The sequence below is a fragment of the Ruegeria sp. CG3 genome, from assembly GCF_056537205.1.
Genome location: NZ_JBQFRC010000001.1, coordinates 783059 through 897457, shown reverse-complemented (window position 1 = coordinate 897457; position 114399 = coordinate 783059). Strand labels below are relative to the sequence as shown.

Here is a 114399-nt window from a genome sequence, read left to right as displayed (position 1 = left end):
AAGGATGGCGGCGCACAGATACATGAAAATCAACGCGGCCATGGCCCCCGCCAGGCCAGCATAGGTGGCGCTGTAGGTCGCGAATTGCGCGATATAGACCGAGAACCCCCACCCTCCGGCCGCCCACAACAGAAGGGTCAGCGCCACACCGGGCAGGATTTGCATGATGCGGTGACGCTTTGTCGGCAGGATCAGATGGGCCAGCAGAACCGTTCCCGCCGGCACCGCCACCGTGAAGGTCCACCGCAAACGGTCAACCGACAGCCATTCGCCCACGTCCACGGCAGTATTCTCGGACACCAGACGTGTGTAGACCGGCAGCACCAGTTCAACCGCCGCGATCAGCAGGATCGCGGCTCCGCCCAAAATGACCAACCCGAGGCACAGCAGGCGCGTCTTCCAGAATGGCCAGCTGTCATTGTCATGATAAGCCTGGTTCATGGCGGCACGTACGGCCGCCACTCCGTTCGAGGCGAAGTACACGGCCAGCAGACCGCCCAGCGTGATCACACCGGAACCCGACCCGTCCAGAACCGCGCGCAATTCGGCCACGATGGGTTGGGCTACGTCCTGTGGCCACGCACCGAATATCAATTCGATCAGTTCGTCCGTCACATATCCCTGCGACAACGATCCGGCCAAAGCGACGGTGAACAGAACAAACGGAAACAGCGCCAGCATCAGCGACATCGCCACATGGCTGCTCATGACGAAACCGTTTTTGTCGCCGAAGCGTTGGACCGCCAGCCACAGCGCCCGGCCAAACCGGCCAAAAACGGGAATCGAAAGACGTGTCATTGGGAAACTCTAGCCTGCAATCCGCGTTGGAAGAACCAGCCAATGTGCCAATTGCACGAGATTCTTCCGAATAACTGTCTGGCCCGATTGCAAAAAGCCCGCCGCCTGTGCAGGATTGCCCCACAAAACTCCAATCGCTGCCGGCTTGCGCCGGTATAGCCGAGGCCCCGCATGACGCCATCAGAGCCCCCCACCCGCACACCGCTGAGGTTGAGTGTCGTACGCGACGTCACCATCGTGCTGACGCTTGTGGTTCTGGGGCTTTACGCCGGCGCCAGCTTTCTGATTCCGCTGACCATGGCCTTGCTGATCAACGTGCTGATCATCGCACTCAGCGATCGGGTTATCGCGCTGACCCGTGCTCCGGTCTGGCTTGCCAACCTGGCCGCCGTCACAGTGGTTCTGGCAGGCCTGTTCATGATCACCTACATCCTGGGCAGTCAGGCCACGCAGTTCGCGCGGACCGCGGGCACGTATGAAAGCCAGTTCGACGGCGTGATCAACCGCGTCACCGGTCTGGTCGGGAATGATGTCACCTCTTTTGTCCGGGACAACCTGATCAGCATCGACATGACCTCGGTCGCGCGGATTTTGCTGGGCAGCGCCACCTCGATGCTGAACCAGTTTTTCCTGATCAGCCTTTATGTGGCCTTCCTTATGGCCGAACGGCTGGCCTTCCGCAAAAAGCTGCGGATTGCGGCCGGCAACCCCGTCACCGGAGCCGAGCTTTCCTCGGTACTGGATGCGATTACCTTCAGCTTGCAGCGCTATGTCGGGGTCAAGACCTTCATCAGCCTCGTTACCGCTGGAATCAGCTATTCGGTTTTTCGCGTATTGGGTCTGGAATACGCGGAAACCTGGGCCGTTCTGACGTTTGCCCTGAACTTCATCCCATCAATCGGGTCGATCATCGCCGTGATCTTTCCCGCGATGATCGCCCTTGTTCAGTTCGAGACGATCGGCCCGTTCCTGATCATCGTCTTCGGGTGCGGTACCATCCAATTCCTGATCGGCAACTTCCTTGATCCGGCCCTGCTGGGCCGCTCGCTGAACATGTCGACCTTTCTTGTCATCCTCGCACTGACGTTCTGGACGACGGTCTGGGGCCTGATCGGCGCGTTTCTCAGCGTTCCGTTGACCGTGTGCATTCTGATCATCTTCAGCCACATTCCGGCCCTGCGCCCTATCGCCGTCCTCATGTCGCTGGATGGACGTCTGGCCGACGACGTCAAGTCGCACGGTCCTGATCGGGGCTGAACGCCCTGAAATCGGGGGTGGATCGGCCCGAGGTGCGCTGCTAACTTTCAAATATTGCAATGGATTGACCGAAAAGATCCAGCGGGTCCGGCGCAAACGCATGATTGACCATTTCTGATGATTGGACCGCCATGACACCGCTTGACCAAATCAACGATCTCAAAGCCCGGATGGCCCAATCGATCATTGGACAGACACAGGTCATCGACCGCCTTCTGATCGGGCTGCTGGCCAACGGGAACCTGCTGATCGAAGGTTTGCCCGGCCTGGCCAAAACCCGTGCCGTCAAGGCGATGGCGCGCAATCTTGATGCCGAATTCAGCCGCATCCAGTTCACGCCCGACCTGCTGCCGTCCGACGTGACCGGGACCGAGGTCTATACCCAGACCGACGCGGGCGGCACCTTTCGGTTCGAGCCCGGTCCGATCTTCGCCAACATCGTCCTGGCGGACGAGATCAACCGCGCGCCGGCCAAGGTTCAGGCCGCGCTGCTTGAGGCGATGGAGGAACGGCAGGTCACAGTGTCCGGCACCACCCACAAGATGGAGCCGCTGTTCATCGTGATGGCCACCCAGAACCCGATCGAGCAGGAAGGTACCTATCCGCTGCCCGAGGCGCAGATGGACCGGTTCCTGATGCATGTGCAGATCACCTACCCCCCGGTAGAGGACGAGGTGCTGGTGATCCGTCTGGTCCGCGGCGAGGATACGGCCGCCAATTCCGGGACCACCGCCGAGAAACCCTCACCGATCCCGCAGGATGCCGTTTTTGCCGCCCGGCAGCAGATCGGGCAGATCCATGTCTCGGATGCGATGGATCGGTACATGGCCGATCTGGTTCAGGCCACCCGGACGCCGTCCGCGCTTAGCGATGAGCTCGCCGCGTGGATCGAGATCGGCGCCAGCCCGCGGGCATCGCTGGCGCTGGACAAATGCGGCCGGGCACATGCCTGGATGAACGGGCGCGACTATGTGGACCCGGCCGACATCCGTGCTATTGCCCATGACGTGTTCCGCCACCGCATCACGCTGAGTTTCGAAGCGCAGGGGGACGCCAAGACCGCCGATGACGTGATCGACGAGATCCTGAAGCTCGTCGCCCTGCCCTGATCGCAACAAAGGAGAGCCGCGTGTCCCCGACCGCAGCGACATCCCGCGACCCACGCATCCACGTCGATGCCCGCCACCTGCTGAGCCTGGGCGGGCGCACCGGCGCGCTCAGCCTTCTGCCCCGACAGCCGGCCCGTTCAGTGCTGAACGGCCGCCATGCCTCGCGCCTGCGCGGGCGCGGCCTGAATTTCGAGGAACTGCGCAGCTATCTGCCCGGCGACGACATCCGCACGATCGACTGGAAAGTGACGGCCCGAACCGGCGAGCCGCATGTGCGCGTCTATACCGAAGAGCGCGACCGCCCGGCGCTGCTTCTGGTGGATCAGCGGGTCTCGATGTTCTTCGGCACACAAGTCTACATGAAATCGGTGGTAGCGGCCGAGGCTGCGGCCATCGCCGCCCATCGGGTTCTGGCGCAAGGCGACCGCGTCGGCGGGATCGTGTTCGGCGATGCCGACCTGGCCGAACTTCGGCCACAGCGCCGCCCGGCGGCCTTGCGGAGATTTCTGTCCTCGCTCGGCGCGCTCAATTGCAGCCTGCACGCTGGGTTGCGCCCACAGACCACGGTCTCGCTAAACCAGGTGCTGCAACAGGCTGCGCGCATCGCACATACCAATGCCTTGGTCTGCGTGTTCTCGGACTTTGACGGCCTGACCGACGGGTCCGAACGGCTGCTGCGCCGCCTGGCCCATTCCAATGACCTGATCCTGTTCGACATCTCCGATCCGATCTCGCGCCACATGCCGCCCGAGCTTCGCCTGACGGTCTCGGACGGCGACCAGCAGATCGAACTGGACGCGTCAGACCGCCAGATGTCGGACCGCGTGACACAGGCGATGGAGCAACGGCTGGCGCAGCTGCAATCCTGGTCGCGCCGATACGGGTTTCCCGTCGTCCCGCTGACCACCGCCGAGCCCGCTCTGGCCCAGATCCTGAGACTGTTCGGCCACCAACGGGGGCGGTCATGACCCCGGACACCGAAGGCAAATCGCTGGTCGAGCTGCTGGACATGCTGAAACCCGCGCCCGAGCCGGCTCCGATTTCCATGGTACCGCAGACCTGGGGCTGGGTTGTTCTGGCAGTGGCACTGTTGCTCGTGGTTGGTCTGATCCTCGTGGCGATCCTGCGGCACCGGCAGTCAAATGCCTATCGGCGGTATGCACTGAAGGAATTGGACTGGTGTCAGAATGACCCGGCCAAAGCCGCCGAGATCGTGCGCCGCGCGGCGCTTGTCGCCTTTCCCCGGTCTCAGGTGGCCGGTTTGACCGGTGACGACTGGACGAATTTTCTTGGCCAAACCGCTGACCTGTCCGGGTTTTCCGCCTCGGCCCTCGGCAATCTGGCGGCCGCCCCATACCGCAAGGGGGTCACCGACCCGGATGCCGCCGAACTGGCGCGGCAATGGATCAAGTCGCATCGGTCCAAGGGGGCGGTCTGATGTTCAGTTTCGCCGCGCCTTGGGTGTTTCTTCTGCTGCCACTGCCGGCACTGGTCTATTTCCTTGCTCCGCCGCACAGGCAACGGGTCGATGCCATTCGCATCCCGTTCTTTCGCCACGTCGCACATGCAGCCGGGGCCGAGCCGCAATCCGGCTCGGTAACCCTGAGACGGACGCGGATGCAAGCCGGTCTGGCGATCCTGATCTGGGTGCTTCTGGTTCTGGCAATGGCCCGGCCCGAACGGTTGGGCGACCCGATCGTCATCGAGAAATCCGCCCGCGACGTGGTGCTGGCCGTGGACATCTCGGGCTCGATGGACCAGCGCGATTTCAAGGCCGCAGACGGCACACCCAAGCAGCGACTGGAGGCCGTCAAGGACGTTCTGCGCGCCTTCATCGCCGCGCGGGACGGTGACCGGATAGCGCTGATCATCTTCGGCACCCGCGCTTTCGTTCAGGCCCCGTTCACCGAGGATTTGCAAAGCCTCAACGGCTTTCTGGACCAGACTGCCGTCGGCATGGCAGGTCCGAACACGGCGCTGGGCGATGCGATCGGGCTGGGCATCCGCACCTTCGAGTCGAGCGAGGTGGACCAACGCCTGATGATCGTCCTGTCGGACGGTGCCGACACCTCAAGCCGCATGACGCCGGTCAATGCCGCGTCGATTGCGGCGGACAAGGGGGTCGTGATCTACACGATTGGCGTCGGCGACCCGAATGCCACGGGCGAAGACCGGGTCGACCTGGACGCGCTGAAGGACATCGCCAACAAAACCCAAGGCCAATATTTCTTTGCCGATGATGAGGCCGCCCTGACCGAGGTCTACCAACAGATCGACGCCCAGAACCCCCGTGTGGTGGAAACCCAAAGCTACCGCCCGAGGGTCAGCCTTGCGCATTATCCACTGGCGGCGGCGCTGCTCCTCATCCTCGCCAGCACCCTGGGCTTTCGCCTTTCACAGGGTCGGAGGCGCGTGGCATGATAGACGCTCTTGCCCAGTTTCATTTCCTGCGCCCCTACTGGTTGCTGCTGTTGCTGCCGATTGCCGCTGTCTGGTGGCTGACCCGGCCGCGCAGATCGGGCAGCTCGGACCTGCCTGCAGGCATTGCACCCCACCTCGCTCAGGCACTGCGTCTGGGGGCCGAAGATCAACGGCGGGTCGGTCCACTGGACCTCGCCGCGCTCGCTGCCGGTCTTCTGACCCTTGCCGTGGCGGGGCCGACATGGTCACGGGCGCCGAACCCTCTGATCGCGGATACCGCGCCGCTGGTGATCGCGCTCAAGGTCACCGACAGCATGGAGGAGGCAGACCTGGCGCCGTCACGGCTGGACCGTGCCAAGTTGAAGATCACCGATCTGATCAACACCCGCGCAGGTGCGCCCACCGCCCTGATCGCCTATGCCGGAACGGCGCACCGGGTCGCGCCGCTGACCGAAGACGCCAACATCCTGCGCCCCTTGCTCGAAGGGTTGACCCCGGCGGTCATGCCGGTGGCGGGCGATGCAGCCGGTGACGCGCTGACGCTGGCGCAGGACATTCTGGGCGATCAGACAGGCACAGGCGCGGTTCTCTTCGTACTTGACGATATCGATCCGCAACAGGTTTCCGCGTTGGGACAATCTGATACCCCGTTGTTTTTTCTGACAATGCTTCCGAATGGCCGCCAGATTCCGCAACTGGACGGCCTGCGCAGCGCCACGATCGTTCCCTTCTCGGGCGACGACCGTGACATCTCCCGGCTGAACCGCGCGATCACCCGCAGTTTTTCCACGGCCTTGGGCGAGGATGACCGCGTCGACTGGCAGGACCGCGCCTGGATATTGGCTTGGCCCGTCGCCTTGATCGCGCTGCTGTGGTTCCGACGCGGCTGGGTCATCCGCTGGGGGTTTGTGACATTGCTGTTTCTGCCACCGACCGGCGCGCGCGCAGACGGTTGGCGGGACTGGTTCCTGACCCCGGACCAGCAGGGCCAGATCGCCATGAATCGCAAGGACTACGCCGCCGCCAGCACGCTGTTTCAAGATCCGTATCACCGAGGCTACGCCCAGTTGAAAGCCGGGCAATATGCCGAAGCCTCCGAGACCTTTGCCCAGCTTTCCACGCCCGAAGCAGCGTTTGCCGAAGGCATGGCCCGCATCCGAAATCGAGAGTATCGTCCGGCCATCGCAGCCTTTGAAACCGCGCTGGAGCGCCGCCCGGATTGGCCGGAGGCCGCGTACAACCTGGCCGTCGCCCAGGCCATTCTGGCCGAGGTCGAATCCACCCGCGAGCAATCCGATACCGGCGAGGAGGCGGGCATCGGGGCGGATGACGTGGTGTTCGACAACGAAGCCGGTTTGGGCGCGGACACCACGCAACAGGCCGAGACCGGGGACGCCGCGCCCTTGTCGGCCGACCAGTGGATCAGCGCCATCGACACCGACATGCAGGACTTCCTGCGCAGCCGGTTTGTTCTTGAAAATCAGGAGCGTTCCCAATGAGGTACTTCGCGCTCTTGATGCTGCTTCTGTGGCCCGCCCAGGCTTCGGCGCAAGCACCAGACATCCAGCCCCGCGTCACGATCGAAGTGCCGCCGGATCCGACAATCGTCGGCCAGCCCGCCATCGTTCGCCTGAAGGTGCTGGTACCGACCTACATGCCAAATCCGCCGGTCTTTCCATCGCTTGAACAGGAAAACCTTCTGGTACGCCTGCCCGATCGCGCTTCGGGGCCGGTCAGCGAGAGCGTCGAAGGCCAAACATGGTCCGGGGTTCAGCGCAGCTATCGGCTGTATCCGTTGGCCCCCGGTACGTATGAATTTGCGGCGGCCGAGGTGCAGGTGACATTTGCCGATCCCGAAACCAACGATCCCGTTCAGGTCTCGGTTCCCCTGCCCGCCGTTCGCCTGACAGTCGGGATTCCTGACGCAGCCCGAGGATTGGATCCCCTGATAATCGCTGACTGGTTCGAACTGTCGCAGGAGATTGAGGGCGATACCAGCCTTCAAACCGGAGACGCACTGACCCGCACCCTGACGGCAAAGATCACCGGAACGACCCCGATCATGATCCCGCCTTTGTTGCCCGAGATCGAGGACCCATTGTTGCGAGCCTATCCCAATGAACCCCGATTGTCGGAAACCGAAGACCGGGGCGTTCTGTCCGGCCAGCGCACCGACCGCGTGACCTATGTGGCCCAGGACGGCGGACAGACCCAATTGCCGGCTGTCGAGATCGATTGGTTCAACCTCAAGACCAACAAGGTTGAAACTGCGCGCGCCGATTCCGTCGACCTCGTTCTTGCGCCGCCGCCTTGGCAGCCTCCGGACCGGGAAACCGTTCTGCAGCTGGTCGGCTATTTCTTCATTGGGGTCGTGATATTATGGTTTGTTTTTCGCAAACTACATCCGGTTCTTTTGGCACGCTGGGCAGCGGCCAGGCAACGCAGGCTGGCCTCGGCAGCGCATGCCTTTTCGGAACTCAAGCAGGCTGTGCGCCAACAAGACTTGGCCCGTGTTTATCAAAAGTTGGAAGTCTGGAAACGGCGACTGGCCGACCCGCCAGACACTGCAGAATTCGAGGCTTCTCTGGCCGAAATCGGCGCGTCCAGATATGGCGGCGGCGATCAACAAGCGGAAAACTGGAGCAAGGTCCGAGATTGCCTTGACCGTATCGCCCGCCCCCTAGGCCACTCTAAATCCGCCTTGCCCCAGCTCAATCCCTGACGCGGCTGCCAATTACTTACCTGACGTCAACCCAATCTGAGCCAAATCCCAGGGCGCTATCTTCAAACATAAGTATTTTTAGATTGGTCTTTGTGATAGTTATCAATTGCCTAGAGGGGCTTATCTTGATTCCCCCTTTTTGCCGAACCGCCTGACCTGCGAAGGGCGTGTTGAATGATTGACGGATCGGGGGACGCAATTTCCCCTTTTTGACTTTCCTGCAAGGCCGTTTTTGCCTGACCACATAAGGAGAAAAAGATGTCATCACAGGGAAATTTAACGCATCTATGGCGCAGAGGACTGCGACGATTGGCAGTTGCTACGGTTTCTGTCGCGCTGGCCGCGCCGGCCTGGGCGCAAGATCAGAAACCCAACATTCTGGTCATCTGGGGCGACGACATCGGTCAGTCGAACATCTCGGCCTATACCAAAGGCATGATGGGATACCGTACGCCCAATATCGACCGGGTCGCGAATGAAGGCATGATCTTCACCGACTATTATGGTGAGCAGTCCTGTACCGCAGGGCGGTCGTCTTACATCATGGGTCAGTCAGTGTTCCGCACAGGGCTGTCGAAGGTTGGCCTGCCAGGTGCCGATCTTGGTATGCAGGTCGAAGATCCGACCATTGCTGGTTTGTTGAAGGACCACGGCTATGCCACCGGTCAATTCGGCAAGAACCACCTGGGAGACAAAGATGAACATCTTCCGACAAACCACGGATTTGACGAGTTTTTCGGAAATCTCTACCACCTGAACGCGGAAGAGGAGCCCGAGAACGAAGACTATCCGGGTGACACCGTTTTGCCCGATGGCCGGACTTTCCGCGAAGCCTTTGGTCCCCGTGGCGTCATCAAGTCCAAGGCCGACGGAACCATCGAAGATACCGGACCGCTGACCAAGAAGCGGATGGAGACCGTGGATGAGGAAACGGTGGCTGCGGCGATCGACTTCATCAAGCGGGCCCACGAGCAAGGCCAGCCCTTCTATGTCTGGTGGAACGGAACGCGCATGCACTTCCGCACTCATGTCAAAGACGAGATGCGCCAGCAGGCCAATGACATGACCGGTCGTGTGATGGACGAATACTCGGCCGGCATGATCGAACATGACATGCATGTAGGCCAGTTGCTCGATCTGCTGGACGAGTTGGGCATCGCCGACAACACGATCGTTCATTACTCGACAGACAACGGACCGCACTACAATACGTGGCCCGATGCTGCGTCCACGCCGTTCTGGGGCGAAAAGAACACCAACTGGGAAGGCGGCTGGCGCGTGCCCTCGATGGTGCGTTGGCCCGGCAAGATCGAACCTGGATCGGTCACCAACGAGATCGTGCATCACATGGACTGGCTCCCGACCTATCTGGCGGCGGCCGGAGACCCCGAGATCAAGGACAAGCTGAAGGCAGGCTATTCGTCCTCGGGGATGGGTCGCGACTACAAGGTGCATCTGGACGGCTACAACATCCTGCCACTCTTGACGGGTGAAACCACAGAAAGCCCGCGCAAGGAGATCTTCTATTTTTCGGATGACGGCGACATGACGGCGCTGCGCTTCGGAGACTGGAAGCTGATCTTCCTGGAGCAGAAGGCTTGGGCCACCCTGCGCGCCTGGATGGAGCCATGGACCGAACTGCGCGTTCCGATCATCGTGAACCTGCGCCGCGATCCCTATGAACGCGGATATCGCACGTCCAACACCTACTATGACTGGATGATCGACCGCGTGTATTTCTTGGTGCCCGCGCAGCAATACGTGGCGAATTTCCTCGCAACCTTCCAGGAGTTCCCGCCGCGCCAGAAGGCGGCGAGCTTCAGCCTGGATCAGGTGATGGAAAAGATGCTGACGCCGACCAACAACTGATAAAGGTCGGTTCTACTCTCGAGGGTCGCCGGCTTGATCGGCGACCCTCATTTCTTTGATGCGAAAGGATATTTCATGTTCCGCCTGATCTTCTCAGCCGCCGTTTTCGCGTTGCCTGCGGGCCTTGCGGCGGACCCTCTGCCCAGTTGGACCGACAGTCCGGCCAAGGAACGGATCATCGCCTTTGTCGATACGGTGACGACGCCGAACTCGGACGGCTATGTCACCCCTGCAGACAGGGTGGCGGTGTTTGACAATGACGGAACGCTCTGGGCCGAGCAGCCGGTCTATTTCCAGTTCATCTACGCGATGGATGAGTTGGCCGAGATGGCGCAGGACGATCCCTCGGTCCTGACCACGCCGACCTTGGAGGCCGCGGCCAAGGGCGACGCCGAAACCGTGCTGAAGGGCGGTGAAGATGCCTTGATCGAAGTCGTCAGCGCCACGCATTCGGGGCTCAGCGTCGATGCGTTCCAGGCTTCCGTCGCCGAATGGCTTCAGACGGAACGCCATCCCGATACGGGGCTGGCCTATGACCAGATGACGTATCAGCCCATGGTCGAACTGCTCCGGTATCTGCGTGACGAGGGGTTCACGACCTACATAGTTTCGGGCGGAGGCCTGCATTTCATGCGCGTGTTCGCCGAGGACGCCTATGGAATACCGCCCAACCAGATTTTGGGAACCTATGCGGACAGCACCTACGAAATTGTTGACGGCACGCCCACGATCATGAAGGCGCCCGCGCTGGCGTTCATCGACGATAAGGAGGGCAAACCGATCAATATCGAGCGTACGATCGGGAAACGACCGATCCTGGCGGTCGGGAACTCGGACGGTGATTTTGCCATGCTGGAATGGACCACCGCTGGCGACGGGCCGCGGATGGGCGTTCTGATCCACCACACAGATGCCCAACGGGAATGGGCCTATGATCGCGACAGCCACATCGGGCGGCTTGTCGACGGGCTGGACAAAGGCCCAGAAATGGGCTGGGTTATCGTGGATATGGCCAAAGACTGGTCCCGGGTTTTCACCGGCTCGAACTAAAGCGCGGAAAGGTCGGCACACACATGTGGACATTCATCGCCTCGCTGTCCGTCTTTGCCATCTACTGTGTCGCGGTTTTTTTTGCAGTACGGGCCGCTCAGACGGCGCGCACCCCGCAGGGCGCCGTGGGATGGGTGGTGTTTCTGCTTTCGGCACCGTTTCTGGCGGTGCCGCTATACCTGTTCCTGGGACATCACCGGTTCAAAGGGTATCGGATCGCCCGCAAGGAAAGCGAGCGCGTGGTCGAAGGGATCCGCAGCTTTGCCGATCACTCAAAACCCGATCCCGCGACGCTGACCGTCAATCCGCGCCCGTTTGAGGCGCTGGCTCACCTGCCCCTGTCCCGCGGCAACGGGGCCGAACTATTGATCGACGGAGAGGCGACGTTCCAATCCATCTTCCGCGCGATCGATGCGGCCAAGAACTATGTCCTCATTCAGTTCTATATCGTGCGCGATGACGGGCTGGGGCTGGAGCTGCAAGACAGGCTGATCGATGCGGCCAAACGCGGGGTCAGCGTCCGGTTCATGACTGACGCGGTGGGCAGCTATGGCCTGCCGTCCTCATACCTGGAGGAGCTGCGCTCGGCCGGTGTGGATGTCGCTGATCCACGGGACCAGCGCGGGCCGAAGTTCCGGTTTCAGCTGAACTACCGCAACCACCGCAAGACCGTGATCATCGACGGCGAAACCGGGTTCATCGGCGGGCACAATGTGGGCGTCGAATACCTGGGGCAGGATCCGTATTTTGGCCGCTGGCGGGACACCCACATCAAGATGACCGGCCATATCGTTCGTCAGTTGCAGCTGATTTTCACCGAGGACTGGCACTGGGCCCGCGGAGAAGACCTGATTGACGTGCTGGACTGGGCCGGATCGGAATCCGATCAGGACATGAACGCGCTGCTGGTCGCCACCGGACCGGGCGACGCGACTGAAACGGGGTCGTTGATGTTCTTTTCCACGATCGCTGCGGCACAGGAGCGGCTGTGGATCGCATCACCCTATTTCGTGCCGGATATCGACGTGATGACGGCACTGGAACATGCCGCGCTGCGCGGCGTCGATGTCCGCATTCTGGTGCCGGACATGATTGACCACCGCCTGCCCTGGTTGGCCGCCTTTGCCTATTTCGATGAAATCCGGGATTCCGGCGTGCGTGTATTCCGCTACACCGACGGGTTCATGCACCAAAAGGTAATTCTGGTGGACGACACGTTGGCCGCAGTTGGCACCACCAACCTGGACAACCGCTCGTTCCGTCTGAATTTCGAAGCGATGGCGCTGTTCTTCGACAGCCGGGCAGCCGCTGCCGCCGAGGACATGCTGAAGACCGATTTCGAAGCCAGCTACGAAATGTCCAGAAGCCTCGCCCAGCAACCGCCGCATATCCGCTATGGCGCGCCTTTGGCGCGGCTGTTCTCGCCGATCCTCTAGGTCAGGAACCGTTCTTGGAATACGCGCGTCATCAGCGCGACCATGAATGCCGTGGAAAGACCGAAGGCCAACAATCCGGTGACCGAGGCGAAGGCCCCGAAAATCCGCAAGCCCTCACCCAATACAATGTCGCCATAGCCCAGCGTCGTGAAGGTCACGAGCGAAAAATACAAGGCCGAGTTCCAGTCCGGCAGGACATCTCCCATCACCCAGACGATCGCCCAGATCCACACCTGAATCGTATGCGTCGCCACGATGACGGCCAGCGCCAAGGCGATCGGGCCTGCCGTGGGCAGAAAGGTTCCCTGCCCTTCCCATCTGTCGATCACCTTGCGCACCACGATGGTGCACCATGTGAGCAGCCCGATCTCGATCAAGAAACACAGCCCCAGATAGAAGCTGCCCCAAAGGATCTGCTGCGACAACGTCATGGTAATACCCTGCATCGGCCCGGAAACTGAAACTGCACAATGGCGGCTCTGCCCTCAAGGCACAAGGCCGGACAGCGGGCAGTCGTGCGACGAAAAGAACCGAAACTTTTTGAAGGCTGGACAGCGGATCGGCGCGCCGCACATTGTAGAGCGCACTAGGTGAGACTGATCATGTTGTTGGAAATACAGAATATCCACAAAACCTACCCGCGCGGGCGGCCTGTCCTGAACGACGTATCGTTGTCGCTGGAACGCGGTCAGACGCTTGCCATCACCGGCGAAAGTGGCAGCGGCAAAAGCACGTTGCTGAACCTTGCCGGCGCGCTGGACAGTTTTGACAGCGGTGAGATCGTTCTGGATGGCACGGCGTTGTCGCGACTGGACGATCGCGGCCGCGCATTGCTAAGGCGCGAAGACGTGTCCCTGGTGTTCCAGCAATTCAATCTGATCCCGTCGCTGACGGTTGCGCAGAACCTGTCATTTCATGCCCGGCTGGCAAATCGCGTTGACCCCGAGTGGGTCGCGCATCTGACCGCGACGCTCGGTCTCGCCGAATTGACCCAACGCTATCCCGAACATCTGTCGGGCGGCCAGCAACAGCGGGTCGCGATTGGCCGGGCCCTTGCCGTCCGTCCCAAGCTGCTGCTGGCGGACGAGCCAACGGGAAACCTGGACGAGACTGCAAGCGCGGCGGTTCTGGAGCTGATGCTGTCCTTGGTTGCAGATACCGGGGCAGCCCTGCTGTTGGTCACGCATTCGCCCGTGATCGCAGCCCGGCTTGATCAAACGGCACACCTGGCAAACGGGCGGATCGCATGACGCGCACCGTGATCCAAGCCCTCTGGTCGCATTGGCGTTGGCACCGTATCCAACTGGCCACGCTGCTGATCGGAATCGCGCTTGCGACAGGCCTTTGGTCGGCGGTCCAGGCTATCAACGCCGAAGCCCGTGCCAGCTATGCGCGTGCCAACCAACAATTGGCGCTTGGGCAGATGGAGATGCTGCGGCATCCATCCGGCCACATTCCTTTGGACACATACGTAAATCTGCGTCGCGCCGGATGGCAGGTTGCGGCCGTTCTGGAAGGTCGGTACAGGGTTGGGGACCGATCGGTTCTTTTGACCGGAGTGGACCTTGTCGCCCACCCGCCGCTTCCGGCGGTAACGCGACTGGAACAGGAAGAAGCCCCACCCGACCCGGCGACCATGCTGACCGCGCCCGGCCGACTGCTGGCGCCACCAGACTTGGTGCCAATGCTGCAGGATCAGCCCGATCTTCCACCGGCGATCGCCAGCACTGCGCTTCCCCCCAATGTGGTTCTGACCGATATCGGCGTGGCTGAGACACTGTTGAACAAACCGGGTGAGATTTCGCGACTTGCCATCCTGCCCGATCAGCCTCGCGGCATTGCGCCCCTGTCCCAGGTTGCGCCGGAGCTGAACCGTCAGCCCCCTTCCAACAGCGTCGACACTACACGCCTGACCGACAGCTTCCACCTGAACCTTTCCGCGTTCGGCCTGCTGTCCTTCGCCGTCGGGCTGTTCATTGTGCATGGAACGGTTGGACTGGCCTTTGCGCAGCGTCGTGGAATGGTCCGCAGTCTGCGGGCGATGGGAGTCCCGATGGGGACGCTTTCCCGCATCATTCTGGCCGAACTTGTAGGTCTGGCTTTGATCGGTGGATCCATGGGCCTTCTACTGGGTTTCTTCTTGGCCGGAGCGTTGTTGCCCGATGTCGCCGCAACCCTGCGCGGGCTCTATGGGGCTCCGGTGGATGGTCAGTTGCAACTGAGGAGCGGTTGGGTGCTGACCGGACTGGGTATGTCCATCGCAGGAACCCTAGCGGCCAGCGGATACGCCCTGTGGCGTCTGGGCCGAATGCCGGTATTGTCCGGCCCAGGCTTGCAGGCATGGCGTGGCCGCAGCACACGAGCCGTCGTGACCGGACTGGCGGGTGTTGGGCTCGCTCTTGGCGGGGTCGTGATCTTTCTGCTCTTTGACGGATTGGTCGCTGGTTTCGCTCTGATGGCAGGCATTCTGACCGGCAGCGCCCTTTTGCTGCCTCTGGTTCTGTCCAGCATATTGCACCTGTGCGCGGGGCGCGCCCGTGACCCGGTTCGGCAGTGGGTGCTGGCCGACATGCAGGCCCAGCTGCCGGGCCTGTCGCTTGCACTGATGGCTCTGCTGCTGGCCCTGGCCGCCAATATCGGTGTCGGAACCATGGTGTCCAGCTTCCGGCTTACCTTCGTCGGTTGGCTGGACCAGCGCCTGATGGCCGAGCTGTACATCACGGCAAAGGACTCGGATCAAGGTCTCGAGATCGAGACATGGCTGACCCCGCGCGTTGACGCAGTCCTGCCGATACGGAATGTGGAGCTGGATCATCCCACAGGCCCGCTGTTTCTGTACGGAGTGGTCGATCATGCGACCTACCGGGACAACTGGCCCCTTGTCGCCGCTGCCCCGGACGTATGGACCAAGGTTCTGGCCGACGGCGCCATCCTGATCAACGAACAGCTGGCCCGCCGTGCTGATCTGTGGCCGGGGGATTCAATTGCGCTCACCGCCGATCATACTTTGGCAATCGCTGGCGTCTATTCCGACTACGGCAATCCGACCGGGCAAGCGATCGTCTCAATGGACCTGTTCGGCAGGATCGCACCAAATGCCGAAAACCGACGGTTTGGTATTCGCATCGCTCCGGAGCGCGTAGATGAGCTGGCGGCGGATCTACAGAACAGGTTTGATCTGGACCCAGGCGCGATCATCCGGCAGGCCGCGCTGAAGGCGCAGTCCATGGCGATCTTCGAAAAGACATTTGTCGTGACATCCGCTCTGAACATCCTGACGCTTGGCGTGGCCGGCTTTGCCATACTGACCAGCTTGCTGACCCTCTGGACCCAGCGGCTGCCTCAGATCGCTCCGGTCTGGGCAATGGGGCTGACACTGTCGCATTTGTCCAAACTGGAACTGGCGCGGAGCATGGTTCTGGCATTGCTTACCGTCTGCCTCGCCTTGCCGCTGGGTCTGGCACTGGCTTGGATTCTGCTGGCCGTCATCAATGTCGAGGCGTTTGGATGGCGGCTACCCATGCACCTTTTCCCGTTGTCATGGGTGCAGCTCATGCTGTGGACACTTGTGGCCGCGGCCATTGCCGCGGCGCTGCCTGCCTGGCGTCTTCGGCGGGTGCCGCCGGCCGATTTGCTGAGGGTCTTTGCCAATGAACGCTAAACTACTCGTGTGTGCGCTGTTCTGGCCCCTTGCGGCAATGGCGCAGGGGTTTGCCGGTTTGGGCGGTTCTGCCGACGGGTTTGACGTACCACAACCAGAGTACCAGTTCGATTTTCCCGCCGACCACGGCCCGCATCCATCCTATCGGATCGAATGGTGGTACCTGACGGCCAATCTGACCGGAGAGGACGGTCGGGACTACGGCATACAGTGGACCCTGTTTCGCTCTGCCTTGAAGCCATTTGGAACCGCTGGATGGCAAAGCCCACAGATCTGGATGGGCCACGCCGCGCTGACAACTCCGGAACGCCACTTCTTTACCGAGCGCTTGTCTCGTGGTGGAATTGGGCAGGCCGGTGTCACGGCGGACCCGTTCGAAGCATGGATCGACGAATGGCGCATGGCAGGACCAACGCTCCAGACCCTGACCCTGACTGCAAACGGAACCGATTTCGGGTACGACCTGAACCTGTCTGCTTCGGGGCCGCTGGTTTTTCATGGTGAGAATGGGTTTTCCGTGAAATCCGCTGATGGGCAGGCCAGCTACTATTATTCGCAGCCGGGCTACGCCGTCCAGGGCACGCTGTATCTGCCCGACGGCGATGTAGCGGTCACCGGGAACGGATGGCTGGACCGAGAGTGGTCTTCGCAGCCTTTGGCTGCCGATCAGTCAGGATGGGACTGGTTCTCACTCAGTTTCAAGGACGGCGACAAGTTGATGGCGTTTCGCCTGCGCGGCGGACGTGGGGACTATACTTCGGCCACCTGGATCAACGCGGACGGTTCCAGCCGCAGCCTGCCGGACGGGTCAGTAACCTTCACACCACTGGAAACCAGCCGGGTGGCGGAGCGCGATGTTCCGACGGATTGGCGCGTGACCATCCCGGGCGAGGATCTGGATATTCGCGTCCAAGCTCAGAACACCCAAGCTTGGATGGGAACGCGCTTTCAGTATTGGGAGGGTCCGGTCACCGTGTCAGGCAGCCACAAGGGGCGCGGCTACCTTGAGATGACCGGCTACTAGCGTGACTTAGCGGACCACATAGACCGAAACGTTCGAGTGGCGCACCACTCGCGCCGCGTTCGGCCCCAACAGGTAATCCTTGAAATCCGGCTTGTGCGCACCGATCACGATCAAATCGCTGCCGGCGCTTTCGGCGGTCTTCAGGATCTCCTGATAGGCCGTGCCGGTTGCAACGACATGGCGGATCGTGGCGTTGCGCTCTGACCCGACCGCATCGACACACAGCTCAACCAGCTTGTCATGCGCTTCGTGCTGCGCCTTGTCGTGGAAGTCGGGCCGGAAAAAGCCGGACACCCAGCTTTCACCGAAATCCGGCAGTACGGTCACCACGTCCAGCTGCGCCCCGTCGAGATCGGCCAGTTTCGCGGCAATTTTCAGGACAGGAGCATCGATATTGCCATTGCTGATGTCAACGGCGCACAGGACGGACTTTGTCATGCGGGCACCTCTTGTCTGGCGGCACGGCCGCGTTGCAGGAAGGCGATCAACCCCAGCAGCAGCATGGCCGGGATATAGATCAACTGTTTGGGCGGCTGGCTGACCGGCAGATCGGCGGATGCGATGCGCACCGGCTCGTCCGCGTAATAGTCGAAATTGGCCAGATCATCGGCGATTGGCGAGCCGAACATCGGTTCGTCCATCTTCACCAGGCCATCTTCCTCGATCAGCAAAAAGCCCATGGCATCAACACGCGCCGCACCATCAGGTTCGGACCCTACGGTGACGACGACCGTGGTCTCGGTCATGTTGCCGGTGTCGAAATCCGGCCCGCTGACCACGACCCGCACGTCGGTGCCGGGTTCAGCCTCACCAATGGCCTGAACGAATCCGGCCGGCTCGACCTCGAGGTGCGAGGGCGAGATGCGATCCATAAAATAGTCCGGCCGGAACAGCGCGAAGGCGATCGCAATCAGCGCAACGCTTTCGTAGATGCGGCTGTGGGTCAGGAAGTAGCCCATCGTGCCGGCCGTGAACACGAGGATCGCAATCGTGGCGAATATGGCCACTATGATCCCCTCAACCCAAGTGACATCGATCAACAGCAGGTCGGTGTTGAAGATGAACACGAAAGGCAGCGCCACGGTACGCAGGCTGTAGAAGAACGCGGTGAATCCGGTCTTGATCGCGTCACCGCCCGATACGGCGGCCGCAGCAAAGCTGGCGAGGCCCACAGGAGGCGTCACGTCGGCCATGATGCCGAAGTAGAACACGAACAGATGGACCGCGATCAGCGGCACGATCAGGCCGCTTTGCGCGCCCAGTTCGACCACAACGCCCGCCATCAGCGAGCTGACGACGATGTAGTTTGCCGTGGTCGGCAGCCCCATGCCCAGGATCAGGCTGAGCAGCCCGACCATCACCAGCATCAGGATCAGGTTGCCGCCGGACAGGAACTCGACCAGATCGGCCATCACCTGCCCCACACCGGTCAGGGTCACGGTACCGACGATCACGCCGGCCGTGGCCGTGGCCAGCGCAATGCCGATCATGTTGCGCGCGCCGTCGATCAGGCCCTGCCACAGATCGGCAACCCCATCGACAAAGGAGTTTGCCAGATCGCTCTGCCCCCGGAAGATCGCCTTGAGCGGTTTCTGCGTCAGCAGGATCACAAACAGCAGCGCGGTCGCCCAGAAGGCCGACAGACCCGGCGACTTCTGTTCGATCATCAGGAAGTAGACCAGAACGATAATCGGCAGCAGGTAATGCAGGCCGGCCTTGTAGATCTCGGAGATCACCGGCAGCTTCACTTCGGTCGCGTTCGGGTCATCGGGCTCAAGGTCGGGAACCTGAGCCGCCAGGTACAGCAGAGCAACATAGACGGCGCACACCGCCAGGCTCAGGATCAGACCAGCGCTGGACGGCGCCCAGCTTGTGACAGCATCCACCGGGAACTGCGAACCATAGCAGAGCCCCGCAAACACCAGGAAGAACATCAGCATCCCCACGACCGTCCGCGCCAGATGCACGTCGCGGTCGCCCAGAGTGGGCATGTTCCGCTTCACGGCCTCGAGATGGACGATGTAGACCAGCGCAATGTAGGAAATCGCCGCCGGAAGGAAGGCGTGGGTGATGACCTCGACATACGAGATGCCCACGTACTCCACCATCAGGAAGGCGGCGGCGCCCATCACGGGCGGCATGATCTGGCCGTTGACCGAACTTGCAACCTCGACCGAGCCGGCCTGCTCGCTGGTAAAGCCTACGCGCTTCATCAGCGGGATGGTGAAGGTGCCGGTGGTGACGACGTTGGCGATGGACGAGCCCGAAATCAGGCCGGTTGCGGCCGAACCGACAACGGCGGCCTTGGCCGGACCACCGCGCAGGTGACCCAGCGCGCCGAAGGCCATCTTGATGAAGTAATTCCCTGCCCCGGCCTTATCCAGCAAAGCGCCGAACAGAACGAAGAGGAACACGAATTTCGTCGAAACACCCAAGGCGATGCCGAACACACCCTCGGACGTGATCCACATGTGGCTCATCGCCTTTTTCAGGCTGGCGCCTTTCCAGCGGATCACCTCGGGCACCCACTCGGACGAGCCGAAGAACACATAGGCCAGGAAGATCGTCGCGATGATCGCCATGGCGGGGCCAAGCGCGCGCCGCGCGGCTTCGAACAACAGGATCAAGCCACCGAGGGCGATCCATTTGTCGACATCATCCGCCAGACCGCCCGCATTGACGATCTTGTCATAGAAGAAATAGCCGTAAAGGGCGACACCGGCTCCCAGTACACCCATGATCCAATCCTGGATCGGAATGTAGTTTCGCGGACTGGATTTCAGCGCTGGATAAGCCGCGAAGGCCAGGAACATCGCGAAGGCCAAATGAAACTGACGCGCGTTGTTCACAACGCTGCCGGGCAGCACATAGTTGGCAATCGGTGACGCCAGAACGACTTGAAAGATCGACCAGATCGCGGCCACGATCGCCAGGAACAAGCCGACATTGCCAGCCGGGTCCCGCGCCCCCGCATCCGAGGATGCGACCAGTTCCTGTAGTTCTTCTTCGGATAACGGACGATTGCCCTGTTGATCAGCGCTCATCAAATGTCTCCCCGTCCAACGGCCGGTTTCCGGCGCAGTTTTGGTATTACCGGCCTCTCACCGGTTGAAAACGAGGCGCGAACAGCGCCTCGTTTCTGGACTTGAAGGTGGATTACTGGATCCAGCCTTTTTCTTTGTAGTACTTCTCGGCGCCCGGATGCAGCGGAGCCGACAGACCGTCCTTGATCATTTCCTCAGGCTTGAGGTTGGCGAAGGCCGGGTGCAGCTTTTTGAAGTCGTCGAAGTTCTCGAAGACCGAGCTGACAACCGCGTACACCGCATCGTCAGACACGTTTGCCGAAGTCACGAAGGTCGCGCCCACACCGAAGGTCTGGGTGTCAGCGTCCGAACCGCGATACATGCCGCCGGGGATGGTGGCCGTACGGTAGAACGAGTTGTCGGCAACCAGCTTGTCAACGGCTTCGCCGCTGACGTTCACCAGAACCGAGTCGCACGCAGTGGTGGCTTCCTGGATCGAACCGGACGGGTGGCCGACAGTGTAGACCATCGCATCGATCTGGTTGTCACACAGCGCGGCCGACTGTTCGGCGGCCTTCAGCTCGGTTGCCAGTTCGAAGTCATCCGTGGTCCAGCCCAAGGCTTCCATCAGAACTTCCATGGTGCCGCGCTGACCCGAACCGGGGTTGCCGATGTTGACGCGCTTGCCCTTCAGGTCTTCGAAGTTCTTGATGCCGGAATCAGCACGCGCCACCACGGTAAACGGCTCGGGGTGAACAGAGAATACGGCGCGCAGCTCTTCGAACGGGCCGTTTTCCTCGAATTTCGAGGTGCCGTTGTAGGCATGGTACTGCCAGTCGGACTGGGCCACACCGAATTCCAGCTCGCCTTCGCGAATGGTGTTGATGTTGTAGACCGATCCACCCGTCGATTCGACCGAGCAACGCACGCCATGTTCTTTGCGGCCCTTGTTCACCAGGCGGCAGATCGCGCCACCGGTGGGATAGTACACGCCGGTCACACCGCCGGTGCCGATGGTGATGAATTCTTCGGCATAAGCCGCCGGAGCCATGAGGGCAGCGGTCACGACCGCGCCGAGGCTGAGCTTGCTTTTCTTGATCATTTAGGAACTCCCAAGATTCTTATTGTGGACGGAAGACAGGCCAAAGGCCCCTTGTCCGGGGGACGAGCCATTATGACAATCCGCATGAGCAGGCAACGGATGAGCTCAAATTTTCCCGAATTCTCCCAACAGTCACGATGGTTTGTTGCCCGTACCGCTGTTGTCAAGCGTTATGCGCCCGACCCCGGCGCCGGGACGCACATATGACGTAGAACCCGAAAATTTCCCCGGCTTGACCCCGCAACTATGGGTGTCGCACCGTGTTGACCGGTCCGCGGCGCGTCAAGTATGATCTCTCAGGTCGCTGAGTTCGAAGATTTTTTGTTTTCTGACAATCGGTTATTTGTTTTTTTCCTGTTCGTGTGAGTTCACAGCGTGATTGGTTATTCTTCTTTGCAAAGCAAATCGTCATCAATCAGCGAGTTCCGCTGGCATTTGTTTCTGGCGCTGGTCTTTACGGTCGCCGCCGGAGAGATGTTTTTCGACACATATCGCGTCGTTTACTTCGGCGCGGTCTCTTTCGACGACTATTCCCACTACCTGCTGTATCTTCTGGATGAAGAGCGTGGCCGCGTTCCCCCTTCGCCGCATGTTTACCGCATAGGCTCGGTCATACTTGCGCTGCCGTTCTACAATCTGCCGTTCGTGTCACTGTCTACCGGGTCAGGAGAAGTCTTTCTTCCTGACAGCGTTGCCGACGCCAAGGCTCTGGCCGCGATGTGTGCCGCCAACGTCTTCTACCTGGTCCTGACGGCGCTTCTGGTTTACGCCTATTTGCTGCGGCGTGTTGGAACCACTGCGCAATGGGCATTTATCGGCGCCGCATCAGTTCTGTTTCTGGGGCAGTTTCTGGCGCTGGAAGGCAATGACGGCATCTCGGTCTTTCCCTTGACAGTGGCCCTTTTGTTGGCTGCCGAGAAGAAATGGAAGTGGTTTGTTCTTACCGTGTTTCTTGGCGCGTTCATCAATGAAAAGATCATCATCGTGACGCTGCTGATCTTTGGTCTGCGCGCATTGGCAATGATGTCCTTGCGCAGCGACGAGGCCAGGGTCACGGCCGCCCTGTTCTGCCTGTTCGTTGGATTTCTGGTTGTCATTACCGCATTTCCGTTTCCCGGCGTGAACGACAATCAGAGACAGGTTGGGCAATTCATCTCCAGCGCGCTGTCCACTTTAAAAGGCAGCACAAGTGTCAAAGGACTGTATCTGAACGTCTGGCCGTTGTTGGTTCTGACCGCCTGCTGGTGGATTGCCGTAACCGGTCAAGCTGCAAATCAGGTCCTGCGCCGGACGGACGTTTTGGCGCTGCTGGCGTTTTTCTCGCTCATCGCCATGTTGAACGTACAGTTCAATATCGGTCGGCTGGTCATGTACTTCATGCCGTTTTTTGTCGTGGGCTGCATTCAGGCCCTCGCAGCCAGCGACAACTCGCGCGCTGCTACGTCCAGAGACGGCAATGAGTGACGAGGCCACCCGGCAACGCGAGGTCAGATGCTGAGCTTCTTGAACACCGGCTCGGGGATGTTTCGGATGATCGCCATGATCAGTTGCCAAATCGGCTTGACGTAGATCACGTTCCGACCGCGCTCGACCGCCCGGGCCGTTGCGGCGGCAACCTCGGACGGTTGCGCGGTCAGACGCTCGGGCAAGTCCATTCCTTCGGTCATTTGTGTGTCGACGAATCCCGGAAGAACCGTCACGACATGCACGCTTTTCTTGGCAAGCCGGTTGCGCAACCCGGACAGAAATGCGGTCAGGCCGGCCTTGGCTGATCCGTATACATAGTTGGTCGCCCGGCCCCGATCACCGGCCACGGAACTGACACCCACGATCGTACCCGACCCGTGCTCTTCGAACCGGTTGGCAAAGGCTCCGAGGATCTGAGCCGGCCCTTCGAAGTTGCTACGCATCACCAGAGAAGCTGCGGCGGCGTCCTTTTCGTTCTCGGTCTGCTCGCCCATGTACCCGACAACGCATACAACGATACCCGGCAATTCAGGCAACGCATCGATGAACCCATCGAAGCTGTTGGCTTCCAGAACGTCGAACTCGTGCAACGTTGCCCCGACACCATAGCGCAGCTCGATATCGGCCTTGTCGGCCTCAAGCGTCTCAGCATTCCGGGCGGCCAGCTGGACCGGGTGCCCCCGCTCGGCAAACTCATGAGCGATGGCCTTGCCGATATCCGACCGGGCACCAAGAACGAGAACGTGTTCCATTGTCATATTTCAAGCCTTTCTGACTGGGCCGAGCGGAACCGGTCCCGCCACCCATTGACGTTGCGCGCCTCGCGGAATCGGGTCACGCGATCGTCTGATCTGTTCAAAGTATTGGCCGACATCCTGCTGTCTTTGGCCAGGTAGAACCGTCCACCATGTTCCAGAGTGATCCGATCCAGCTTGTCCATGAGAATGAGCGTTTTGTCGGAAATCGGGAAATCAAGCGCCAGCGTGTATCCCTCCATGGGGAAGGAAAACGGACTGTCCTGCGGGCCGAACCGTTTCAGCACGGACAGAAACGAACCCATGCCCTTGCCAGCGATAGCTTGCAAAAGCTGGGTCAGACCGGCGCGTGAACGGTGGATAGGCAACGCGCATTGAAACTGGGCAAAGCCGCTACGACCGTAGATACGGTTCCATCCCAATATGGCGTCCAGCGGATAAAAGAACGTATCCCAGTTCACCAGCTTGGTGTCGCCGTTTCGAACCCCCATCCAATAGTAACCGGCGTTGAATGCCCGAACCGTATGGCGGTTCAAGGCAAACGACGGCAGATCCATCGGCACGGATTTTTTGCGCTTGGTCGGGCAGATCAGGGGTTGCCTGGCATACCGCCCCGGCAGGTCCGAGACCGCAGCGTGTTCTCCCAGCATCACCAGAGACCGCCCCAGGTTTCGGCCTGTGGACAAGCAGTCGATCCACGCGACCGAGTATGTTGCATCCTGTGCGGCCTCGAATGCATTCATCGCATCCTGAAGGCTGGGTGCGGCTATGGTCTTTTGCTTGATCCAACCTGTCTCGACCGGCTGCAACCGAACCGCGGCCCGTACGATGATCCCGGTAAGGCCCATGCCGCCCAAGGTGTGGTCGAACAATGCGCTGTTCGAGGCGCGGCTGCATCGGGTGATTTCCCCATCATCGCCCATGACCTCAACCCATTCGACGCAATGGCGGAAACTACCGACACGGTGGTGGTTCTTGCCATGAACATCTGCGGCGATGGCACCGCCGATCGTGACGAATTTGGTGCCCGGTGTAACGATCGGAAACCAACCCCGGGGCAGAAACGCTGCGATCACGTCGCCCAGCAGAACCCCCGCCTCGGCAACCAGCACTCCGGTCTGGTTGTCGAAGGACACCATCCTGTTCAGATGCCGGGTGTGTACGGTTGTCGTGCGCCCAATTGCGCTGTCTCCATAGGCGCGTCCATTGCCACGCGCGATCACATCGGGTCCCTCCCGCACGACCGACCGAAGGCTTTCGACGCTGCGCGGCGCGATCACTCTGGTCTCAAGAACGGGGTACCTGCCCCAGCCGGAAAGCCTCATGCCCGCGCCTCTGCCGAGCCGGTGTTGAATACGAAGCGCTTATCGAGATGGTACTTTATCACGTAACCCACCGTCAGCCCGATAACCGCGCCAACCTCCCGCATGAGATCGGTTTTCCAAACCACCCAAAAGGCCGTCTCGGTGCCCCAAAAAATTGCGGTGGTGACCACACCCATCGCCGTATACAGCGAAAATTTCTGACCGTGGGCCTTCAGTCCCGTCTGCCGGTCATAGAAAATCCAGTGCTTGTCGAGGGTATATTTGACCACAAGGCCGACCAGAGTACCCGCAAACACTGCAGCCGCGAAGTACCAGCCACCCTCGCCAAGCGACAGCACTGCGCGCTGCGCGGCCAGGTTCAAGGCCATCGCCACGATGGCAAAGGCGGAATAGCGCAGAATCAATCCCTGAACCGTCACAGCATTGACCCCGCGACAACGAACAGCAGAATTATGGCAAAGCAAAGCAGGCTGACCGGGTCCTTGGCCGCGTAGATCACGGGATCATCGTGCATGTTGCCACGATGCGTAATCATGACGGTCCGGGTGATCCAGAACAGCAGAACAGCACACACGCCCCACAGGGCCTGCGGGTAGGAGTAGAGCTGCACCACCACCGGCGAGCTGACGTAGAGTGCCATCACCAGAACGGCGACATAACCCGCGCTGACGGCGATCATGGAGATAATCGGAAGGTCATCCACGTGATAGCCGCGCCCGGTTGCCGACAATTTACCGCGCGCCGCATAGTCCACCAACTCGGCCTGCCTTTTGACCGCCGCAAGCGACAGGAACAGAAACATCGAAAATGCAAGGAGCCAGACTGAAAGCTCCAACCCGGTTGCCGCTCCACCCGCCACGATCCGGGTCGTGTAAAGGCCGGCCAAGACACAGATGTCGATGACCAACTGGCGCTTTAGATACAATGAATACCCGGTCGTCAGCGCATAATACGCCACCATCACCAGGAAAAAATCCAGCCCGACCATGGCTGCGATGACCGAGCCTGAAATCAGCAGACCGGCAGCCATCCACGTTCCGGACGAAATCGGAATGCTGCCCGAAGCAAACGGCCGCGCGCGTTTGCGCGGATGCGCCCGATCTGCTGCAAGGTCCAGCAAGTCATTCAGAACATAGACACTGGATGCGATCAGGCTGAACGATACGAAAGCCAGCACAGACAACCAAAAGACCTGCCCGGTCAGTTGATGGGCCGCCAGCATCGGCAAAAAGACCAGAAGGTTCTTCATCCATTGATGCGGACGCAGCGCCTTGAGGTAGGACTTGGCGGTCACTTCGTGTGTGTGCAGATGCTCGACCTTGGGTGCGACCGCTTCCGCTTGTTTCGCCAGTCCTGGCCCCGCGTTTACGGAAACCGCCAGATTGGCCCTTCGCCACACCGCCAGATCGGCGTGGGAATCGCCCATATAGGCGTATCCGCCCGGACCAAAGCGTTCGTCCAGAAACTCGGCCTTGTTTTCACCTTTCAGGTTCAGCGACCCGTCGGAGCCATAAACCTCGTCAAAAATACCCAGATGGGCTCCGATGCTTTGGGCAATGCCCTCATCCGAGGCCGTCACAAGGGCGGTCTTGCCGCCATCAGCGCGCCATTTCTTGACGTATTCCACCACCTTGGGATCATAAGGCAACGAGGTGACGTCAATTTCGGCCTCTTCGGCCAGGTAACGTTTCAATGAAGCGCGTCCACCCAACAGAGCCGCGGCGGAGTGAAACGGGCTGCGCCAGTTCCGTCCGAAAGCCGACCAAAAGCTTTCGTACAGCATGTCACTCTTCAAAAGAGTGCCATCCAGATCTACCACAAGGATTTTGCACATAAATCAACCAACTATAATCATTACCCGGGACGGGGAACTATGAGGTCCGTTATTGCAAAGCTCAAAAGGCATGGCAACTGCACAGCCGTGCCAGCCAACCCTTCTCGTCATAGCCTGCTTCGATATCACGTCAGTGCCTGTCACGGCTCTTTGTTTCACCAATTTCTATGGCCAAATGATGGCGTCACGGCCTGTCCCGGTGACGCTGTACCATAATCGCGTTCTTTCAAGTGTTTGACGGCTCTGCACCCAAAGCGGCCGTATTCATATTGCGCGAGCTTAAAGGATCACGTCACTCTGGAATGCGCCCACTTCAGCGCCCAGACACGCGCGGATACGCTGCCAGAGACACCGTGCAGCGGAGACACAGACGACCCTTGTTGTAGCTATAGTTGACGATCTGGAAACTCTACCGCCGCGCCCGATATTGCATCGAAGACGGTCCAGATCCCGCTAGTCCGCGTACAGTTTCGTCGCCCAATTCGAGGCTGGATGCCCGAGTCGCAGTCAACCGCACACGCCACAATTGACAGAGCAAATGCCCTGAACACTATACCAAAACGGGTGCGGTGGTGGTGCCCAAGGAGAGACTCGAACTCTCACGCCCGTGAAGGCGGGGGATTTTGAATCCCCTGCGTCTACCATTCCGCCACTTGGGCCACGCGCATTGAATTACCGCCCATCTTGCCGAAGGTCCAGAGGCAAAAATCGGTCAATCGACGATCAGCCCGAGACAGATCGGTTGACGCCCCGTCGGGCGCGTGGTTTGCCTCGTCATGACTAAGCTTGGGAACTCGCGCTGATGCTGCAATCGCTTTATGATCGGACGATCCGACTGGCCGACCACCCACACGCCCTGTGGGTGTTGGCATTTGTGGCATTCATCGAAAGCTCGGTCTTTCCGATTCCACCCGACGTGCTGATGATCCCAATGATTCTGGCGCGCCCATCGCGGGCATGGCTGATTGCCACCGTCGCGCTGGTGTTCTCGGTCCTGGGCGGGCTTTTGGGATACGCAATCGGCGCGTTTTTCTACGACAGCATCGGACAACCCATCCTCGAAGCGATGGGCAAGGGTCACGCGATGCAGGAATTCAACCAGCGGTTCAACGATTTCGGGTTCTGGGCCGTTCTGACCGCCGGTGTCACGCCTTTCCCGTACAAGGTCATCACGATCATGTCCGGTTGGACGGGAATGCCGCTGGGAACTTTCATCGCCACTTCGATTCTCGCCCGCGCTTTGCGGTTCTACATCGTCGCGGGGTTGCTTTGGGGCTTTGGCGAGCCTATCCGGGACTTCATCGAAAAGCGGCTTGGGCTGATGTTCACCTTGTTCATCATTCTTCTGATCGGCGGATTTCTGGTGGTGAAATACATATGACGCGGGAACGGACACTCATTTTGCTGGCAGCGGGTGGGTCTGCAGCATTGCTTCTTGCGGCTTGGGGGTTCCAGTACCTGGGCGGCATGGCACCGTGTAAATTGTGCATCTGGCAACGCTACCCGCATGGTGCGGCTGTGCTGCTCGGCGTGCTGGCTTTTGCATTTCCGGGCGTGCGCCTGCTGCCCCTCCTCGGCGCAGCCGCTGCCGCCGCCACGTCCGGCATCGGCGTCTATCACGCCGGGGTCGAGCGCGGCCTGTGGGAAGGCCCGTCCAGTTGCACATCGGGCAGTATCAGCGGCCTGTCCGCCGAGGAGTTGATGGAGCAGATCATGGCCGCCCCGTTGGTACGGTGCGACGATATCCCGTGGGAAATGTTCGGGCTGTCCATGGCTGGGTGGAACGCACTGCTGTCCGCAGGTCTGGTTCTGGTGTGGCTGGCCGCCTGGCGCGCGCGCTGACCCTACTGTGCGTCCAGTTCCGCATCCCAATACAGAAAGTCGATCCAGCTTTCGTGCAGGTGGTTCGGCGGAAATTTCCGTCCGATATTCTGCAGCATACTGGCGTCAGGCTGCCGAGGCGGCTTGCGCAGGCTCATCCCCGCCTGACGCAGCGATTTCGACCCCTTGCGCAGATTGCATGGGCTGCAGGCGGCCACCACGTTCTGCCAACTGGTGACGCCCCCTGCTGCACGCGGCACGACGTGGTCGAAAGTCAGTTCGCCCCGGCTACCGCAGTACTGGCAGCGGAATTCATCCCTCAGAAATAAATTAAAGCGCGTGAAGGCCACGCGCTTTCTGGGTTTCACATAGTCTTTCAGGACAACCACCGACGGTATTCGGATCACCGTACTCGGGCTCCGGACCACTTCGTCATACTCGGCGACGATATCGACCCGGTCCAGCCAGGCGGCTTTTATCGCCTCCTGCCAGGGCCACAGCGACAGCGGATAGTAGGAAAGCGGGCGATAATCGGCGTTCAAAACCAATGCCGGATGGTGCTTGAGGGCACCTGGCTCCCTGACAAATTCGGTCCTGAAATCTCCGTCCATGGCTGAATCGCTCCTCGCTCTCGGCTGCCTGTATGGGACACCAGAGCGGGGAGCACCCGCCCCGGTCTTAACTTAACTATATATCGTGTTAAAACTCTGACAAGTCCTGTTTTTCCACAACATCTCGGTAACGGACTATTCCGAATCCGTAACAATCACGTGACAGTTATCCACAGCTTGCGCAGGTCCGGAACTGAGAGTATGGCGGAGCTCATGTCATGGTTCATTCGCTTCAACAAACCCTTTGACGTGCTGCCGCAGTTCACCGACCGGCAAAATGCCGAGTCGCCCCGCAGCACCCTGTCGGATTTCATCGACCTGCCGGGGGTCTATCCGGCCGGGCGGCTGGACCGTGACAGCGAGGGGCTGATGCTGCTGACCGACAATGGGCGGCTGCAATCCCAGATCTCGGATCCCAAGCACAAGATGCCCAAAACCTATTGGGTCCAAGTCGAGGGCATCCCGGATGCGGCGGTCATCCGGGCCCTGCGTGACGGGGTCGAGTTGAATGACGGCATGACCCGCCCAGCCAAGGCGCGGCTGATCGACGAACCCGAGGGCCTGTGGCCGCGCACGCCGCCAATCCGCGAACGCAAGACGGTGTCGGACTGCTGGCTGGAACTGACCCTGCGCGAGGGGCGCAACCGGCAGGTACGCCGCATGACGGCCGCCGTGGGCCACCCCACCCTGCGCCTGATCCGCGCCCGGATCGGCGACTGGACGCTGGACGACCTCGCCCCCGGCAGTTGGGACAGCCTGCCGATGCCCGTGGTGGAAACGGCCCCCCAACGCAAGCGGGACCGGCGCCCGCGGCGGTGACTTTTTCGGCGATGTCCGCTATCATGGCGCCATGAAAGTGGCAGCCGGAATCCCGTCGCCTTCGGGCATTCTCGAGGCCGCGCTGTATGTCGATGATCTGGACGCCGCCGAACGGTTCTATGGCGAGGTTCTGGGCCTGGAACGCATTCAGCGCGTCAAGGGCCGGCACGTGTTCTTCCGGGTCGGCGCCTCGGTGTTGCTGTTGTTCAACCCCGACCAGACGAAACAGCCCACGACCAACCCTGACCTGCCGGTGCCGCCGCATGGCGCACGCGGTCCGGGGCATGTGTGCCTGATCCTGACGCGCGACCAGATCGCGTCGATGCGCAAGCATCTGCTGAACTGGAACGTCCCGGTCGAGGCCGAGTTTGACTGGCCCAACGGGGCACGATCGCTCTATGTGCGCGACCCGGCCGGAAATTCGGTGGAGTTTGCCGAGGGTCACCTGTGGGGGTGACCCTGCCGCGTCACAGGCTCAGCTTGTCGCGCATGAAGGCCAAGGCGACGCCCAGCCCGTCGGGCGCGATACCGTGGCCGGTGCCCTTCATGACATGAGCAAAGACCTCCTTGAAGCCTGCGCGCTGCAGGGCCTCGGCGGCCTCGGGCAGCGATTGCGGCGGCACCACGTCATCGGCATCTCCATGAACCAGCAGCACGGGCATCCGGCTGACCACCTCGTCGGCCAGCAGGTCCGGCTCCAGCAGGCGGCCCGAAAACGCGATCACGCCGGCCACCGGGTCTTCGCGGCGCGGGGCCACGTGCAGGCTCATCATGCTGCCCTGGGAAAAGCCGAACAGCACCACCTGCTCGGGCAGCACGTCCTCGTCCACCATCAGGGCATCGAGAAAGGCGTTGAAATCCTCGACCGCCATTTCCATGCCGCGCCGAGCCTCTTCCTCGGACGAGCCGTCGATCCACGGGATCGGAAACCACTGATACCCGTTGGGCATGCCGGGGATCTGCTCGGGCGCGTCGGGGGCCACGAACAGCGTGTCGGGCAGGTGTTCGCCCAGAACATCCGCAAGCCCCAGCAGATCGGCCCCGTTGGCGCCATAGCCGTGCACGAACACCACGACCGAGCGCGTGTCGCCCGAAACCGGCTCTTTGCGGAGCGCGTTCAAAACCCGTGTCATCTGATCCCTTCCCTATCCTTGGCCACGCGGTAATAGGCCCACAGAACCCGGGCTGCAACCGACCGCCACGGCGACCACGCCTCGGCCATTTGCCGCAGCGCCTTGTCGGTCGGCCGATCCGGCAGGCCGTACAGCATCCGTGCGGCCTCCTGCAGGGCCAAATCGCCGGGCGCGATCACATCCGCCCGCCCCAGCGAGAACATGGCATAGATCTCGGCCGTCCAGACCCCGATGCCCGGCACTTGCGTCAGGGTCGCAATGACCACGTCATCGGGTGCCTGGCGCAGGGCCTTGTAGTCGATCCGCGCATCGGCCAGCGCACGGGCATAGCGGATCTTCTGGCGGCTCAGCCCCACGGCGCGCAGCTCATCATCGGTGGCCCATTTGATCTTGCGCGGCCCGGTCAGGCCGGCCTGCTGCATCCGCCCCCAGATCGCGTTGGCCGAGGCCACGCTGACCTGCTGACTGATGATGGCGCTGAGCAGTTGCGCGAAGCCGTCGGGCCGGCGGCGCAGGGGCAGCGGGCGGGTCAGTTCGATCGCGTGCGCCATGCGCGGACAGGCGTCAGACAGCCACTCGGCCCCTTCCGCAACGCATTCTGGTGTCTCGATAATTCGACCAACGGTCATGGCTGCTCCGGGTGGCGGTTCGGGGCGCAGGTTAGGCTGCTTTGTCGCATATGCAACCCGCTTGTATGTCTGTCGGTTCGCCGATACCCATTTGCGCATGACGATGACCAGCACCGCCCCCGACGATACCCGCGCCAAACGGAATGTTGCCGTTCTGGTGGCGGCCCAAGCGATTCTGGGCGCGCAGATGCCGATGATCTTCATCGTCGGCGGATTGGCGGGCCAGTCGCTGGCCAGCAACGCTTGCCTCGCCACGCTGCCGATTTCGCTGATCGTTCTGGGTTCGATGCTGGCGGCCACGCCGGTCTCGGCCATCATGCAGCGCTGGGGCCGCCGCGCCGGGTTCCTCGTCGGCGCCACCGCCGGAGCGGTGGGCGGCGCCGTAGGCGCCTATGGCCTGTACCTGGGGTCGTTTCCGGTGTTCCTGTTGGGCAGCCTGCTGACCGGCATCTACATGAGCGCACATGGCTTCTATCGCTTTGCCGCCGCCGATACAGCGTCGGACGCGTTCCGGCCCAAGGCGATCTCGTACGTCATGGCCGGCGGTCTGGCTGCGGCCATCATCGGGCCGCAGATCGTCAAGCTGACCTCGCAGGCCTATGTCATTCCGTTCCTGGGCACCTATTTCGCGGTGATCGCAGTGAACGTCATCGGGTCGGTCCTGTTCCTGTTTCTGGACATTCCGACCCCCGACCGCCCGTCACAGGATGAACCCAAAGGCCGGTCGCGGCTCGAACTGCTGAAAACCCCGCGCATCGCCGTGGCCATCATCTGTGCCATGGTCTCATACGCGCTGATGAACCTTGTGATGACCTCGACGCCGCTGGCCGTTGTCGGCTGTGGCTTCTCCGAAGGTGATGCGGCGGATGTGGTCACCAGCCACGTTCTGGCGATGTATGTTCCCAGTTTCTTTACCGGCCATCTGATCGCCCGGTTCGGGGCCGAGAAGATGGTCGCCATCGGGTTGGCGATTTTGGGCTGCGCGGGCGTTGTGGCGCTGCAAGGCGTTGACATCGAAAACTTCTTTCTGGCCCTCGTGCTGCTTGGCATCGGCTGGAACTTCGGCTTCATCGGCGCCACCAGCATGCTGGCGGCCGAGCACGATGTACATGAACGCGGCCGTGTGCAGGGCCTGAACGACCTTCTGGTATTCGGAGGCGTGACGATTGCGTCGCTGGCCTCGGGCGGGCTGATGAACTGTTCGGGTGGGTCCCCGGTCGAGGGATGGACCGCCGTCAACCTGGCGATGGTTCCGTTGCTGACTTTGGCGGGCGGCGCGCTGCTGTGGCTGGTGCTCAGACCCCGCGAGGCCAAACTCTCCTGATCACCACCGACCGGTGGTCGCGGTCCAGATCAGTGACACGCGCCGTCGGATCTCGCCCACGTCCAGCGCAGCAGCAGCGACCCGACCGGGCTCAGCCAGCACATGACGCAGGACGCGGTCTGCCTGCCAGCCGACATAAAGCGCAGGGCGTGCCTGATCCGAAACATCGGCGCGACGCGCCCGGGCCGTGGCCATCCGGTCCAGCGCGCGCTCGGCCAATTGGCGCACCCCGTCCGGCGTCCCGTCCAACAGGGGAATGCGCCCGCGGGCCTCAAGCTCGGGGATGGCGCGAAACCAGTTCGCCACACCGACCGCATAGCCAAAGTCGCGCAGGACCGTTTCGTCGGCGGCACCCAGGGCTTGCGCCGAGGCGACCATCAGCGACCCTGCGCTGTGCGTCAGGTAGACCTCGAAGTGTTCCTCATCTTCGAACGGATCCCGGTAGATATCCCAACGCCTTACGGCCACATATTCATCCAGCATCGCCGCCAGATGCGGGGACAGGACGCGCGACAGGGGCGTGACCACCTCGTGCCGCCGCACCGTGGGCCCTTCGGCGATCTCCTGCAGCGCGTCGCGCCACCATTGCAGGCGCATTTCCGCGATCATCGGCTCTTGGGTGACCCAAGGCGCGCGGGCGACCTCGATATTCATCGCGTAGATCGGAAACAGCACGGCCCGCGCCTGAACCGGCGCCGCCATCGCGGCCATGAACCGATCGGGGTCGACCCGGTGGACCAGCGCAGCGCAGGCCTTGACGTCGTCGTCGAAGGGCACGCTCACTCGGCCACCACCGATTGCGGGCTGCAGTCGCGTACCAGCTTCCACTGGATCGCTTCCAGCAGCGCCTCGAACGAGGCATCGACGATGTTCGCGCTGACCCCCACCGTGGACCAGCGCCGCCCCTGCCCGTCTTCGCTGTCGATGATGACGCGGGTCACGGCTTCGGTCCCGCCCTGGGTGATGCGCACCTTGAAGTCCACCAGGTGCATATCGTCCAGAATAGGCGAGTATTGCCCCAAATCCTTGGCCAACGCCTTGGCCAGCGCGTTCACCGGGCCACGGTCGCTGCCGATCTCGTCCATCGACTCACTGACCGACAGCTTCTTCTCACCATCCACCTTCACCACGACGACCGCCTCGGACAGGCTGACCATCTGGTTGTACTTGTTCTTGCGCCGCTCGACCGTGACCTTGTAGCGCTTGACCTCGAAGAATTGCGGCAGCTGGCCCAGTTCATCGCGGGCCAGCAGCTCGAAACTGGCCTGCGCGGTGTCATAGGAATACCCCTCGGCTTCGCGCGCCTTGATCCGCTCCAGGATGCGCCCCAGCGCCGGATCTCCCGGCTCGACCTGCAACCCGGCCTCGGTCAGGCGTTTGCGCAAGTTCGACTGGCCCGCCTGGTTCGACATCGGAATGATCCGCGCATTGCCCACGGTGGCCGGATCGACATGTTCATAGGTCGAGGGGTCCTTGAGGATCGCGCTGGCATGCAGCCCCGCCTTGTGCGCAAAGGCCGAGGCCCCGACATAGGCCGCCTGTTTGCTGGGCACCCGGTTCAGGATGTCGTCCAGCATGCGGCTGATGCGGGTCAGACCGGTCAGCGCGTCGCGGCTGACCCCGATCTCGAAGGCCGAGGCATAGGGTTCCTTCAACAAAAGCGTCGGGATCAGCGCGGTCAGGTTGGCGTTGCCGCACCGCTCACCCAACCCGTTCAATGTGCCTTGGATCTGGCGTGCGCCGGCATCCACGGCCGCCAGGGAACAGGCCACGGCATTTTCGGTGTCGTTGTGGGTGTGGATCCCCAGCCGGTCGCCGGGAAAACCCGCCGCGATCAGCTCGGACACGATCCGCCCCACTTCGGCCGGCAGCGCGCCGCCATTGGTGTCGCACAACACCACCCAGCGGGCACCGGCCTCTAGCGCCGCCTGGCAGACCTGTGTGGCATAGGCGGGGTTGTCCTTGTAGCCGTCAAAGAAATGCTCGGCATCGAACAGCGCCTCGCGCCCCTGCGCGACGATATGCGCGACCGAGGCGCGGACGTTCTCGACATTCTCCTCAAGCGAGATCCCCAGCGCGTCGGTCACGTGATAGTCATGTGACTTGCCCACCAGACAGACCGCCCGCGTGCCGGCGTTCATGACGGCGGCCAGCACGTCGTCATTCTCGGCCGAGCGCCCGGCCCGCTTGGTCATGCCAAAGGCGGTCAGGCGCGCGCGCGTCTTGGGCGCGGCGTCAAAAAACGCGCTGTCGGTGGGGTTCGCGCCGGGCCAGCCGCCTTCGATATAGTCCACCCCCAAAGCATCCAGCGCCTGCGCGATCTGGACCTTTTCGGCGGTCGAGAACTGAACGCCCTGCGTCTGCTGCCCGTCGCGCAGCGTGGTGTCATAGAGGTACAGGCGCTCTTTGCTCATTCCACGGCCTCCAGCCTGCTGGCGTCAAAACCCGCGCCGGGCACCAGTTCGACCCCGTCCTTGCTCATCCGCACTTCCAGACCAGCCGCCAGATAGACGGCCTTCAACCGATCCACTTCCGAGAAATCCTTGGTCTGCATCGCCTCGGCCCGAACACGGGCCAGCCGGTCGGCATGGGCCGACAGATCCACGTCGTCGGTTTCGGCCCAGGCCCCCATGTCAGGCTCCAACAGGCCCAGGACCCGCGCACTGGCCAGCAAGGTCGCGGCGTCGCCGTCCGAGGCCAGCCGATGCAGCTCGGCCAGGGCGCCCGCCGTGTTGAGGTCATCGGCAAGCGCCTCGATCACCTCGGGCGCCGCGCTGGGTGCGGGCTCGATGCCCGCAGTCAGCGCCCGCCACTTGCGCAACGTGGCCTCGGCCTCGCGCGCCTTCTTCTCGGTCCAGTCCATCGGCTTGCGATAGTGGGTCTGCAGGAAGACGAACCGGATCACCTCGCCCGGCACGCCCTGATCCAGCAGGTCATGCACGGTGAAGAAATTGCCCAGTGATTTGGACATCTTCTTGCCTTCGACCTGCAGCATCTCGTTATGCAGCCAATAGCGCGCAAATTCGCCGTGCGGATGGGCGCATTTGCTCTGGGCAATCTCGTTTTCGTGGTGCGGGAACATCAGGTCATTGCCGCCGCCATGGATGTCGAAACTCTCGCCCAGCAACTCATAGCTCATGGCCGAGCATTCGATGTGCCAGCCCGGACGCCCCCGGCCCCAGGGCGACTCCCAACCGGGCAGTTCATCGTCCGAAGGCTTCCACAGCACGAAATCCATCGGGTTCTTCTTATAGGGCGCCACCTCGACCCGCGCTCCTGCGATCATGTCGTCGACCGAACGGCCTGACAGCTTGCCATACTCGTCGCGCCAGCTGTCCACCGCGAACAGAACATGCCCCTCGGCCTCATAGGCGTGCCCCTTGGCGATCAGGTCCTCGATCATGGCGATCATCTGGTCGATATACCGCGTGGCCCGCGGCATCTGGTCGGGCTCCAGCGCCCCCAGCGCGCCCATGTCATGCAGGTACCAGCCGATCGTCTCGTCCGACCGCTCCTGCACCAACTGCTCGAGCGTTCCTTCGGCCCCGGCCCGCTTGCGCGCCAGGGCCGTCGCGTTGATCTTGTCATCGACGTCTGTGAAGTTGCGCACATAGGTCACATGCGCGGGCCCGTAGACGTGACGCAGCAGACGGTACAGCACGTCAAACACCACCACGGGCCGTGCATTGCCCAGATGCGCCCGGTCATACACGGTGGGACCACAGACATACATCCGCACGTTGTCGGGATCGAACGGAACGAAATCTTCCTTCGTCCGGGTCCGCGTGTTGTGCAGTTTGATCGTCGTCATGCGTCTGGCTCCTGGATACAGCAATAGCGTGCGCGTTGACGCGGGCTTAGCAACTTGTCTCAGGGAAGAAAACGAAAGAAACCGGCCCGCGTGAAAGTTCAGCAGGGAATGCAGCAGATAATGATGCAGGTCTTCCGGTTCATGGCCCATCGCATAACACGCCCGGTCCCGCGCGCCAAGACTTCTATTGCCGGCGGGGGAAGCTGATTGACAAATCATCGCGGCTCTGACCCATTCGGCGGACTTGCTGCAACGGAGGCGCGCCATGAAACTTTCGCACCGCATCACGCATCTGACCGGAGGCGGTTCGGACGGGTGGGACGTGTTCTATCGCGCGCGCCGCATGATTGCCGAAGGCCAAGCCGTGACCGAACTGACCATCGGCGAGCATGACATCCGCACCCGCCCCTCGATCCTGGCCGAGATGGACCGGTCGGCGCGCGCGGGCCATACCGGATACGCCATGGTGCCGGGCACGGATCTGCTGCGCGATACCGTAGCCGCGCGGGTGCAGACCCGCACGGGCGTTCCCACCACGCGCCACAACGTGCTGATCACCCCGGGCGGACAAGCCGCACTGTTCGCCGCACATATGGCAGCGTGCGACCCGGGCGATGTGGGTCTCTATCTCGATCCATTCTACGCGACCTATCCCGGCACGATCCGCGGAGCCGGCGCGATCGCGCGCGCGGTTCAGACCCGGGCCGAGGATGCCTTTCAGCCCGACGCAGCCTTGATCACGGAACAGGCCGAGGGTGCCGCATCATTGCTGATCAACACGCCGAACAACCCGACCGGGGTCGTTTATTCCCGCGAGACCCTGACCGAGATCGCCGATCTGTGCCGCGAACGCGACATCTGGCTGATTTCGGACGAGGTCTATGACACGCAGGTCTGGGACGGCGCACACCTGTCGCCCCGCGCCCTGCCCGGTATGGCCGACCGCACCCTGGTCGTGGGCTCGATGTCGAAATCCCACGCCATGACCGGGTCGCGCTGTGGCTGGATCGTTGGCCCCGAAGAGGCCATCGAACATCTGATCAACCTTGCCACGCACACCACCTACGGGGTTCCGGGATTCATTCAGGGCGCTGCCAGCTTTGCGCTGACCGCCGGGGACGAACTGGAGGAAGAGGTCGCGGCCCCCTTCCGCCGCCGCCGCGCCCTGGCGATGCAGGTTCTGGCCCGACAGAACACGGTGGGCCTGATCCCGGCTCAAGGCGCGATGTATCTGATGCTGGACATCCGCGCGACGGGGCAAAGCGGCGAAGACTTCGCCAATGCGCTGCTGGACACCCACGCCATCGCGGTCATGCCCGGAGAAAGCTTCGGCCAAGCCGCCGCTGGACATGTGCGCGTGGCCATGACCATTGACGATGACCGGTTCGCCGCCGCCCTTCAGACCCTATGCGATTTCGCCGCCCGGTTGGCGAGCCAGACGGCGGCCGAGTGACCGAGACGGGTTTTGTTCAGAACCGGAAGGTCGTGCGCAGATTGAAGGTGTTGGTATCCAGATCGCCGCGCGACCGCGTGACATCGTTGAAATTCTGCCGCAAGGCTTCGCCACTGATGATCAGCCGGTCGCCCAGAGGATAGGCTACGCCGATCCCGTAGACGGCCGCCGTGTCGCTGTCGCCCGAAGTATTCGCCCGCGCGGCACCCACCACGACGTAGCCCAAAGCGCGCCCGAACTCGTACCCGCCGCGCAGTTTCACGCGGGATACGCTGTCCAAACTGCCCTCCGAAGCGCCCAGGTCGAGGTTCAGCCGGTCATATTCCAACTCACCCCCGACGACGAAGCTGCCCAGATCCAGATCGTATCCGATATTCGCGCCGATGCTGCCCGAGTTGCCCCCACTGCCGCCGGGGCCGTCCGCGTCGGTATAACCGAAGGTGAACCCGGCATAAGGCCCGGTCCAATCCTCGGCCAATGCCACCTGCGCCGCTGGAATCAGCAGGACCGACAGCAAGGCGCGGATCAGTTTCATGCAGACCTCCGGTTTTTGTTCAGCACCCTTTGCGATTGCAACAGATGCGGTGATGTGCACCTCAATTAAACATGTGCTTTGGTGCCGTCAGATCAATTCAAGTCACGCAAATCTTAACAATAAGTAATGGAAGCATAACATATTTCGCCCTTTGCGTGAGGATTTCCTGCGGCGTTCATCGAAGTTCCAAATTTTCGGGGCCAAAAGCGACATCGGTCGCAAACAGGACAGATTGCTTGCGCGGACCCTGACACCATTCGTCACAGGAGTTGAGGACCACATGCCAAACGATATCTGGAAGATCTGCCTGATCAGCCGCACCATCGGTGCCGATCGGGGGCGTGCGGCACGAGGACGGCCGTGACGGGTTGAAGCTTCCCCCTTTTGACCTGACTTTCAATTTGGAATCCTCACCATGAACGACCACTCCCGCTCAACGTCCCGCAGTGGCGGCCGCGCCGCCCGACGGGCCGCCCGTGCCGCGGCCCTGCCCGAACATCTGCGCCCCGTCCGCCCGGGGCTTGAGGGCGGCACCTACAAACCGCTCAGCCAACAGGACATGGAGCGTATTCACTCCGCCGCTCTCGATGCGCTCGAAACCATCGGTCTGGCCGACGCGCCACCCAGCGGGATCGATTACCTGGTCAATGCCGGCTGTACGCTGGGCGATGACGGACGCATCCGTTTTCCCCGGACGCTGGTCGAGGACACGATCGCCCGCGCCAACCGGTCGGTAACGCTGTACAGCCGCGACGGCAAAACCGATCTCGAACTGTCCGGCGGTCGCGTTCATTATGGAACCGCCGGTGCAGCCGTCAGCATGGTCGACGCCCAAGGCCGCAACTACCGCGACTCAACCGTGCAGGACTTGCACGATGCCGCGCGGATTTGCGAACAACTGGACAATATCCATTTCGTGCAGCGCCCCATGGTCTGCCGTGACATCACCGACAACCGCGAGATGGACCTGAACACGATTTATGCTTGTTGTTCTGGGACTTACAAGCATGTCGGAACATCCTTCACAGACCCCAGCTATGTAGCTCCGGCCATGGAAATGCTGCATATGATCGCTGGCGGCGAGGATAAATGGCGTGAACGGCCCTTCGTCTCGAACTCGAACTGCTTTGTCGTGCCTCCGATGAAATTCGCGACCGAGAGCTGCCAGGTGATGGAAGAATGCATCAAGGCGGGGATGCCGGTCCTGTTGCTATCCGCTGGGATGGCGGGTGCCACGGCCCCGTCAACGGTGGCCGGTGCGATTGTCCAGGCTACGGCGGAATGCCTGGCAGGTCTGGTTTATGTAAACGCCGTAAGCCCAGGCGCCCCAGCGGTTTTTGGCACTTGGCCTTTTGGTCTTGACCTCAGGACCGGCGCGATGAGCGTCGGGTCTGGCGAGCAGGCCCTGTTGACGGCAGGTTGCGCCCAGATGCACAAATTCTACGACCTGCCCGGCGGCGCTGCAGCCGGTGCGTCGGACTCCAAACTGCCCGACATGCAAGCCGGATGGGAGCAGATGTGTTCCAACGTCATGGCCGGGCTGTCCGGCCTGAACATGGTCTACGAAGCAGCCGGCATGCACGCTTCGCTGCTGGGTTTCTGCTTTGAAAGCCTGATCCTTGGTGACGATCTGATCGGTCAGGCCCTGCGATGCGTTCGTGGGATCGAGGTCACGGACGACACGCTGGCGCTGGACCAGATCGCGTCGGTCTGTCTCGGTGGCCCGGGTCACTACCTGGGAACCGACGCAACACTCAGCCGGATGCAGGCCGACTATGTCTATCCGGCGCTTGGCGACCGGACCTCGCCCAAGGAATGGGCCGAGCTGGGCAAGCCGGACCTGGTCGAAAAGGCAACCGCGCGCAAAGAAGAGATCCTTGGCGCTCCGTCTCCGGCGCGTTTCGATCCGGCGCTGGATGCGGAACTCAGAAGCAAATTCAACATTCATTTGCCTGCATAACCAATTGAAAAGCAGCCCAGATCACTCTGGGCTGCCTCGTTTTTCAAACTGTTAACCGTTGCTGGGCGGCAGCAGACCAGCTTCTTGCGCGGCTGCGATTTCGGCCTCATCCAAAGCGCCGTCACCATTCGCGTCCAAAAGCGAGAACGCATCGGCATCCATGTCGGGCACAACGGCCTGAACCTCTTCGATGGTCAGAACGCCGTCGCCATTTGCGTCGGCCGAGCTCTGCGCGAATGCAAGCGCAGGGAACCCGAGGGCAACTGCGGCCAGAACGGCCAGTTTCTGAGAGTTCATTTTCAGTCTCCTGATACGGGGTTTGTGGTAGTCTGTCCGGACAGGCACACAAAACACCTGCTCAGCCGCACTGTCATCGGCCGCAAAGATTTTCCAGCAATTCGCGCCAATCCCTGCCCGTTTGGGCCATTTGGAGTCGCAAGCTTTCGCTGCGCCAAGCCGCTTGCCGGCCTATCGGCACAACTTCCCTCATCCGTACCCCTGTTCCCGGCAATCTGCCGCTCAGCCCGACTGAGTCGAAAAAAGAAAGGGGGCCGAAGCCCCCTGTCAGTTTTGCCGTCCAGGCTCAATTCGTTGACCGCCCGGTGTTTTTTTGCCTGCGGCCTGGACTGCACATGGGACGAGCGCACCCGCCCCGTGAGAGAGTGGGAAGGACCGATATTCCGCCCCACCCTGTTCCCGGCCAGCACGGGCATGCCGGCCGAGTGGACCAGGGCGACCTTGGGTAAGTCTCAACGCCCTGATCCGTATTCGTCGGGACCGGAAGTCCGGGGGGAAATCCAGGTCCCTACACCCCGCCTGGCGGGGCGTTTGCCTTAGCTACACCCGCTGGTTGCCCCGCAGGTGTTGCATTTCATGCAGGTGCCGTTGCGCACCAGCGTGTAGTTTCCGCATTCGCCACAAGGATCACCCTCGTATCCCTGCATTTTGGCTTTGGTCCGGGCATCCATCCCGGTGGCCGTTTCGGTGACGACGGTGGTTTCGCTCTTGGTTTCAAAGGTCACGGCCGCTTCGGACAGTCCGGTCGCTTCGGCGGTACCGTTGAACATCATCAGGTCCTGCGGCAAACGCTTGCGCAAATAACCGGTCGAACTGATCTGTTTCAGAACCTCCAAGGATTTCGAAGCCGCGCTGTCGCTGATCTCCGAGACGTTCGATACACCCTCTTCTTCGCCACGACCCAAGTCGTCGAATGTTGCGCCCTCGGGTTTCACATGCGCCAGGTCGGTGCGATCGAGGTACGACACGGCCAGTTCGCGGAAGATGTAGTCGAGGATCGACGTCGCGTTCTTGATCGAGTCGTTGCCCTGAACCATCCCGGCCGGTTCGAACTTGGTGAAGGTGAAGGCGTCGACAAACTCTTCCAGCGGCACGCCATATTGCAGACCGACCGAGACGGCGATGGCGAAGTTGTTCATCATCGCACGGAAGCCAGCGCCTTCCTTGTGCATGTCGATGAAGATCTCGCCCAGCTGCCCATCTTCGAATTCGCCGGTGCGCAGATAGACTTTGTGCCCGCCCACGATCGCCTTTTGGGTATACCCCTTGCGACGATGCGGCAGTTTTTCGCGGTGACTGCGGATGATCTCTTTGACCACCACCTTTTCGACGACCTTCTCGGCCAGGGTCACGGCCTTTTCCTGGATCGAGCCGCTTTCGAGGATTTCAGCCGCTTCGTCGTCATCCTCGACCAGCGCCGCTGCCAGCGGCTGGCTGAGCTTGGACCCGTCGCGATACAGCGCGTTGGCCTTGACGCCCAGGCTCCAGGACAGCTCGTAGGCCTTCTGGCAATCTTCGATCGTAGCATCATTGGGCATGTTGATCGTCTTGCTGATCGCGCCCGAGATGAAGCTTTGCGCCGCAGCCATCATGGTGATGTGGCTGTCAACACCGAGGAACCGCTTGCCCTTCTTGCCGCAGGGGTTGGCGCAGTCGAAGATTGCATAGTGCTCGGGCTTCAGATGCGGGGCCCCTTCCAGGGTCATGGTGCCGCAGACATGGTCGTTGGCCGCGTCGATATCCGACTTGCTGAAACCCAGATGGCGCAGCATGTCAAAGGTCGGATCGTTCAGCTTGCTGGCCGGGATGCCCAGGACGCCGGTGCAGAAATCCTCGCCCAGCGTCCACTGGTTGAAGACAAACCGGATGTCGAACGCGCTTTCCAGCGCGGCGTCGATCTTGGCCAGTTCGTTCGGGCCGAACCCGTGACCGGTTAGCGAGGTGTGGTTGATCCCCGGCGCGTTGCCGATGGTGCCATGCCCGACTGCGTAGGACACGATCTCCTCGATCTGTGCCGAGGAATAGCCAAGCTTTTCCAGCGCCGACGGCACCGAGCGGTTGATGATCTTGAAGTAGCCGCCCCCGGCCAGCTTCTTGAACTTGACCAGCGCAAAGTCGGGCTCGATGCCGGTGGTGTCGCAGTCCATCACCAGTCCGATCGTGCCGGTCGGCGCGATCACCGTGGCCTGCGCGTTGCGGTAGCCGTTCTTCTCGCCCAGGCTCAACGCTTCATCCCAGGCGCTCATGGCCAGATCGATCAGGCGTTTGTCCGGACAGTTGGCGTGATCCAGCGGCACCGGCTTGACCGACAGCTTCTCATAGCCCTCGGTCACACACTGGGCAGCGCGACGGTGGTTGCGGATGACACGCAGCATGTGCTCGGCATTGCGCTTGTAGCCAGCGAACGGCCCCAGCTCTCCGGCGATCTCGGCCGAGGTGGCGTAGGCAACGCCGGTCATGATTGCGGTCAGTGCGCCACAGATCGCCCGACCCTCGTCCGAGTCGTAGCCATAACCCATGTTCATCAGCAGCCCGCCGATGTTGGCATATCCCAGACCCAGCGTACGGAAGTCATAAGACAACTGCGCGATCTCTTTCGACGGGAACTGCGCCATCGTCACCGAGATTTCCAGCGTCAGCGTCCAAAGACGGGCCGCGTGCATGTAGTCGGCCGCCTGGAACTCGCCATCCTTCAGGAAGGTCAGCAGGTTCATCGACGCCAGGTTGCAGGCCGTGTCATCCAGGAACATGTATTCCGAGCACGGGTTCGAGCCGCGAATCTCGCCGTCTTCGGGGCAAGTGTGCCATTCGTTGACCGTGTCGTGGAATTGAATGCCCGGATCGGCGCAGGCCCAGGCCGCGTGGCCGACTTTTTCCCACAGATCGCGTGCTTTGACCGTGCGGGCAACCTTGCCGTCGGTACGATTGATCAGCTCCCAATCGGCATCTTTCTCGACCGCCTTCAGGAAGGCATTGGTCACACGGATCGAGTTGTTCGAGTTCTGCCCCGAGACCGAGCTGTAGGCCTCAGAGTCCCAATCGGTGTCATAGGTCGGGAACTCGATGCTGTCGTGGCCCTGCTTGGCGTAATCCAGCACGCGCTTGATGTAAGTCTCGGGTATCGCGACCTTTTTCGCCTCGCGGATCGCCGTTTTCAGCGCGTCATTCTTCTTGGGATCATAGGCGTCGTCCTGTGCGCCGTCCCAAGCGCGGATGGCCTCGAAAATGCCGTTCAGCATCTTCTCGTGCATCTTCGATCCAGCAACGATCGAGGCCACCTTCTGCTCTTCGATCACCTTCCATTCGATGAATTGCTCGATGTCAGGGTGATCTGCATCGACGATCACCATCTTTGCTGCTCGACGGGTTGTCCCGCCTGATTTGATCGCGCCAGCGGCGCGGTCGCCGATCTTGAGAAAGCCCATGAGGCCCGAGGACTTGCCGCCACCCGACAGCGCTTCGCCTTCCGCGCGCAGATGGCTGAAGTTGGTCCCGGTACCCGAGCCGTATTTGAACAGGCGCGCCTCGCGCACCCACAGATCCATGATGCCGCCTTCGTTCACCAGGTCATCGTCGACCGACTGGATGAAGCACGCATGCGGCTGCGGATGTTCATAGGCCGATTTCGACTTGGTCAGTTTGCCGGTCTTGTAGTCCACATAGTGGTGACCTTGGGCCGGGCCGTCGATCCCATAGGCCCAGTGCAGACCGGTGTTGAACCATTGCGGGCTGTTCGGCGCGGCACGCTGTGTCGCCAGCATATAGCGCATCTCGTCGAAATAGGCGCGCGCGTCCTCCTCGGTCGAGAAGTAACCGCCCTTCCAGCCCCAATAGGCCCAGGCACCCGCGAGGCGGTCAAACACCTGCTTCGAAGACGTTTCGCCGCCAAATTCGGCATCGTCGGCCGGAACCGAGCGCCACAGAAACTCGGGCACGTCCTTCTCACGGACTTTTTTCAGTTTGCTGGGAACGCCGGCCTTGCGGAAATACTTCTGAGCGATCACGTCGCTGGCGACCTGGCTCCACCGAGAGGGGACCTCGATGTTATCAAGGCGGAACACGATCGTTCCATCCGGATTGCGGATCTCGGACGTGACGGACACGAAGTCCAATTCTGCGTATGCGTCCTGCCCTGCCTTGGTAAATGTTCTTTCAATCTTCATGTCCGCCGCCCTAGATCAATCAGCCCAAATTCGGTTGTCCGGCACCAATTCCGTTTTCTGGCGGGGTGCCGCCCGCCTTGACCGCCGATCAGGGACGCAGAGGACCGGGCGCTGCCTTTGGCAGCGCAAACCCGTTTGCACGGTTGCACGTCAGTTTGGAGTGCTTTCCGACCCTCGCCCTATGCCAATTCCGGCTATTCCTACCAGATTTAGTGGCAACTCACTCGGCCCATACAATCTGGCGTATCTACCCATAGTTGGTCAACGGCATTTTTTGGCTTCTAACCAAAACTTTTCTGTTGACCGCAAAACCGCAGGATGGGCCAAGGCACAACGCGCCGATTCCTCCACAACGCTGTCCACAAAACCGTGCAGATCGGTCAAATCGGATTTTCTTTTTTCCCGGCCCGGTTACGAGAAAATGGTCACCTGCCCGCCCGTGCCCCATACTGTGAGGAGAATCACCAATCTTCGTGGCAGCGCAACGCGACGCATCACGACACACAAATGACGGAGTGCGCCGTGAAAACCTCGATTATCCGTTTGTTTCCGGTCCTTACCTTGCTGGCCGCTTGTGCGACGCCCGAGCCGGAACAATCTTCACGCAGCGCTCAGTTCGCCGAATACCCCGATCAGTTATTCAGCACGTTCGAGATCAGCTGCGAAGGTCCGGAGGAACGGTTCACACGCCCCGAGCGCAGCAGTTTCGAGTGCCGTTCCTCTCTGCCTCCGGAAACCACCGCGTTCTTGATCCTCAACTATGACGGTTACCCGCAGGACTTGCCCAAAGGGGTGCGCCGCATGTCTTCGACCCGCAATCAGGCCGGTTACCGGGTCGATGCCGAGTTGTTTTTCCTGGTCCCCCAGAAGGACGGAGCGACGATCAAGGTTCCCGTCGAAAGCTCGGTTCTGGATGATGAATTGACACGGCTCTACCGGTATTTCGGTGGAACTCCGTTGTAAGGAAAGTGGTCGGGGCGGCGAGATTCGAACTCACGACCCCCTGTACCCAAAACAGGTGCGCTACCAGACTGCGCCACGCCCCGGACCGTGCGCCTTCCTAACGGCGTCATTCGGATTTGAAAAGCCCTAACAGGGCCAGATTGCAGGGCCTTGCGAAAAAATTTCGTGGCGCATGGCCGTACCTGGTGCGATCGAGTAACGGGCGGCAAGCCCCGCATTCACCTCAAGAACCGCAAAGACCGAATCGCCGCCCTCGATTGGGGTCAGATCCCCCGGTACGGCATCGGAATGAACACGGGTCACCAAACCTGTGCGATCCAGAAAGATCATGTCCAGCGGGATCAAGGTGTTCTTCATCCAGAATGCGACCTGCTGGGGCGGATCGAACACGAACAGCATCCCTTCGCCCTGAGGCATGCTTTCGCGGAACATCAAACCCTTTGCCCGCTCCTGCGGGGAAACTGCCAATTCGACCAGAAACCGGACCTGTGCCTTGTCATTGCGAAGGTCCACCCGGTCAGACCGGCATTCAGCAAAGGCGCCTTGTGACAGAAAAATACTCAGAAGAAGACCGGCCAGAATCCGCATCACGCGCAGCGCTCAGTCATTGAGCGCGGATTCCCACGCAAGCACTTGTGCGGCCATGCGGCCCCGCTTGCCGTCGATGACCCGCATCGCCAGCGCCTCGCCCGGTTGGAGATCCGCCAACCCGGACCGGCGCAGAACTTCGATATGCAGAAACACGTCCTCGCTGCGACCAAAGACATTGGCAAAGCCGAAACCCTTGCTCTTGTCGAACCACTTGACCCGCGCGGCCTCGAGCGGCGCATGCGCGATCTCATTGGGATCCATTTCGGCGAAATCCGCCAGCATCACCGAGTCGGCCCGCTCGGGCGGATCAATGCTCACGACCTCAACCGCTTGAACGCCACGATCGGTGCGGTGAGTCATGATCTCAATGCCCGCGCCATCCGCGACCGAGCTTTGCCCGAAGTTCCTCAGAACGTTCACGTGCAGCAGGATATCAGGACCGCCATCGTCGGACACGACAAAGCCATACCCCTTTGCAGGGTCAAACCATTTTACGTGTCCACGAACGCGGTACATGCTGTTCAGGTCTTCTGGCACGGTGTTCCCATCACGAGATTCAAAGGGTCGTTAGGGGTCTGATGTGTATGGAAACGTCGGGCAAATTCAAGCTGAAAAAATTCAGACATTTCCGGGTGTTGCATTTCACGATACGCGAACGTCATGGATTCAACCTCTGTACGTTCCACTTTTGCTCGGACGGGTCGCGCCGCCAGCGGAACCTGTCGTGCAGCCGAAAGGCACCATCCGCCCAAAACTCGATTTCAACCGGCGTCAGCCTGTAGCCACCCCAGAATTCGGGCCGCGGCGGGTTGGATCCCAGCTTTGCCGTCACCTTTGCAACTTCGGCCATCAAAGCAGCCCGGCTGCTCAGAGGTTCCGACTGTCGCGATGCCCAGGCACCCAGCCGGCTTTTCAGCGAGCGTGACGCATAATATTCGTCGGCCAAGGGGCCGTCTTCTTTGGTGATTGTACCACGAACCCGGATCTGACGCCGCAGTGATTTCCAGTGCATCACAAAGGCGGCTTTGCCGGCCGAATCCAGCTCTTGGGCCTTGGCACTGTGATAGTTGGTATAGAAAACGAAGGAGTCCACCTCGATATCCTTCAGCAACACCATCCGTGCGTTCGGCATACCATCGGGGTCCACGGTCGCCAGGGCAATCGCGTTCGGATCGTTCGGTTCCGTCTTTTCGGCCTCGGCCAACCAACGGGCCGCGATCACGAACGGATCGTCACCGGCAAAGATGCCGTTTCGCTCACTCATGTCCATCCCCTGGAACGAATTGAACATGACCCTACGGCGAGAACCCGCCCCGGGCAAGAGTGCATGGCCTTGATGCAGCGCAATCAATGGCATAAACCAACGCAACACATCGCGACGACAGGCGGAGAACCGAACATGTCAAATCAGTTGATGGCCGGCAAGCGCGGCCTCATCATGGGACTGGCCAATGACAAATCAATCGCATGGGGAATCGCCCGCGCCTTGTCCGAAGCCGGAGCCGAACTGGCTTTCTCTTATCAGGGGGATGCACTGAAAAAACGGGTCGACCCGTTGGCGGCCCAACTGGGGAGCGAGATCGTCCTGCCCTGTGACGTCAGCGACGAAGAGTCGATCGACGAGCTGTTCGCGGCACTGAAAGAGAAGTGGGGCAAGCTGGATTTCGTCGTCCACGCCATTGGTTTCTCCGACAAGAACGAACTTCGCGGCCGCTATGTCGACACGTCGCGCGCGAACTTCAAGCTGACGATGGACGTGTCGGTCTACTCTTTCACTGCGGTGATGCAACGCGCCGAGAAGCTGATGACCGACGGCGGCAGCGCCATCACCCTGACCTATTATGGTGCCGAGCAGGTCATGCCGCACTACAATGTCATGGGTGTGGCCAAGGCCGCGCTCGAGGCGTCGGTGAAATACCTGGCCGAGGACCTGGGCAAAGACAACATCCGCATCAACGCGATCTCGGCCGGGCCGATCAAGACCCTCGCCGCCAGCGGCATCGGCGACTTCCGCTACATCATGAAGTGGAACGAGTACAACTCGCCCCTGCGCCGCAACGTGACCATCGACGACGTGGGCAAATCGGCCCTTTATCTTCTGTCCGACCTCAGCAGCGGCGTAACCGGTGAAAACCTGCACGTTGACTCGGGCTATCACATCGTCGGCATGAAAGCCGTCGACGCGCCGGATGTGGAAAAGGGATAAGACCATGAGCGCAAAGGACCGCCTGCCCCACGAAAAAGGCTTTCACATCAGCTGGGACCAGATTCACCGTGACTCGCGCGCGCTTGCCTGGCGGCTGGACGGTCAGGGCCCCGATGACGGTGCTTGGCGCGCCGTCGTCGCGATCACGCGCGGCGGCATGGCACCGGCGATGATCGTCAGCCGAGAGCTGGACATCCGCACCGTCGATACCATCAGCGTCAAATCCTATCACCATCAGGAGCGTGGCGAGGCCGAGGTGCTCAAGGCCCCCGATGCCGATCTGATGGGGGATGGTGAGGGCGTGCTGATCATCGATGATCTGGTCGACAGCGGCAAGACACTGGAACTGGTGCGCAAGATGTACCCCAAGGCTCATTTCGCCACGGTCTATGCCAAGCCCAAGGGCCGCCCGATGGTTGACACCTATATTACCGAGGTCAGCCAGGACACCTGGATCTTCTTCCCTTGGGACATGGCCCTGCAATATGTCGAGCCCTATCGCGGCACCGACTGATCCCACTTATCCACCACAAATCAGCAAGACCGGACACCCGATGACATTGACCCGCACCGCCGCCACCTTCGCCCCTCCGGTGATGGAGGCGCGGCGTTGGCTCGAGGGGGTCACGTTCTCGGAAGACCGCCCGTTGATCAATGTCAGCCAGGCGGCGCCGGTCGATCCGCCGCCTTTGGCGCTGCGGCAGGCGATGGCCGATTTTGCGATCAATCAGGACGCCGCACATCTCTACGGCCCAGTACTGGGCAACCCCGATCTTCGTGCGGAACTCGCGCGTGAGATTGGCGATCACTACGCTGCCGAGGTTCGGCCGGATCAGACAGCCATCACCTCAGGCTGCAATCAGGCCTTTGCCTCGGTCATCTCGGCGATCACCGATCAAGAGGATGAGGTCATCCTGCCAACGCCATGGTATTTCAACCATAAAATGTGGTTGGACATGGCCGGTGTCAAAACGGTTGATCTGCCGACCGGGTCGGACCTGCTGCCCGATCCGGAACAGGCGCGCGCGCTGATCACCGAGCGCACACGCGCGATCGCGTTGGTCACACCCAACAATCCGGGTGGGGTCGAATATCCGGCGGATCTGGTCCGTGCCTTCTATGATCTGGCGCAACAGCATGGCCTGCGCCTGCTGGTCGATGAAACCTATCGTGATTTCGACAGCCGCAGCGGCCCGCCACACGCGCTGTTCCAGCAGCCCAACTGGGACCGGACGCTGGTGCATCTCTATTCCTTCTCGAAGGCCTACCGCCTGACCGGCCACCGCGTGGGCGCGATCGCCACAGGTGCGCCGCTGCTGTCCGAGGTCGAGAAATTCCTCGACACCGTCGCCATCTGCCCCGGCCAGATGGGCCAGTTCGCGGCGCTGTGGGGGATGCGGAACCTGTCGCAGTGGCTGGCGGGCGAACGCGCCGAGATTCTGGATCGCCGCGCCGCAATCACCGAGAACATGCCCCGCCTGACCGACAAGGGTTGGCGGCTGCTGGGTCTGGGGGCTTATTTCGCCTATCTCGAACATCCGTTCGACATGCCGTCGGACGAACTGGCGCGCAGATTGGTCTCCGAGGCCGGTATTCTGCTGTTGCCGGGCACCATGTTCATGCCCGACCACGACCCCGCCGGGAAACGTCAGGTGCGCATTGCTTTCGCCAATCTGGACCGTGCCGGAATCGGGTTATTGTTCGACCGCTTGAAGGCCCTGTCCTTCTGAGCTTGCCCCCCGGCATCCCGCGTCGTATTCAGGGCCGCAACAGTCACGGCAGAACCCTGCCGCAAGATCCAAGAGGGCACTATGGCCGCAGGCATTAACAAACTCTCCAAAACCTTCGTCTGGATTCTCATGGGCATGCTGATGCTGGGTCTTGCCGGTTTTGGCGCCGTCAACCTCAGCGGAACGGTTCGCACAGTCGCCCAGGTCGGGGATGAGGACGTTTCGGTCGATGCCTATGTCCGCGAGCTGCAGCGCGAAATCCGCGCAGTCGAGGCGCAGACCGGTCAACCGATGCAGATGTCACAGGCCCGGGAACTGGGGTTGGATCAGCGGGCCTTGGGGCGTCTGGTTTCGCTGGCAGCCCTGAACAACGAGGTCGCACAGCTGGGTGTTTCGATCGGTGATGCCAACCTGCAGAAGGAAATCGTCGGCATTCAGGCCTTTCAGGGCCCTGACGGATCTTTTGACCGCGAAGCCTACCGCTTCCAGCTGGAACAGATCGGCATGACCGAAACCGAGTTCGAGGAAGACCTGCGAAAGGAAACAGCACGGACAATTGTCCAAGGCGCGATGATGGACGGTGTTGAAATGCCCGCAATCATGACCAAAGCCTTGGCCGACTATGTTCTCGCTCGCCGCAGCTTTACCGTCGCAACTCTGTCGCCGGACGCTCTGACGGCCCCGATCCCCGAGCCGACAGAGGCCGATATCCAAGCGTATTACGACGCGAATACCGATCGGTTCACCCTGCCGCGCACCAAAAAGATCACCTACGCCGTTCTGTCGCCGGAGATGCTGCAGGATACGGTCGAAATCGACGAAGACGCACTCAAGCGTCTGTATGAACAACGCAAGGACCAGTATCAGCAAGCCGAACGTCGTCTGGTTGAGCGGCTGGTCTACCCCTCGGAGGAAGAGGCGACTGCGGCGATGGCACAGCTGGAAGTCGGCGGGGCGGATTTTGAGCAGCTGGTACGCGAGCGCGAACTTGAACTGAGCAGTGTCGATCTGGGTGATGTGACCCGCGAAGATCTGGGCGAGGCCGCGGATGCCGTTTTTGCCGCAGAGATTGATCAGGTCGTGGGCCCCCTGCCCTCGGTCTTTGGTCCGGCCCTGTTCCGGGTCAACGGATCGCTGGCCGAACAGAACGTGAGCTTTGAGGACGCCGAACCGGAACTGCGTGCAGAGCTGGCCGGCGAACGCGCCCGGCGCCTGATTGAGAGCCAGGCCGAAGACATCAACGACATGCTGGCCGGCGGCGCCACGCTGGAAGAGTTGGCCAACGAAACGGAAATGGAGCTTGGCAAGATTGACTGGACCCGTCAAAGCGACGACGGCATCGCCGCGTATGACGGCTTCCGCCAGGCTGCGCAGGCCGTCCGCGAAGATGATTTCCCGGAAATCGGATTCCTCGAGGATGGTTCGATCTTTGCCTTGCGGCTGGATGAGGTTCTGCCGCCGCGCCCCGAGCCGCTGGAGTCCGCACGCGACCGCGTCGCCGCCGCATGGGTACAGGAACAGACGGCCAAGGCGCTTGAGGAACAGGCCAACGGCATCGTGACTCAATTGGCCGTCGACGGTGATTTCACGGCGACCGGGCTGCCATTCCGTGTCGAAAACGCACTGACTCGTACCGCGTTTCTGGATAACGTTCCGGCCGATTTCATGACCCAGATCTTTGAGATGGAGCCCAATGAACTGCGCGTGATCGCGGGACCGGATGCGGCATTCATCGTGCGGCTGGACGAGGTTCTTCCGCCTGCGGAAACCGACGAACAGCGCCTGATGCAAGAGGCCGCTGCCGCTCAGCTGAACCAGGCACTGGCCCAAAACATCTTCGACATCTATGTGCGCGACGCTCAGACACGCGCGCGGCCGACCCTGGACCAACGCGCGCTGAACGCGGTTCAGGCCAACTTCTGACCGGAACGAAAATGGCTCTGACACCCGATTTCGACAGCTTTGCCCGCGCCTATGAGGCCGGACAGAACCAGGTCGTTTATACCCGTCTGGCCGCTGATCTGGACACACCGGTTTCGTTGATGCTCAAGCTGACGGGCGCCCAGAAGGACGCCTTCGTCCTTGAATCGGTGACCGGAGGCGAAGTTCGCGGGCGGTATTCGATCATCGGGATGAAGCCGGATCTGATCTGGCGCTGTCGGGGCGAAACCTCGGAATTGAACCGTTCGGCGCGGTTTGATGCGGATGCGTTCGACGCGCAAGATGGCAACCCGATGGACAACCTGCGCGCGCTGCTCGCCGAAAGCCGCATCGACCTGCCCGATGACCTGCCCCAGGCTGCGGCCGGCCTGTTCGGTTATCTGGGATACGACATGGTGCGCCTTGTCGAACACCTGCCGGATGTGAACCCCGATCCTTTGGGGCTGCCGGATGCGATACTGCTGCGTCCGTCGGTGGTTGCGGTCCTGGACGGCGTGAAAGGCGAAGTCACCATTGTGTCTCCGGCCTGGGCCAGCGACGGGCAGTCAGCCAAGGCCGCCTACGCACAGGCGGCCGAGCGTGTGATGGACGCGGTGCGCGACCTGGAACGCGCAATGCCCTCGGAGTCTCGAGATCTGGGCGAAGCACACGAGATCGCGCCGCCGGTATCCAACTTCACCAAGTCGGGCTACATGGAAGCCGTGGAAAAGGCCAAGGAGTACATCCGGGCTGGTGACATCTTCCAGGTGGTTCCGGCACAACGCTGGACACAAGATTTTCCGCTGCCGCCCTTTGCGCTGTATCGTTCCTTGCGCCGCACGAATCCGTCGCCGTTCATGTTCTATTTCAACTTCGGTGGCTTCCAGGTGATCGGCGCCAGCCCCGAGATACTCGTGCGCGTGTTCGGCAACGAAGTGACCATCCGGCCGATCGCCGGAACACGTCCTCGCGGTGCCACCCCCGAAGAGGACAAGGCGAACGAGCTGGATTTGCTGGCCGACAAAAAGGAACTGGCCGAGCACCTCATGCTGCTGGACCTGGGCCGCAACGACACAGGACGCGTGTCCAAAATCGGCACCGTCCGCCCGACCGAGGAATTCATCATCGAGCGCTACAGCCACGTGATGCACATCGTGTCGAACGTTGTGGGCGAGTTGGCCGACGACAAGGATGCCCTGAACGCCTTCTTTGCCGGGATGCCGGCGGGCACAGTGTCAGGTGCACCGAAGGTCCGGGCGATGCAGATCATCGACGAGTTGGAGCCCGAAAAGCGCGGTGTCTACGGCGGCGGTGTCGGCTATTTCAGCGCCGGTGGCGACATGGACATGTGCATTGCGCTGCGTACGGCCATCGTGAAGGACCAGAAACTGTATATCCAGGCCGGTGGTGGTGTCGTCTATGACAGCGACCCCGAGGCCGAATACATGGAAACCGTGCACAAATCGAATGCCATCAGGCGAGCCGCGGCGGATGCGGCGCGGTTCACCGGATCCGGGAATTCATAAAAAAGGCGGCCAATCTGGCCGCCTTTTCTTCTTTTTCTGCATTGATTACTGGATCTGGCTTTTCATCACCGCCGAGATCGGGGCCAGGGCAACTCGGTTGCCGCGATCCTCAAGCCCCCAGAGCAACAACGCCGAAATTGTCTCGGGCCGCAATCGGCCCAGCATCACAACTGCGCCTTCCTGCCCGGCACGAAAAGCTGCCTGGTCCAGGAACCGGCGCATGACCGTTGGATCCTGACGCGCACCGTCGATGTCGCGGAACACCACACTTGATGGAATGCCATTCCGCGCGGCCAGCTTTTGGACGGTGTTCAACCCGTTGTCCTGCACGACCAGCCCACGGCCCGTTCCTGCCGCGATGGCAGCCACCTGATCGGCCAACTTGCGGTTGCCCTGTATCCCGGTGTTCACGCCCTCGAGCAGGCCAACGGTTTCAGGCAAGGTTTCAAGCCAGACCGCCAACGAGACTTCGGCATCCTGCGCACTGGCCGCCTTTGGCAGGTCGGTCAAGGCCAGAACCTCGAACCCAGCCTCGCGATAGCGCTTCATCTTCTCCGCCGCTTGCGGATCCGAAGGGCTGACCGCAAAGCTTAGGGGATACGGAAAATCCTTCAGCGCCTCAGCCCCGAACGCACCTTCGTCATCGATCAGGATGATCGACATCAGCGGTTTGGCATCCGGGTTGTCAAAGGCGGCGGCATAAGCATCGATCGGCTTACCGGGCATGCCCTCACCCTCTGCCGGCTGATCGGCCGGGGCATCATCGCGTTCGGTCAGCGGGATCACGCGTTTGCCGGCAATCGAAGATGAGGCCGTTGCCTGTTCGCCGCCGATCTGGGGCAAGGCCGCGATCCGGGCCCGTTTGCGGGGCTGCGTGTCTTCGTCCCCCTCGACCGCGATCGGGCTGTCGCCGGTTCCGGTCGGTTGATCCGGCTCAGGTGTCGACGGCAGCGCGGCTGTTTCCGGCGCCGGGGTCGCCTCGGGTTCCGCATTTGCCGCAGTCTCTGGTTCGGCGGTCTCTGGCTCGACGGTCGTGACCTCTTGCGCCGGGGGCTGTGGTGCGGCCGGCGGTGTCGCGTCCACGGTGACGGGCTGGACCTCCTCGTCCGGGCTCGACGGAACCGGTCCGGGCGCCGGGGGCGCGGCTGGCGCGTCGGTCGTCACATCGACCGACGCGGCGTCTCCCGCACCCGGGTCGTTCAGGCCTGCCAGGGTGTCACCGACCTGCGGACGATCATCCGGCTCGGCCTGAATGCCATCCAGTCCAGTGGCCCCATCCGCCGTATCGTCCAGCGCCTCCAACGCTCGTGGTGCGATTTCGACAAGATCGGAATCCGGACCAGCGCCCTGCACTTCCGTATCCGCCTTGGGCAGATCGGCTTCCACCGCGGCTGGCGCCGCTGTCTGAATATCCGGTTTGCTGCCAAGTGGCGTGTTCAGGGAAAGCACTGCGCCCAGAACCAACACAACGACCGCGCCGGCGATCATTCCACCGATAAATCCGCCCATCTGTTCTTGCCTCTCGTCTTTCATCCTGCCTCGGCAGCCCGTGCACCGTCTCTGCGGCACTCACCCGTCCGGTCGCCTTGTTGGGGTTGTCCCCTTGACGCTGCCGCACAAGCCTGAGCATGTATGTCCCGACACTATACCGTGGCGCGGGGCTGTATCGCCAGTCCGAATTGCCCAAACACAAGACAAGTGCCAAATGCTGCTGCTGATCGACAACTACGACTCGTTTACCTACAACCTTGTCCACTATTTGGGCGAATTGGGCGCGGAAATGGTCGTGCGCCGCAATGATGCGCTGGATGTGCAGGAAGCGATGGCCATGAACCCTGCCGGCATCTTGCTGAGTCCCGGCCCTTGTGATCCTGACCAGGCAGGGATCTGCCTCGCCCTGACCGAGGCAGCTGCGGAAACGCGCACGCCTTTGATGGGTGTTTGTCTGGGTCACCAGACCATCGGTCAGGCCTTTGGCGGCAAGGTCGTGCGGTGCCACGAAATCGTGCACGGCAAAATGGGAACCATGCATCACACTGGCAAAGGCCTGTTCGCCGGCCTGCCGTCACCGTTTGAGGCGACCCGCTACCACTCACTGGTCGTCGATCGGGAGACCCTGCCCGATTGCCTCGAAATCACGGCAGAGTTGGAAGACGGCACCATCATGGGCCTGCAACACAAAGAGCTGCCGATCCACGGTGTTCAATTCCACCCGGAGTCGATCGCCTCGGAACACGGCCACGCTCTGCTGAAGAATTTCCTGAACGAAATGAAAGTCCCCGCATGAGTGACGCGCTGAAACCGCTGATCGGAGCTGCGGCCGATCGCGCCCTTACCCGTGCCGAAGCCGAACAGGCCTTTGAGATCCTGTTTGAAGGCCGCGCCACGCCCAGCCAGATCGGCGGTCTGTTGATGGCCATGCGGACGCGCGGCGAAACGGTCGAGGAATATGCCGCCGCTGCCGCCGTGATGCGCGCGAAATGCAACGCGGTCAAAGCGCCATCTGGCGCGATCGACATCGTTGGAACCGGCGGCGATGGGAAAGGCACGCTCAATATCTCGACCGCAACGGCTTTTGTCGTGGCTGGCGCGGGCGTGACCGTGGCCAAGCACGGCAACCGGAACCTCAGCTCGAAATCCGGGGCCGCCGACGCATTGGGACAGATGGGAATCAACGTGATGGTCGGGCCGCAAGTCGTTGAAAAGGCTTTGCAGACCGTCGGCATCGGGTTCATGATGGCGCCCATGCATCACCCGGCCATCGCCCATGTCATGCCCACCCGGCAAGAGCTTGGTACCCGAACCATCTTCAACATCCTTGGCCCCCTGACCAACCCCGCCGGTGTCAAGCGGCAGCTGACCGGAGCCTTCAGCCGCGACCTGATCCGACCGATGGCGGAAACCCTTGGTCTGCTCGGGGCCGAGCACGCCTGGCTGGTACATGGCTCGGACGGGACCGACGAGTTGACGATTACTGGCATCAGCTGGGTCGCGTCGCTTGAGGACGGACGGGTGAAAGAGGTCGAACTGCATCCCGAAGATGCGGGCCTGCCGGTTCATCCGTTTGAAGATATTCTGGGCGGAACACCCGAGGAAAACGCCGTCGCGTTCCGCGCATTGCTGGATGGCGCGCCGTCGGCCTACCGGGATGCGGTCCTGCTGAACGCGGCTGCGGCCCTTGTGGTCGCCGAAGCTGCACCGGACCTGAAACAAGGCGTCGAAATGGCCGCCGAAAGCATCGACAGCGGCAAGGCGAAAGACAAGATTGCTGCTCTGGCACAACTCACACAGGAAGCCGCATGACCGAAACCGTTCTGGATAAGATCAAGGCCTACAAGCTGGAAGAAGTCGCCGCCGACAAAGCCCAAGTTCCTCTGGACGAGGTCGAGCAACAAGCCCGCGAAGCGTCTGAAACGCGCGGCTTTGTGGAGGCTCTGCGCACGGCCAGTCGCCGCGGTTATGGTCTGATCGCCGAAATCAAGAAGGCAAGCCCGTCCAAAGGGTTGATCCGTGAGGATTTCGATCCGCCCGCGCTGGCAAAAGCCTATGAAGAAGGTGGCGCCGCCTGCCTTTCGGTTTTGACCGACACGCCCAGCTTTAAGGGTGCCAAGGAGTTCCTGACCGCCGCCCGGGCTGCATGCTCGCTTCCGGCACTGCGCAAGGACTTCATGTATGATCCCTATCAAGTGGTCGAAGCGCGGGCACTGGGTGCCGACTGTATCCTGATCATCATGGCATCAGTCGACGATCAGCAAGCCGCCGAACTGGAACAGACCGCGTTTGACTGGGAGATGGATGTCCTGATCGAGGTACATGACGAGGCCGAGCTTGAGCGAGCGGCCGATCTCAAAAGCCCCCTCATCGGGATAAACAACCGCAATCTCAAGACGTTCGAGACCTCGCTTGATACCACTCGACGCTTGTCCAAGCTGGTTCCTGCTGACCGCATGATCGTGTGCGAAAGCGGGCTGAACACCCCGGAAGACCTTGCGGATATCGCCCGCTATGGTGCCCGGTGTTTCCTGATCGGAGAAAGCCTCATGCGGCAGCAGGACGTCGCCGCCGCAACCCGTCACATCCTGTCGAACCCGCTGGTGCCGGGGGTCATGTGATGCCCCTGACGCATTTTGACAGCGACGGCCAGGCCCATATGGTCGATGTATCGGACAAGGACACGACAAACCGCGTCGCCGTTGCAACGGGTTACGTGAAAATGGCGCAACAAACATTTGAAATCATTTCCGAAGGCCGCGCGAAGAAGGGCGATGTTCTGGGGGTTGCCCGGTTGGCCGGGATCATGGGGGCAAAGAAGACACCGGACCTGATTCCGTTGTGCCATCCCTTGCCTGTCACCAAGGTGTCGGTTGACCTGACACTGGACCCGGACCTGCCCGGCGTGCAGATCGAAGCGACGGTCAAGACCACCGGTCAGACTGGTGTCGAGATGGAGGCCCTGACAGCCGTGTCTACCGCGGCGCTGACCGTCTATGACATGGCCAAGGCCGTTGACAAGGCGATGGAAATTGGGGGGATCCGCGTTCTGCTGAAAGATGGCGGTAAGTCAGGTCGTTACGAGGCGAAATGATAACGGTTGAAGAAGCCCGACAGTTGCTGTTCGGCCTGGTAGCCACCATGCCCGAAGAGCAGATTGCGCTTGCTGACGCGGCCGGTCGAGTGCTGATGCGGGATGTCAAAGCCGAGCGGGACCAACCCCCGTTTGCTGCCTCTTCAATGGATGGATATGCGCTGAAGTCGGCCGAGGTTGAGCGTCACGCAATGTTCAAGGTCATCGGTGAGGCCGCCGCTGGCCAGCGTTTCACAGGTACAGTTGGCCCGGGCCAGGCGGTTCGGATCTTCACCGGGGCTCCGGTCCCAGACGGGGCAGATTTCGTCGTCATCCAGGAAGATACCGACCTGCGCGGCGATCTGTTGACGATCACGGAAGAACCCGGCCAAAAAACCAACATCCGACCGGCAGGCGTGGACTTCACCATCGGTGATGTAGTTAGTGCGCCACGAGTCCTCTCGCCCGAAGATCTTGCATTGCTGGCGGCGATGAATGTTCCAACCGTCTCCGTGGCCAGCAAACCTCAGATCGCGCTGATCGCCACCGGAAACGAGCTGGTCATGCCGGGCGAAACTCCGGGACCTGACCAGATCATTGCCTCGAACTCGTTTGGCATCAAAGCGTTGCTCGAGAAAGCTGGCGCACATGTTCGCATGTTGCCAGTGGCACAGGACACACTGTCATCGCTGGAAACCGCGTTTGGCTTGGCCGAAGGCTCCGATCTGGTCGTGACAATTGGTGGAGCGTCGGTGGGTGACTACGACCTTGTGGCCGAAGCATCGCAACGGCTGGGGCTCGAACAATCCTTCTACAAGGTCCTGATGCGCCCCGGCAAACCACTGATGGCGGGGCGGCTGGGTGATGCGGCGATGATCGGGTTGCCCGGCAACCCAGTCAGCGCGATGGTTTGCGGATATCTCTTCCTGGTCCCCTTGGTCAAAAAGATGCTGGGCATCCAGACTGTTGACCCGATTCTCCATCAGGCCATCTTGTCGGATGCCCTTCCACCAAACGGCCCGCGCGAGCATTACATGCGCGCTCGATTGGAAAGCGATGGAATACGCGCGTTCGAGGATCAGGACAGTTCGCTGCTCAGCGTTCTGGCGCGGTCGAACGCCTTGCTGATGCGTCCTCCAAACGATCCCGCACGGGCTGCGGGGGAAACGGTGTCCTACCTGCCGATTTAGGTTCAGCCGGCAAATCCATTGACACAAAACGTGAACATGCGTAGAACAAAAGAAAACGCATGGGCAACGAGGTGTGAGCGATGCTGACCAAGAAGCAATTGGATTTGCTGGAATTCATCCACAAACGCGTTCAGGCGGACGGTGTTCCACCCAGCTTTGACGAAATGAAAACGGCGTTGGACCTGAGATCCAAATCCGGCATCCATCGGTTGATTACTGCACTGGAAGAGCGTGGGTTCATCCGGCGTCTCGCCCACAGGGCGCGCGCGATCGAGATCGTGAAACTGCCCGAGAGTCTTGGAGGCGAGCCGACCGCCGGCTTCACGCCTCGCGTGATCGAAGGTGACAAGCCCAGCGTGCCCCGCCCCGCCAATGTCGATCCTGTGTCGGTGGACGCTCTCGAACTTCCGGTGATGGGCAGAATTGCCGCCGGTGTTCCTATCGAGGCGATCAGCCACATTTCCCATCATGTTGCGGTACCGGGCACGATGGTATCGGGCCGTGGCGAACACTATGCCCTTGAGGTGCGGGGAGACTCCATGATCGACGCCGGTATCAATGACGGGGACGTGGTCGTGATCCGCGAAACGTCTTCGGCAGACAATGGCGACATCGTCGTGGCTTTGGTCGAAGATCAGGAGGCAACCCTGAAAAGGTTTTTCCGGCGCGGCCAGGCGATCGCGCTCGAGGCCGCCAACCCCGCTTACGAAACGCGGGTATTGCCCGAGGACAAAGTCAAGGTTCAAGGGCGTCTCGTCGGACTTATTCGGACTTACTGAAGCCGTCAGGCCGAGCCGGTGACCAAAGGCGCGGCCCCGTCGCATCAGCGCTGCTGAACATCTTTCCTTGGCGGATCGCAAGGCTGCCGGTCTTTCGCAGTCGGTCAGGATCAAAAACGGCGCAGTCACCGGTCAGTTTGATCGGCACGGCAGAGACCACGAGTTCGCCCGGTCGGCAAACGGTGACCTGCTGCGCCGCGCGCTTGCCCGTGATGTGGACCAGCTGGAAATCCTCTAAAGGATATCGCTGAACAAGATCTGGGGCCGATGGCCACCGGCCCGCAGCCTCCGGCTGGGTTGCTCCGTCTCCATCGTTTTCAAGCCAGACCGAAGCGACGAACCCAGCGCCTTTTTCCTTGCTCAACGCGCGGCCCTTCTCGGTCATCACCCCGACCAAACCACCTGAATCGGCGATCAGCACCTCGGGCCGCTGGCCTTGTCCCCAGAATACTGCGGCGAATGCCATCGGAAAAACTCCGACCCAGCGGCTGCGTCCCTGCCACAAAATGACCCACAGCGCACCCAAGGAAAACAGCGGCAGGACAAAACCGGGCGAGCTGGCAACGAAGCCCCGTGCACCATCGAGGCCGGACACCCAGTCCGAGACGGCCAGGATCCACGCCAGTCCGATACCCATCACATGGATCGCAACGGCCTCGAGCCCGAAAGGCGCGAGGATCGCTGCCAGAACTGCCGAGGGAACCACGACGGATCCCATAACCGGCACGGACAGGGTGTTGGCCAGCAAACCGTAGTGCGAAACCATGTTGAAATGCGCCGCACCAATTGGGGCCGTCGCCAAACCAGCGACCGCCGAGGAGCACAGAAGCCCACCCACCGGGCGCAACCACTTGGGCACTCTTGGAACCTCGACGTCGCGAAGGGCACCGAAAACCGCGACCAGTGCTGTCGTGGCGGCAAAGGACATCTGAAAACCGGGGCTGAGCAATGATTCAGGGCGAAGAAACAGCACCAACAGCGCGGCAACCGCGACGGCCCGCAACGATATGGCACGCCGATCGATCAAAACCGCCCCAAACAGAACCGATACCATCACAAAGGCGCGCTCGGTCGCGACATTGCCCCCAGAAAGCAACAGATAGAGCGTTGCAGCGATCAGCGCGCAGACCGCGGCAACCTTGCGAACCGGCCACCGCAACGCCAAGGCGGGCAAGGCCGCAAGCAGTACCCGGCAAGTCACAAAGACGAACCCCGTCAACAACCCCATATGCAGGCCGGAGATTGCAAGCAGATGGGCAAGGTTCGACGCGCGCAAATTGTCCAAAGCGGCGGCGCTGATGCCGCTGCGATCCCCGGTCGAAACAGCTGCGGCAAAGCCGCCGACATCACCTGGCAGCACTTCTCTCACTCTGTCGGAAATGGCCATGCGCACGGCAGCGACACGCACCCCGGCCTCAAAGCGGGACGGAGCGGCGGTGACCACTGGCGTGCGCGCGTATCCGACCGCGCCCAAGCGCTGAAACCAGGCGTGTCTGCGAAAATCAAAGCCGCCGGGTTCGACTGGACCTTGCGGCGGTGACAGATGGGCCGTCGTCATAACGCGTTGCCCTGGCACAATCGGTACATGGTCGCCATGCAACGAAAGTCGGATGCGCCGCGGGGCTTGGTCCGACGGCACGTCCCCGATCCGTACCTGGTCCAGCGTAACCCGCAGCGCATCCGAAGCAGAGCGATCCAACGCCACGACCCTCCCCTCAACCGGGCCGTAATAGCGCCATTTCAAAACCGGCTCTGCAACCATGTGAGCGCGAGCACCCGCCAGGATGAACCCAACGGCGACCAGCGCCCCCCCTATTGCCAACGGAGCCCAGGCAGACGACATCCGGCGACTGGCCCAAATGGCAAGCAGGGCCAACCCGGACAGGCCCGAATAAATCCGCGCTTCCGGCTCGAACCGGATTGCGAAATACAGGCCTATGCCGATGGCCAGACAAACCGGAGACCAAGGCAAAAGGTGCCCTCGCTGGTTTAGCAACGCACCTTCGACCAACGCCACAACACGCATGGTTGCCCCCGTCCTTGAGGCTCGTTAGACAGGCTCAACTCTACGCTCAACGCGGTTACCAAAAGGTTAATCACTACAATGTCCGATCAGGTCGTCACCCGATTTGCACCCTCGCCCACCGGCTATCTGCACATTGGCGGAGCCCGTACTGCGCTGTTCAATTGGCTTTACGCCCGCGGTCGAGGCGGAAAGTTCCTGCTGCGGATCGAAGACACGGACCGCGAACGGTCAACGCCCGAAGCGACCGAGGCAATCCTCAATGGCATGAGCTGGCTCGGGCTCGACCACGACGGAGATGTCATCAGCCAGTTCGAGGGCGCAGCTCGTCACGCCGAAGTCGCGCATCATCTGCTGGCAGAAGGCAAAGCATACAAGTGCTTTGCAACCCAGGAAGAGATCGCGGCCTTTCGTGAGCAGGCCCGGGCCGAAGGCAAGTCGACCCTGTTCCGCAGCCGGTGGCGCGACGCCGATCCCAGCACCCACCCCGATCGCCCCTTCGTTGTGCGGATCAAGGCTCCGCAGGACGGCACAACCGTCATCCGCGACAAGGTCCAGGGTGACGTGACCATCCGAAACGATCAGCTGGACGACATGGTCCTCCTGCGTTCGGACGGCACACCGGTCTATATGCTGGCGGTGGTCGTTGATGACCACGACATGGGTGTGACGCATGTCATTCGCGGCGACGACCACCTGAACAACGCGGCGCGGCAGATGATGATCTATGAAGCCATGGGCTGGAAGGTTCCGGTTTGGGCGCACATCCCGCTGATCCACGGCCCTGACGGCAAGAAACTCAGCAAGCGGCACGGCGCGTTGGGCGCGCAGGAGTATCAGGCCATGGGCTATCCTGCCGCCGGTATGCGAAACTACCTGGCGCGCCTGGGCTGGAGCCACGGGGACGACGAGTTCTTTACCGATGAACAGGCCAAGGAATGGTTCGACCTGGACGGAATCGGGAAAAGCCCGGCGCGGTTCGATCTGAAAAAGCTCGAGAACTTGTGCGGACAGCACATCGCCACATCCGAAGATGCTGCATTGCGGCACGAAATCGAAGAATATCTGGACGCCGCTGGCCTGCCTGAGCTGACAGGAACACAATCGGATGATTTGGAACGTGCGATGTATTGCCTCAAGGATCGGGCGCGTACATTTCCAGAACTCCTTGAAAAGGCGCATTTTGCACTGACCTCGCGGCCGATCCAGCGCGATGAGAAAGCAGAAAAGGCGCTGAGTTCTGTATCCGACGGTATACTGGATCAATTGACGCCGCAGCTGCAAAATGCTAGCTGGACGCGGAACGAACTGGAGGAGACCCTCAATTCGTTTGCCGAGGCAAACGGGTTGAAGTTCGGCAAGCTGGCTGGCCCCCTCAGGGCTGCGTTGGCGGGTCGGGCCGTCACACCTTCGGTTTTTGACATGATGCTCGTGCTGGGTCGGGATGAGACCATTGCACGGATTTCTGATGCAGCGGCACAGTCCTGACTTCACATTCGGGTAATGCTGCTCCGCTACGACCTGACTCGCGCAACCTTGCGCGATCACCGCCCGTTTTGTCGGTCAGCGAGCCGGCATTCGTATGATTGAGGAAGGGAAAACATGACCGAGAGCAACAAGACAGCGACTCTGACCGTCCACGGAAAAACCTATGAGTTGCCGGTTCATTCGCCAACGGCAGGACCCGATGTAGTCGACATCCGCAAGCTCTATGGTCAGGCCGGCGTGTTCACCTACGACCCGGGCTTCACTTCGACAGCAAGCTGCGACAGCACCATCACCTATATCGACGGTGAAAAGGGTGAGTTGTTGCACCGTGGCTATCCGATCGACCAACTGGCCGAGAAATCGCACTTCCTCGAAGTTTGCTTCCTGCTGCTGTACGGATATCTGCCCAAGGCCGACGAGCTGGAACAGTTCGAATCCACCATCACCCACCACACGATGCTGCACGAGCAGATGCAGTATTTCTATCGCGGGTTCCGTCGTGACGCGCACCCGATGGCGATCATGGTGGGTGTCGTGGGCGCAATGTCAGCGTTCTACCATGACTCGACCGACATCTCGGACCCGCGCCAGCGCGAGATCGCGTCGCACCGCCTGATCGCCAAGATGCCCACCATCGCGGCCTGGGCCTACAAATACCATATCGGCCAGCCCTTCGTGTATCCGCGCAACGATCTGGACTATGCGTCGAACTTCCTGCGCATGTGTTTCGCGGTTCCGGCCGAGGATTACGAGGTGAACCCGATCCTCAGCCGCGCCATGGACCGGATTTTCACCCTGCACGCCGATCACGAACAGAACGCCTCGACTTCGACGGTGCGTCTGGCCTCGTCTTCGGGCGCAAACCCGTTCGCTTGTGTTGCAGCCGGTATCGCCTGCCTCTGGGGCCCTGCGCACGGCGGCGCCAACCAGGCCTGCCTGGAGATGCTGGAAGAGATCGGCAGCGTCGACCGCATTCCCGAGTTCATTGAACGTGCCAAGGACAAGAACGATCCGTTCCGCCTGATGGGCTTTGGCCACCGCGTGTACAAGAACTTCGACCCGCGCGCCAAAGTGATGAAGCAGTCGGCCGATGAGGTTCTGGACTTGCTGGGCATCGAGAACAACCCGAAACTGCAGGTCGCCAAGGCTCTTGAGAAACAGGCACTGGAAGATCCGTATTTCGTCGACAAGAAGCTGTTCCCGAACGTCGATTTCTACTCGGGCATCATCCTCGAGGCGATGGGTTTCCCGACCTCGATGTTCACCCCGATCTTCGCGCTGTCGCGCACCGTTGGCTGGGTCAGCCAGTGGAAAGAAATGATCGCCGATCCTCAGAACAAGATTGGCCGCCCGCGCCAGCTGTATCTGGGCGAAACTCTGCGCGACTACGTCGACATCGAAAACCGCTGAGACAGACAACAGGCCCCGCCATCGAGCGGGGTCTTTTCTTATTGGAACAGTGACAATTGATCCCCGGCCCGCGCGGGCCGGGCAAAGAGGTCGCAACGCAGTTTGGGAGTTGTGGTCGCCAAGCCAAGCCTCGCAATCGCAGACTTGAACCGCTTGGCGACCATTTCGGCGTAGATCCCCTCGCCGCGCATCCGATGCCCCCACCGCGGGTCGTAGTCCCTGCCCCCGTGCATTTCGCGCAACCGCGCCATGACCTTTTCGGAGCGACCGGGCTCGTGTTCGGACAACCACTCCTGCCACAGTTGCGAGACTTCGCGGGGCAACCGTAGCATGATCCAACTGGCCGCATCCGCGCCTGCTTCGCGGCCGGCCTCCAACAGCGCTTCAAGCTCGTGATCGGTCAGTCCCGGAATGATCGGGGACGTCATGACGCGCACGGGAATCCCGGCCTCGGTCAGCTTTCGGATCGTGCGCAGCCGACGTTTTGGCGCAGGGGCACGCGGTTCCATCCGCCGCGACAGGCCAGAATCCAACGTGGTCAGCGAGATGCCGACCCGGACCAGCCCGAGGGCGGCCATCGGCGCGAGAATGTCGATATCCCGTTCGATCAAAGCACCCTTTGTCACGATCGCAACCGGGTGGTTGAAATCTCTCAGAACCTCCAGGCAGGCCCTTGAGATTGAACGTGTTTTTTCAATCGGCTGATACGGGTCCGTATTTGTACCCAGCGCAATCGGCGCCACCTTGTACCGCGCGGACGAAAGCTCGCGCGCAAGCACATCAGGCGCGTTCGGACGTGCGATCAGTCGCGTTTCGAAATCCAACCCGGCAGATAGACCGAGATATGCATGTGTGGGTCGGGCAAAGCAGTAGACGCAACCGTGTTCGCACCCGCGATACGGGTTGATCGACCGGTCAAATGGCAGATCGGGTGACTTGTTGTAGGTGATCAGAGACTTCGCGACCTCGTCCCGAACCGAGGTTCGCAAGGGAGGCAGAGGCTCGGGATCCTCCCAGCCGTCATCGACCGCTTCGTGCGCATACGCCTCGTACCGACCAGCGTCGTTCGATACGGCACCTCGCCCGGAAATAGTGTGGCGCAACGGCATGCTTGTTCCCTCTTTGTTCACGCAATTCCTAGCATCTGCGGGTTTCCGCGGCAAGTCTGCCATCACAGTTGCCCGCCTTGTCTCATGCACAGAACCCATGAATACCGCTCAGAAAGATCATGTGAAATTTGGCGTCGAGCGCGGCAAGATTTTCACCTATAGGTCGGTCTCGGAACCGCCGAGGTCGCAATCGTCACAGTCTAACTGCGGCGAAATGGCCAAAACGGGAAAAACAGCCACCAAGGGCGCAAGGCCCGCCAGCTCAGGGAAATGACCCATGTCCGATGAAGAAGACATCGTCCTGTCGGAACTCAACGACGACGAACTCGTCGAACAGATGTTTGATGACCTCTACGATGGTCTGAAGGAAGAGATCGAAGAAGGTGTGAACATCCTGCTGGAACGTGGATGGGCACCTTATGACATTCTGACCAAGGCGCTTGTCGGCGGCATGACTATCGTCGGCCAGGATTTCCGCGACGGCATCCTGTTCGTGCCCGAAGTTCTGCTGGCCGCCAACGCGATGAAGGGCGGCATGGCCATCCTCAAGCCTCTGCTGGCGGAAACCGGCGCTCCGCGCGTTGGCAAGATGGTGATCGGCACCGTCAAGGGCGACATCCACGACATCGGCAAGAACCTCGTCTCGATGATGATGGAAGGCGCCGGTTTCGAGGTTGTCGATATCGGCATCAACAATCCGGTCGAAAACTACCTGGAAGCGCTTGAAACCGAGCAGCCTGATATTCTGGGCATGTCGGCCCTGCTGACGACGACCATGCCGTACATGAAAGTGGTCATCGACACGTTGGTCGAACAGGGCAAGCGTGACGATTACATCGTGCTGGTAGGCGGCGCCCCGCTGAACGAAGAGTTCGGCAAGGCGATCGGCGCTGACGCCTATTGCCGGGACGCGGCGGTTGCGGTCGAAACCGCCAAGGAGTTCGTCTCGCGCAAGCACAACCAACTGGCGGGTTGATCCTGCACGCCTTGTTTTGTCAAAGCCGCCTGTCCGGGCGGCTTTTTCATTTCCGGGCCGTGGCATCACAACGAGATCGAAACTCAGGTGCCGAGTGTGTGATCCCAAAGGCCGCGAACTTGCATCCGGGGCTTTTTCGCAGTCATTTGACATTGGAACCTTGCGGAGGCGAAACATGCCGCAGCACGACATGCCTGACGACAAACGCCTGACGGAACAGGGGTTTGACGAGATGGATGCGCAGCAAAGCATCCTGTTGATCGCCTGCGGTGCCTTGGCGCGCGAGATTCTGGACCTGAAGACACGCAACGGCTGGCACCACCTTGCACTGACGTGCCTGCCTGCCATCCTGCATGTCTATCCCGAACGGATCACTCAGGCCGTCGAGGATGCCGTCGCCAAGCATCGCAACCAGTATGACCGGATTTTTGTCGTCTATGCCGATTGCGGGACCGGCGGACTGTTGGAGCAGGCGTGCAAACGGCTGGGTGTCGAGATGGTGCGGGGGCCGCACTGTTATTCCTTCTTCGAAGGAAACGACAAATTCGCCGAACGCGGCGACGATGAGACTACGGCCTTTTACCTGACCGACTTTCTGGCCAGACAATTTGATGCGTTCGTCTGGAAGCCGCTGGGACTGGATCGGAATCCGGAACTGCGCGACATGTATTTCGGAAATTACACCAAGCTGATCTACCAGGCGCAGACAGATGACCCCGAACTGACCCGTCGGGCACAGGAATGCGCGGATCGGATGGGGCTGGAGTTCGAACGGCGTTTCACCGGATATGGCGATCTCGAGACCACGCTGAAAGACTGGGCCGGCGCACGCCCCAATTCTTCCTGATTGGCCACCGAGTGGCGAATCCGGCTCAGGCGTTTTCGCGCGCTACGTCTCGGATTCGGTCGATCATCGCACGCACACCGTTCGACCGCTGGGCCGACAGATGTTCATTCAACCCCAATCGGGCAAGCTCGGCCGCGGCGTCGACCTTCTCCACTTCGGCAACGGGCAAACCGTTGTAAAGCGAGCGCAATACAGCGATCAGACCGCGCACGATCAGCGCGTCGCTGTCGCCGTCAAACCGAAAAACACCATCTTCGATCACCGGATGGAGCCAGACCTGACTGGCGCAGCCATGGACTTTGGTTGCCGGCACCTTCAAGGCGTCATCCAGCGGCTCCATCGCCTTGCCCTGCTCGATCACGTGGCGGTACCGGTCTTCCCAGTCCTCAAGGAACTCGAAATCCTCGACAATCTCCTCAAAGGCAGGCGTGGCCATGAACGTGGGTCCTCTGGTTGCGGTTCTGGTTCTGACCTAAGTCGCCCGATGTCCGGTGTCCACCCCCATGGGCGCCTTTTCAAACGACCGAAAGTAGGCTAACCCAGTGCGGGTAATACCTTGCAAAGCTTTGGGTCCATGCAAAAAACTGTTTCCGTCCTTCTTGTCGCCCTGTTGACCCTGTCCGCCTGCAGCAGCTGGCGCGATTCCCGGGCAAACCCGTCGAACTGGTTCGGGAACAGCACCCCTGCCCCGGTCGAGACATCGGCCAGCGACGCAGATGCGCTGGTGCCGAAGCAAAGCTCGGGCCGGGGACTGTTCGCGCGCCCTGAACCCGAAGATACCAGCGTACCGATCACCACCATCACCGAGCTGCGGATCGAACCGAACGCCTCAGGGGCAATCGTTGTCGCGCAAGGCACCGCCTTCCGCCAGGGCGCCTATGACGCAAAGCTCACCTTCGTCGAATCCGAGGAAAACCGGAAGAACGGCGTTATGGAGTTCGTTTTCCGCGTGAACTACCCGACCTATGCCACTGCGCAGGGGCCCGAACGTACGCGTGAAGTGACCGATGCGGTCAATGTCAGCCGTCAGGATCTTGAAGGCATTCGTCTGATCCGCGTGGTCGGTCAGCAGAACGCCCTTGAATCGCGTCGGCGCTGAATTCGATCTTACAGGGGGACGACCTGAACAGTTTGTCCCTTCGCTGCCAAGGCAATCTCGCCTCTGCAGAGTTTGAGCGCGTCCTCGCCAAAAACCTCGAACCGCCAGCCGGACATCGCAGCAACGTCACGGTCCCCAGCCGCGATCTGATCCAGCTCCGAGCTGGTCGCGATGAGCTTGGCCGCGACCCCTGCGGTTTCCGTCTTTGACTTCAGCAATACCCGCAGCAGGTCAGCCAGCGCGGGGTTCACCTTGATCTTGTCCCGGCTGTTGTCCACCCGCGGAAGATCCTCAGGCGGGCAATTCACACCGGCCTGAACGGCGGCCAGAATACCGTCGGCGATGGCACCTTTGCGCGCTTCGCGCAGCAGCAAACGCGAGCTGCCCAGATCAGCATGCGTGCGTGGTTTGGTCGACGCCAGTTCGACCAGCGCATCATCCTTGAATACACGGCTGCGTGGCACGTTGTTCTGCTGGGCATATTCCTCACGGAACCGGGCAAGCTCCCGCACCACCGCAAGGAACTTGGCCGAGTTGGTTCGGGTCTTGACCCGCCGCCATGCCTCTTCGGGGCGGATGTCATAGGTTGCCGGATCGGTCAGAACGCGCAACTCCTCCGCTACCCAATGGCTGCGCTTGGACTTCTCCAGCTCGGCGGCCAGATGTTCATAGATTTTGCGCAGATGCGTCACGTCCGCCAGCGCATATGTCTGCTGGGCCTCGCTCAGCGGGCGCCGCGACCAATCAGTAAACCGCGAGGTCTTGTCCAGACCCTGTTTGCAGATTTTGCGAACCAGCGTTTCATAGCCAACCTGTTCCCCGAAACCACAAACCATTGCAGCGACCTGCGTGTCGAATAGCGGCTTGGGGAAAATACCGGCTTCCACCCAGAAAATCTCAAGGTCCTGGCGGGCGGCATGGAAAACTTTGACGACGTTTTCGTTCTGGAACAATTCGTAAAGCGGCTCAAGCGACAGTCCTTCTGCCAGCGGATCGACCAATACCGCGCTGTCCTCGTCTTCAGAGGGCACGGCCAACTGGACCAGACATAACTTGGAGTAGTAGGTCCGCTCGCGCAGGAATTCGGTATCGACGGTCACATAGGGGTGTTGGGCGGCAGCCTTGCAGAAGTCAGCCAACTCTCGCGTGGTTTTGAGGGTCTTCATGCGCTTGCTAATCTTGCTCTTGCTCTGGTCATTGCCCGTTGGTTTCTTCTGCCCCGAGCGCTTGGCCAGACCATAGGCCGAATTGGCCGCTCATGTAAATCTCTGGCGCAAGATCAGGGGAGTAACACCGGTGCGCGATCGCCACGGGAAAAGCGCTCCAGAACGGCCGGATACAGCTTGTGTTCCCAGGCCAGCACCTTCCGAGCAAGCGAATCCGGGGTGTCGCCGGGTTCGACCGGAACCCGGGCCTGCCCCAGGATCGGACCATCATCCAGCGCCGCGGTGACCTCGTGGACGGTGCAGCCGTGTTCGGCATCCCCGGCGGCGATGGCGCGGGCGTGGGTGTTGAGCCCTTTGTACTTGGGCAGCAGCGAGGGGTGGATATTCAGCATCCGCCCCTGAAACCGGGACACGAAATCGCCAGTCAGCACGCGCATGAACCCCGCCAAGCAGACGATGTCTGGCCGCGCCTCGAGCAGCGGCTTGCAAAGCTCAGCCTCAAACGCCGCGCGGTCACCGCCGAACGGTCGGTGATCGACCACGGCTGTGGCAATCCCGCGATCCGCCGCCTTGGCCAGTCCGCCAGCATCTGCATTGTTCGACAGAACCAGACAGGGGCGCGCCGGATGGTCACCGGTCATGCTGTCGACCAGCGACACCATGTTCGACCCGCCCCCGGAAATCAGGATGGCGACGCGCTTGTGGCTCACAGCAGCTTGCCTGCGTAGCTGACGCCCGCGCCTTCGGTGACCGCACCAATGCGCGCGACGCTCTCGCCGGCACCCGACAGCAAGGCGGCCAGGTCATCTGCGCGGTCGGCGGCACAGACGACGATCATGCCGATCCCGCAGTTGAAGGTCTTGAGCATCTCCGCCTCGGCGATGCCCCCGGTTTCCGCCATCCAACGGAACACCGGCGGCAGATCCCAGGCGGTCAGGTCGATCTGGGCGCCCAGATCATCGGGCAGCACGCGCGGCAGGTTCTCGGTCAGCCCGCCGCCGGTGATATGCGCCAGCGCATGGACGCCACCGGCCCGGATCGCGGCTAGGGCAGGTTTGACATAGAGCCGCGTGGGCGTCAGCAGCGCCTCTCCCAAGGGCCCGTCACAGAACGGTGAATCCGCATCCCATCCCAGGCCCGAGATCTGAACCAGTTTACGCACCAGCGAGTAGCCGTTGGAATGCACCCCGTCCGAGGCCAGCCCCAGCAGAACATCCCCGGCCTGCACACCGGCGGGCAGATCGCTGCCGCGCTCCATCGCGCCGACAGCAAAGCCTGCCAGGTCGAAATCGCCATCGGGGTACATCCCCGGCATCTCGGCGGTTTCACCCCCGATCAAGGCACAGCCCGATCGGACGCAGCCCTCGGCGATGCCCTCGATGATCCGCGCGGCGGTCTCGGTGTCCAGCTTGCCCGTGGCGAAGTAATCCAGGAAGAACAACGGCTCGGCCCCCTGGCAGATCAGGTCGTTGACGCACATGGCCACCAGGTCGATCCCCACACCATCGACCACGCCCGTGTCGATCGCAATCCGCAGCTTGGTGCCCACGCCATCGGTTGCCCCCACCAGGATCGGGTCGGAATACCCTGCCCCTTTCAGGTCGAACAGCGCGCCGAACCCGCCAAGGCCGCTCATGACGCCGGGGCGGTTCGTCCGCTTGGCGGCGGGCTTGATCCGGTCGACCAGCGCGTTGCCCGCATCGATATCCACGCCCGCATCTGCATAGGTGATGCCGTTCTTGCCCGCTGTCATGGCCGTTCCCTCATGAATGCTTTCAGCGCGGGTTAGTCGATTGTGCGCCGCGTTGCAACGGTCAGGCTTGACGCGGCTGTTCTGCGTGGTACCCAAGCGCTCAGGCGGGCCTGTAGCTCAATTGGTTAGAGCAGAGCGCTCATAACGCTTTGGTTGGGGGTTCGAGTCCCTCCGGGCCTACCAAATACGGCCGAAATCACCGCCCGATGATGATGTCTGCGCACAAACCGCCCAAGCGTTCGCTTTGGCTCAAGCGCAAAACACCGCCGTGGACACGAGCGATATCTGCAACGATCGCCAGCCCGAGGCCCACCCCGCTGCCCTGATTCTGGTTCCGCGACGGGTCCAACCGGCTGAACGGCTTAACCGCCTCGGTCCGCTGTTCGGGCGGGATGCCGGGGCCATCATCCTCAACCCGAATGCGCAGCGATTTGTCAGTCAGGGTCATGCTGACCATCGCGTGCGACCCGTAGCGCACCGCGTTGCCGATCAGGTTTTCCACGGCGCGGCGGATTGCAGTCGGACGCAGCATCACTGCACCCTGCCCTTCGGGCGGCAGCAACTCGACACTTTGTCCGGCCCGTTGCGCATCATCCACGATCGAGCGCAGAAGCTCATCCGGACGAACCTCGACCTGCTCGCCCTCGGACGCGCCGCGCGAGAAATCAAGGAAGGCATCCAGGAGTGACTGCATTTCGTTCACGTCCTGAAGCAGCGGCTTTGCATCTTCCTCGGGCAGCATCGACAGGCCAAGCTTGAGCCGGGTCAGAGGCGTTCGCAGGTCATGGCTGACACCCGACAGCATCAGGGTCCGCTGCTCGATCTGCCGCTCGATCCGGGCGCGCATGTCAAGAAACGCGCTACCGGCGGCCCGCACCTCGACGGCCCCTCCGGGGGTGAACGGCACTACCCGACCGCGACCAAAAGCCTGCGCCGCATCGGCCAGCCGAGTGATCGGCCGCAACTGATTGCGCATGTACAAGAACGAAATCGAGGTCATGATCACCGCAAAGAACAGCATCGTGACGATCAACTGGTGCGGGGCGACCGTCGACAGACGCCGGCGATCGAAGCCAAGCTCCAAAACACCCAGATGGGTGTTCAAGAACAAAGTCGCGACCTGACTGTCCGGCAACGATACCGCTACGAGGTTCGGCAGCAGCTCTCGAAGATCAGCGTCGATCTGCGGTGCGATGAAATCATACCAGCGCTGAGGTTCAATCGTAGGCGTTTCGTTGATCCCCAGAAACCGGGCCTGCATGTCCAGCACCCTCAGATCCGGGCGCACCGCGGCCAACGCCTGCTGTTGGGTTTCGGCACCCTGAATATCTTCCAGAACCAGCCGCACTTCGCGCGACGCTGCGCGGGTCATCTGACCGGTCACATCCTCGAGGTGTTCACGCACGAATGCCACCGACACCACCAACAGAACCACGATCACCGGCAGCACCAGAATCAGGGCCGCCCGGGCATACAAGCTGCGGGGCAAATAGGGTTTGAGCCAGCGCGAAGACATGCGCTAAACCTAGCGGGCTGCCCCGCCAAGAGAAAGAGGCCAAGATGCTGCCAGCAGACGATTTCAACCCGAAACCGGGGATCCCTGTCGCCCTGCAGCCGGGCCTCAGGCTCTTGCTGGCCCCAAACCCGTCGCCGATGACCTTTCTAGGGACAAACACATACCTCCTGGGCACCAACGACCTTGCCGTAATCGACCCCGGACCGTTGAGCGACAGTCACATGCAAGCCATTCTGGATGCGCTGCTGCCCTGGCAAAAGATCAGCCATATCGTGGTCACCCACAGCCACCTGGACCATTCGCCGCTGGCTGCTCCGCTGTCAGAGCGGACAGGTGCCCCGATCTACGCCTTTGGCGGGCCACAGGCAGGGCGCAGCGCGATCATGTCCCAACTGGCCGAGCAAGGCCTCGCCGACGGCGGCGAGGGAATCGACTCGGAATTCCGCCTGGACATCGAGTTGGCGGACGGCGACAGGATCGAGGGGGACGGATGGGGCCTTGAGGTCATTCACACGCCGGGTCATCTGGGCAACCACATCGCGCTGGCCTGGGGAGACGTGTGTTTCACCGCCGATCACGTGATGGGCTGGGCCAGTTCGCTGGTTTCGCCTCCGGATGGCGATCTGACAGACTTCATGAAAGCCTGCCACCGGCTACGCGCACGCGACTGGTCCGTCTTCCATGCCGGACACGGCGCGCCGATCACAGACCCTTCGGGTCGGCTTGACTGGTTGATCCGCCACCGGCTCGAACGTGAGGCACAAATCCTCGACGCGCTGGCCGAGCGCCCGGGCACAGCCCGGGATCTGGCCCAGCGGATCTATGTCGAAACCCCACCTGCCCTGCTTCCAGCGGCCGAGCGCAACGTGTTTGCCCATCTGGTGGACCTGACCGGAAAAGACCGCGTCGCCCCCCGGGGCGCGCTGTCGGTGCAGACCAGTTTTCATCGCATCTCCTGAACGCACAAAAAATTCGCCCTCGGTGCTTTTCCCCTCTGGACGCCGAAAAACCGGATTGCTATATGCGCCTCAGTTCCGGCGTAGCTCAGCGGTAGAGCAGTTGACTGTTAATCAATTGGTCGTAGGTTCGATCCCTACCGCCGGAGCCAAAATCCTCTGATTTCAGAAGTTTGTGGCACACCCAACCGCTCGCGTCCCGTGTATGGTCGGTTGCCGATCCGACAGGCCGGGTTTTCAGCTGGTTCCAGGCATACAATCAGCCTGCCCCCAAGGACCTGCGCCGTTAGTTTGGAGTCGGTCTTTCGATCAGCCCAATCCTGTCAATCACACCCGCGAAACATCAGAGAATTTTCCAGCGCCTGTGACGCAAGTTTGGTCCGCCATGCATTTGCACAGCAGATCGTCCGCTACAGTTCGTTTTTGTAGATCACCCCGCCCTTCATGATCAGATCGAAGCGCTCTTCGTATTCGGTCATGACAGACATGTCCTCAAGGGGGTTGCCGTCGATCAGAAGGATATCCGCATGAGCACCTTCCGCAATGACACCCAGCGCCCCGGGATAAGGATTGCGCGGCCCCGACAAGGCAAGCAACTCGGCTGATTTCGAGGTTGCCTGACGGAGTATTTCGGCATTGTCGAACCATTCCGTTCTCAGAACGAACTCCTCGTTTGCGCGCTTGATCATCTCAGGAGAAGTGATCACGTCCGTGCCGAAGACGATATTCTCGAATCCAAGCTCCTTGGCCATGGTGAACATCTGGTTGATGCCGTCATAGGCTTCGTCATGCTTGGCTTTTTGTTCGTCGTTGTAGCCTGCCGGATGGAATGTGTAGACGATGACCTGCGGCGACAGCCAGGCATCATGCTCCATCATCACGCGCATGGCCTCTTCGCTCATCAGATTGCCATGCTCGATGGACTTCACCCCATTCTCGACGGCGCGGATGATGCCATCCGAGTTGTAGACATGGGCGGTAACGTAGGTGTTCCAGTCTTCGGCCGCCTCGACGGCTGCACGGATTTCGTCTTCCGTGTACTGCGTGGTGTCCAATGGATCAGCAAATGACCCGGTGCCGCCACCGACCGAAATCTTGATCTGCGAGGCCCTGCGGCGCAACACCTCGCGTACGGTTTTCAGAACCTCGTCACGCCCATCGGCAACTGCGACATGGAAGTATTTCATCGGAATGCTGGGCTCGAACACCAATGACCCGGGCTCGTTTGCGTCCGTCCGATGATCCGAGTGGCCCGAGCTCTGCGAGATCATGGGACCCGAAGGATAGACCCGAGGCCCCCTCAGGATGCCCTCGTCTATGGCGCGTTTCAGTGAAAACGAGTTCCCGCCGACATCGCGGACCGTCGTGAACCCCTGCATCAGGTATTGTTCGGCGACGGTTGCGGCAACATAGGCCCAGTATTCGCGATCGGCATTGAATGCGATACCGAACGGCATCTGAAACATCAGATGCGCATGCATGTCGGCAAATCCGGGCATCAGGAACCGACCCTGCGCATCGATCACCGTCGCCCCCTCCGGCGCATCCAGATCAGGACCAAGGGCCGTGATCATGCCGTCTTGGATCAAAACGTCCTGACCCTCGATCAGGTCGGAACTGACCCCGTCGAAAATCCGAGCGCCGGTGATCAGGGTTCCGGCCTCTTGGGCGATCCCCGGCGCGGCAAGAACAAAGAAGAAAAGCTTCGCTACAATCCTGCAAGCTGTCCGCATCTTGGGTTCCTTTCCGGTTTCAACAGGTTCACCGAAGCATGGTGCATTATCGAGAGGCTAGTCTCTTTCTGATCCGGATGAAACGATCACGTCGCGACCGGCGCGTAGATCAACGCAACGATTCACTGCCGCAGGAAACAACAAACCTGTGCAGCCCGATTGAAATCCGAAACGGAAACCTGGAGCGCGCAATTCGTCCGGAGAAAACAATTTTCGTCTGGACCTCGTCTTTGCAGATTGGTACACGCGCCTCAGTTCCGGCGTAGCTCAGCGGTAGAGCAGTTGACTGTTAATCAATTGGTCGTAGGTTCGATCCCTACCGCCGGAGCCAAAAATCCTTAGAAATCAAGCGTTAACCTGCCAAGGCGTCCTTGAATTCATCCCGCAGTTTGCGTTTCAGGACCTTGCCCGTCGCATTGAGTGGCAGCGCGTCGACGAAGACCACTTTGTCCGGCACCTGCCACTTGGCAATCTTGCCGTCGAAAAACTCCAGCAGCTCGGCCTCGGACGGATCTTCGCCCTCGGCCTTGACCGCCACCAGCAGCGGGCGTTCGTCCCATTTGGGATGCGGCACGCCGATCACCGCCGCGGTGGCCAGTTTCGGGTGCGCTACGGCGATGTTTTCCAGCTCGACCGAGCTGATCCACTCACCGCCCGACTTGATGATGTCCTTGGAGCGGTCGCGGATGGTCATGTAGCCATCGGGGTCCAACGTCGCCACATCGCCGGTGGCGAACCAGCCGTCCTGCAGAAGATCTTGATCCTGCAGCTGAAAATAGCTGTCCAACACCCAATGGCCGCGCACCATCAGGTCGCCCTGCGTGACCCCGTCATGCGGCAGGTCGTTGCCGTCGTCATCGACGATCTTCAGCTCGACCCCAAAGGGCGGACGACCCTGATTCTCGCGCAGTTTGTGCTGTTCCTCGATCGGCAGCTTGCGATGCTTGGCCAGCGGAATGTTGCCAGTGCCCAGCGGGCTCATCTCGCTCATCCCCCAGGCATGCACGGTGTCGACGCCGTATTTTTCCCGGAAGGTCGCGATCATCGAGGGCGGGCAGGCCGCGCCGCCGATCACCGTACGTTCGAGGCTTTCCAGCTTGGTGCCGCATTTGGCGGCATGGGCCAGCAAACCCTGCCAGATCGTGGGAACCCCCATCGCCAGAGTCACGCCATAGGTGTCGATCAGGTTCACCAGCGCCTCGCCATGCAGGTCCGGCCCGGGCAACACCATCTGCGAACCGGACATGGCGCAGCCATAGGGCGACCCCCAGGCATTGACGTGGAACATGGGCACCACCGGCATCACCACATCCATCGCCGAATACCCGATCACGTCGCGGGTGTTCGAGGCAAAGCTGTGCAGAACGGTCGAACGGTGCGAATACAGCACGCCTTTGGGGTGGCCGGTCGTGCCCGAGGTGTAGCACAGGCTCGAGGCGGTGTTTTCATCGAAGACCGGCCATTCGAAATCGGCGTCGCCGGTCTCGATCAACTCGTCATAGAATTCCAGTCCGGGGATCTGCTGCAGAGCATCCTCGCTGCGCGGTCCCATCAGGACGAAATGCTTCACTTCGGTCAATTGATCGCGGATCGCGGCGACCAGCGGGATGAAGGTGGCGTCGAAGAACAGCACCCGGTCCTGCGCGTGGTTGATGATGTAAACCAGCTGTTCGGGGAACAGGCGCGGGTTGATCGTGTGGCAGACGAAACCCGCACCCGAGGCCGCATAGTAGATTTCCAGATGCCGGCGGTTGTTCCAGGCCAGGGTGCCGATCCGGTCCTGCGGCTGCAAGCCCAGCTTGGTCAGCGCCGACCCCAGTCGCCGGGCATTGGCGGCGATCTCGCCCCAGTTCGTCCGGGTGACGGTTCCGTCGGTTTCGACCGACACGATCTCGGTCTGACCATGATAGCGCGCAGCATGATCGATCAGTGACGAAATCAACAGCGGCTGCGTCATCATCTGTCCCAGCATGGACATCCTCCCATTCATCGCGCCGGCCTGATGCGGCGTCTGTTGCGGCCAGGCGACACGGCGGCATGGCCGGCCCCAGGGCTTCTCCTCGGGGCCGATCCTGCCAATCATTTAATTGTCTGACAATAAAAGAATGCGGCCTGCCGTGGCGGCAGGCCGTCAGATTTGCAGGGCTTCAGCCCCGGTGCCGCAGCGCATAGGCCACAAGTGCGGCGGTCGAGCCGTCCTTGCCCTCGGTGCCCGCATCGCCATCGACGATTGGCCCCAGCGAGGTGGCCAACTCCTTGCCCAGCTCCACCCCCCACTGGTCGAACGAGTTGATGCCCAACAGCACGCCTTCGACGAACACCCGGTGTTCATACAGCGCAATGATCTGGCCCAGAACGAAGGGCGTCAGCTGCGGATAGATCAGCGTGGTCGAGGGCCGGTTGCCCGGGAACACGCGATGCCGGGCCTGACGCTCCAACTCGTCGCCATGCAGGCCCATCTCGGCCATGCGCGCTCGCGCTTCCTCAAGCGACCGGCCACGCATCAACGCCTCGGACTGAGCCAGGCAGTTGGCCAGCAGCAGACGGTGATGATGGGCCAGTTCGGGCTCGTGGCCTTCGGCGGCCACCATGAATTCGCAGGGGATCACGTCGGTGCCCTGATGGATCAGTTGGTAAAACGCGTGCTGCCCGTTGGTGCCGGGCTCACCCCAGACCACCGGCCCCGCAGGCACGCTCAGCGCCGAGCCGTCCATCGCCACCGATTTGCCGTTCGATTCCATCTCGAGCTGCTGGAAGTAGGCCGGCAGCCGCAGCAGCCGTTGGTCATAGGGCAGAACCGCGCGGCTGGCATGACCCAGCACCTGACGGTGCCAGAAGCCCACCAGCGCCAGCATCACCGGCATGTTCTCGGCCCAGCCCGCGGCGCGGAAATGCACGTCCATCGCCTGCCCGCCGCGCAGGAACGCGTCGAAGGCGTTCGAGCCCACCGCAATCATCACCGGCAGTCCAACCGGACCCCAGACCGAATAGCGCCCGCCGACCCAATCGGCGAAGCCGAACACGCGGTCAGACGGGATGCCGAAGTCCGCCGTCTTGTCCACGGCGCTGGACACGGCCGCGAACTGCCGCCCCGGGTCGCCGCCGCCGTCCAGCATCCAGGCCCGCGCCGTCCGCGCGTTGGTCATGGTTTCGATGGTGGTAAATGTCTTGGACGCCACGATCACCAGCGTCCGCGTCGGGTCCAGTTCGCGCAGCGTGTCGGCGATGTGCGCGCCATCCACGTTCGAGACATAGTGCAGGCGCGGCCCGTCGTGATAGGGCGCCAGCGCCAGCGTCGCCATCACCGGCCCAAGGTCCGAACCGCCGATGCCGATATTCACCACGTCGGTAAAGCTGCCCCCTGCCCCCTGGGCCGTTCCGCCCCGGACCTCTTCGGCGAACACGCGCATGCGCTGCAGGGTGTCCAGAACGTCGGGCATCACGTCCTGGCCATCAACCTCGACCGGGCCGCCGTCCAGATTGCGCAGCGCCGTATGCAGCACCGCGCGGCCCTCGGTTTCGTTGATCTTGTCGCCGCGGAACATCGCGTCGCGCCGCTCGGCCAGACCGGCTTGATCGCACAGGTCGATCAGCGCCGCGCGGATGTCCGCGTCGATCAGGGTCTTCGAATAGTCGAACAGCAAATCGCCGGTCGAGGCCGAGAAGCTCTGCGCCCGGTCGGGATCCTGCGCAAACAGGTCGAGGATGCGGGTATCCGCCGCCTGCGCGGCAAGGGTTCTGAGAGTGTCCAGTTGCATGAGATCAATCCGCCCAGTGTACCGTCATTCCATCCAAGACTGCCGCAATTGGCGCCTCCTCGGGCGGCAGGCTCATGGCACGCTCAAGCGCTGCGCGCTTTTTTTCACCATAGATGACCAGGTGTTTGGACAGGGCCCCATCCAGAACCGGACCCGTCAGAGTGATGCGCGTCTCGGGCTGTGTCTGGGGCCGAGCAACGGCCAATGCCGGTGCGTTGCTTGCCAATGCCTGCGCCAGCCCCTCCATCCCCGGAAACAACGAGGCCGTATGCATGTCGTCGCCCATTCCAAGAACCAGCACCGCCAACGGGCGCAGCGGCTCGATCAGAGCTTCGATTTGGGGCAGAACCTCTTCGGGCGCCTTGCCGGGAATATAGAGCGGGACATAGTCCGCCGCCGCCGCCCGGTTGGTCAGAAGACGGTCGCGGATCAAGCGTTCGTTCGACCGGTCACTGTCTGCCGGGACGCAGCGTTCGTCGGTGGGCAGCACACGGACACGCTCCCACTCAAGATCCGCGGCGCACAGGCTGTCGAAGATCGGTCCGGGCGTGGTGCCGCCGGGAACTGCAAAAGCCACGACATCGTTGTGCAGCAGTGCGGCCTCCAACTCTCCGGCCAGAACGTTGGCAACATCAATGGCCAGCATGTCCCTGTCGGCATATTCCTGAATCTTCATGGCTTGATCCCTTGCCAATGGCGACCGTCGCGTTTCATCAGCAGTTCGGCGTCGCCGGGACCGGTACTGCCGCTGTCATAGGGTTTTGGCACGTCGCCGCGTGCCTGCCACCCCGCAATGATCGGGTCGGTCCAGGCCCAAGCGGCCTCGACCTCGTCTCCGCGCATGAACAGGGTTTGATTGCCCCGGATCACGTCCATCACCAAACGCTCATAAGCATCCGGCGCTTCCTGGTTTTCGGGCCCGAGCGCTTCGGCAAAACTCATATCCAACGGGACGTCGATCAAACGCATTCCGCCCTGCCCCGGCTCTTTGATCGTGACTTTCAGCGTTATGCCTTCGTTCGGCTGCAGCCGGATCGACAGCGTGTTGGCATGCCGCCCGGCCTCGGCCCCGAAGATCGAATGCGGCGCATCCTTGAAGATGACGTTGATCACCGAGGACCGCGCCACCAGCCGCTTGCCGGTGCGCAAGTAAAACGGAGTCCCCGCCCACCGCCAATTACTGACATGCGCCCGCAGCGCCACATAACTTTCGGTGGTCGAGCGCGGATTGCCCACCGCTTCGCGGTAGCCCGGCCCGTCGGGACCACCCGAATACTGCCCACGCACGATGTGGTGCGGCTGCACCGGGTCCAGCGCGCGGATTACCTTGAGCTTTTCATCGCGCACGGCGTCCGAATCGAACTTGGCAGGCGGCTCCATCGCGATCAGGCACAGAAGCTGCATCAGGTGGTTTTGCACCATGTCGCGCATTGCCCCAGCGCGCTCGTAATACTCTTCGCGACCATCCACGCCGACGGTCTCGGCGACGGTGATCTGGATATGGTCGACATACTGACTGTTCCACAGCGGCTCGAACAGCATGTTGCCGAACCGGACTGCCATCAGGTTCTGGACGGTTTCCTTGCCCAGATAATGATCGATCCGGTAGATTTGGTTTTCGCTGAAATACGAGGCCAGCGTGGCATTCAATGCCCGCGCGCTGTCCAGATCGTGACCGAATGGTTTTTCGACGACGATCCTCGTCTGCTCGTTAGCCAGACCGTGTTGGCGGATTTTCTCCGCCAACGGGGCGAACAATCCGGGTCCGACCGAGAAATAGAAGGCGTGGATCCGCGAATCCGTCAACAGACCTGAAAGGTTTTCCCACCCATCATCAGAGCTTGCATCCAGCCGCAGATACTGCAGCAGGTTCAGGAACCCATCAAGGTTGCCGGGATCTGCCGCTTGACGAGGTGCGTGCTGGGCCAGCGACTCGGCCACGATCGCACGATAGCCCGCCTGATCATGTGCGGACCTTGCTGCGGCGATTATCCGAACATCGTCATTCCACTGTCCCGCGCAATAACGGCGAAACAAGGCAGGCAAAATCTTGCGCTGCGCCAGATCCCCGGTGCCACCAAAAATGACCAGATCAAATGGGTCGACGGGTATAACGCGAGAAACCATGAGCCGTCCTTAACGCGCCATCGCCGGCATGTCCAATGTTAGCGCAATCATATCCTGGACTTTCTCTGGTTTTCCAATCTGTACCAATCGTGTGCGCCGCACCGGACCGCCACCGAAACGCACAAGAATATTCAACCGCTCAACGCGTCCGCCGTCAACGGATTGCCAAGATCTGGTTGTGTTCAGAAATTGTGAGAGTGAGTAACCTGCGCCGAAACGCAGGTCGGCATTCATTCGATGATCCATTGGCCGGATCAAGGCGCATTGGCCTTGAGCGCAACCTAGCCGAAACGCTAGTTCAGCCGGTATTCTCCGACGACGTTCCGCCATTCTCCGGGTGCGATCATCTTGCGGTGGGTAAAGCGCACCGAATGCAGCGGACCCTCGATTTCGCGCTGCCAGAACTCGATGAAATTGAACAGCTTGGGATGATCCGGCGCCAAGTCGTAATCCTGCCAGATGAACGTGTTCAGAACATGGATGTAATCCGGCATGCGATAGAAGATTTCAGCCGTTGTCAGGCCATACCCCTTCAGCATCAATTCGGTTTCGTTTTTCTCCATTCAGACCTCCAGATTTCCTCAAAGGTCCCTTCAGGGTAACATGATTCCTTTTCAATCCGTATTAAAACAATGTGTTACCCGAAAAACACCGCGGTTTCAGGCCACTTCCGGGTTGCTTGCTTGCACCCTATGTGCCGGGTCTGATAAGATGCATCCACAAGATATAGACCCAGCACAAAAAACGGGCAGTTTACGTGAGCGATACGCCAGAAATCCCCGAAAACATGGATGAAACCCCGCCCGAGCGCCCGGTTTACGATGGCCCGACGGTATCCATCGAATCCGAGATGCGGACGTCCTATCTGGACTATGCGATGTCGGTCATCGTGTCGCGTGCGATCCCCGATCTGCGCGACGGCTTGAAACCGGTGCATCGGCGCATCCTCTATGCGATGCACGAGACCGGGAACACCCACGACAAAGCTTACCGCAAATCGGCCCGTCCCGTGGGCGACGTCATGGGTAAGTACCACCCGCACGGTGACAGCGCGATCTATGACGCGCTGGTGCGGATGGCGCAGGATTTCTCGATGTCGCTGCCGCTGCTGGATGGTCAGGGCAACTTCGGCTCGATGGACGGCGACAACCCGGCGGCCATGCGCTACACCGAGGTCCGCATGGACAAGCCCGCCGCCGCTCTGCTGGCGGATATCGAGAAAGAGACGGTCGATTTCCAGGACAACTACGACGGCAAGGACAAGGAACCCACCGTCCTGCCCGCGCGGTTCCCGAACATGCTGGTCAACGGAGCCGGCGGTATTGCGGTGGGCATGGCGACGAACATCCCGCCGCACAACCTGGGCGAAGTGGTCGACGCGACTCTGGCACTGATCGAAGACCCGGACCTGACCAGCGAACAGCTGATCGAATACATCCCCGGCCCCGATTTCCCCACGGGCGGCGTGATGCTGGGCCGGTCCGGCGCGCGCAAGGCCTATCTGGAGGGCCGCGGCAGCGTCATCATCCGCGCCAAGACCCGTGTCGAGGAAGTGCGCAAGGACCGCTATGCCATCATCGTGGACGAGATCCCCTATCAGGTGAACAAGGCCTCGATGATTGAGAAGATCGCCGAAGCCGTGCGCGAAAAGCGCATCGAAGGCGTCAGCCACGTTCAGGACGAATCCGACCGCAACGGCGTGCGGGTGGTGGTCGAGCTGAAGCGCGACGCAACGCCCGAGGTGGTGCTGAACCAACTGTACCGGTTCACGCCGATGCAGACCTCGTTCGGGTGCAACATGTTGGCGCTGAATGGCGGCCGCCCCGAGCAGCTGACCCTGCGCCGGTTCCTGACCAGCTTCATCGACTTCCGCGAAGATGTCGTTGCCCGCCGCACTGCATACGACCTGCGCAAGGCACGGGAACGCAGCCATATCCTGTGCGGCCTGGCCGTGGCGGTCTCGAACGTGGACGAGGTCGTTGCCACGATCCGGTCTTCGGCCGACGCGGCAGAGGCGCGCGAAAAGCTGATGACCCGCCGCTGGCCCGCAGCCGAGATCGAGAGCTATCTACGGCTGATCGACGATCCGCTGTCCAAGATGAATGACGACGGCACCTACAACCTGACCGAGGTTCAGGCCCGCGCGATCCTTGATCTGCGCCTGCAACGCCTGACCCAGATTGGTGTCAAAGAGGTCACGGACGAGCTGGAAGACCTGGCCGCCAAGATCAAGGAATACCTGGACATTCTGTCCTCGCGCGAGCGCATCATGAGCATCATCGCCGACGAGTTGCGCGAGGTTCGAGAGCAGTTCGCAGTGCCGCGCCGCACTGAAATCGTCGACTGGTCCGGCGATATGGAAGATGAGGACCTGATCGAACGCGAGGACATGGTCGTGACCGTGACCTCGGGCGGCTACATCAAGCGTACACCGCTGGCCGACTTCCGCGCGCAGAAGCGCGGCGGCAAGGGCCTGTCAGGGATGCAGACCAAGGAAGAGGACGTCGTCACCAATCTGTTCGTGGCAAACACGCATACGCAACTGCTGTTCTTCACCACCGATGGGATGGTCTACAAGCTCAAGACATGGCGCCTGCCCCAATCGGGGCGCACCGGCAAGGGCAAGGCCATCGTCAACATCCTGCCGATTCCCACCGGTGTTTCGATTGCGGCGATCATGCCGGTCGATGTGCCGGATGAAGAGTGGGAAAACCTTCAGATCGTCTTCGCCACCAGCGCCGGCGACGTGCGCCGCAACGCGCTGAGCGATTTCACCAACGTCAAGCGCAACGGCAAGATCGCGATGGATCTGCCCGAGGGTGTGGAACTGGTCAACGCGCGCATCTGTTCCGAAGATGACGACGTTATGCTGGTCACCAACTCCGGCCGGGCGATCCGCTTCCCGACCACTGCCGTGCGCGTGTTCAAGGGCCGCAAGTCGACCGGTGTGCGCGGCATCAAACTGACGAATGGCGATCGGGTCGTCTCGATGTCCGTCATTCGCCACTTCGAGGCCACGGCAGACGAGCGCGCCGCCTACCTGAAGATGCGCCGCCTGATGGCCGGCGTCACCGAAGAAACCGAAGCCGACGAAGACGAAGGCAACGCAGACAGCATCCTGCCTCAGGAGCGCTATGCCGAGATGTCTGCGGCGGAAAACCTGATCCTGACCATCACTGCCGGCGGGTCGGGCAAGCTCAGCTCGTCGCATGACTACCCGGTGCGCGGCCGCGGTGGAATGGGCGTGATGGCGATGGACAAAGCGATGCGGGGCGGCCCGCTGGTGGCCTCATTCCCCGTCGAAATCGACGACCAGATCATGCTGGCCACGTCCAAGGGGCAGTCGATCCGGGTTCCGGTCGACGGTATCTCGTTCCGGTCCCGCAGTGCGGGCGGGGTCAAGGTGTTCAACACCGGCAAAGGCGAGGAAGTCGTCAGCGTCGCCTGGATCGCAGACCAGGGTGACGAGGAAGACGATAGCGAAACGTAAGGATGGCCGCCGCTGATCGGCGGCCCTCATTTCAACGACGACGGAGCGGCTCTGCAACAGCAGCCGCTCCTTTTCGTTTCGGCGGATGTCGAAGCTTTCTTTCTGGGGTCAAGCCGGGCTTTGCGATAGGCTCATCCAATGAGACCCGAACCCAGACTGGACATCATCGGCGCCGCCCTCGCCGACCCAACCCGCGCACGCATCCTGTGCGAACTGATGGACGGGCGGGCATTCACCAACAAAGAGTTGTCCTGCGCAGCCAACATAACGCCACCAACTGCGACCTCCCATCTCAAGCAGTTGGAGCGGGCCGGCCTGACCACTTCGATACGCAGCGGCAGGCACGTTTATCACCAGATCGCAAACGCACAGGTCGCATCGGTTTTGGAAAAGCTGTCGACGCTAACGCCCAGCGATCATGTCCGGCGAGCCGCGAAACGGGACTCGGGCGTCCTGTTGGCCCGTTGCTGCTATAACCATCTTGCCGGGCGTCTCGGTGTGTGGATCACGGACAACCTGCTGGATACGGGCGTTCTGCAACTGGCACATGGGGCTCTGGCGCCGGGTCCGCGATATCACGCGTTTCTGACCGATCTCGACTTGGACCCACCGCGGGTCAGCGCCCATCGGCCGGTCGCCAAATTCTGTCTGGATTGGACGGAGCGCCGCCATCATATTTCAGGTCCCTTGGGAATCGCGATTCTGGAAAAAGCTCTGAAAGAAAAATGGTTGACGCGCCAAAGGTCCAGCCGCTCCCTGACCATCACGCCGGACGGCAAGACCGCTCTGGCTCGTCATTTCGGCATGTCGGACGCGGCGCTTGATTGCCTCGGGCCGTCAGTTCGGTCGATGGCGAAGCGATAAGTCACACTTGAGGTGCAAACCCGGCCATTCTGACGTTGCTTGGTTAGGAGACTGGAATGACGCAAAAACCACAGGATACCGAACGGTATCTGACAGACGAAGGTTGGCGCGTGATCGTTCAGGTTCCCGAGGACCGCGCGCAGGCGGTGATTGATGCTGTTCTGGCCGAAGCCAACCTGGTTTACGGCGATTATGATCACGTCACCTTCCGGTCGACGCCCGGAACTCAGAGCTTTCGGTCACTCGGGACCGGACGCAATGCCGTCACCTGCGACACGGTCGATGTTCCCTGCGTCGAAGTCTCGTTCTTTCTGGATGTGTCGGACGGCGTGCGTTCGAAGGTGCTGCGCGCAATCTACGCGGCCCATCCCTATGAAGAACCGGTGATCTTTCTGCACCCGTGTTTTCGAACGCTGCACATCCGCGGGCAGGACGAAAACAACCCGAACCGGTTCTGGAACCGGCCACTGGAAGACTGGGTGCCTGATGCACACCGCGGCTAGATGACCCCTATCATACCCATAGCGGTCATCTTTCGAGGTCAAAGGCCGTAGAGCGTGCCGAATTTGTCTTCGAGATAAGCCAACAGCGGCTCGGGTCCGGGTTCCATGCCGCTGGCGCGGCGGATAACATCGCGTGGGGCATACAGACCGCCATGCTGCTGAACATGCTCGCGCAGCCATCCGGTTGCCGCGGAGGTATCGCCCTGCGCCAGTTGATCATCCAGACCTGGAACTGCCGCCCGCAGAGCCTGATACAGACAGCCTGCGTACACATTGCCCAGCGAATAGGTCGGGAAGTAGCCAAACAGGCCGACCGACCAATGCACGTCCTGCAGGCACCCGTTCGACGGCTTGTCGACCGCATAGCCGAAATCGGCATGGAAGCGGTCGTTCCACGCGGCCTCGAGGTCCTGCACCTGCAGATCGCCCGACATAAGTGCGCGTTCCAGATCGAACCGCAGCATGACGTGCAGATTGTACTGAACTTCGTCCGCTTCGGTGCGGATGTATCCGTTGTGCACCCGGTTGACGGCGGCATAGAAGGCATCTTCATCCGCTATGCCGAAATCACCGAAGGTGCCCGTCATCTGCCGGAACAGCCAGCCCGTGAAGGCACGCGAGCGGCCCAGTTGATTTTCGTAGATGCGGCTCTGACTTTCATGGACGCCCATCGAAACGCCCTCACCCAGCGGTGTCAGAGCGTAAGCCGGATCGATGCCCTGCTCATAGCAGGCGTGCCCGACCTCATGGATGGTCGAATAGAAACAGTTGAACGGGTCGGTTTCGCTGGTCCGCGTCGTGATCCGCACGTCATCCCCGCTGCCCGAGCTGAACGGGTGCACCGCCTTGTCCACCCGACCGCGGTTCAGGTCGTACCCGAAAGACACGGCCAGCTTTTGCGTCAGCTTCATCTGCGCAGCTTCGTCGAACGTGCCGGTCACCCCCGCCGGGGACGGCCGGTCCAGCACAGCCGCGCGCAGCGCAACCAGGCGTGGGCGCATGGCATCAAAGATCGCACCAATCTGGGCAGCGGTCGTGTAGGGCTCGTAATCCTCGACCAGTGCGTCATAGACATCGCCGCCTTGCGCCAGAGCCGCCCCTTCCTCGCGCCGCAGCGCCACAACTTCCTCCAGAACCGGAAGAAACGCGGCAACATCCTCGTCGGCGCGGGCCTGTGCCCACTTGCCCTGCGCGGCCGATGTCACGCGGGCGATGGCGGTGGCCAGATCAGCGGGCACCTTGACCGTGCGCTCGAATGTGCGACGGATTTCGCGCAGTTGCGCCTGACCAACCTCGGTGTCGGCATGGGCGTTTTCCAGCCACTCGGCCACGCGCGGATCCGAGCGGCGCGCATGCAGGACGGCTTCGATCGCGGCCATCTCCTCGGCGCGCTGGTTGGCGGCCCCGCGCGGCATGACGGTCTCCTGGTCCCAGCCCAGGCGCCCGGCGATCTGTGCCAGTGCCGAGGTTTCGCGCTGAAAGGCCATCAGGTCATTGAATGCAGTCATTGGGTCAAGCTCCGCGCAGCGAGGTTGCGATGGGATAAGCGGTCAGGAACCGGGCGCGCAGGATCAAGGTCCAGACGACCACGGCCATGAACTGGTGGAAGATGGCGATCTGCCAGGGCGCGCCATAGACCACGGTGAGGATGCCCACGACCACCTGCAGCGACAGCGCCGCGAACATGGCGTTGAAAGCGAACCGGGTCTGCGGGTGGGCGCTGCTGCTGCCGCGCCGCCAGACGAAGATGCCGAAGGCGAACAGCACATAGCCCACGCAGCGGTGGATGAACTGCACCAGTCCCGGACTTTCGAAGAAATTGCGCCACAGCGGTTCAAGCGCGGTGGCGTCCGGCGGCAGCAGTTGCCCGCCGATCAACGGCCAGTCGGTATAGGACCGGCCGGCGTCGATGCCCGCCACCAATGCGCCGATCAGGATCTGCAGAAAGGCAAAGTGCAGCAGCCCGGTCGACAGCGAGAACAGCCGCGCCTCTTTGGCGCGGCGGGCTTGCATCAGGTCGCGTTCCTCGCGCCCCAGCATGAAGATGTACCAGGCCAGAAAGCCGAGGATCACGAACGCGAGGCCAAGATGGGTAGCCAGACGATAACTGGCAACTGCGGTCATCCCCTCGTCCTGCGTCACGCCCGAAGCCACCATCCACCAACCGACGGCACCCTGAACGCCGCCCAGCAGTCCGGGGATCGCAAGGCGCCCGGTCCAGCCTGCGGGGATCTTGCGCAGCACCAGAAAGCCAAAGAAGCCAAGCGCCCAGACAAGACCGATCACGCGGCCCAGTTGCCGGTGACCCCATTCCCACCAGTAGATGGTCTTGAAGTCATCCAGCTCCATCCACTGGTTCATGATCCGCCACTGGTCGATCTGTTTGTACTTGTCGAACTCGGCCTGCCAGTCCGCCTCGGACATCGGCGGGATCGCCCCGGTGACCGGGCGCCATTCGGTGATCGACAGGCCGCTGTCGGTCAGGCGGGTCAGCCCGCCCACCGCGATCATCACGACGACAAGCGCGAACAGGATCATCAGCCAGATACGGATGGCCTTGCGTGCGCCACCCCGGCCGCGGTCGATCATGCCGGGCTGGACCGTTTCCTGCTTTTGTTCACCCGAGACTTCTTCGAAGATGCTGCGCTTGCCGCTCATGCCGTCCTCATGTCCTTGATTTTCCCGCAAGCTAGGGCCAGTGCCCGGGAAGGTCCAGCCTCAGCCCTTGTCCTTCCAGCGGACCATCTGACGCATGATCCCGTGCAGCATCTGCACATCGGCCCGCGTCATGCGCATGCGCGACCACAGGTTGCGCAGGTTCACCTTCATCCCTTCGGCCTTTTCCGGCGGGTAGAAGAACCCGGCCTCCTCCAGCCGCTGTTCGTAGTGTTCTACCAGTTTCTCGACCTCGATGCCGGTGGCCCAGTCGCCTTTGCCCAGATCGGTGGCCTCGTGCACCACGTCGCCGGTCTGGCGCATCCACTCATAGGCGGTCAGCAACACGCACTGCCCCAGGTTCAGCGAGGCGTATTCGGGGTTCACCGGCACTGAGATGATCGCATTGGCCTTGGCGATGTCTTCATTCTCCAACCCGGCCCGCTCGGGCCCGAACAGCACGGCCACTTTTTCGCCCGCCGCCACTTTTTGGGCCGCGATCTGCATGGCGCGTTCGGGGCTGTAGACGGGTTTGGTCAGGCCACGCTGACGGGCGGTGGTGGCGAAAACGTATGTGCGGTCGCCCAACGCGCCGGCCAGATCGTCGAACAACTGCGCCTCGTCCAGCAGCCGCCCGGCACCACTCGACATGGCCACGGCCTTGGGGTTGGGCCAGCCGTCGCGCGGGGCGACGATGCGCATACGGTCCAGACCGAAATTCCACATCGCCCGCGCCGCGGCGCCGATGTTTTCGCCCATCTGCGGGCGGACAAGCACGAATGAGGGCTGGGGTCTGTCGATGGGCATTCTGATCTCCGAAAGTTGCGCCTGCCATACTGCCGCCGCTGGCACAGGGCAAGCCCGGCCGCCCTGCCCGATTGCAAATCACGCGGTCTGCGGGCAATAAAGTTTGCTTCGCCGCCGCAATCGGCTAAACCGCGCCAAAGACCAACCGCGAAGGATCCGCCAATGGACACCCCCGAGCAGCCTCAGATCTATCTGATCACCCCGCCGACCATGGACCCGGCCACCTTTCCCGACCGGTTGGCCCGCGTTCTGGACGGGACCGAGATCGCCTGCATCCGGCTGGCGCTGGCCGGCAGCGACGAGGACGCCATCGCCCGCGCGGCCGACGCCTGCCGCGAGGTGGCCCATGCGCGCGACGTGGCGCTGGTGATCTCGAACCATGTCCTGCTGGCGCAACGGCTGGGGCTGGACGGGGTGCATCTGGACGATGCTGCCCGCTCGGTCCGGGCCGCGCGCAAAGAGCTGGGGGCGGATGCTATCGTGGGCAGTTTCTGCGGAACCTCGCGCCATGATGGGATGAACGCGGGCGAAGCCGGGGCTGACTATGTGGCCTTTGGGCCCGTGGGGGACGTGTCCTTGGGTAAAGGAATCCGCGCCGAGCGCGATCTGTTCCAATGGTGGTCCGAGATGATCGAGGTTCCGGTTGTCGCCGAAGGCGGCCTGACACCCGAACTGGTTGCCGAACTGGCTGAATGTACCGACTTCTTCGGTATCGGAGACGAGATCTGGGCCGCAGAGGACCCGCTAAGCGCCCTGAACACGCTGATCGCGCCGATGAATACCGGCGGTTAGGACATAACCGCCCAGTACAGACCCAAGCCCGCCAACAACAGCGAGGCTACTGTGGAAATACGGCCGCGCAGCCTGGGCGAATCCGGCAAGAGCACGGTCAGGGTGGCGAGGATCAGGATCGCGACTCCGCTCAGCGCCAACAGGATGCCAGCGGCAAAACCCAGCACCGCCGGCGCGACATGGTGCGGCGGCACACCAAGGCGCGACGATGCTTCTGACAGTGTCAGGCCAAGGACTGCACCGGCCGCCAAAAGGAACAGCACGCGCCAGACCCCCAACCGGTCGGTGACGAGGTTCCAAAGCGCCAACAAGGCGATGGCAGCCGGCACGACCGGCCACGGCAGGAACGGCCTCGCACTCAACACGTCGAACATCCCAAGCGGCAGCGTCACCAGAACGCCCAGCCCCAGCGCGGCAAGTTGAACAAGGACCGGGCGCAACTTCAGTGACAAGAAAACCAGCACCGAGGCCAGCGCCAGAAGCTGTGCCCCCGCGCCCGCGACATGCAGCAGCCCGGCCCGGAAAAAAGCCTCGGCCGCTTGCTGCGCCCCCAGCCCGGCCCCGCCTGCCAAGGGAATGCGAGGACTGACCTCGCCGCCGCTCAGAAACCCGGTATAAGGCGCCTCGACCCCTTGCTGGCGCAAGACCACGGGGCCGATTCCTTCAGGCCAGGTCAGGCGCAGACTGCTTGCATCGGGTGGCAGAGGACCGGCCAACAGCACTCGGGAAATCCGCGGCACGTCCGGGTTGCCGACCACTGGAATACTTGCGCCTTCATAGGACAATGCAACCGGCCCGTTCACGTCGATCTGCAAGGATTGCTTCCAATCCGTTACAAAATCGTGGACGTGTTCCTCAAGCTCGGACGAGACAAGCCGGCGCAGCTGTGCGTAACGCGCGCTCCCGCCGTCGCCGCCCTGCGCGACTTCTTGCGGATCGAACCCGGCCAGAACGGCCTCGGCGTTCATGGCGATTTCGACCAGAAGCCGACCGTCCCGAACCTGAAAGTCAACGATTGTCCGTCCGCTCTGTTGCGCCCATGCTGGCATTGCCAAAAAAATACATGCCAGCAATGGCGCAATGATCCAGGCGCGAAACCGCAGGAAGGTCAGCAAACGGATATTGAGACCCATCCGAAAATATCCAAAAGAACCAAAAAACACTGGGTCCGAGTGTTTCGTCCTTCCAAACAATTGGCAAGCCAAATCGCCGACGTGGACCCAGCCCGGGCAGCTTCCGGCTTGCGCGCGCCCTGCACCTGCGGCATGACGAGGAAATGACTCAGAACAGCGATATCCTGTGTATCGGGTCCGTCCTGTGGGACGTGATCGGACGATCCGCCAGCCACATGCGGCAAGGGTCGGACGTGCCCGGCCGTATCACGCGCCTGCCCGGTGGCGTGGCGATGAACATCGCCATGACGCTTGTGCGCTTTGGCATGACCCCGACCCTGCTAACCGCCATCGGCAGCGACCCCGAAGGCGACGAGCTGGTCCATGCGTGCAAACGGCTGGGTATGGACACGACACATGTCTACCGCTCGCAGGACCTGCCCACCGACCGTTACATGGCGGTCGAAGGCGCAAACGGCCTGATCGCCGCCATCGCCGATGCCCATTCGCTCGAGGCCGCCGGTGCCAAGATCCTGCGCCCGCTGATCCATGGCCCGCTGGGCTATGAAAACACCCCGTTCGAAGGCCAGATCGCGCTGGACGGCAACCTGACGCTGGACCTTCTGGAAGAAATCGCCGTCAGCCCGGCCTTCGCCCGTGCCGACCTGCGCGTGGCCCCGGCTTCGCCCGGCAAGGCCGAACGGCTGTCGCCCTTCCTCAAGCACGGCCGGGCCACGCTGTACGTGAACCTCGAAGAAGCCGGGCTGCTGTGCCAGCGCGAGTTCGCCGATTCCGAAACCGCCGCCCGCGCTCTGCTGGACCGGGGCGCGCTGCGTGCGCTTGTTACCGACGGGGGCAACTCGGCCACCGTGGCCAGTGCCCAAGCGGTGATCACCCAGAAACCCCCGTCGGTTCTGGTCACGCGCGTGACCGGCGCAGGCGACACCTTCATGGCGGCGCATATCGCCGCCGAAGCCAATGGCGCCAGCATCGACGAGGCTCTGACCCGCGCCCTGCATGCCGCCGCAACCTATGTATCCGGAGAGACCCCCCTGTGATCGACATCCAGTATTCCGCCGAAGTGCGCGCGGCCAAGAACGACGGAACCCCCATCGTTGCCCTGGAAAGCACCATCATCACCCACGGCATGCCCTACCCGCAGAACATCGAGGTGGCGGCCCAGGTCGAGCAGGACATCCGCGACGCGGGCGCCGTTCCGGCCACCATCGCGGTGATCGACGGCCGGCTGCATGTCGGGCTGGAACCCGATCAACTGAAGGATCTGGGACAGGCGCAGGGTGTGGCCAAGATCTCGCGCGCGGACATGGCCGCCTGCATCGCATCGGGCGGGACCGGGGCCACCACCGTTGCCGCCACGATGATCGCGGCCCATTTCGCGGGGATCGAGGTCTTTGCCACCGGCGGCATCGGCGGGGTGCATCGCGGCGCGGAAACCAGCTTTGACATCTCGGCCGACCTGCACGAACTGGCGCAGACGCCGGTCACGGTCGTGGCTGCCGGGGCCAAGGCCATCCTCGATCTGGCCAAAACGCTCGAAGTGCTTGAGACGCTGGGCGTGCCGGTCATCGCCCATGGGCAGGATGAATTCCCGGCCTTCTGGTCGGCCAAGTCGCCCTTTGCCGCGCCCCTGCGGATGGATACGGCCGAGCAGATCGCCAAGGCCCATGCGACGCGTCGCGCGCTGGGTCTGCCCGGCGGGCAGCTGGTGGCCAATCCGATCCCGCTGGCCGATCAGATCCCGTCCGAGGAACTGGACCCGATCATCGCCTCGGCCCAGCAGGACGCCGAAGCGCATCGCATCACCGGCAAAGCCGTCACGCCCTATCTTCTGCAGCGCATTTACGAGCGGACCGAAGGCAGGTCCCTGATCGCCAACATCGCGCTGGTGCGCAACAATGCGCGCCTGGCGGCTGGTATCGCCAAGGCTTTGAAGGCTCAGGCTGACTGAACGTCAAACGGACCTATTGTACCAAGGCGCCGGACTGATTAACTAGTCCGGCAAACCGCTCGGAACCGCGATGAACACACCGTTTGATGAAGAACCCCACCGCCGCCCCGGCCTGCTGTCGCGGCTACGCGCGTCGTTTCTGACGGGTATCGTCGTCATCGCACCGGTCTGGCTGACGCTGTGGCTGATCCTGTCGGTGGTTGGCTGGATCGACAGCGCGGTCCTGCCCCTGATCCCACACCAGTTCCGCCCCGAGCAATATGTTGGCATCAACCTGCGCGGCGTGGGCGTGCTGTTCTTCCTGATCTTCACGGTTCTGGTCGGCTGGATCGCCAAAGGTATCCTGGGCCGGTCACTGATCCATTTTGCCGAAAGCCTGGTCAACCGGATGCCCGTCGTCCGGTCGATCTATTCCGGGATCAAGCAGATCTCGGAAACCGTCTTTGCCCAGACCGAGCGGTCGTTCGAGAAGGCCTGCTTGGTGCAGTATCCCCGCCGGGGCATCTGGGCCATCGGCTTCGTCTCGACCGAGGCCAAAGGCGAAATCAACAAACGCGCCGAAACCGGCGGCGGTCTGCTGAGCGTGTTCATCCCAACCACGCCGAACCCAACCTCGGGTTTTCTGCTGTTCTTCCCCGAGGAAGACGTGATCCTGCTGGACATGTCGATCGAGGATGCCGCCAAGCTGGTGATCTCGGCGGGGCTGGTCTATCCGAACCAGACAGACCCAACCCAGCCGCCCGAGTGATCAGCCGAACATCGCGGGCAGATCAACGGTGCTGCGCACTCCCAGATCGGGCTTGTGATCGGCCAGAAACCGGCCGGCCGCGGCCCGTCCGGCCTGTTTCAGGCTGTGCAGAACCACCGGGTTGGGCACCGTCTTGGTCGCCACCGACAGGCTGTTCATCAGAGAGTCATCGGCGATCATGTGCACGAAGACCCGGCTCATCTCGCCCGCCTTCAATTTGCCCTCGGCCAGCAGGCGCTGCACGAAGTTGATCGCCCGCAATTCGCGCAGAAGGGACGAATTGAAGCTGATCTCGTTGATCCGGTTCTGAATCTGCTGCGGGGTCTTGGGAACCTCGTCGCGCTCCAGCGGGTTGATGTTCACGATCACCACATCCTCGGGCAGGCCCGCGTTGAACAGCGGAAACAGCGCCGGGTTGCCGGTATAGCCGCCATCCCAATAGGCTTCGGTCCGGTCGGTTTCGGGGTCGTGGATTTCAACCGCCTGGAACAGGTTCGGCAGGCAGGCCGAGGCGAGAATCGCGTCAGTCGTCACCTCATCGCCCGTGAACACCCGGATCTTGCCGCTACGCACGCAGGTGGCGCAAACGAACAGGCGCGGCCCCTGATCGGCGCAGACCTCGCCAAAGTCAAAGGCCTTGACCACCGGGGCCAGCGGATTTCGGTAGAACGGCCCATAGGCATAGGGCGACACCATCCGCGACCAGGTATCGGCCACCGAGAAAGGCAGGGAATACTCCATCGCCTGCGCGATCTGGGCGGGTTCCATCCCGGCCAGCCAGTTGGCGATGCGCATGTCGCCCACCGCTCCCATCCTCTCCCACAGGGCGTTCAGGGTCTCGCGCGCGCCATCGCGACCGGCATGCACCATGCCGGCCTTGAACGCGGCTCCGTTCAGCGCCCCGGCCGAGGTTCCGGTGATTGCCGCAACCTCGATGTCTTCGTCGTCCAGCAGACGGTCCAAAACGCCCCAGGTAAAGGCGCCATGCGCGCCGCCGCCCTGCAGGGCAAGATTGATGCGCTTTACCATAGCGGCCAGCCCCGGCGCGCGCCGCGGATCACAACGCGGTCCACCCGCCGTCGACCGAGATCGTGGTGCCGGTGATCTGGGCCGCGGCGTCCGAGCACAGGAACACGGTGGTTCCGCCCAGCTGTTCGACGGTCGCGAACTCTTTCGAAGGCTGCCGTTCGAGCATGACATTCTTGATTACGTCCTCGCGGCTCATGTTGTATTCCTTCATCGTGTCGGGGATCTGCGCATCGACCAGCGGTGTCAGCACATAGCCCGGACAGATGGCGTTGCAGGTGATCGGCTCCTGCGCGGTTTCCAGCGCAACGGTCTTGGTCATGCCGACGACCCCGTGCTTGGCCGCCACATAAGCCGCCTTGTAGGGCGATGCAGTCAGCCCATGCGCCGAGGCGATATTGACGATCCGCCCCCACCCGGCCTTGCGCATCATCGGGAGCGCCGCCGCCATCGTGTGAAAGGCCGAATTCATGTTGATGGCGATGATCGCGTCCCATTTCTCGACCGGGAACTGGTCGATCGGCGCGACGTGCTGAATGCCAGCGTTGTTGACCAGGATGTCGCAGGCTCCGGCCTGTTCGATCAGCGCGCGGCACTCCTCGCCCTTGGACATGTCGGCCTTGATGTAGCGCGCGTTGGTTCCGGTTTCCTTGCTGATCTCGGCCGCCAGCGCATGATCTTCATCGCGATCAGTGAACGAGTTCAGAACCACGTCGGCCCCCGCCTTGGCCAATTCGCGCGCGATGCCCAACCCGATGCCCGAGTTCGATCCGGTGATGATTGCTGTTTTTCCCGACAGGTTCATTTGGGGTCTCCCACAGACTCATGATTTGGAGACACAGTGCCATGCTGCACCTGCAAAATAAACGGGAAAGACCCGGTTGCGGATACGGTCGATTTATGGGCTGGAATCAGGGAGCTCGAGGCAGAAAAAAACGCCCGCACGAAGCGGGCGTTAAGTTATTGAGGCAGGTTTCATACAGGCAAGAAACCTATCGAGCAGTGGAACCTTTATAAGCAATTCCGCGCCGTCATCCAAGCTAAAAGTTTGATAATAAGAAAAATCATCGGTACGGTGAATCCCAACAAAATAAGGCCAGAGCAGGATTGTTTCCAAAATGAGCCCCGATATTCTCCGTCCCATCCGCCCGTTGATCGCGGGAATCGCTGCCTCGGTTGTCGCCACGTTAGCGCAAGCAGAATCGACCCATGGCATAGCTATGTATGGAGACCCGGCCCTACCACCGGATTTTGTGTCGCTGCCTTATGCCAACCCCGACGCGCCCAAGGGCGGCAAGGTCGTGTTCGGCAACACCGGCGGCTATAACAGTCTTAACCCGTTTGTGCAAAAAGGCACCGCCCCGTGGCAGCTGAGATTTTGGACCCACGAGGGGTTGATGGGCCGTTCCTGGGACGAACCTTTCACTCTTTACGGGCTTTTGGCCGAATCAATCGACACCGCACCGGACCGATCCTGGGTCGAATTCACCCTGCGTGAGACTGCCCGATTCTCTGACGGATCGCCGGTCACGGTTGATGATGTGATCTGGTCTTACGAGACCCTCGGAACGCAGGGGCATCTGCGCTATCGCGGTTTGTGGTCCAAGATCGACAGCATTCAGCAGACCGGACCACGCTCGGTCCGGATCATCTTCAACGAGCCAGACCGCGAGCTGGCCCTGATCGCAGGGCTGCGGCCGATCCTCAAGAAGGCCCAATGGGAGGGCAAGGATTTCGCCGAGGCAGCGCTGCAAGATGTCCCGATCGGCACCGGCCCCTATGTCATCGATGACTACGAGGCCGGGCGTTTCGTGAACCTCAAACGCAATCCGGATTATTGGGGCAACGATGTCCCGTTCCGCCGGGGTACCATGAATTTCGACGAGATGCGGTTGGAGTTCTACGGCGACCAGACGGTTCTGTTCGAGGCCTTCAAGGCCGGCGCGCTGTCGGCCGTCCGCGAGTTCAACGCCGACAAATGGGCCACACAATACGATTTCCCGGCCGTTCAGCGCGGCGATGTCATCAAAACCGAGATCCCGCATAAAAAGCCCTCGGGCATGACAGGTCTGGTCATGAACACGCGCAAAGCGCCTTTTGACGATTGGCGCGTGCGCGAGGCGCTGACCCTTGCGTTCAATTTTGAATTCATCAACGGCACGATCACGGGCGGTGCTCAGCCTCGGATCACCTCGTATTTCTCGGGGTCTGAACTGGCGATGCAACCCGGACCGGCAACCGGTCGGGTGGCTGAGATGTTGCAACCCTACGCGGCTGATCTGCTGCCGGGAACCTTGGAAGGGTATGTTCTGCCCGAGGGCGACGACTCGGTTCGCAACCGAAGGGACATCCGCAAGGCCGCTGATCTGCTGGAGCAAGCCGGATGGACAATCCAGGACGGCGTGCTGAAGAACGCAGCGGGAGAGCCCCTCAAGATAACCCTGGTCATCAGTCAGGGAAGCTTGAATGTGGTTCAGAACGTGGATGCGATCGCCGAGATGTATGCCCGTGCGCTGGAACGGCTGGGGATCGAGCTGACCGTCGACAAGGTGGATGACGCACAATACACCCAGCGGGTGTCCGAGCTGGATTTCGACATGACCCCGTTCCGCCGCGCGCTGTCGCTGTCGCCGGGCAACGAACAACGCCTCTACTGGGGCAGCGATGGCGCGGATGCTTCAGGGACACGCAACCTGATGGGGGTCACCTCTCCGGCAGTGGATGGGCTGATCGATGCGATGCTGGCCTCGGAAAGCCGTGAGGATTTCGTGGCCGCCACCCGCGCGCTTGACAGGGTTCTGACCGCCGGACGGTATGTCATTCCGATCTGGAGCTTTGATGTTGGCCGCATCGCCCATGTGAAGGAAATGAAGCATCCTCAGATCTTGCCAATCTACGGCGACGGACCGCAGTTCATGCCCGATGTCTGGTGGTACGAGGAGTAGCAGGCAACCAGTAGGGGCTTGTGCCCCTGCCCATTTCAAGTGATGCACTTAGCTCGGATCGGACGCCGCGCGGGCGTCGGCAATTTTCGGCACATGTGACCAAACACCAAAAGGCGATCGAACAAATCCGCTGGCCGCTATTTCTAGAGCATTTGACTACTTTTTGCGGGTGGAACGCCTATTACCACGATATCTCGCAATCCAAGTGAGGATCGACGCAACGGACACCTGCACCGAAAACAGATTTCTTTGATAGAACAAAGCCCTGTATTCGGCGCAGTCCAGAGTGCGAGCATTTGAACGATCGCCAAAACCGACAGTGAGTGGGAAAACGAGCCGAGCACGGCGTGAAAAACCGCTTTGATTTTGCAGCACCCACACCTGCGACATTTTGTCATGTCTTCGCGCGGGCTGCGCGCTCCGTACGCTGGTCTGGGGAAGAGCAGTCCTGAAACCCGAACCACGGAAGGCTCGCAGATGTTGAACTGGACTGATTTGACACAAGACTGGAGCGCGTCCTACGCACGTGCCAAGCGCCGTTTTCCGAACCTGCGCGATCAGGATATGGCGCGCGTGAGGACGGACAGGAAACGCTTTGAGGCCTATCTGGCCGAGCGGCACCACCTGACGGTGAACGAGGCCCATGAAGAGGTCGAGGATTTCCTTTACACCGAAGGCCTGAACCGCGAGCTTGCCCGGCGTTAGGCCAGCGACGTGACCCACAGGATGGTCGCATCCTCATCGCTTACCGAGATCACGTTGTGCCCCATGCTGCCGTCGTAATAGGCGCTGTCGCCCCGACGCATCTCAACCGGTTCATAAAACTCGGTGTACAGGCGGATCACGCCGGTCAGCACATACAGGAATTCTTCGCCATCGTGACGCACCCAGCCGTCGAACTCGTCCATTGACCGGGCGCGCACGCGGGCCCGATAGGGCAGCATCTGCTTCTTGGTCAGCGTTTCGGCCAGCAACTCGTGCTCGTAGGTCGTAGTGGCGTGCGCGGTGCCTTCACCCATCTTGGTCACCGCCATGCGACCGATCACTTGATCCCGCTCGGGCGGGGTGAACAGCTGCGGTACAGAGATTTCGAGACCGATCGCCAGCTTCTTGAGCGCATCATAGGTCGGCGACATTTGGCCATTTTCGATCTTGCTGAGCGTGGACCGGGCCAACCCGGCCTGGTTCGCCGCCTGCTCGAGGGTCCATTTCCGCGCCTTGCGCAGTTCACGCACGCGGGCACCCAGATCTACCGGCTCCAGCTCGGTGCGGGAACCGTTGTCGCGGGCGATGCGTACGATGGATTTGTGGTCTTTGCTCGTCATGCGTCATTCTATAGGGCCAGCGCCGCGCGCTTGCAACGCGTGACAAAGGGCAATAGCCAAGGCGCATGTTGTCGATCTTCGATCAGGGGCCGCCGACGCCCTGCCCCGCGCTGTTCAACCTGGCCGCCCATGTGTTGCGCCGCGCCGATGCCACGCCCGACAAGGTGGCCCTGTCCGTGCTGCGCCCTGACGGTTCGGACGACTGGACCTTTGCGAAGTTGAAATCCGCGGTTCTGGGCACCGGAACCGGGCTGCTGCGTGCGGGCCTGGTGCCCGGCGACATCGTGCTGATGCGTCTGGGCAATACGGTCGATTTTCCCATAGCCTATCTGGGGGCGATCGCCGTCGGGCTGATCCCGGTACCGACCTCCTCGCAACTGACCGAGCCGGAAACGGAGCGGATGATCCGGGAGCTGGACCCAGCCGCAGTTCTGCGCGATCCGACCGTAGCCTGTGCCGCGCATCCCAACCAGATCGGCCTGACCGACCTTGCCGCCATGCGCGACCTGCCGCCCGCGTCGTTCGACATGGGCGATCCGGAACGCATGGCCTATGTCGTCTATACCTCGGGCACCTCGGGCAAGCCACGCGCCGTGGCCCATGCGCATCGCGCGATCTGGGCGCGGCAGATGATGGTCGATGGCTGGTACGGCCTGCGTGAGGCCGACCGCCTGTGCCACGCGGGCGCGTTCAACTGGACCTACACGCTGGGCACCGGCCTGATGGACCCGTGGACCATCGGCGCCACCGCGCTGATCCCCGAACCCGGAACCGACCCGGCCGCCCTGCCCGGGTTGCTGCGCCGCCACCGCGCCTCGATCTTTGCGGCCGCCCCCGGCGTGTACCGAAAGATGCTGAACGCGGCGGACACGCTGCCCCTGCCCGATCTGCGCCACGGCCTAAGCGCCGGCGAGAAACTGTCGCGCGCCCTGCACGAACGCTGGGTACAGGCCACCGGGACCGAGCTGTACGAGGCCTACGGCATGTCGGAATGCTCGACCTTCATCTCATCCAGCCCGTCCCACCCCGCGCGCGGCGATGCGCTGGGACGGCCGCAACCGGGGCGCCGCGTGGCGATCCTGGGGCCCGACGGGCCGGTTCCGCAGGGGCAGGAAGGCACCATCGCCATTCACCGCTCGGACCCGGGGCTGATGCTGACCTATCTCAACGCCCCGGACGAGGCCCGCGCGCGCATGCAGGGCGACTGGTTCCTGACCGGCGATCAGGGCGCGATGGCCGTGGATGGGCAGATCACCTATCTGGGGCGAGACGACGACATGATGAACGCAGGCGGATACCGGGTGTCCCCGGTCGAGGTCGAATCCGTCCTGTCGCGCTTTCCCGGAATCTCTCAGGTCGGCGCGACGGCGATCGAGGTCAAACCGGACACTTTCGTGATCGCCGCCTTCTATTCCGGGCCGGAAAAACTGGACGAAACCGCCCTGCGCGCTTATGTCGAGGCCAACCTGGCGCGCTACAAGCAACCCCGCGCCTTCATCCATCTTCCCGAACTGCCCACCGGGGGCAACGGAAAACTCCTGCGCCGTGCTTTGCCGGCCTATTTCAAGGCACCCGAAGAATGACCCAGACCGTCAAGCTTGATATCCTGTCCGACCCGATCTGCCCGTGGTGCTATATCGGCAAGACCAACCTGGACAAGGCGCTGGCCTCGGTCCCGGACCATCCCTTCGTGATCGAATGGCATCCGTTCCAGCTGAACCCCGACATGCCCGAAGGCGGCATGGACCGGCGCGAATACCTGGAACGCAAATTCGGTGGCAAGGAGGGTGCGGTTCGCGCCTATGCGCCGGTGGTGGAGCATGCCGAAAAGGCCGGCCTGAACATCGATTTCGAGGCCATGAAACGCACCCCGAACACGCTGGACACCCATCGCCTGATCCATTGGGCAGGGATCGAGGGCAAGCAGAACCAGGTGGTGGATGCGCTGTTCACTGCGTATTTCGTGCAGGGCCGCGACATCAGCGACCACGAGGTTTTGGCCGACATCGCCGACAGCGTGGGCATGGACGCCGCAGTTGTTCTGAAGCTGCTGAAATCCGACGCCGACCGGGACGACATTCGTCAGCGGGATACGCACTCGCGTGAGATGGGCGTAAACTCGGTCCCCACCTTCATCGTCGCCAACCAGCACGCGGTCCCTGGGGCGCAACCACCGGAATTGTGGGCGCAAGTGATCGGCGAAATCATGTCTCAGCTTGAGCCTTCCTCTGCAGATTAGCACAGAGTTCTGTGCGCGATTGCACCTAGCCCACCTTGCCCTGTCGTGTTAGCGCGTTGGGGCAAGGAGTCCCCGCATGGCTGACCGTATCTCCAAGGCCGAATTCATCGCGCTGATCGCGATGATGTTTGCCACCATCGCATTTTCGATTGATTCAATGCTGCCTGCCCTGCCCGAGATCGGCGCGCAGCTCAGCCCTGATGACGTGAACCGGGCGCAGTTGATCCTGACCAGCTTTGTTCTGGGAATGGGGATCGGCACGTTCTTCACCGGCCCGATCTCGGATGCGGTCGGACGCAGGCCGGTGATCTTTGCCGGAGCAGCAGTCTATATTCTGGCATCGGCCGTGGCCTGGGCCAGTTCGTCGCTCGAGTTGGTTCTGGCCGCCCGGGTGGTTCAGGGGCTGGGGGCCGCCGGGCCCCGCGTAGTCGCCATGGCCATCATCCGCGATCTGTTCTCGGGCCGGGAAATGGCGCGGATCGTGTCCATCGCAATGATGATCTTCACCCTGGTGCCCGCCATCGCGCCGATGGCCGGAGCCGCCGTGATTGCCTTCGCCGGTTGGCGCGGCGTATTCATGTCGTTCATCCTGTTCGCGCTGGTCATCATTGTCTGGATGGGGTTCCGACTGCCGGAGTCCCTCGCGCCGGAAAACCGCCGCCCGTTCCGCCTGCCGCTGATGGTCGGTGCGGTGAAAGAGATGTTTGCCCACCCCACTGTGCGCCTGTCGATCTTTGTCCAGACCCTGTGCATGGGCATGCTGTTCACCATGCTGACCATGGTGCAGCCGATCTATGACGTGATCCACGACCGCGCCGACAGCTTCCCCTTCTGGTTCGGATTCGTGGCGCTGATGTCCGGCTCGGCCAGCCTGCTGAACGCGGCCGTCGTGGTGCGCGTGGGGATGCGCCGTATGGTGACCTGGGCGCTGGCCGGACAGATCCTGATCACCTCGCTGGTGATTGCCCTGAACATGTCGAACCTGTCGTCGCAGGCCTCGTTTGCACTGTTCGTATTCTGGCAGACCACGGTCTTTTTCATGGCCGGCGTCACGATGGGCAACCTGAATGCCATCGCGATGGAGCCGATGGGCCATATCGCCGGCATGGCGGCCTCGGTCATCGGGTCGATCTCGACCGTGCTGGCCGCCGCGATCGCCGCGCCGGTGGGGCTGCTGTTCGACGGTACGCTGGGGCCGCTGAGTATCGGCATCCTGACCATGTGCGTGCTGGCCTTCGGGCTGATGGTCCACATGGGCCGGATAGAAGACCGCGTTCCCGCCTGACCTGTGCAGCGCACCTGAACTGCGCTAGGCTCGCCCCAGTCAGGGGAGAGTTCGGCATGAGCGACTATTACGATCTGGGCACGCATGGCTGCCCCGTCACCACGTCCTCGGATCAGGCGCAGCTTTGGTTCAACCGGGGCCTTGTCTGGACCTACGGCTACAACCATGAAGAGGCGGTCGTGTGTTTCCAGCGCGCACTGGAACATGACCCGGACTGCGCCATGGCCCATTGGGGCGTGGCCTATGCCGCCGGGGCCAACTACAACCTGCCCTGGGATCTGCTGGACGATGCGGGCAAGGCCAAGGCGCTGAACTGCGCCTATGACGCGACCCAGTGCGCACTGGCCTTGCTGGATCGCTGCACGCCGGTCGAGCGCGAACTGATCCGCGCCCTACCTGCCCGCTATCCCCAGCGTGATCCGGCGCCCGACATGCACCGCTGGGACCACGACTTCGCCGACGCCATGCGCGCCGCCTTCTTGGCCCAGCCCGACCATCTGGACCTGCGCACCATCTATGTCGAGTCGCTGCTGAACCTGACACCGTGGAAGATGTGGGACCTGAGGACAGGCCAGCCCGCCGAGGGCGCCGCCACGCTGGAAGCGCAGGAGGCGTTGGAATGGGCCATGGCCAACGATCCGGCGGCGATGTCGCATCCGGGTCTGCTGCACCTTTATGTGCACCTGATGGAGATGTCGCCCACGCCCGAAAAGGCGCTGAAGGCCGGTGACGTGCTGCGCACGCTGGTGCCGGATGCCGGGCATCTGGTGCACATGCCCACCCATATCGACGTGCTGTGCGGACACTACCAGAACGTCGTCCACTGGAACGAACAGGCGGTCATCGCCGATCTGAAATATTACCAGCGCGAGGGCGCGTTCAACATCTATACCGGCTATCGCCAGCACAATTACCATTTCGTCATCTATGGCGCGTTGTTCCTGGGCCAGATGGAGCCGGCCCTGCGTGCCAACAAGGGCCTGTGGGACACCACGCCCGAGGAAATGCTGCGCATCGAAAGCCCGCCCATGGCGGATTACTTCGAAAGCTACATGGCCATGGGGCCGCATATCCTGATCCGCTTTGGCCGATGGGAAGAAGCCAAGGCCCTGCCCCTGCCCCCCGATCCCGACCTGTATCTGACGGTGACGGCCACCACGCATTACGCCCGCGCCATCGCCCATGCTGCCACCGGCGACGTGGCCGAGGCCGAGGCCGAGGAACTGCTGTTCCTCGCCGCCAAGGACCGCGTGCCCGAAACCCGTCTGCTGCACAATAACCGTGTAATCGACCTGCTGGAGATCGCGCGCGAGATGCTGCGGGGCGAGATCGAGTACCGCAAAGGCAATTTCGACACGGCCTTCGCCCACCTGCGCCGCTCGGTCGAGCTGGACGACAATCTGCCCTATGACGAGCCCTGGGGCTGGATGCAGCCCACCCGCCACGCGCTGGGGGCGCTGCTGTTCGAGCAGGGCCACGTGGCCGAGGCCGAAGCCGTCTATCGCGAGGATCTGGGTCTGGGCGGCACCCTCAGCCGCGCCTCGATCCATCCCGACAATGTCTGGAGCCTCAAGGGCTTGCACGATTGCCTCAAGGCGCGTGGCGCGGTAGAGGAATTGCAGCTGATCCGACAACGACTTGAACTGGCCCTGGCGCGGGCCGACCGCAGCGTCGGCGCCTCGTGCTTCTGCGCCCAGGCCGCGATGAGAGCCGCTGAATGAAACTGTTGAACGCTGCGCTGATCGCGCTGTGCTGCGGTCCCGCTTGGGCCGACCGTCAGACCTTTCCGCCTGTGGACGAGGCCAGCCAAGACCCGGCACTGGAAGCCTTTCGTGCGGACCTGCGCGCAAAGGTCGCCGCCCGCGACCTCGAGGGCGTGATGGCCGCCACCTGCCCCGAGATCTACACCAGCCACGGCGACGAGGACGGCCCCGAGACGTTCCGCGCCAATCTGACGGTCGATCCCGAGAGCCTACCCGAGTCCGACCGCCGTCATGCCGCCACCATCCGCGAGGACTACTGGCGCGACCTCGAGACCACGCTGGCCCAGCCCGGCTATTTCGACGAGGATGGCGAATTCTGGATGCCGCACCAGTGGCGGCTTACCCTGCCAGCGAAGCTGGATCCGTTCACCGCCTATTTCGTGACCGGTCAGGATGTCACCCTGCGCCAGGCCCCAAACCGCGGCGCGCCCATTCTGGACCTGATCAGCCACGAGGTGGTGATCGTGCCGGACTATCTGGAAGAGGCCGAATATCAGGGCGTCATCCTGACCGACGGAACGCGCGGCTATATCTATTCCGAATTCCTGTGGTCGATGGTCGGCTATCGCGCGGCCTTCGTGAAGTCGGACAGCGGTGACTGGCAGCTGTGTACGTTCGTGGCCGGGGACTAGGCCGCGCCCTCAGGCGCTGGCCTTCTTCTTTTTCTCGGCGGCGACCTTCTCGGCCAGATCGCGGGCAATGGCAAAGGCGCCCTTGATCTTGTCGCTGTCCTTCTTCCAGTCGCGCCGCACCACGATCTTGTTGTCCTTGACCTTGGCCAGCCCGCGCTGGTTCTGGATGAACTCGACCAGACCTTGCGGTGAGGCGAACTTGTCATTGTGGAACTGGATCGTTGCTCCCTTCGGTCCGCCGTCCAGCTTGGCGATGCCGGCGCGTTTGCACATGGCCTTGATCCGCACCACCAGCAGCAGCGTGTTCACCTCTTTCGGCAGCGGACCGAACCGGTCGATCAACTCGGCGGCAAAGCCCTCGAGCTCGACCTTGGTCGACAGCGACGACAGGCGGCGGTAGAGGCCCAACCGCACGTCCAGATCGGGCACGTAGTCCTCGGGGATCAGCACCGGAACGCCCAGGTTGATCTGCGGCGCCCACTGGTCGTCGGCCTCGCTCAGCCCCTCCATCTCGCCGGCCTTGATCTTGGCGATCGCCTCTTCCAGCATCGACTGGTAGAGCTCGTATCCCACGTCGCGCATCTGGCCCGACTGTTCCTCGCCCAGCAGGTTGCCCGCGCCGCGAATGTCCAGATCCTGGCTGGCCAGCGTGAACCCCGCCCCCAGCGTATCGAGCGAGCCCAGAACCCGCAGCCGCTTTTCGGCCGCCGGGGTGAGCCGCGCGCGCGGCTTGGTGGTCAGATAGGCATAGGCGCGGGTCTTGGACCGCCCCACCCGGCCCCGGATCTGATAGAGCTGCGCCAGCCCGAACATGTCGGCCCGGTGAACGACCATCGTGTTCGCGGTGGGAATGTCCAAACCGCTTTCCACGATCGTGGTGGCCAGCAGGATGTCATACTTGCCGTCATAGAAGGCGTTCATCCGGTCGTCCAACTCGCCCGCGGCCATCTGGCCGTGGGCCACCACATAGGTCAGTTCCGGCAGCTGTTCCTTCAGGAATTCCTCGATCTCGGGGAGGTCCGAGATGCGCGGCACCACATAGAAACTCTGCCCGCCACGATAGTGCTCACGCAGCAGTGCCTCGCGGATGGTGACGGCATCGAACTCGCTGACATAGGTGCGGATCGCCAGACGATCGACGGGCGGCGTGCCGATGATCGACAGGTCGCGCACGCCGGTCAGGCTCAGTTGCAGGGTGCGCGGGATCGGCGTTGCGGTCAGTGTCAGCACATGCACGTCCGAGCGCAGCTGCTTGAGCCGCTCCTTGTGGGCCACGCCGAAATGCTGTTCTTCGTCGATGATCAGCAGGCCCAGATTCTGGAACCGGATGCCCTTGGCCAGCAGCGCATGGGTCCCGATCACGATATCGACCGTGCCCTTTGCCAGCCCTTCGCGGGTCTGCTGCGCCTCTTTGGCCGAGACGAAGCGTGACAATTGCCTGACTTCCAGCGGGAAGCCCCGGAACCGGTCCTTGAAGCTGGCGGCGTGCTGACGGGCCAGCAGCGTTGTGGGCGCAATCACCGCCACCTGCAGGCCGGACATGGCCGCAACAAAGGCCGCGCGCATGGCGACCTCGGTCTTGCCAAAGCCCACGTCGCCGCAGATTAGGCGATCCATCGGCGTGCCCGAGTGCAGGTCCTCCATCACGTCGGCGATGGCGCGCAACTGGTCTTCGGTTTCCTGATAGGGAAATCGGGCGCTGAACTCCTCCCACGCGTGGGGCGGCGGGTCCATGATCGGGGCCTTGCGCAAGGCGCGTTCGGCGGCAATGCGGATCAGCCGGTCGGCCATCTCGCGGATGCGTTCCTTGAGCTTGGCCTTCTTGGCCTGCCATGCGCCACCGCCCAGCTTGTCGAGCAAACCTTCCTCGTGCCCGTATTTCGATAGCAGTTCGATGTTTTCGACCGGCAGGTACAGCTTGGCGCCTTCGGCATATTCCAGCAGCAGGCATTCATGCGCGGCGCCCAGGGCGCTCACGACCTCCATGCCCATGTACCGGCCGATGCCGTGATCGACATGCACCACCAAATCGCCGGGGCTGAGCGACTGGGTCTCGGTCAGGAAATTCTCGGCCTTGCGGCGTTTCTTGGGCTGGCGGATCAGGCGGTCGCCCAGCACGTCCTGTTCCGAGATCACGGTCATGTCGGGCGTCTCGAAGCCGTGCTCCAACGCCCAGACCGCCAAGTGCAGGCCGCGTTTGCCGATGCGCGAGCCGTCGGAAACGGGAATTGCCTCGGCCAGGCCCTCATCCTCGATCAACCCGGTCAGGCGTTCGCGCGCGCCCTCGGAGTACGAAGCGACCAGAACCGGCCCCTTCTCAAGCTTGTTCTTGATGTGGCTTGCCAGCGCGCCGAACAGGCTGATGCTTTCCTGCTGGCGCTCGGGGGCAAAGTTGCGCCCGATCCGACCGCCCGCGTCGATCACCCCCGGGCCGCTGGCCTGCGGCAGGGGGCTGAACTGCAGCACCCGCCGCTGCGCCACCGCCCGGGTCCAGGCGTCATCGTCCAGATACAGCAGGCCCGGCGGCGTGGGTTTATAGACCGAATCCATCCGCGAGCGGTTCTCGAGCGCCAGACGCCGGGTTTCGTATTGATCGGCGATGCTGTCCCACCGGGCCAGACGCGCGGGCGTGACCTGATCGTCCAGCGTGATCGTCGCATCCGGCAGATAGTCGAACAGCGTTTCCAGCTTTTCGTGGAACAGGGGCAGCCAGTGCTCCATGCCCTGATGCTTGCGCCCGGCGCTGACCGCCTCGTACAGCGGATCATCCGTGCCGGCCGCGCCGAATTCGATGCGATAGTTCTGACGAAACCGGGTGATGGCGGCCTCGTCCAGTATTACCTCGGAAACCGGGGCCAGCTCGACCAGATCAAGCTTTTCGGTTGTGCGCTGGGTGGCCGGATCGAACCGGCGCGCGCCGTCCAGCACGTCACCGAACAGGTCCAGCCGCACCGGCCCTGCCTCGCCCGGCGGGAAGATGTCGATGATCCCTCCGCGCACGGCATAGTCACCGGGCTCCATCACCGTGGGGCTTTGGCTGAAACCCATGCGCACCAGAAAATCGCGCAGCGCGGCCTCGTCGATGCGCTGACCGACCCGAGCGGTGAACGCCGCCTGCCGCAGCACGTCGCGCGCCGGCACGCGCTGGGTGGCCGCGTTCAGCGTGGTCAGCAGAACGAACCGCTCGGGCATCTGGTGCACCAGTGCCGCCAGGGTCGCCACCCGCGCCGCCGCGATGTCGGGGTTGGGCGACACCCGGTCAAAAGGCAGGCAATCCCAGCCGGGAAACAGGATCACCGGCATGTCGGGCGCAAAGAAACGCAGCGCCGCGCGCATCGCCTCGGCACGTTTGTCGTCGCGCGCCACATGCAGAACCGGCCCGCCCGAGCGGGCAACCTCGTTCAGCACCAGCTGCGCGTCAAACCCCTCGGGGGCGCCGCCGACTGTCACGTGGTTCGGAGCCTTCATCACGCTGCCTTTCTGAATCTGCTATCCCAGAACGCCTATCGAAAGGTTCTGATACATGCCCCACATCGAAGTGACCAGTATCGCAAACATACCGATGACCTGCGTCGCCAGCCGGCACCGATGCAGCGCCTTGGACACAGCTTCAATCGACAACTCCTGCCGCCGCAGGTTCCGGGCCACCCGCAGGCTGTTTGCGCCGACAAGAACCATCGGGAACAACAGCAGGAACACCGCCTGGGCGAACTCGACCTGATAGTAAAACCCAAGTGTCGCCAGCCCCGCGAACAGGAAACAGCACAGCGCAAGGATCACGACCCCCGAAACGTCGGCAATGTAGAGGATGCGATTGGTGTTGATCCGCACGATGTCCAGCAGGTCGGTCTCGGCCTGGCCTCCGACGCGGCGGGCGCGCACGACCAGATCATAGGGAACGCCCATCACCCAATGGCTGGCTGTCGACCACAGCACCGCAAGCGCGATCCAATACCACAGATTCGAGAAACTGCGCATGTCGATGAGCTCGAAGATCGTGGAGTACCAGTCCAAACTCGGTCCTTTAATTCAAAATTCTCAGGCGGTTCTATCGCAACGGCGCGGCTATTGGTACCCTTGAGACCTGTGCAAATTCATGCCACCCAATGCGCGAATGTTCAAGGAGAACGCGCCATGAAACCGACAATCGCCCCCTACCCCCACGGCCGCTTTCGTCGCGCCCGCCAGTCCGAGGCGATCCGGGGCCTGATGCGCGAGAACACCCTGACCGTTGATGACCTGATCTGGCCGGTGTTCGTTCGTGATGGCGAGGGCATCGAAGAGCCCGTGCCCTCAATGCCCGGCGTGGTGCGCCGCTCGGTCGATCTGATCGCCAGGGCCGCAGCCGAGGCGCAGGCTATGGGCATCCCGGCGATCTGCCTGTTTCCTTACACCGATCCCAGCCTCAAGACGCAGGATTGTGCCGAGGCGTGGAACCCCGACAACCTGTCGAACCGCGCCATCCGCGCGATCAAGCAGGCCGCGCCCGAGATCGCGGTGATGACCGACGTGGCGCTGGACCCCTACAACATCAACGGCCACGACGGATACGTGGTGGACGGCAAGATCGTGAATGACGAAACGGTCGAGGCGCTGGTCAAGATGACGCTGGCCCAGGCCGAGGCCGGAGCCGACATCATCGGCCCGTCCGACATGATGGACGGCCGGATCGGCGCGATGCGCCAGGCACTCGAGGCCGCCGGCCATCACGACGTCATGATCCTCAGCTATGCCGCGAAGTATGCCAGCGCCTTCTACGGACCTTTCCGCGATGCGGTGGGCGCCTCGGGCGCGTTGACCGGCGACAAGAAGACCTATCAGATGGACCCGGCCAACTCGAACGAGGCGCTGCGCTTGATCGAACGCGACCTGACCGAGGGCGCCGACATGGTGATGATCAAGCCCGGCATGCCCTATCTGGACATCTGCCGGAGGGTCAAGGACACGTTTGGCGCACCCACCTATGCCTATCAGGTGTCGGGTGAATACGCGATGATCCAGGCCGCGGCGCAGAACGGTTGGATCGACGGCGAAAAGGTGATGCTGGAAAGCCTGCTGGCCTTCAAACGCGCGGGCTGTGACGGCATCCTGACCTATTTCGCACCGCAGGTCGCCCGGCTTCTGCACGGCTAATCCCGCGGGACTCCGCGATTTTTCGCCGATCGGCCGGCCTTGGCCTGCCGGTTTTCCCGTGACACCCGACGCCGTTCGGCGTATTCTTGCACACAAGACCGGGACCACCCGGCTTTTCAGGCACATCGACAGAGAAAAAGAAACATGAGCAGTTCCAACACACCACGACTGAGCCGTCGCGGCTTTGCCTTTGGCATGGCCGGACTGACCCTGACCGCCGCTTGCGGCAACGGCGTCGGAAACTCGAACGCGGCAACGATCGATGCCCGCGTCGATGCCACGCTGACCGAGATGTATACCCGCTACCCGAACACCCAGGAAATCGCCAACAAGGCCAACGGGATGCTGGTCATGCCGCTGATCACCGAGGCGGGCTTCGTCTTTGGCGGTGGCTACGGAAAAGGCGCCTTGCGCATCAATGGCGCGACGGTCGACTACTACTCGGCCGTCAAAGGTACCGCGGGGCTGCAGATTGGCGCCCAGCAATATGCCCATGTCCTGTTCTTCATGACCGAGGACGCCCTGAACGATTTCCGCCGCTCAAGCGGATGGACCGCCGGCGCGGACATTGGATATGTCGTCAGCGACCAGGCGGACCAGTTGTCGACCGACCTGACTACCCTGCGCAAACCTGTGCTGGCGGCGGTCTTCGGTCAGGCTGGGCTGCAATTGGGCGCGACGGTCGAGGGCATCAAATACACGCGCATTATTCCCTGACCCCCTGCCCCCCCTCAAGAAAACTCCGTCACTGGCCAATGCCGTGGCGGAGTTTTTCGTTTCAGACGCAGATTCCGCGGCGCGGCCTCTTTCGGTCGCCAGAGCCATGAATTAACCTTCGCCTGATCTGCAAATTCAAATGGTGCGCTGCTGATGGGTGTCGTCTTTCGCTGGTTGATGCGTATCGCCTCGGGTCTGGTCCTGCTGACCCTCGCGGCGATCGGTCTGGTGTATTTCCTGGCCAGCCAGTCGCTGCCTGACTACGATCAAACGCTGCAGGTCAAAGGCCTGAACGCCCCAGTCGAGATCGTGCGCGACACCGCCAACGTGCCTCACATTCTGGGGCAGACCGACCCCGACGCGTTCTTCGGTCTGGGCTATGCGCATGCCCAGGACCGGTTGTGGCAGATGACAGTCATGCGCCGGACCGTGCAGGGGCGCCTGTCCGAGGTTTTTGGCCAGCGGACCGTGCATATCGACAAGCTCATGCGTCGACTGGATCTTTACGGGCTGGCGCATCAGTCCTTCGAGGTTCAGAACGATTACACCAAGGCCGCTCTTCGCGCCTATGCCGCGGGTGTCAATGCGCGGCTGGACGAAATCAACGAAAACGCCTTGGGCCGCGGCGCGCCCGAAATGTTTTTGTTCAACGCACCGGTTGCTCCTTGGCAACCTGGTGACAGCATAGCCATGATCAAGCTGATGGCGGTTCAGCTGTCCGGGCACTTGCAGGACGAAGTGCTGCGGGCGCGCACCTCGTTGATGCTGAACGATCCGCAGCGGCTGTCAGATATTCTGCCCGACGTGCCTGGCGCGGGTATTGCAGCGCTGCCCGAATATGCTGCGTTGTTTCCCGACCTGCCCCGCTATGCCGCCAGTTCTGAACCCGCGGCCGCATGGCTGAACCCGGTCCCGCAGCGCGGGTTGGCGGGTGCCTCGAATGCATGGTCTGCGGCTCCTTCGCGTTCGGCCACCGGTGGAACCCTGTTGGCCAACGATCCGCATCTGGGCCTGACTGCTCCGGGGATCTGGTATCTGGCAAGGCTTGAACTGGCCAAGGGCGGCGTGATCGGCGCCACCATCCCCGGCATTCCGGCGGTTATGTCCGGCCGCAGCGACCGGCTGGGATGGGGCCTGACCTCTTCCTATCTGGACGATCAGGACGTGCATATCGAAAGAGTGAATCCCGACAACCCCGAGGAATACCTGACGCCCGAAGGCTTCAAACCCTTCAAGTCGCGCCCTTCAATCATCGAGATCAAGGACGCCCCACCGATCACTCTGACTCTGCGCTGGACCGAGAACGGCCCCGTCCTGCCCGGCACCCATTACAACCTGGAAACCATCACACCGCCGGGGCATGTCGCCTCGCTGTCCTGGACGGCGCTCAGCCCGCGCGACACCTCGATCAGCGCGTCGATGGCGCTGATGAGCGCGGATACCGTGCGTGAAGCGATCGAAGCTGCCGAGCGGTTCATCGCACCGTCGCAAAACCTGTCGGTGGTCGACAAGACGACCGTCGGCATGAAACTCATCGGCGCAATGCCCAGCCGCG

At 61.8% G+C, this 114399-nt stretch carries 101 protein-coding genes and 5 tRNA genes (2 of these 106 only partly in view); 59 read left to right on the top strand and 47 right to left on the bottom strand.

The window, feature by feature from the left end; translation table 11 throughout:
* Positions 1-798, bottom strand: partial view of a YihY/virulence factor BrkB family protein gene (locus ACR0NB_RS04455; RefSeq protein WP_170359160.1) — the 5' portion only. The gene continues 69 nt to the left of window position 1, outside the view; only the first 798 of its 867 coding nucleotides appear in the window; it begins with the start codon at positions 796-798; its stop codon lies off the left edge, out of view.
* 171 nt (positions 799-969) lie between these two features.
* On the opposite strand from ACR0NB_RS04455, the gene ACR0NB_RS04450 reads away from it, so the two are divergent.
* From ACR0NB_RS04450 to cls, 10 genes are all read left to right on the top strand, one after another.
* Positions 970-2055: an AI-2E family transporter gene (locus tag ACR0NB_RS04450; RefSeq protein ID WP_170339049.1), complete on the top strand. Its 1086-nt coding sequence runs from the start codon at positions 970-972 to the stop codon at positions 2053-2055.
* 131 nt (positions 2056-2186) lie between these two features.
* Complete coding sequence (locus ACR0NB_RS04445) at positions 2187-3164, top strand: AAA family ATPase (RefSeq protein ID WP_480775041.1); 978 nt, start codon at positions 2187-2189, stop codon at positions 3162-3164.
* Positions 3165-3184: 20 nt separating this feature from the next.
* Positions 3185-4132, top strand: a complete 948-nt coding sequence (locus ACR0NB_RS04440) for a DUF58 domain-containing protein (protein ID WP_480775040.1) — start codon at positions 3185-3187, stop codon at positions 4130-4132.
* A complete protein-coding gene (locus ACR0NB_RS04435; protein WP_480775039.1) occupies positions 4129-4602 on the top strand; it encodes a DUF4381 domain-containing protein in 474 nt (157 codons plus the stop codon). The genes ACR0NB_RS04440 and ACR0NB_RS04435 overlap by 4 nt, the downstream gene beginning before the upstream one ends.
* A complete protein-coding gene (locus tag ACR0NB_RS04430) occupies positions 4602-5585 on the top strand; it encodes a vWA domain-containing protein (protein WP_480775038.1) in 984 nt (327 codons plus the stop codon). Before ACR0NB_RS04435 ends, ACR0NB_RS04430 begins: the two co-directional genes overlap by 1 nt.
* The gene (locus tag ACR0NB_RS04425; RefSeq protein WP_480775037.1) at positions 5582-7084 is read left to right on the top strand and encodes a VWA domain-containing protein; all 1503 of its coding nucleotides are present in this window, start codon (positions 5582-5584) and stop codon (positions 7082-7084) included. The genes ACR0NB_RS04430 and ACR0NB_RS04425 overlap by 4 nt, the downstream gene beginning before the upstream one ends.
* On the top strand, positions 7081-8307 hold the full coding sequence (locus ACR0NB_RS04420; protein WP_480775036.1) for a hypothetical protein: 1227 nt from the start codon (positions 7081-7083) through the stop codon (positions 8305-8307). The genes ACR0NB_RS04425 and ACR0NB_RS04420 overlap by 4 nt, the downstream gene beginning before the upstream one ends.
* Positions 8308-8565: 258 nt before the next feature.
* Entirely contained in the window at positions 8566-10176 is a 1611-nt protein-coding gene (locus ACR0NB_RS04415) for an arylsulfatase (protein ID WP_093962145.1), read from the top strand.
* Positions 10177-10251: 75 nt separating this feature from the next.
* Positions 10252-11226, top strand: a complete 975-nt coding sequence (locus tag ACR0NB_RS04410; RefSeq protein WP_480775035.1) for an HAD family hydrolase — start codon at positions 10252-10254, stop codon at positions 11224-11226.
* Positions 11227-11249: 23 nt separating this feature from the next.
* Positions 11250-12662: a cardiolipin synthase gene (gene cls / locus ACR0NB_RS04405; RefSeq protein ID WP_260066213.1), complete on the top strand. Its 1413-nt coding sequence runs from the start codon at positions 11250-11252 to the stop codon at positions 12660-12662.
* Here the strand turns inward: cls and ACR0NB_RS04400 are convergent.
* Positions 12659-13093 carry a potassium channel family protein gene (locus ACR0NB_RS04400; protein WP_260066215.1) on the bottom strand — a complete coding sequence of 145 codons (435 nt, stop codon included), beginning with the start codon at positions 13091-13093 and terminating at the stop codon, positions 12659-12661. The two genes, cls and ACR0NB_RS04400, sit on opposite strands and share 4 nt — an antisense overlap.
* A gap of 171 nt (positions 13094-13264) precedes the next feature.
* Between ACR0NB_RS04400 and ACR0NB_RS04395 the strand changes: the two genes are divergently transcribed.
* Genes ACR0NB_RS04395 through ACR0NB_RS04385 form a run of 3 tightly spaced genes read left to right on the top strand, consistent with a single transcriptional unit; the run spans position 13265 to position 17347 of the window.
* Positions 13265-13912 (top strand): ABC transporter ATP-binding protein, encoded by a 648-nt coding sequence (locus ACR0NB_RS04395; protein ID WP_170442781.1) that lies wholly within the window; start codon positions 13265-13267, stop codon positions 13910-13912.
* Positions 13909-16323: an ABC transporter permease gene (locus ACR0NB_RS04390; protein WP_480775034.1), complete on the top strand. Its 2415-nt coding sequence runs from the start codon at positions 13909-13911 to the stop codon at positions 16321-16323. Before ACR0NB_RS04395 ends, ACR0NB_RS04390 begins: the two co-directional genes overlap by 4 nt.
* Complete coding sequence (locus ACR0NB_RS04385) at positions 16313-17347, top strand: lipocalin-like domain-containing protein (protein ID WP_480775033.1); 1035 nt, start codon at positions 16313-16315, stop codon at positions 17345-17347. The genes ACR0NB_RS04390 and ACR0NB_RS04385 overlap by 11 nt, the downstream gene beginning before the upstream one ends.
* A gap of 6 nt (positions 17348-17353) precedes the next feature.
* Here ACR0NB_RS04385 and ACR0NB_RS04380 read toward each other — a convergent pair whose 3' ends face one another.
* The 3 genes from ACR0NB_RS04380 to ACR0NB_RS04370 form a co-directional block, all read right to left on the bottom strand.
* Positions 17354-17785, bottom strand: a complete 432-nt coding sequence (locus ACR0NB_RS04380) for a universal stress protein (RefSeq protein WP_170338483.1) — start codon at positions 17783-17785, stop codon at positions 17354-17356.
* The gene (locus ACR0NB_RS04375; protein WP_170359133.1) at positions 17782-20391 is read right to left on the bottom strand and encodes a TRAP transporter permease; all 2610 of its coding nucleotides are present in this window, start codon (positions 20389-20391) and stop codon (positions 17782-17784) included. Before ACR0NB_RS04375 ends, ACR0NB_RS04380 begins: the two co-directional genes overlap by 4 nt.
* Positions 20392-20503: 112 nt before the next feature.
* Entirely contained in the window at positions 20504-21472 is a 969-nt protein-coding gene (locus ACR0NB_RS04370; RefSeq protein ID WP_170338481.1) for a TAXI family TRAP transporter solute-binding subunit, read from the bottom strand.
* A gap of 474 nt (positions 21473-21946) precedes the next feature.
* On the opposite strand from ACR0NB_RS04370, the gene ACR0NB_RS04365 reads away from it, so the two are divergent.
* Positions 21947-22936 carry a hypothetical protein gene (locus ACR0NB_RS04365; RefSeq protein WP_480775032.1) on the top strand — a complete coding sequence of 330 codons (990 nt, stop codon included), beginning with the start codon at positions 21947-21949 and terminating at the stop codon, positions 22934-22936.
* Positions 22937-22959: 23 nt separating this feature from the next.
* Here the strand turns inward: ACR0NB_RS04365 and ACR0NB_RS04360 are convergent, their stop codons facing one another.
* The 5 genes from ACR0NB_RS04360 to ACR0NB_RS04340 all read right to left on the bottom strand — a co-directional run bounded on the left by ACR0NB_RS04360 (position 22960) and on the right by ACR0NB_RS04340 (position 27512).
* Positions 22960-23691, bottom strand: coding sequence for an SDR family oxidoreductase (locus ACR0NB_RS04360; RefSeq protein ID WP_480775031.1), 732 nt, complete (start codon positions 23689-23691; stop codon positions 22960-22962).
* A gap of 2 nt (positions 23692-23693) precedes the next feature.
* Entirely contained in the window at positions 23694-25019 is a 1326-nt protein-coding gene (locus tag ACR0NB_RS04355; protein WP_480775030.1) for an FAD-binding oxidoreductase, read from the bottom strand.
* Complete coding sequence (locus ACR0NB_RS04350) at positions 25016-25438, bottom strand: GtrA family protein (protein WP_170338477.1); 423 nt, start codon at positions 25436-25438, stop codon at positions 25016-25018. Before ACR0NB_RS04350 ends, ACR0NB_RS04355 begins: the two co-directional genes overlap by 4 nt.
* Positions 25435-26853 (bottom strand): UbiA family prenyltransferase, encoded by a 1419-nt coding sequence (locus ACR0NB_RS04345; RefSeq protein WP_480775029.1) that lies wholly within the window; start codon positions 26851-26853, stop codon positions 25435-25437. Before ACR0NB_RS04345 ends, ACR0NB_RS04350 begins: the two co-directional genes overlap by 4 nt.
* A 573-nt stretch (positions 26854-27426) precedes the next feature.
* Positions 27427-27512 (bottom strand) — tRNA-Leu (locus ACR0NB_RS04340).
* 143 nt (positions 27513-27655) lie between these two features.
* Between ACR0NB_RS04340 and ACR0NB_RS04335 the strand changes: the two genes are divergently transcribed.
* Together ACR0NB_RS04335 and ACR0NB_RS04330 are read left to right on the top strand one after the other, a co-directional pair.
* Positions 27656-28234, top strand: coding sequence for a YqaA family protein (locus tag ACR0NB_RS04335; protein ID WP_093962156.1), 579 nt, complete (start codon positions 27656-27658; stop codon positions 28232-28234).
* Complete coding sequence (locus ACR0NB_RS04330; RefSeq protein WP_480775028.1) at positions 28231-28695, top strand: disulfide bond formation protein B; 465 nt, start codon at positions 28231-28233, stop codon at positions 28693-28695. Before ACR0NB_RS04335 ends, ACR0NB_RS04330 begins: the two co-directional genes overlap by 4 nt.
* Before the next feature lie 2 nt (positions 28696-28697).
* On the opposite strand, the gene ACR0NB_RS04325 is transcribed toward ACR0NB_RS04330, so the two are convergent.
* Positions 28698-29285 (bottom strand): HNH endonuclease, encoded by a 588-nt coding sequence (locus ACR0NB_RS04325; protein ID WP_093962158.1) that lies wholly within the window; start codon positions 29283-29285, stop codon positions 28698-28700.
* Between the two features lie 213 nt (positions 29286-29498).
* Between ACR0NB_RS04325 and ACR0NB_RS04320 the strand changes: the two genes are divergently transcribed.
* Together ACR0NB_RS04320 and ACR0NB_RS04315 are read left to right on the top strand one after the other, a co-directional pair.
* Positions 29499-30104, top strand: a complete 606-nt coding sequence (locus ACR0NB_RS04320) for a pseudouridine synthase (protein ID WP_170363404.1) — start codon at positions 29499-29501, stop codon at positions 30102-30104.
* Positions 30105-30135: 31 nt separating this feature from the next.
* Positions 30136-30561: a VOC family protein gene (locus ACR0NB_RS04315; protein WP_170437622.1), complete on the top strand. Its 426-nt coding sequence runs from the start codon at positions 30136-30138 to the stop codon at positions 30559-30561.
* 10 nt (positions 30562-30571) lie between these two features.
* Here the strand turns inward: ACR0NB_RS04315 and ACR0NB_RS04310 are convergent, their stop codons facing one another.
* Positions 30572-31237 (bottom strand): alpha/beta hydrolase, encoded by a 666-nt coding sequence (locus ACR0NB_RS04310; protein ID WP_170338468.1) that lies wholly within the window; start codon positions 31235-31237, stop codon positions 30572-30574.
* A complete protein-coding gene (locus tag ACR0NB_RS04305; protein WP_170402942.1) occupies positions 31234-31866 on the bottom strand; it encodes a DNA-3-methyladenine glycosylase family protein in 633 nt (210 codons plus the stop codon). Before ACR0NB_RS04305 ends, ACR0NB_RS04310 begins: the two co-directional genes overlap by 4 nt.
* A 97-nt stretch (positions 31867-31963) precedes the next feature.
* On the opposite strand from ACR0NB_RS04305, the gene ACR0NB_RS04300 reads away from it, so the two are divergent.
* Positions 31964-33190 (top strand): MFS transporter, encoded by a 1227-nt coding sequence (locus tag ACR0NB_RS04300; RefSeq protein WP_480775027.1) that lies wholly within the window; start codon positions 31964-31966, stop codon positions 33188-33190.
* Here ACR0NB_RS04300 and ACR0NB_RS04295 read toward each other — a convergent pair whose 3' ends face one another.
* From ACR0NB_RS04295 to cysS, 3 genes are read right to left on the bottom strand one after another with little or no spacing between them, the layout of a single operon-like run.
* Complete coding sequence (locus ACR0NB_RS04295) at positions 33191-33967, bottom strand: squalene/phytoene synthase family protein (RefSeq protein ID WP_480775622.1); 777 nt, start codon at positions 33965-33967, stop codon at positions 33191-33193.
* Between the two features lie 2 nt (positions 33968-33969).
* On the bottom strand, positions 33970-35604 hold the full coding sequence (gene cimA, locus ACR0NB_RS04290) for a citramalate synthase (protein ID WP_480775026.1): 1635 nt from the start codon (positions 35602-35604) through the stop codon (positions 33970-33972).
* Positions 35601-37001, bottom strand: coding sequence for a cysteine--tRNA ligase (gene cysS, locus ACR0NB_RS04285; RefSeq protein WP_480775025.1), 1401 nt, complete (start codon positions 36999-37001; stop codon positions 35601-35603). Before cysS ends, cimA begins: the two co-directional genes overlap by 4 nt.
* Before the next feature lie 265 nt (positions 37002-37266).
* On the opposite strand from cysS, the gene ACR0NB_RS04280 reads away from it, so the two are divergent.
* On the top strand, positions 37267-38454 hold the full coding sequence (locus ACR0NB_RS04280; RefSeq protein ID WP_480775024.1) for a pyridoxal phosphate-dependent aminotransferase: 1188 nt from the start codon (positions 37267-37269) through the stop codon (positions 38452-38454).
* 16 nt (positions 38455-38470) lie between these two features.
* Here the strand turns inward: ACR0NB_RS04280 and ACR0NB_RS04275 are convergent, their stop codons facing one another.
* Positions 38471-38989 (bottom strand): outer membrane protein, encoded by a 519-nt coding sequence (locus ACR0NB_RS04275; RefSeq protein ID WP_170367167.1) that lies wholly within the window; start codon positions 38987-38989, stop codon positions 38471-38473.
* A gap of 415 nt (positions 38990-39404) precedes the next feature.
* On the opposite strand from ACR0NB_RS04275, the gene ACR0NB_RS04270 reads away from it, so the two are divergent.
* Positions 39405-40949: a trimethylamine methyltransferase family protein gene (locus ACR0NB_RS04270; RefSeq protein WP_480775023.1), complete on the top strand. Its 1545-nt coding sequence runs from the start codon at positions 39405-39407 to the stop codon at positions 40947-40949.
* Positions 40950-41000: 51 nt separating this feature from the next.
* On the opposite strand, the gene ACR0NB_RS04265 is transcribed toward ACR0NB_RS04270, so the two are convergent.
* Both ACR0NB_RS04265 and ACR0NB_RS04260 read right to left on the bottom strand, forming a co-directional pair.
* A complete protein-coding gene (locus tag ACR0NB_RS04265) occupies positions 41001-41246 on the bottom strand; it encodes an EF-hand domain-containing protein (RefSeq protein ID WP_093962168.1) in 246 nt (81 codons plus the stop codon).
* A 536-nt stretch (positions 41247-41782) separates the two neighbouring features.
* On the bottom strand, positions 41783-45409 hold the full coding sequence (locus tag ACR0NB_RS04260) for a vitamin B12-dependent ribonucleotide reductase (RefSeq protein ID WP_480775022.1): 3627 nt from the start codon (positions 45407-45409) through the stop codon (positions 41783-41785).
* Positions 45410-45931: 522 nt separating this feature from the next.
* Here ACR0NB_RS04260 and ACR0NB_RS04255 point away from each other — a divergent pair.
* The gene (locus ACR0NB_RS04255; RefSeq protein WP_093962170.1) at positions 45932-46372 is read left to right on the top strand and encodes a hypothetical protein; all 441 of its coding nucleotides are present in this window, start codon (positions 45932-45934) and stop codon (positions 46370-46372) included.
* A gap of 6 nt (positions 46373-46378) precedes the next feature.
* On the opposite strand, the gene ACR0NB_RS04250 is transcribed toward ACR0NB_RS04255, so the two are convergent.
* From ACR0NB_RS04250 to pdxH, 4 genes are all read right to left on the bottom strand, one after another.
* Positions 46379-46455: transfer RNA gene (locus tag ACR0NB_RS04250), tRNA-Pro, on the bottom strand.
* 43 nt (positions 46456-46498) lie between these two features.
* On the bottom strand, positions 46499-46960 hold the full coding sequence (locus ACR0NB_RS04245; RefSeq protein ID WP_480775621.1) for a DUF192 domain-containing protein: 462 nt from the start codon (positions 46958-46960) through the stop codon (positions 46499-46501).
* A gap of 12 nt (positions 46961-46972) precedes the next feature.
* Positions 46973-47500, bottom strand: a complete 528-nt coding sequence (locus ACR0NB_RS04240) for a cold-shock protein (protein WP_093962172.1) — start codon at positions 47498-47500, stop codon at positions 46973-46975.
* Positions 47501-47621: 121 nt separating this feature from the next.
* Entirely contained in the window at positions 47622-48227 is a 606-nt protein-coding gene (gene pdxH / locus ACR0NB_RS04235; RefSeq protein WP_480775021.1) for a pyridoxamine 5'-phosphate oxidase, read from the bottom strand.
* Between the two features lie 135 nt (positions 48228-48362).
* Here pdxH and fabI point away from each other — a divergent pair, with 135 nt between their 5' ends.
* The 5 genes from fabI (at position 48363) to trpE (ending at position 54345) form a co-directional block, all read left to right on the top strand.
* A complete protein-coding gene (gene fabI, locus ACR0NB_RS04230) occupies positions 48363-49169 on the top strand; it encodes an enoyl-ACP reductase FabI (protein ID WP_170370522.1) in 807 nt (268 codons plus the stop codon).
* A 4-nt stretch (positions 49170-49173) separates the two neighbouring features.
* Positions 49174-49683, top strand: coding sequence for a xanthine phosphoribosyltransferase (gpt, locus tag ACR0NB_RS04225; protein WP_093962173.1), 510 nt, complete (start codon positions 49174-49176; stop codon positions 49681-49683).
* A gap of 40 nt (positions 49684-49723) precedes the next feature.
* Entirely contained in the window at positions 49724-50899 is a 1176-nt protein-coding gene (locus ACR0NB_RS04220) for an aminotransferase (protein WP_480775020.1), read from the top strand.
* Positions 50900-50980: 81 nt separating this feature from the next.
* Positions 50981-52822: a peptidyl-prolyl cis-trans isomerase gene (locus ACR0NB_RS04215; RefSeq protein WP_480775019.1), complete on the top strand. Its 1842-nt coding sequence runs from the start codon at positions 50981-50983 to the stop codon at positions 52820-52822.
* A gap of 11 nt (positions 52823-52833) precedes the next feature.
* Complete coding sequence (trpE, locus tag ACR0NB_RS04210; protein WP_480775018.1) at positions 52834-54345, top strand: anthranilate synthase component I; 1512 nt, start codon at positions 52834-52836, stop codon at positions 54343-54345.
* Positions 54346-54390: 45 nt separating this feature from the next.
* Here trpE and ACR0NB_RS04205 read toward each other — a convergent pair whose 3' ends face one another.
* Positions 54391-55854 carry a divergent polysaccharide deacetylase family protein gene (locus tag ACR0NB_RS04205; protein ID WP_170510997.1) on the bottom strand — a complete coding sequence of 488 codons (1464 nt, stop codon included), beginning with the start codon at positions 55852-55854 and terminating at the stop codon, positions 54391-54393.
* A 196-nt stretch (positions 55855-56050) separates the two neighbouring features.
* On the opposite strand from ACR0NB_RS04205, the gene ACR0NB_RS04200 reads away from it, so the two are divergent.
* The 6 genes from ACR0NB_RS04200 to lexA all read left to right on the top strand — a co-directional run bounded on the left by ACR0NB_RS04200 (position 56051) and on the right by lexA (position 60878).
* A complete protein-coding gene (locus ACR0NB_RS04200) occupies positions 56051-56632 on the top strand; it encodes an anthranilate synthase component II (protein ID WP_170359085.1) in 582 nt (193 codons plus the stop codon).
* Positions 56629-57648: an anthranilate phosphoribosyltransferase gene (gene trpD / locus ACR0NB_RS04195; protein WP_170359083.1), complete on the top strand. Its 1020-nt coding sequence runs from the start codon at positions 56629-56631 to the stop codon at positions 57646-57648. Before ACR0NB_RS04200 ends, trpD begins: the two co-directional genes overlap by 4 nt.
* On the top strand, positions 57645-58457 hold the full coding sequence (trpC, locus tag ACR0NB_RS04190) for an indole-3-glycerol phosphate synthase TrpC (RefSeq protein ID WP_480775017.1): 813 nt from the start codon (positions 57645-57647) through the stop codon (positions 58455-58457). Before trpD ends, trpC begins: the two co-directional genes overlap by 4 nt.
* On the top strand, positions 58457-58930 hold the full coding sequence (gene moaC, locus ACR0NB_RS04185; RefSeq protein ID WP_170455394.1) for a cyclic pyranopterin monophosphate synthase MoaC: 474 nt from the start codon (positions 58457-58459) through the stop codon (positions 58928-58930). Before trpC ends, moaC begins: the two co-directional genes overlap by 1 nt.
* The gene (locus ACR0NB_RS04180) at positions 58927-60099 is read left to right on the top strand and encodes a molybdopterin molybdotransferase MoeA (protein WP_480775016.1); all 1173 of its coding nucleotides are present in this window, start codon (positions 58927-58929) and stop codon (positions 60097-60099) included. Before moaC ends, ACR0NB_RS04180 begins: the two co-directional genes overlap by 4 nt.
* Positions 60100-60179: 80 nt before the next feature.
* Entirely contained in the window at positions 60180-60878 is a 699-nt protein-coding gene (gene lexA, locus ACR0NB_RS04175; RefSeq protein WP_170363386.1) for a transcriptional repressor LexA, read from the top strand.
* On the opposite strand, the gene ACR0NB_RS04170 is transcribed toward lexA, so the two are convergent.
* Positions 60862-62904: a ComEC/Rec2 family competence protein gene (locus ACR0NB_RS04170; protein WP_480775015.1), complete on the bottom strand. Its 2043-nt coding sequence runs from the start codon at positions 62902-62904 to the stop codon at positions 60862-60864. The genes lexA and ACR0NB_RS04170 overlap by 17 nt on opposite strands.
* Positions 62905-62982: 78 nt before the next feature.
* Between ACR0NB_RS04170 and gltX the strand changes: the two genes are divergently transcribed.
* Both gltX and gltA read left to right on the top strand, forming a co-directional pair.
* Entirely contained in the window at positions 62983-64389 is a 1407-nt protein-coding gene (gene gltX / locus ACR0NB_RS04165; protein WP_480775014.1) for a glutamate--tRNA ligase, read from the top strand.
* Between the two features lie 114 nt (positions 64390-64503).
* Positions 64504-65799, top strand: coding sequence for a citrate synthase (gene gltA / locus ACR0NB_RS04160; RefSeq protein ID WP_093962186.1), 1296 nt, complete (start codon positions 64504-64506; stop codon positions 65797-65799).
* Between the two features lie 38 nt (positions 65800-65837).
* Here the strand turns inward: gltA and ACR0NB_RS04155 are convergent, their stop codons facing one another.
* Entirely contained in the window at positions 65838-66908 is a 1071-nt protein-coding gene (locus tag ACR0NB_RS04155; protein WP_480775013.1) for a PA0069 family radical SAM protein, read from the bottom strand.
* Positions 66909-67185: 277 nt separating this feature from the next.
* On the opposite strand from ACR0NB_RS04155, the gene ACR0NB_RS04150 reads away from it, so the two are divergent.
* On the top strand, positions 67186-67884 hold the full coding sequence (locus tag ACR0NB_RS04150; protein WP_093962188.1) for a corrinoid protein: 699 nt from the start codon (positions 67186-67188) through the stop codon (positions 67882-67884).
* A gap of 175 nt (positions 67885-68059) precedes the next feature.
* Positions 68060-68731 carry a DUF1638 domain-containing protein gene (locus ACR0NB_RS04145; protein WP_480775012.1) on the top strand — a complete coding sequence of 224 codons (672 nt, stop codon included), beginning with the start codon at positions 68060-68062 and terminating at the stop codon, positions 68729-68731.
* A 25-nt stretch (positions 68732-68756) separates the two neighbouring features.
* Here the strand turns inward: ACR0NB_RS04145 and ACR0NB_RS04140 are convergent, their stop codons facing one another.
* A complete protein-coding gene (locus ACR0NB_RS04140; RefSeq protein ID WP_170373320.1) occupies positions 68757-69167 on the bottom strand; it encodes a SufE family protein in 411 nt (136 codons plus the stop codon).
* Positions 69168-69305: 138 nt separating this feature from the next.
* On the opposite strand from ACR0NB_RS04140, the gene ACR0NB_RS04135 reads away from it, so the two are divergent.
* The gene (locus ACR0NB_RS04135; RefSeq protein WP_170338953.1) at positions 69306-69830 is read left to right on the top strand and encodes a hypothetical protein; all 525 of its coding nucleotides are present in this window, start codon (positions 69306-69308) and stop codon (positions 69828-69830) included.
* An 8-nt stretch (positions 69831-69838) separates the two neighbouring features.
* On the opposite strand, the gene rnd is transcribed toward ACR0NB_RS04135, so the two are convergent.
* The 3 genes from rnd to purM all read right to left on the bottom strand — a co-directional run bounded on the left by rnd (position 69839) and on the right by purM (position 72749).
* Positions 69839-70996: a ribonuclease D gene (gene rnd, locus ACR0NB_RS04130; RefSeq protein WP_170367186.1), complete on the bottom strand. Its 1158-nt coding sequence runs from the start codon at positions 70994-70996 to the stop codon at positions 69839-69841.
* 113 nt (positions 70997-71109) lie between these two features.
* Entirely contained in the window at positions 71110-71706 is a 597-nt protein-coding gene (gene purN, locus ACR0NB_RS04125; protein WP_170523577.1) for a phosphoribosylglycinamide formyltransferase, read from the bottom strand.
* Positions 71703-72749, bottom strand: coding sequence for a phosphoribosylformylglycinamidine cyclo-ligase (gene purM, locus ACR0NB_RS04120; RefSeq protein ID WP_480775011.1), 1047 nt, complete (start codon positions 72747-72749; stop codon positions 71703-71705). Before purM ends, purN begins: the two co-directional genes overlap by 4 nt.
* A gap of 106 nt (positions 72750-72855) precedes the next feature.
* Here purM and ACR0NB_RS04115 point away from each other — a divergent pair.
* Positions 72856-72932: transfer RNA gene (locus ACR0NB_RS04115), tRNA-Ile, on the top strand.
* A 13-nt stretch (positions 72933-72945) separates the two neighbouring features.
* Here the strand turns inward: ACR0NB_RS04115 and ACR0NB_RS04110 are convergent.
* Positions 72946-74265 carry an ATP-binding protein gene (locus ACR0NB_RS04110; protein WP_480775010.1) on the bottom strand — a complete coding sequence of 440 codons (1320 nt, stop codon included), beginning with the start codon at positions 74263-74265 and terminating at the stop codon, positions 72946-72948.
* Between the two features lie 44 nt (positions 74266-74309).
* On the opposite strand from ACR0NB_RS04110, the gene ACR0NB_RS04105 reads away from it, so the two are divergent.
* Both ACR0NB_RS04105 and ACR0NB_RS04100 read left to right on the top strand, forming a co-directional pair.
* A complete protein-coding gene (locus ACR0NB_RS04105) occupies positions 74310-75224 on the top strand; it encodes an MBL fold metallo-hydrolase (RefSeq protein WP_480775009.1) in 915 nt (304 codons plus the stop codon).
* Positions 75225-75298: 74 nt separating this feature from the next.
* Positions 75299-75373 (top strand) — tRNA-Asn (locus ACR0NB_RS04100).
* A gap of 258 nt (positions 75374-75631) precedes the next feature.
* Here ACR0NB_RS04100 and ACR0NB_RS04095 read toward each other — a convergent pair.
* A complete protein-coding gene (locus ACR0NB_RS04095; RefSeq protein WP_217354876.1) occupies positions 75632-76954 on the bottom strand; it encodes a metal-dependent hydrolase family protein in 1323 nt (440 codons plus the stop codon).
* A gap of 256 nt (positions 76955-77210) precedes the next feature.
* Here ACR0NB_RS04095 and ACR0NB_RS04090 point away from each other — a divergent pair.
* Positions 77211-77285 (top strand) — tRNA-Asn (locus ACR0NB_RS04090).
* Between the two features lie 21 nt (positions 77286-77306).
* Here ACR0NB_RS04090 and ACR0NB_RS04085 read toward each other — a convergent pair.
* From ACR0NB_RS04085 to ACR0NB_RS04060, 6 genes are all read right to left on the bottom strand, one after another.
* The gene (locus ACR0NB_RS04085) at positions 77307-78926 is read right to left on the bottom strand and encodes a long-chain-fatty-acid--CoA ligase (protein ID WP_480775008.1); all 1620 of its coding nucleotides are present in this window, start codon (positions 78924-78926) and stop codon (positions 77307-77309) included.
* Positions 78927-79101: 175 nt separating this feature from the next.
* Positions 79102-80712, bottom strand: coding sequence for a glucose-6-phosphate isomerase (pgi, locus tag ACR0NB_RS04080; protein ID WP_480775007.1), 1611 nt, complete (start codon positions 80710-80712; stop codon positions 79102-79104).
* Positions 80713-80716: 4 nt separating this feature from the next.
* Positions 80717-81388, bottom strand: a complete 672-nt coding sequence (gene pgl / locus ACR0NB_RS04075; protein WP_170363374.1) for a 6-phosphogluconolactonase — start codon at positions 81386-81388, stop codon at positions 80717-80719.
* Positions 81385-82839: a glucose-6-phosphate dehydrogenase gene (zwf, locus tag ACR0NB_RS04070; protein ID WP_480775006.1), complete on the bottom strand. Its 1455-nt coding sequence runs from the start codon at positions 82837-82839 to the stop codon at positions 81385-81387. The genes pgl and zwf overlap by 4 nt, the downstream gene beginning before the upstream one ends.
* Positions 82840-82848: 9 nt before the next feature.
* Positions 82849-83073, bottom strand: coding sequence for a hypothetical protein (locus tag ACR0NB_RS04065; protein ID WP_170390274.1), 225 nt, complete (start codon positions 83071-83073; stop codon positions 82849-82851).
* Between the two features lie 59 nt (positions 83074-83132).
* Entirely contained in the window at positions 83133-83402 is a 270-nt protein-coding gene (locus tag ACR0NB_RS04060; RefSeq protein WP_093962206.1) for an usg protein, read from the bottom strand.
* A 224-nt stretch (positions 83403-83626) separates the two neighbouring features.
* Between ACR0NB_RS04060 and gyrA the strand changes: the two genes are divergently transcribed.
* The 3 genes from gyrA to ACR0NB_RS04045 all read left to right on the top strand — a co-directional run bounded on the left by gyrA (position 83627) and on the right by ACR0NB_RS04045 (position 87696).
* Entirely contained in the window at positions 83627-86329 is a 2703-nt protein-coding gene (gene gyrA / locus ACR0NB_RS04055; RefSeq protein ID WP_170529428.1) for a DNA gyrase subunit A, read from the top strand.
* Between the two features lie 138 nt (positions 86330-86467).
* Entirely contained in the window at positions 86468-87193 is a 726-nt protein-coding gene (locus ACR0NB_RS04050; RefSeq protein WP_480775005.1) for an ArsR/SmtB family transcription factor, read from the top strand.
* A 56-nt stretch (positions 87194-87249) separates the two neighbouring features.
* A complete protein-coding gene (locus ACR0NB_RS04045; protein WP_170359049.1) occupies positions 87250-87696 on the top strand; it encodes a YqfO family protein in 447 nt (148 codons plus the stop codon).
* A gap of 38 nt (positions 87697-87734) precedes the next feature.
* On the opposite strand, the gene ACR0NB_RS04040 is transcribed toward ACR0NB_RS04045, so the two are convergent.
* Genes ACR0NB_RS04040 through ACR0NB_RS04030 form a run of 3 tightly spaced genes read right to left on the bottom strand, consistent with a single transcriptional unit; the run spans position 87735 to position 91158 of the window.
* Positions 87735-89204 (bottom strand): carboxypeptidase M32, encoded by a 1470-nt coding sequence (locus ACR0NB_RS04040; protein WP_170439086.1) that lies wholly within the window; start codon positions 89202-89204, stop codon positions 87735-87737.
* 4 nt (positions 89205-89208) lie between these two features.
* The gene (gene ctaA, locus ACR0NB_RS04035) at positions 89209-90354 is read right to left on the bottom strand and encodes a heme A synthase (RefSeq protein ID WP_480775004.1); all 1146 of its coding nucleotides are present in this window, start codon (positions 90352-90354) and stop codon (positions 89209-89211) included.
* 60 nt (positions 90355-90414) lie between these two features.
* Entirely contained in the window at positions 90415-91158 is a 744-nt protein-coding gene (locus ACR0NB_RS04030; RefSeq protein ID WP_480775003.1) for an RNA methyltransferase, read from the bottom strand.
* A gap of 162 nt (positions 91159-91320) precedes the next feature.
* Between ACR0NB_RS04030 and ACR0NB_RS04025 the strand changes: the two genes are divergently transcribed.
* Complete coding sequence (locus tag ACR0NB_RS04025) at positions 91321-91950, top strand: thiamine phosphate synthase (RefSeq protein ID WP_480775002.1); 630 nt, start codon at positions 91321-91323, stop codon at positions 91948-91950.
* On the opposite strand, the gene ACR0NB_RS04020 is transcribed toward ACR0NB_RS04025, so the two are convergent.
* Positions 91947-93083, bottom strand: coding sequence for a HupE/UreJ family protein (locus tag ACR0NB_RS04020; RefSeq protein WP_480775001.1), 1137 nt, complete (start codon positions 93081-93083; stop codon positions 91947-91949). The two genes, ACR0NB_RS04025 and ACR0NB_RS04020, sit on opposite strands and share 4 nt — an antisense overlap.
* A 143-nt stretch (positions 93084-93226) precedes the next feature.
* Here ACR0NB_RS04020 and ACR0NB_RS04015 point away from each other — a divergent pair, with 143 nt between their 5' ends.
* From ACR0NB_RS04015 to ACR0NB_RS04005, 3 genes are all read left to right on the top strand, one after another.
* Complete coding sequence (locus tag ACR0NB_RS04015) at positions 93227-94120, top strand: PfkB family carbohydrate kinase (protein ID WP_093962215.1); 894 nt, start codon at positions 93227-93229, stop codon at positions 94118-94120.
* Positions 94117-95031, top strand: coding sequence for a pseudouridine-5'-phosphate glycosidase (locus ACR0NB_RS04010; protein ID WP_480775000.1), 915 nt, complete (start codon positions 94117-94119; stop codon positions 95029-95031). The genes ACR0NB_RS04015 and ACR0NB_RS04010 overlap by 4 nt, the downstream gene beginning before the upstream one ends.
* Before the next feature lie 70 nt (positions 95032-95101).
* Positions 95102-95779 (top strand): DUF502 domain-containing protein, encoded by a 678-nt coding sequence (locus ACR0NB_RS04005; RefSeq protein WP_480774999.1) that lies wholly within the window; start codon positions 95102-95104, stop codon positions 95777-95779.
* Here the strand turns inward: ACR0NB_RS04005 and ACR0NB_RS04000 are convergent, their stop codons facing one another.
* Together ACR0NB_RS04000 and ACR0NB_RS03995 are read right to left on the bottom strand one after the other, a co-directional pair.
* A complete protein-coding gene (locus ACR0NB_RS04000; protein WP_480774998.1) occupies positions 95780-96808 on the bottom strand; it encodes a patatin-like phospholipase family protein in 1029 nt (342 codons plus the stop codon). It abuts the gene before it with no gap.
* Positions 96809-96836: 28 nt separating this feature from the next.
* Positions 96837-97610 carry a 3-hydroxybutyrate dehydrogenase gene (locus ACR0NB_RS03995; protein WP_480753351.1) on the bottom strand — a complete coding sequence of 258 codons (774 nt, stop codon included), beginning with the start codon at positions 97608-97610 and terminating at the stop codon, positions 96837-96839.
* A 313-nt stretch (positions 97611-97923) separates the two neighbouring features.
* On the opposite strand from ACR0NB_RS03995, the gene ACR0NB_RS03990 reads away from it, so the two are divergent.
* Complete coding sequence (locus ACR0NB_RS03990) at positions 97924-99750, top strand: extracellular solute-binding protein (protein WP_170599671.1); 1827 nt, start codon at positions 97924-97926, stop codon at positions 99748-99750.
* Between the two features lie 477 nt (positions 99751-100227).
* Positions 100228-100455 carry a hypothetical protein gene (locus tag ACR0NB_RS03985; RefSeq protein ID WP_093962974.1) on the top strand — a complete coding sequence of 76 codons (228 nt, stop codon included), beginning with the start codon at positions 100228-100230 and terminating at the stop codon, positions 100453-100455.
* On the opposite strand, the gene ACR0NB_RS03980 is transcribed toward ACR0NB_RS03985, so the two are convergent.
* Positions 100452-101075 (bottom strand): helix-turn-helix domain-containing protein, encoded by a 624-nt coding sequence (locus tag ACR0NB_RS03980; protein WP_093962221.1) that lies wholly within the window; start codon positions 101073-101075, stop codon positions 100452-100454. The two genes, ACR0NB_RS03985 and ACR0NB_RS03980, sit on opposite strands and share 4 nt — an antisense overlap.
* Before the next feature lie 65 nt (positions 101076-101140).
* On the opposite strand from ACR0NB_RS03980, the gene ACR0NB_RS03975 reads away from it, so the two are divergent.
* The 5 genes from ACR0NB_RS03975 (at position 101141) to ACR0NB_RS03955 (ending at position 106994) form a co-directional block, all read left to right on the top strand.
* Positions 101141-102658 (top strand): class I adenylate-forming enzyme family protein, encoded by a 1518-nt coding sequence (locus ACR0NB_RS03975; protein WP_480774997.1) that lies wholly within the window; start codon positions 101141-101143, stop codon positions 102656-102658.
* The gene (locus ACR0NB_RS03970; protein WP_480774996.1) at positions 102655-103314 is read left to right on the top strand and encodes a DsbA family oxidoreductase; all 660 of its coding nucleotides are present in this window, start codon (positions 102655-102657) and stop codon (positions 103312-103314) included. Before ACR0NB_RS03975 ends, ACR0NB_RS03970 begins: the two co-directional genes overlap by 4 nt.
* A gap of 76 nt (positions 103315-103390) precedes the next feature.
* Positions 103391-104599: a multidrug effflux MFS transporter gene (locus tag ACR0NB_RS03965; protein ID WP_480774995.1), complete on the top strand. Its 1209-nt coding sequence runs from the start codon at positions 103391-103393 to the stop codon at positions 104597-104599.
* Between the two features lie 56 nt (positions 104600-104655).
* Positions 104656-106320, top strand: a complete 1665-nt coding sequence (locus tag ACR0NB_RS03960) for a tetratricopeptide repeat protein (protein ID WP_480774994.1) — start codon at positions 104656-104658, stop codon at positions 106318-106320.
* Positions 106317-106994, top strand: coding sequence for an SH3 domain-containing protein (locus ACR0NB_RS03955; protein WP_480774993.1), 678 nt, complete (start codon positions 106317-106319; stop codon positions 106992-106994). Before ACR0NB_RS03960 ends, ACR0NB_RS03955 begins: the two co-directional genes overlap by 4 nt.
* A gap of 9 nt (positions 106995-107003) precedes the next feature.
* On the opposite strand, the gene mfd is transcribed toward ACR0NB_RS03955, so the two are convergent.
* A complete protein-coding gene (gene mfd / locus ACR0NB_RS03950; protein WP_480774992.1) occupies positions 107004-110462 on the bottom strand; it encodes a transcription-repair coupling factor in 3459 nt (1152 codons plus the stop codon).
* A gap of 21 nt (positions 110463-110483) precedes the next feature.
* Entirely contained in the window at positions 110484-111008 is a 525-nt protein-coding gene (locus ACR0NB_RS03945; protein ID WP_170442896.1) for a component of SufBCD complex, read from the bottom strand.
* A 120-nt stretch (positions 111009-111128) separates the two neighbouring features.
* Here ACR0NB_RS03945 and hemB point away from each other — a divergent pair, with 120 nt between their 5' ends.
* The 3 genes from hemB to ACR0NB_RS03930 all read left to right on the top strand — a co-directional run.
* The gene (gene hemB, locus ACR0NB_RS03940) at positions 111129-112127 is read left to right on the top strand and encodes a porphobilinogen synthase (RefSeq protein ID WP_480774991.1); all 999 of its coding nucleotides are present in this window, start codon (positions 111129-111131) and stop codon (positions 112125-112127) included.
* Positions 112128-112271: 144 nt separating this feature from the next.
* A complete protein-coding gene (locus tag ACR0NB_RS03935) occupies positions 112272-112844 on the top strand; it encodes a lipid-binding SYLF domain-containing protein (RefSeq protein ID WP_093962230.1) in 573 nt (190 codons plus the stop codon).
* Positions 112845-112997: 153 nt separating this feature from the next.
* Positions 112998-114399, top strand: the 5' portion of a protein-coding gene (locus ACR0NB_RS03930; RefSeq protein ID WP_480774990.1) for a penicillin acylase family protein. It continues 1061 nt past the right edge of the window; 1402 of the gene's 2463 nt are visible here — the first part of the coding sequence; it begins with the start codon at positions 112998-113000; the stop codon falls past the right edge of the window.

Coding starts and splice junctions, on each gene's coding strand:
- ACR0NB_RS04450 (WP_170339049.1), top strand. CDS start 970: ATGACGCCATCAGAGCCCCCCACCCGCACACCGCTGAGGTTGAGTGTC.
- ACR0NB_RS04445 (WP_480775041.1), top strand. CDS start 2,187: ATGACACCGCTTGACCAAATCAACGATCTCAAAGCCCGGATGGCCCAA.
- ACR0NB_RS04435 (WP_480775039.1), top strand. CDS start 4,129: ATGACCCCGGACACCGAAGGCAAATCGCTGGTCGAGCTGCTGGACATG.
- ACR0NB_RS04430 (WP_480775038.1), top strand. CDS start 4,602: ATGTTCAGTTTCGCCGCGCCTTGGGTGTTTCTTCTGCTGCCACTGCCG.
- ACR0NB_RS04425 (WP_480775037.1), top strand. CDS start 5,582: ATGATAGACGCTCTTGCCCAGTTTCATTTCCTGCGCCCCTACTGGTTG.
- ACR0NB_RS04420 (WP_480775036.1), top strand. CDS start 7,081: ATGAGGTACTTCGCGCTCTTGATGCTGCTTCTGTGGCCCGCCCAGGCT.
- ACR0NB_RS04415 (WP_093962145.1), top strand. CDS start 8,566: ATGTCATCACAGGGAAATTTAACGCATCTATGGCGCAGAGGACTGCGA.
- ACR0NB_RS04410 (WP_480775035.1), top strand. CDS start 10,252: ATGTTCCGCCTGATCTTCTCAGCCGCCGTTTTCGCGTTGCCTGCGGGC.
- cls (WP_260066213.1), top strand. CDS start 11,250: ATGTGGACATTCATCGCCTCGCTGTCCGTCTTTGCCATCTACTGTGTC.
- ACR0NB_RS04400 (WP_260066215.1), bottom strand. CDS start 13,093: ATGACGTTGTCGCAGCAGATCCTTTGGGGCAGCTTCTATCTGGGGCTG.
- ACR0NB_RS04395 (WP_170442781.1), top strand. CDS start 13,265: ATGTTGTTGGAAATACAGAATATCCACAAAACCTACCCGCGCGGGCGG.
- ACR0NB_RS04390 (WP_480775034.1), top strand. CDS start 13,909: ATGACGCGCACCGTGATCCAAGCCCTCTGGTCGCATTGGCGTTGGCAC.
- ACR0NB_RS04385 (WP_480775033.1), top strand. CDS start 16,313: ATGAACGCTAAACTACTCGTGTGTGCGCTGTTCTGGCCCCTTGCGGCA.
- ACR0NB_RS04380 (WP_170338483.1), bottom strand. CDS start 17,785: ATGACAAAGTCCGTCCTGTGCGCCGTTGACATCAGCAATGGCAATATC.
- ACR0NB_RS04375 (WP_170359133.1), bottom strand. CDS start 20,391: ATGAGCGCTGATCAACAGGGCAATCGTCCGTTATCCGAAGAAGAACTA.
- ACR0NB_RS04370 (WP_170338481.1), bottom strand. CDS start 21,472: ATGATCAAGAAAAGCAAGCTCAGCCTCGGCGCGGTCGTGACCGCTGCC.
- ACR0NB_RS04365 (WP_480775032.1), top strand. CDS start 21,947: ATGTTTTTCGACACATATCGCGTCGTTTACTTCGGCGCGGTCTCTTTC.
- ACR0NB_RS04360 (WP_480775031.1), bottom strand. CDS start 23,691: ATGGAACACGTTCTCGTTCTTGGTGCCCGGTCGGATATCGGCAAGGCC.
- ACR0NB_RS04355 (WP_480775030.1), bottom strand. CDS start 25,019: ATGAGGCTTTCCGGCTGGGGCAGGTACCCCGTTCTTGAGACCAGAGTG.
- ACR0NB_RS04345 (WP_480775029.1), bottom strand. CDS start 26,853: ATGTGCAAAATCCTTGTGGTAGATCTGGATGGCACTCTTTTGAAGAGT.
- ACR0NB_RS04335 (WP_093962156.1), top strand. CDS start 27,656: ATGCTGCAATCGCTTTATGATCGGACGATCCGACTGGCCGACCACCCA.
- ACR0NB_RS04330 (WP_480775028.1), top strand. CDS start 28,231: ATGACGCGGGAACGGACACTCATTTTGCTGGCAGCGGGTGGGTCTGCA.
- ACR0NB_RS04325 (WP_093962158.1), bottom strand. CDS start 29,285: ATGGACGGAGATTTCAGGACCGAATTTGTCAGGGAGCCAGGTGCCCTC.
- ACR0NB_RS04320 (WP_170363404.1), top strand. CDS start 29,499: ATGTCATGGTTCATTCGCTTCAACAAACCCTTTGACGTGCTGCCGCAG.
- ACR0NB_RS04315 (WP_170437622.1), top strand. CDS start 30,136: ATGAAAGTGGCAGCCGGAATCCCGTCGCCTTCGGGCATTCTCGAGGCC.
- ACR0NB_RS04310 (WP_170338468.1), bottom strand. CDS start 31,237: ATGACACGGGTTTTGAACGCGCTCCGCAAAGAGCCGGTTTCGGGCGAC.
- ACR0NB_RS04305 (WP_170402942.1), bottom strand. CDS start 31,866: ATGACCGTTGGTCGAATTATCGAGACACCAGAATGCGTTGCGGAAGGG.
- ACR0NB_RS04300 (WP_480775027.1), top strand. CDS start 31,964: ATGACGATGACCAGCACCGCCCCCGACGATACCCGCGCCAAACGGAAT.
- cimA (WP_480775026.1), bottom strand. CDS start 35,604: ATGAGCAAAGAGCGCCTGTACCTCTATGACACCACGCTGCGCGACGGG.
- cysS (WP_480775025.1), bottom strand. CDS start 37,001: ATGACGACGATCAAACTGCACAACACGCGGACCCGGACGAAGGAAGAT.
- ACR0NB_RS04280 (WP_480775024.1), top strand. CDS start 37,267: ATGAAACTTTCGCACCGCATCACGCATCTGACCGGAGGCGGTTCGGAC.
- ACR0NB_RS04275 (WP_170367167.1), bottom strand. CDS start 38,989: ATGAAACTGATCCGCGCCTTGCTGTCGGTCCTGCTGATTCCAGCGGCG.
- ACR0NB_RS04270 (WP_480775023.1), top strand. CDS start 39,405: ATGAACGACCACTCCCGCTCAACGTCCCGCAGTGGCGGCCGCGCCGCC.
- ACR0NB_RS04265 (WP_093962168.1), bottom strand. CDS start 41,246: ATGAACTCTCAGAAACTGGCCGTTCTGGCCGCAGTTGCCCTCGGGTTC.
- ACR0NB_RS04260 (WP_480775022.1), bottom strand. CDS start 45,409: ATGAAGATTGAAAGAACATTTACCAAGGCAGGGCAGGACGCATACGCA.
- ACR0NB_RS04245 (WP_480775621.1), bottom strand. CDS start 46,960: ATGCGGATTCTGGCCGGTCTTCTTCTGAGTATTTTTCTGTCACAAGGC.
- pdxH (WP_480775021.1), bottom strand. CDS start 48,227: ATGAGTGAGCGAAACGGCATCTTTGCCGGTGACGATCCGTTCGTGATC.
- fabI (WP_170370522.1), top strand. CDS start 48,363: ATGTCAAATCAGTTGATGGCCGGCAAGCGCGGCCTCATCATGGGACTG.
- gpt (WP_093962173.1), top strand. CDS start 49,174: ATGAGCGCAAAGGACCGCCTGCCCCACGAAAAAGGCTTTCACATCAGC.
- ACR0NB_RS04220 (WP_480775020.1), top strand. CDS start 49,724: ATGACATTGACCCGCACCGCCGCCACCTTCGCCCCTCCGGTGATGGAG.
- ACR0NB_RS04215 (WP_480775019.1), top strand. CDS start 50,981: ATGGCCGCAGGCATTAACAAACTCTCCAAAACCTTCGTCTGGATTCTC.
- trpE (WP_480775018.1), top strand. CDS start 52,834: ATGGCTCTGACACCCGATTTCGACAGCTTTGCCCGCGCCTATGAGGCC.
- ACR0NB_RS04205 (WP_170510997.1), bottom strand. CDS start 55,854: ATGGGCGGATTTATCGGTGGAATGATCGCCGGCGCGGTCGTTGTGTTG.
- ACR0NB_RS04200 (WP_170359085.1), top strand. CDS start 56,051: ATGCTGCTGCTGATCGACAACTACGACTCGTTTACCTACAACCTTGTC.
- trpD (WP_170359083.1), top strand. CDS start 56,629: ATGAGTGACGCGCTGAAACCGCTGATCGGAGCTGCGGCCGATCGCGCC.
- trpC (WP_480775017.1), top strand. CDS start 57,645: ATGACCGAAACCGTTCTGGATAAGATCAAGGCCTACAAGCTGGAAGAA.
- moaC (WP_170455394.1), top strand. CDS start 58,457: ATGCCCCTGACGCATTTTGACAGCGACGGCCAGGCCCATATGGTCGAT.
- ACR0NB_RS04180 (WP_480775016.1), top strand. CDS start 58,927: ATGATAACGGTTGAAGAAGCCCGACAGTTGCTGTTCGGCCTGGTAGCC.
- lexA (WP_170363386.1), top strand. CDS start 60,180: ATGCTGACCAAGAAGCAATTGGATTTGCTGGAATTCATCCACAAACGC.
- ACR0NB_RS04170 (WP_480775015.1), bottom strand. CDS start 62,904: ATGCGTGTTGTGGCGTTGGTCGAAGGTGCGTTGCTAAACCAGCGAGGG.
- gltX (WP_480775014.1), top strand. CDS start 62,983: ATGTCCGATCAGGTCGTCACCCGATTTGCACCCTCGCCCACCGGCTAT.
- gltA (WP_093962186.1), top strand. CDS start 64,504: ATGACCGAGAGCAACAAGACAGCGACTCTGACCGTCCACGGAAAAACC.
- ACR0NB_RS04155 (WP_480775013.1), bottom strand. CDS start 66,908: ATGCCGTTGCGCCACACTATTTCCGGGCGAGGTGCCGTATCGAACGAC.
- ACR0NB_RS04150 (WP_093962188.1), top strand. CDS start 67,186: ATGTCCGATGAAGAAGACATCGTCCTGTCGGAACTCAACGACGACGAA.
- ACR0NB_RS04145 (WP_480775012.1), top strand. CDS start 68,060: ATGCCGCAGCACGACATGCCTGACGACAAACGCCTGACGGAACAGGGG.
- ACR0NB_RS04140 (WP_170373320.1), bottom strand. CDS start 69,167: ATGGCCACGCCTGCCTTTGAGGAGATTGTCGAGGATTTCGAGTTCCTT.
- ACR0NB_RS04135 (WP_170338953.1), top strand. CDS start 69,306: ATGCAAAAAACTGTTTCCGTCCTTCTTGTCGCCCTGTTGACCCTGTCC.
- rnd (WP_170367186.1), bottom strand. CDS start 70,996: ATGAAGACCCTCAAAACCACGCGAGAGTTGGCTGACTTCTGCAAGGCT.
- purM (WP_480775011.1), bottom strand. CDS start 72,749: ATGACAGCGGGCAAGAACGGCATCACCTATGCAGATGCGGGCGTGGAT.
- ACR0NB_RS04110 (WP_480775010.1), bottom strand. CDS start 74,265: ATGTCTTCGCGCTGGCTCAAACCCTATTTGCCCCGCAGCTTGTATGCC.
- ACR0NB_RS04105 (WP_480775009.1), top strand. CDS start 74,310: ATGCTGCCAGCAGACGATTTCAACCCGAAACCGGGGATCCCTGTCGCC.
- ACR0NB_RS04095 (WP_217354876.1), bottom strand. CDS start 76,954: ATGCGGACAGCTTGCAGGATTGTAGCGAAGCTTTTCTTCTTTGTTCTT.
- ACR0NB_RS04085 (WP_480775008.1), bottom strand. CDS start 78,926: ATGCTGGGACAGATGATGACGCAGCCGCTGTTGATTTCGTCACTGATC.
- pgi (WP_480775007.1), bottom strand. CDS start 80,712: ATGCAACTGGACACTCTCAGAACCCTTGCCGCGCAGGCGGCGGATACC.
- pgl (WP_170363374.1), bottom strand. CDS start 81,388: ATGAAGATTCAGGAATATGCCGACAGGGACATGCTGGCCATTGATGTT.
- zwf (WP_480775006.1), bottom strand. CDS start 82,839: ATGGTTTCTCGCGTTATACCCGTCGACCCATTTGATCTGGTCATTTTT.
- ACR0NB_RS04065 (WP_170390274.1), bottom strand. CDS start 83,073: ATGAATGCCGACCTGCGTTTCGGCGCAGGTTACTCACTCTCACAATTT.
- ACR0NB_RS04060 (WP_093962206.1), bottom strand. CDS start 83,402: ATGGAGAAAAACGAAACCGAATTGATGCTGAAGGGGTATGGCCTGACA.
- gyrA (WP_170529428.1), top strand. CDS start 83,627: ATGGATGAAACCCCGCCCGAGCGCCCGGTTTACGATGGCCCGACGGTA.
- ACR0NB_RS04050 (WP_480775005.1), top strand. CDS start 86,468: ATGAGACCCGAACCCAGACTGGACATCATCGGCGCCGCCCTCGCCGAC.
- ACR0NB_RS04045 (WP_170359049.1), top strand. CDS start 87,250: ATGACGCAAAAACCACAGGATACCGAACGGTATCTGACAGACGAAGGT.
- ACR0NB_RS04040 (WP_170439086.1), bottom strand. CDS start 89,204: ATGACTGCATTCAATGACCTGATGGCCTTTCAGCGCGAAACCTCGGCA.
- ctaA (WP_480775004.1), bottom strand. CDS start 90,354: ATGAGCGGCAAGCGCAGCATCTTCGAAGAAGTCTCGGGTGAACAAAAG.
- ACR0NB_RS04030 (WP_480775003.1), bottom strand. CDS start 91,158: ATGCCCATCGACAGACCCCAGCCCTCATTCGTGCTTGTCCGCCCGCAG.
- ACR0NB_RS04025 (WP_480775002.1), top strand. CDS start 91,321: ATGGACACCCCCGAGCAGCCTCAGATCTATCTGATCACCCCGCCGACC.
- ACR0NB_RS04020 (WP_480775001.1), bottom strand. CDS start 93,083: ATGGGTCTCAATATCCGTTTGCTGACCTTCCTGCGGTTTCGCGCCTGG.
- ACR0NB_RS04015 (WP_093962215.1), top strand. CDS start 93,227: ATGACTCAGAACAGCGATATCCTGTGTATCGGGTCCGTCCTGTGGGAC.
- ACR0NB_RS04005 (WP_480774999.1), top strand. CDS start 95,102: ATGAACACACCGTTTGATGAAGAACCCCACCGCCGCCCCGGCCTGCTG.
- ACR0NB_RS04000 (WP_480774998.1), bottom strand. CDS start 96,808: ATGGTAAAGCGCATCAATCTTGCCCTGCAGGGCGGCGGCGCGCATGGC.
- ACR0NB_RS03995 (WP_480753351.1), bottom strand. CDS start 97,610: ATGAACCTGTCGGGAAAAACAGCAATCATCACCGGATCGAACTCGGGC.
- ACR0NB_RS03990 (WP_170599671.1), top strand. CDS start 97,924: ATGAGCCCCGATATTCTCCGTCCCATCCGCCCGTTGATCGCGGGAATC.
- ACR0NB_RS03985 (WP_093962974.1), top strand. CDS start 100,228: ATGTTGAACTGGACTGATTTGACACAAGACTGGAGCGCGTCCTACGCA.
- ACR0NB_RS03980 (WP_093962221.1), bottom strand. CDS start 101,075: ATGACGAGCAAAGACCACAAATCCATCGTACGCATCGCCCGCGACAAC.
- ACR0NB_RS03975 (WP_480774997.1), top strand. CDS start 101,141: ATGTTGTCGATCTTCGATCAGGGGCCGCCGACGCCCTGCCCCGCGCTG.
- ACR0NB_RS03970 (WP_480774996.1), top strand. CDS start 102,655: ATGACCCAGACCGTCAAGCTTGATATCCTGTCCGACCCGATCTGCCCG.
- ACR0NB_RS03965 (WP_480774995.1), top strand. CDS start 103,391: ATGGCTGACCGTATCTCCAAGGCCGAATTCATCGCGCTGATCGCGATG.
- ACR0NB_RS03960 (WP_480774994.1), top strand. CDS start 104,656: ATGAGCGACTATTACGATCTGGGCACGCATGGCTGCCCCGTCACCACG.
- ACR0NB_RS03955 (WP_480774993.1), top strand. CDS start 106,317: ATGAAACTGTTGAACGCTGCGCTGATCGCGCTGTGCTGCGGTCCCGCT.
- mfd (WP_480774992.1), bottom strand. CDS start 110,462: ATGAAGGCTCCGAACCACGTGACAGTCGGCGGCGCCCCCGAGGGGTTT.
- hemB (WP_480774991.1), top strand. CDS start 111,129: ATGAAACCGACAATCGCCCCCTACCCCCACGGCCGCTTTCGTCGCGCC.
- ACR0NB_RS03935 (WP_093962230.1), top strand. CDS start 112,272: ATGAGCAGTTCCAACACACCACGACTGAGCCGTCGCGGCTTTGCCTTT.